This window comes from Bacillus sp. FSL W8-0519, from assembly GCF_038005585.1.
GTDB lineage: Bacteria > Bacillota > Bacilli > Bacillales > Bacillaceae_G > Bacillus_A > Bacillus_A paranthracis.
Genome location: NZ_JBBOTL010000001.1, coordinates 3501838 through 3617180, shown reverse-complemented (window position 1 = coordinate 3617180; position 115343 = coordinate 3501838). Strand labels below are relative to the sequence as shown.

The window sequence follows — 115343 nt, the reverse complement described above, 5'->3', positions numbered from 1 at the left end:
TTCCTTCTGTAATTCGTCTTCGTCAATATTTAGAAGAATTATACGGATCTTCTTTGGCAGTAGATGTAAGTAAAAAAGGAGAAGATCATATCATCTCTATTTATGTAGACATTGCAAATGAAGTATATTTACATGATGCACCACCGTTATTTGAAAAAGCGCTTTCTATGTTATCGGATATCGTTTTACATCCAGCGAAAGAGGGGAATGGTTTTCTGCCTTCTATTGTAGACAGTGAAAAGAGAGCGCTCTTACAACGAATTGAAGCGACGTATGATGATAAAATGCGTTATGCAAACGAGCGTTTAATTGAAGAAATGTGCAAAGTAGAACCGTATCGTTTAAGCGCAAATGGGAAAAAAGAGAGTGTTTCTTCTATTACAAATGAAAGTTTGTATCAATATTATCAAAAAGTGTTAGCGGAAGATGAAATGGACCTATACATTATTGGTGATATTTCAGAAAACGCAGTTGATCTTGTAAGTAAGTATTTTTCTATTTCAGCACGTCCTGTGAGGGAAAGAAATGTACTTCTTCATAAGAGAAATAATGAAGAAAAAGAAGTTGTGGAAAAACAAGAATTAAAACAAAGTAAATTACACATCGGATATCGTACATTTATTACGTATAAAGACGAAGATTATTTTGCGCTGCAATTGTTTAATGGATTGTTTGGAGGATTTTCTCATTCGAAGTTATTCGTTAATGTTCGTGAAAAAAATAGTTTAGCGTACTATGCAGCATCTCGCTTTGAAAGTCATAAAGGTTTATTATTTGTCATGTCAGGAATCGAAGCGAAAAATTATGAAAAAGCGGTTGAGATTATTAAAGAGCAAATGCTTGCAATGCAAAATGGTGATTTTTCTGAAGAAGAGATGCATCAAACGAAAAGTGTTATTCGAAATCAAATATTAGAAGCAATTGATACACCGCGTGGATTTGTGGAAATGCTGTATCATGGTATTATTTCAGATCGTACGCGTCCGGTTGAAGAATGGCTTACAGGTATTGAAAGTGTGACGAAAGAAGAGATTGTGAAAGTTGCTAAAAATATTGAATTAGATACAATTTACTTTTTACACGGAACGGAGGGAGAATAAATGGAGAAAATTGTTTATGAGCAATTAAAAGAGACACTCTATTATGAAAAACTTCCTAATGGATTAGATGTATATATTTTACCGAAGCAAGGATTTAATAAAACATTTGCAACGTTTACGACAAAATATGGTTCTGTGGATAATACATTCGTACCACTAGGTAAAGAAGAAATGATTCGTGTGCCGGATGGGATTGCTCATTTTCTTGAGCATAAACTATTTGAAAAAGAAGATCATGATGCGTTCCAATTGTTTAGTAAACAAGGGGCATCGGCAAATGCTTTCACATCTTTTACAAGAACAGCTTACCTTTTTTCGTGTACATCAAATGTAGAACAAAATTTAAATACATTGTTAAATTTCGTACAAGAGCCTTACTTCTCTGAAAAAACAGTTGAAAAAGAGAAGGGTATTATTGGGCAAGAAATTCAAATGTATCAAGATAATCCAGATTGGCGCTTATACTTTGGATTAATTGATAGCTTGTTTGTAAAGCACCCGATTAAAATTGATATTGCAGGTACAATCGAGTCTATTAGTAAAATTACGAAAGACCTACTATATGAATGTTATGAAACATTTTATCATCCAAGTAATATGTTGATGTTTGTTGTAGGTGCAATTGATCCAGAGAAAACGATGGATTTGATACGTGAAAATCAAGCAAAAAAAGATTACAAAAACCAACCAGAAATAGTACGTTCATTTGAAGAAGAACCAGATGCGGTAAATGAAAAGAAGAAAATTATTTCAATGCCTGTACAAACTCCGAAATGTTTAGTTGGTATTAAAGCGACAAACTTAAAAGAAAAAGGGGAAGCCCTTTTAAAACAAGAAATTGCGCTTACGTTACTTCTAGATTATTTATTTGGAAAAAGCTCCGTTCATTACGAATCTTTATATAACGAAGGACTCATTGATGATTCGTTCTCATATGATTATACGGAAGAGAATAACTTCGGTTTTGCAATGGTTGGCGGCGATACGAAGCAACCTGATGAGCTGGAAGAGCGTTTAAAAGGTATTTTATTAAATACAAATTATGATCAATTAGATGAGGCGGCATTAGAACGAGTAAAGAAAAAGAAAATAGGCGGCTTTTTACGTTCCTTGAATTCACCGGAATATATTGCAAATCAATTTACACGATATGCGTTTAATGAGTCGAGTCTGTTTGATGCATTGACTGTATTAGAAAGTTTAACTGTTCAAGATTTACAAGAAGTAGCCAAATTACTATTATCAGAAGAAAAAATGAGTGTTTGCCAGGTTTTACCGAAAAAATAAAAGATTTTATAATAATACCTTCATCTTATCATTGATAAATTGTAAGATGAGGGTATTATTTATTTGTAGAAAAAAGATTTTGTTGAGATAAGAGAGGAATTGTATGAAAAAGTATGCATTAGTAACTGGAGGGAGCGGAGGGATTGGCTCTGCTATTTCGAAACAATTAATTCAAGATGGATATACAGTATATGTTCATTATAATAACAGTGAAGAGAAAGTGAATGAGTTGCAGAAAGAATGGGGTGAAGTAATTCCTGTTCAAGCAAATTTAGCTTCTACTGATGGAGCAGAGCAATTGTGGAAACAAATTGAACATCCTCTTGATGTTATCGTATATGCAGCTGGGAAGAGTATTTTTGGACTCGTAACAGATGTAACGAACGATGAATTGAATGATATGGTAGAACTTCAAGTGAAGAGTATCTATAAATTATTATCGATGGCATTGCCATCTATGATTCAACGGAGAAGCGGTAATATTGTACTTGTTTCGTCTATATGGGGACAAATTGGCGCGTCATGTGAAGTTCTTTACTCGATGGTAAAAGGTGCGCAAAATTCATATGTGAAAGCTTTAGCAAAAGAGGTTTCATTAAGTGGAATAAGAGTGAACGCGGTGGCGCCAGGTGCAATTGAAACGGAAATGTTAAACGTATTTTCAGAAGAGGATAAGAATGAAATTGCGGAAGAGATTCCGTTAGGACGATTAGGATTACCGGAAGAAGTAGCAAAAACTGTGTCATTTCTCGTATCACCAGGTGCATCTTATATAACTGGACAAATTATTGGAGTAAATGGCGGGTGGCATTGCTAAAAATTTCTTACATAAAAAATGAAAAACTGTACAAATTAAGCATGATTCTATTACTAAGTAGTGAGGTGCTTACACATGTCAGTTTTAGATAATTTTGATCAATGGAAGAGCTTTTTAGGAGAACGTTTAGAACAAGCGCAAGGAAAAGGTCTTGATGGTGGTGCTGTATCAGATATGGCATTTCGTGTTGGTGATTATTTAGCAAATGAAGTAGAAGCACGCAACGATCAAGAGAAATTATTAGCTGAACTTTGGAAAGTTGCTGACGAACAAGAGCAACATACAATCGCAAACTTAATGGTAAAGTTTGTACAACATAAGTAAAAAATAGAGAGGGGATTCTCCTCTCTATTTTTTTTGTATAATAATTGAAAGGGATAGATTATACATTTAGCTTCCCTATTAAGGTGAAATCATATAATATAGTACGTAGGTGTAAAGTAAGCAAGGGGAGTGATCTTGGATGATTGAATGGTATTTTGAATATGAAATACATAAAAACCGACCTGGCTTGCTTGGTGACGTTTCTTCGTTAATCGGTATGCTCGGCATTAATATTGTCACAATTAATGGTGTAGATAATGCAAGGCGTGGATTACTCCTTATGTGTGATAATCAAGAGCAAATCTCTAGACTAGAATCAATTTTAAATACGATGGATAACATAACGGTAACGAAATATCGTCCGCCAAAGCTAAGAGATAAGCTAGCGGTTAGACATGGTAGGTACATACAACGAGATGCAGATGATAAGAAGACATTTCGGTTTGTGCGTGATGAATTAGGGTTACTTGTAGACTTTATGGCTGAAATAATGAAAAAAGAAGGCCATAAGCTAATTGGTATACGAGGAATGCCTCGTGTTGGAAAAACAGAATCCATTGTTGCCGCAAGTGTTTGTGCAAATAAAAGATGGTTATTTGTATCGTCTACTCTTATTAAGCAAACTGTTCGTAGTCAATTGATTGAAGATGAGTATAGCGACGACAATATTTTCATCTTAGATGGAATCGTGTCAACAAAGCGTGCTAACGAAAGGCATTGGCAGCTTGTTCGTGAAATTATGAGATTGCCTGCAACGAAAGTTGTGGAACATCCTGACGTATTTGTGAGTCAGTCAGAATACACATTGGATGATTTTGATTATATTATCGAGTTGCGTAACGATTATGATGAAGAAATTCAATATAATTTAGTAGATGAAATTGAGCAAGGTACGCAAAATAATTTCTCTATGTTTGACTTTTAAAGAAATATTGAGGTGTTAGTAGTGACAGAATTAGGACAAAAGCTGAAAGAAGCAAGAGGAACGAAAGGCTTGTCTATTGATCAGCTGCATGAGATTACAAAAATTCAAAAACGCCATTTAGTAGCAATTGAGGAAGGCAATTATGATGTATTGCCAGGAGCTTTTTATGCGCGTGCATTCATTAAACAATACGCAGATGCGGTTGGATTAAATGGAGAGGAACTGCTTGTAGAATATCAGAGTACGATACCACAATCTGAAAAACGCGACGTTCCACAAGTGTCAACCGGACAAAAAACACAAGAAACAATGCAGAAATCTTCATCATGGCCAATTGCAGATCATATGCCGAAAATCTTAGTTGCGCTGCTAGTAATCGCAGTTGGAGTGGTAATTTGGTTTATTTTCCAAGCGTTAACTGGAAAAGGTGATGAGAAGGTTCCGAATGCTCAAAGTGAGAAAATTGAAGTTAAAAAAGCGGAAAATTCTCCGTTAGATACGAAGAAAGATGAAGTGAAAGCGGAAGAGCCGAAAAAAGAGGAACCAAAAAAAGAAGAATCGAAAAAAGAAGAGCCAAAGAAAGAAGAACAACCAGCGCAACCAACAGGACAACAAGAAATCAAAGTAGTTGGGACAACTGGTAAGGAGTCCACTTTGGAAATTCATAACAATAAAACGTTAGAATTAGAAATTACAACAAAAGGTGCAAGTTATGTAGGTATTAAAAATGAGGCAGGAAATGATATCTTTAGTGGAACAATAGAGGAAGGTCAAACTCAAAAATATGATTTATCAACAGCGAAAGTGGTAAACCTTAATATAGGAAGTGCACCGAATGTTGAATTTAAATTAAATGGCCAAGTGGTTACATTCCCGTTGAATCCAGAAGAGAATTATCATCAAAAATTCTTGATTAAAAATCTAGGGATAGAGCAACCTGCACAATAACAGTCATCGCTTCGATGACTTTTTTCAATGAACAAATGTTTTTGATATGATGGAGGAATAGCTGTGAATTTACCAAATAAAATTACAATATCTAGAATCTGCTTAATTCCAATTTTTATGGTAATTATGTTAGCGCCCTTTGATTGGGGTTCATACACAATTGGTGATGTTGATTTACCAATTCAACATTTAATAGGAGCGCTTATCTTTATTGTTGCTTCGGCTACAGATTGGATTGATGGACATTACGCAAGAAAGTATAATCTTGTAACGAATTTAGGGAAGTTCCTTGACCCGTTAGCTGATAAATTACTTGTTTCAGCGGCACTTATCACGTTAGTTGAGATGCAATACGTACCTGCTTGGATCGTTATTGTCATTATAAGCCGTGAGTTTGCGGTCACTGGTTTACGTCTTGTACTTGCTGGAACAGGGGAAGTAGTTGCGGCAAATCAGCTAGGGAAAATTAAGACGTGGACACAAATCATCGCGATTGCGGCATATTTATTACACGATGTACCTTTAAATTTAATCCATATTCCAGTTGCTGATATCTTTATATGGATTGCATTAATTTTTACTGTTATTTCAGGATGGGATTATTTCTGGAAAAATAGAGCTGCTTTTGTAAACTCAAAATAGAAGTTTATGGGGGAATTGGGATGAATGCTGAAATTATTGCGGTTGGAACAGAATTATTACTTGGACAAATTGCAAATACGAACGCCCAGTTTTTATCTGAAAAGTTAGCTTCAATTGGCATTAATGTGTACTACCATACTGTAGTTGGAGATAATAACAAACGATTACAGCAGGCGATTGAAGTTGCAGAAGAACGTGCGGACATGCTTATTTTTACAGGTGGATTAGGACCGACAAAAGATGATTTGACGAAGGAAACAATTGCGTCTAGCTTAGCGGAAGAGCTTGTATATGATGAAAAGGCATTGGCATCAATAAGCGATTACTTTAAGCGAACAGGTCGAGAGTTCACGGAGAATAATAAAAAGCAGGCGCTCGTTTTGGATGGAGCGACTGTATTTGCAAATGATCACGGTATGGCACCTGGTATGGGATTAAATAAGAACGGAAAAGTTTATATTTTATTACCAGGACCACCGAAAGAAATGAAGCCGATGTATGTAAGTTATGTGGAGCCTTTTTTACGTAACTTTACAACAGGAGAAAACATTTATTCTCGCGTGCTTCGCTTTTTCGGAATTGGGGAATCTCAATTAGAGGTGAAAGTTCAAGATTTAATTGATGGACAAACGAATCCGACAATCGCCCCGCTTGCCAATGATGGAGAAGTGACATTACGTTTAACGGCTAAACATCAAAATGTTCATGAAGCGGAGAAACTCATTCAGCATGTGGAAGATTTGATTTTAGAAAGAGTTGGAGAATTTTTCTACGGGTATGACCAAGAGTTTCTACATTATAAGGCGATAGAGTTATTGAAGAAAAAAGGATTAACTTTAGCGTGTGCGGAAAGTTTAACAGGTGGTCTCTTTGGTAATCAAGTAACAGAAAACGCTGGTGTGTCTTCCGTATTTAAAGGCGGTGTCATTTGTTACCATAATGATGTGAAGCAACATGTATTACATGTACCTGAGGAAGTCTTGTCTACTGACGGTGCAGTTAGTAAAGAATGTGCTCGTTATCTTGCTGAAAATGTTAGAGAATTATTAAAAGCGGATATCGGAATTAGTTTCACTGGGGTAGCAGGACCAGATGCTTCAGAACATAAAGAGCCGGGAACTGTATTTGTTGGATTGGCGATGAAAGATGAACCAACTGTAGTCTTTCCTCTAAATTTAAGCGGAAGTCGTCAACAAATTAGGGAACGCTCAGCAAAATATGGATTTTATCATTTGTATAAAAAGCTAGAAGAGATATAAGTCTCTTTTAGCTTTTTTTAATGGTTAAATGTGGTTATATTTAATGAAAAATAAAAAAATCGAATAAATGTTCGATTTTTGTTGGCAAATTGAATTGAAAATAGGTATAATAAGATTAGCAATTCAGTTAAGGAGGAATTTTGAATGAGTGATCGTCAAGCGGCATTAGATATGGCGTTAAAACAAATAGAGAAGCAATTCGGTAAAGGTTCAATTATGAAATTAGGAGAACAAGCGGAGCGTAGAGTTTCTACAGTTTCTAGTGGTTCTTTAGCACTTGATGTGGCATTAGGGGTAGGCGGATACCCACGTGGCCGTATTATCGAGATTTATGGACCTGAGAGTTCAGGTAAAACAACAGTTTCATTACATGCAATTGCAGAGGTACAGCGTCAAGGTGGACAAGCAGCATTCATCGATGCGGAGCATGCAATGGATCCTGTATATGCACAAAAATTAGGTGTTAACATCGATGAATTACTATTATCACAACCTGATACAGGGGAGCAAGGTTTAGAAATCGCAGAAGCACTTGTACGAAGTGGTGCGGTTGATATTATCGTAATTGACTCTGTAGCAGCTCTTGTACCGAAAGCTGAGATTGAAGGAGACATGGGTGACTCACACGTAGGTTTACAAGCTCGTTTAATGTCTCAAGCACTTCGTAAACTTTCAGGTGCAATCAATAAATCAAAAACAATCGCAATCTTTATTAACCAAATTCGTGAAAAAGTTGGGGTTATGTTCGGAAATCAACTACAAGTTGCTTAATCGTAAAGATTAAGGAGTTTACCATGGGTTTCCCTTGCTAGTGATAGCATGTTAAAAACCTTGTGAACCTTATTGCCTAAGGGTGTAACTATCCATATAGTTGCTAACGGTGAAGCCCACCATTATTTAGGGTAATACCGTGCCAAGCTCCATAGTGATATGGGGAAGGTGTAGAGACTACCGAAAAGAACTTTTAGTTAACTGAGTAGGGTACGGCAGATGATAGGCTACTGCTGGAAGTGCAAGGCTCTCTGTAAAGAGATGAAGAGATAGTCCGGACTATAGAGATGGAAAATCTATAGATAGTGCCAGAAACAACTCCAGGTGGTCGTGCGTTGAAATTCTATTCAACTGTTCGTCTTGAAGTACGTCGTGCGGAGCAATTAAAACAAGGTAACGACATTGTTGGTAATAAAACAAAAGTAAAAGTAGTTAAAAATAAAGTGGCACCACCATTCCGTGTTGCGGAAGTTGATATTATGTACGGAGAAGGTATTTCAAGAGAAGGTGAAATCTTAGATATGGCTTCTGAACTTGATATCGTTCAAAAGAGCGGTGCTTGGTACTCTTATAATGAAGAACGCTTAGGACAAGGTCGTGAAAATTCGAAGCAGTTCTTAAAAGAAAATACGGATTTAAGAGAAGAAATTGCCTTCTTTATTCGTGAGCATCACGGAATTAGCGAAGATTCAGGTGCTGAAGATATGGAAGATCCAAGTCTTCTTGATTAAAGTGGGATAAAAGACACGGCTTCGTGTCTTTTATTTTTGTATCATTATGAAAGCGTTGTATATCGTTGGAGATAAAATATTTAATCCATCTAAAACAGTATGTGTACAGAGGGATATATGCGTGTTTTACATGAATAAACTGGAATTTACTAAGGTTTTCCAGGATAATATGCTCTCTGCTTTTTAAATTCCTATATAAATTAGAGCTGAAGGTAAAGAAAGTAAAAGTAGACAACGCTTGACAATGAAAATTGCGATAGATACAATGAGAATGTATATTTTTTCTTATATACGAAACACTCTTCTCAAGAAGAGAAGTAATATTCGGAGTAAGACTTAAATCTTGCCGAAATAATAATATGACATTTTAATTGTGAAATGAAGAAAGTCCCTTAAAAAAGCGGGACGACGGTCTTTGCTGTATGTTGTTATTCAATGTACATGCCGACAGTCTTTTTTCATTCATAGCAAGGGGAGGTGAAATCATGAGTAGTACTGCAGTTTGGATACTCATCTCCATTTTGCTTGCAACAGTCGGTGCAGTTGTTGGCTTTTTTGTTCGAAAGTCTATTGCTGAAGCGAAGATTAATGGTGCAGCTAATGAAGCGAAACGTATTATAGATGAAGCGAATCGTGAAGCTGAAGCACTTAAGAAAGAAGCGCTTTTAGAAGCAAAGGATGAAATTCATACACTTCGTACAGAAGCTGAATTAGAAATTCGTGACCGTAGAAGCGAATTACAAAAACAAGAAAATCGTTTAATGCAAAAAGAAGAGAACCTTGATCGTAAAGACGAAACGCTCGATAAACGCGAGCAACAGTTAGAAAAGAAAGAGGATTCTCTTGTAGCGAGACAACAACAGATTGAAGAGTTGGAAAGCAAAGTGGGAGAGTTAGTTCAAAAGCAACAAACAGAATTAGAGCGCATTTCCAATCTGACACGCGAACAAGCGAAAGCAATTATTCTTGGTAAAGTAGAAAGTGAAGTTTCTCATGAAATTGCCGTAATGGTAAAAGAAAGTGAAGTTCGTGCGAAAGAAGAAGCAGATAAGAAAGCAAAAGAGATTTTATCTCTTGCAATGCAGAGATGTGCAGCTGATCATGTTGCTGAAACAACCGTTTCGGTTGTAAATCTTCCAAATGACGAAATGAAGGGACGTATTATCGGACGTGAAGGTCGAAATATTCGTACGTTAGAAACGTTAACAGGTATTGACCTAATTATCGATGATACACCAGAAGCGGTTATCCTTTCTGGATTCGACCCAATTCGTCGTGAAACAGCTCGTATCGCTCTTGATAAACTAGTACAGGACGGACGTATTCACCCAGCGCGTATTGAAGAGATGGTCGAAAAATCAAGACGTGAAGTGGACGAGTATATTCGTGAAGTCGGAGAGCAAACAACGTTTGAAGTGGGTGTTCACGGTTTACATCCAGATTTAATTAAGATTTTAGGTCGTTTAAAATACCGTACAAGTTACGGGCAAAACGTCTTAAAACACTCTATGGAAGTTGCATATTTAACTGGACTTATGGCAGCAGAGCTTGGTGAGGATGAAAAACTAGCAAGACGTGCTGGTCTATTACATGATATCGGTAAAGCGATTGACCATGAAGTAGAAGGTAGCCACGTTGAAATTGGTGTTGAACTCGCAACGAAATATAAAGAGCATCCTGTAGTTATAAACAGTATTGCATCTCACCATGGAGACACAGAACCAACTTCTATCATTGCAGTTTTAGTTGCAGCAGCAGATGCATTATCAGCTGCAAGACCTGGAGCTCGTAGTGAAACACTTGAGAACTATATTCGTCGTCTTGAAAAGTTAGAAGAGATTTCAGAGTCTTATGAAGGCGTAGAAAAATCTTTCGCAATTCAAGCAGGACGAGAAGTTCGTATTCTGGTAAAACCAGATACAATTGATGATTTAGAAGCTCATCGTTTAGCTCGTGATATTCGAAAACGTATTGAAAATGAACTGGATTACCCAGGGCATATTAAAGTAACTGTTATTCGTGAAACACGCGCAGTGGAATACGCAAAATAAAGTGGTGAAACACCACTTTATTTTTTTGTGTTGGAATTGGTTAAAATAAAGGAAATTAGTTATACCTAGCATACAAGTGAAACAAACTTATAATAAATATATTGTAAGATAATTACTTGAAGCTATAGTAATAAAAAATGTAGTACATAGGAAGGGTAAGACATATGAGAATATTATTTGTTGGGGATGTAGTAGGATCTCCTGGTAGAGGTATGATTCAACAATACGTACCGGCATTAAAGAAGAAATATACACCTACAGTAACCATTATTAATGGGGAAAATGCAGCAGGTGGACGTGGAATTACGGAAAAAATATACCGAAACTTTTTAGAATGCGGAGCACAAGCGGTTACACTTGGAAATCACGCTTGGGATAACCGTGAAGTATTTGAATTTATTGATGATGCAAAATATCTTGCAAGACCAGCTAACTTCCCAGAAGGCACTCCAGGAAAAGGGCTTATTTTTGTGAACTGTAATGGAACAGAAGTTGCAGTTATTAACTTACAAGGACGTACGTTCCTTCCTCCAATTGATTGTCCATTCCGTAAAGTGGATGAATTAATTAACATTGCGAAAAAACGTACGAATATTATTTTTGTTGATTTCCATGCGGAAACTACAAGCGAAAAACAAGCGTTAGGTTGGTATGTAGATGGTCGTGCTACAGCGGTAGTAGGTACACATACGCATGTTCCTACAGCAGATAATCGCATTTTACCAAGCGGAACGGCATATATCACAGATGTTGGTATGACAGGGCCGTACGATGGAATTTTAGGTATGGACCGAGAAGCAGTATTGAAGAAGTTTTTAACAAACTTACCAGTACGATTTGAAGTGACAAATGGTAGAACACAATTAAGTGCAGTGCTAATTGATGTGGACCCTAATACGGGAAAAGCGAAGAAAATTGAGCGTATCTTAATTAATGATGATCAGCCATTTTTTGAGTAATTCCTATTAAAATTTAGATAAATTATTATTTTTTAATTTTTTAGAAAAATTACAGAAATTTAGCAGGAATACGTGTCATTCCTCGTGAATATAAGTTAAAGTGAAATAATTGCTAATACTTTTTATAGAAACGAGGAGGAAACGCGGAATGGAAATATTAAAAGTTAAAGCAACGTCGGTCCCTAATTCTGTAGCTGGTGCACTTGCAGGTGTTATTCGCGAACGCGGAACAGCAGAAATTCAAGCCATTGGTGCAGGTGCATTGAACCAAGCGGTAAAGGCAGTAGCAATTGCAAGAGGATTTGTAGCGCCTAGTGGTTTGGACCTGATTTGTATCCCAGCGTTTACGGATATCATGATTGATGGGGAAGAACGTACAGCAATAAAATTAATTGTAGAACCTCGTTAAGTTTAAACAACCTGTTTGCAGTATGCAAACAGGTTGTTTTTATAATGGAGGAATGAAAATGAAAATTTTTGATGCTCATTGTGATGTGCTTCTTCAGTTATGGAGTGCACAAGGGAGAAAGGATTTTAAACATGATTCGCAATTACATATTACATTTGAACAGTTAAAGAACAGAAAAGGAAGTATACAATGTTTTGCTATATATGTGCCAGAAACAGTGGCATATGAAAACCGATTTGAAGTAGCATTGCAAATGGTAGATATTTTTTATAATGAAATTTTATCCTTACCAGGTGTGAAGTTTATTCAGACAAAAGATGATATGAACATGTTAAAACAGGACGAGATTGGAGCGATATTAACATTAGAAGGATGCGAAGCAATTGGAAAAGATGCAATGAAATTACGGTTGTTGTATCGCCTAGGAGTACGTTCCTTTGGACTAACATGGAATTATGCCAATCTATTAGCTGATGGTGCGCTAGAGACACGTGGGGCAGGTTTAACGACTTCTGGTAAACATGTTGTACAAGAACTGAATGCGTTACATGTATGGACTGATGTGTCTCATTTGAATGAAAGAAGTTTTTGGGATGTGATTGAAATTGCAAAAAATCCTATTGCTTCCCACTCAAATTGTATGAAACTTTGTCAGCACCCACGTAATTTAAACGATGAACAACTTAAAGCTCTTATAAAGCGAAATGGCATGATCGGTGTCACTTTTGTACCGCAGTTTCTAACAAATGAAAAACAAGCGAATGTAGCAGATATAGTAAGACATATCGAATATATTTGTTCATTAGGTGGAGAGAACAATATAGGGTTTGGTTCTGATTTTGATGGGATAGTAGAAACAGTTGTAAATGTATCAGCGTATCGAGATTATGAAAATGTAATGAACGAGCTTTGTAAACACTATGCTGCATCTACTGTAGAGCGATTTTTATATGATAATTTTGTTGAACATATAAGCTTTTAAAATTTTTGTTTTAAAAATCCAGAAAAATTAGAATTAATTCATTTGATATTATTGCTTTTTTTAAGACCTAATACTAGAATGAAAAACAAAATAGCTTTATACTAAAGATTCAGGGAAATCAGAAGAGGCATAATTTGCGTCCATTGTAGTTTATTTGCATAAAAAATGCTAAACTATTACTGTAAAAAAATACACTACAATGAATGCAGCCAAAAGGGGTGTAGGAGATGATTAGTCAACTTTCATGGAAAGTTGGAGGCCAACAAGGTGAAGGAATTGAAAGTACAGGAGAAATCTTCTGTATTGCATTAAACCGATTAGGATATTACCTATACGGTTACCGCCACTTCTCATCACGTATAAAAGGCGGCCATACAAATAATAAAATTCGTGTAAGTACAACAGAAGTACGCGCGATCTCAGATGATTTAGATATTTTAATTGCTTTTGATCAAGAAACAATTGATTTTAACTTCCACGAACTACGTCCGGGCGGGATTGTAGTTGCAGATGCGAAATTTAATCCGACAATACCTGACAATACAGATGTAAATCTATATGTGATACCGTTTACAGATATTGCATCAGAATTAGGCACATCATTAATGAAAAACATGGTTGCTGTTGGAGCATCAAGTGCGGTATTAGGATTAGATGAAACAGCTTATTTAGATGTTGTTGAAGAGATCTTTGGTCGTAAAGGAGAGCAAGTCGTTCAAAAGAACATGGACGCAATTAAGCGCGGCTCTCAATATATGAAAGAGTTACTAGGTGAGAAAGTAAACATGATGCAGCTTGAAAAAGCTGATGGTCAGAAGCGCATGTTTATGATTGGGAACGATGCGATCGCATTTGGTGCAGTAGCTGGTGGTGCTCGCTTTATGTCTGCATATCCAATTACACCTGCATCTGAAATTATGGAATACTTAATTAAAAAATTGCCAAAAGTCGGCGGAACAGTAATCCAAACTGAGGATGAAATTGCAGCTTGTACAATGGCAATCGGTGCAAACTATGCTGGTGTTCGTACATTAACTGCATCTGCTGGTCCAGGTCTATCTTTAATGATGGAAGCGATTGGTTTAGCAGGTATTACAGAAACGCCATTAGTAATTGTTGATACACAACGTGGTGGTCCAAGTACAGGATTACCAACGAAACAAGAGCAGTCTGATTTAATGGCAATGATTTACGGTACGCACGGTGAAATTCCAAAAATCGTAATGGCGCCAAGTACAGTGGAAGAAGCTTTCTATGATATTGTAGAAGCGTTTAACTTATCTGAAGAATATCAAGTACCTGTTATTTTCTTAACAGATTTACAGCTTTCTTTAGGGAAACAGACAGTAGAACCACTTAAGTTAGATAAAGTGGAAATTCGTCGTGGTAAGCTTGATTTAGAAGCGGAATTACCAGAACGTGAAAATAAAGCATACTTCAAGCGTTATGAAGTAACAGAAGATGGCGTTTCACCACGTGTTTTACCTGGTATGAAAAATGGTGTTCACCATGTTACAGGTGTAGAACATGATGAAACTGGTAAACCATCTGAATCAGCATTAAACCGTAAAGATCAAATGGACAAACGTTTCCGTAAAATGGAGAACTTGAAGTTTAATACCCCTGTTTATAAAAATGTTAAGCATGAAGAAGCAGACGTATTGCTTGTTGGATTTAACTCAACTCGTGGTGCGATCGAAGAAGCAATGGAGCGCTTAGAACAAGAGGGTATGAAAGTAAACCATGCTCATGTGCGTTTAATTCACCCGTTCCCAACAGCTGAAATCGATCCACTTGTGAAAAATGCGAAGCGTGTTGTAGTGGTAGAAAACAATGCAACAGGTCAACTTGCTAACATTATGAAAATGAATCTTGGTAACGGTGAGAAAATTTCTAGTCTTTTAAAATATGATGGGAACCCATTCTTGCCGAAAGAGATTTACAACGAATGCAAAAAAGGGGTTGTATTAAATGGCAACATTTAAGGACTTTCGTAACAGTGTAAAACCAAACTGGTGCCCAGGTTGCGGAGACTTCTCGGTGCAAGCTGCAATTCAACGTGCGGCAGCTAACGTTGGCTTAAATCCAGATGAACTTGCTGTTATTTCTGGTATCGGCTGTTCAGGTCGTATTTCAGGTTATATTAATTCATATGGTGTGCATAGTATTCATGGTCGTGCCCTTCCAATTGCACAAGGTGTAAAAATGGCAAACCGTGATTTAACAGTTATCGCATCAGGTGGTGACGGTGATGGATTTGCGATTGGTATGGGACATACGATCCATTCTATTCGTCGTAACATTGACATTACGTACATCGTAATGGATAACCAAATTTATGGATTAACAAAAGGGCAAACTTCACCACGTAGTGAAGCTGGATTTAAAACGAAAAGTACACCACAAGGTTCAATTGAACCGTCACTAAATGTTATGGAAATGGCTTTAACAGCTGGTGCAACATTTGTGGCACAAAGCTTTTCAAGTGATTTAAAAGAATTAACACAAATTATTGAAGCTGGTATTAACCATAAAGGATTTTCATTAATTAACGTATTCAGCCCATGTGTTACTTACAATAAAGTAAATACTTACGATTGGTTTAAAGAGAATTTAACAAAACTAAGTACGGTAGAGGGATATGATCCGTCTAATCGCATGATGGCTATGCAAACATTAATGGAAAACAACGGATTAGTAACAGGGTTAATTTATCAAAATACAGCGCAACCTTCATACCAAGAACTAGTAAAAGGATATAGTGAGAAGCCTTTAGTGCAATCTGATTTAAATATGGATCAAAAAATGTTTGATGAACTTGTTGCTGAATTTATGTAATATAAGAAGAGGAGGTTGCCATTTGGCAACCTTTTTTTATGAGTGAAAATATAAGGTAGTCTTATTTACTTAGAAAATTCAGAATGGTAAAATAATATATAAATCGTTGTATGAAAATTGCATGTTCATTAACTAGGAAATGTAATAATAGGATAAGCCTTCTTCTTTGTAAAAATTGGCGAAACACTTCATACTATGGTAATGTGTATAGGGATAAAGCAATATGCTTTTGAGTAGGACAAAAGAAATACAAAAAGGGAATGTCTATTTGTGTGGGGAAGACTTCATTCTTATAGATGATTAGATTGATTACTCAAGTTTCAAAGGACAAGTATCTCTCAAGCTATCTAACCATTTTTGAGGTGGGTCTAAGCGCATTAAAATGGACTATAAAGTGTGTATAGTTAAGGGTGAAAGGAGATTACCGATGAACGAGCAACAACGATTAGCAAGTCAACAAGTGAATTCCTCTACGAAAAAAGAAGAGAAAGATTATAGCAAATACTTTGAAAGTGTATACCAACCACCTTCCTTAAAAGACGCGAAAAAGCGAGGGAAAGAAGAAGTTAAAATTGAACGGGATTTTGGCTTACCTGAAGAGTTTCGCAATTTCGGTACAGGAAGAAAGTTTTATATTCGTACATATGGTTGTCAAATGAATGAGCACGATACAGAAGTAATGGCGGGTATTTTCACTGCACTTGGATATGAACCAACCTTTTCAACTGAAGAAGCAGATGTAGTATTATTAAATACTTGTGCTATTCGTGAAAATGCTGAAAATAAAGTGTTCGGTGAACTAGGGCATTTAAAGGCACTAAAACGAAGAAATCCTGATCTTTTAATTGGTGTATGTGGTTGTATGTCCCAAGAGGAATCTGTTGTAAATAAAATTATGCAAAAAAATCAGCATGTAGATATGGTGTTTGGAACGCATAATATTCATAGATTACCGTACATTCTAAAAGATGCAATGTTCTCGAAGGAGACGGTAGTTGAAGTTTGGTCCAAAGAAGGAGACGTAATTGAAAATCTTCCGAAAGTACGTCGTGGTGATATTAAAGCTTGGGTAAATATTATGTATGGCTGTGATAAGTTCTGTACATATTGTATCGTACCGTATACACGCGGAAAAGAGCGAAGCAGACGTCCAGAAGACATTATCCAAGAGATTCGTCATTTAGCTGCGAATGGTTATAAAGAAATTACGTTACTTGGACAGAACGTAAATGCATATGGTAAAGACTTTGAAGATATAGAATACGGTCTTGGCAATTTAATGGACGAGCTCCGTAAAGTTGATATTGCCCGTATTCGTTTTACAACGAGCCATCCACGCGATTTCGATGATCACTTAATTGAAGTGCTTGGAAAAGGTGGCAACTTAGTAGAACATATTCACTTACCAGTTCAATCTGGAAGCACAGAAATGTTAAAAATTATGGCGCGTAAATATTCACGTGAGCATTATTTAGAGCTTGTAAGAAAAATTAAAGAAGCAATTCCAAACGCGGTATTAACAACTGATATTATTGTCGGTTTCCCGAATGAAACAGATGAGCAATTTGAAGAAACGATGTCGTTATATCGTGAAGTAGGGTTTGATACTGCCTTTACCTTTATTTATTCTCCGCGTGAAGGTACACCAGCTGCAAAAATGAAAGACAATGTACCGATGGAAGTAAAGAAAGAACGTCTTCAACGCTTAAATGCATTAGTAAATAAATTGGCAATTGAAAAGAATAATCGTTATAAAGGTCAAATTGTAGAAGTGTTAGTTGATGGAGAGAGTAAAAATAATCCAGAAGTACTTGCAGGTTATACTCGTACAAATAAACTTGTAAACTTTGTTGCTCCAAAGTCTTTAATTGGTCAGCTTGTGAAAGTAAAAGTAACGGATGCAAAAACTTGGTCTCTTAACGGAGAATTAGTTGAAGAGCCGATTGAGGTGGAATAATAGATGAAAGTATATTCGAAAGATGAAATTGTTGAGCAAGCGAAAGAATTAGCAAAAATGATTTCTGAAACAGAAGAAGTTGATTTCTTTAAGAAAGCAGAGGCACAAATTCATAAAAATGAAAATGTGAAGCGCGCAATTGATGAAATTAAAGCACTGCAAAAACAAGCAGTAAACTTGCAACATTACGGGAAATGGGAAGCTTTGAAAAAAGTAGAAGCTGAAATTGATGCCCTGCAAGATAAGTTAGATAGCATCCCAGTTGTACAAGAATTTAAATCTTCACAAACATATGTAAATGACTTACTACAGCTAGTTGCAAGTACGATTTCTAACAACGTAACAGATGAAATATTAATTTCAACTAATGGCGATGTATTGAAGGGTGAAACGGGCGCAGCGGTAGAAAGTAAAAAAGGAAATTGTGGTTGTTAAAGAGATGTCGAATTGACATCTCTTTTTTTAGTGGATTAAACGTAAGTTCTTCTCAAAAAAAGAATGACACATTCCGCTATTGTCACGCATATGATTAAGTGAATAGTGATTGAGGAGGGTTACGAATGTCCGAATTTAGAGAGATTATTACAAAAGCAGTGGTTGGAAAAGGACGTAAGTATACAAAGTCAACGCATACATGTGAATCGAATAATGAGCCAACAAGTATTTTAGGGTGCTGGGTAATTAACCACTCGTACGAAGCAAGAAAGAATGGAAAACATGTGGAAATTGAAGGTTTCTATGATGTGAACACTTGGTATTCATTCGATGGCAATACAAAGACAGAAGTTGTAACAGAACGTGTAAACTACACAGATGAAGTAAGCATTGGATATCGTGATAAAAACTTTTCTGGTGATGATTTAGAAATTATTGCTCGTGTCATTCAGCCACCAAATTGTTTAGAAGCTCTTGTATCACCAAATGGTAATAAAATTGTTGTAACGGTAGAACGTGAATTTGTAACAGAAGTAGTTGGCGAAACGAAAATTTGTGTAAGTGTAAACCCTGAAGGTTGTGTAGAATCAGATGATGCTTTCCAAATTGAAGATGATGAGTTTGAAGAGTTAGATCCGAACTTTATCGTTGATGCAGAAGAAGAGTAATAGAAAGCTAGGGAGAAGTTCTTCCTAGCTTTTTACTTTACATAAGTGGTGCTTAGATGAACATGATTGCTAATGAAATGTGCTATAATGAAGAAAGACTCCTGAAATAGGAGATAAGAGTGTCCGTGAAATGTGACATATATGAATATAGATTATTATGTAAGAATTATGGAGGATAAGTATGACGCAATATACGCCTATGATACAGCAATATTTAAAAGTTAAGGCAGACTATCAAGATGCCTTTTTATTTTTCCGCTTAGGTGATTTTTATGAAATGTTCTTTGAGGATGCGGTTAAAGCAGCCCACGAACTTGAAATTACATTAACGAGCCGAGACGGTGGTAGTAGTGAACGTATACCGATGTGCGGTGTACCGTATCATGCGGCTAAAAACTATATTGAACAACTTGTTGAAAAAGGATATAAAGTAGCGGTTTGTGAGCAAGTAGAAGACCCAAAAACAGCTAAAGGTGTAGTGCGCCGTGAAGTCGTACAATTAATTACGCCAGGAACGATGATGGAAGGGCGTACGATTGATGAGAAAGAAAATAACTTTTTAGCCGCATTAACACATTTTGAAGATGGATCATATGCGTTAGCTTGTAACGATTTAACGACTGGGCAAAATACAGTAACGTTATTGACTGGTTCAGTAGAGGATATTTTATTAGAAGTGTATGCAACTGGTTCGAAAGAAATTGTTGTAGATTCTTCCTTTTCTAAAGATGAACTAAACAAGTTAACGGAAACGTTAAAAATGACGATTTCATATGAAGATGCAACGGCAATCCCAGAAGGGTTAGAACATCTTGTGAAAAATGTTTCACAAGCAAAGTTAATTAAAGCAGTTGGACGCTTATTTAACTATGTAATAAGAACGCAAAAACGTTCATTAGATCATTTACAGCCTGTGGAAATTTATTATACGAATCAATTTATGAAAATTGATGTGCATTCAAAGCGAAATTTAGAGCTGACAGAAACACTTCGAACGAAAGAAAAAACAGGATCATTATTATGGCTATTAGATAAGACGAAAACGGCTATGGGTGGTCGTATGTTAAAACAGTGGATGGAACGTCCACTTATACAGAAAGAACGAATCGAAGAGCGTTTAGAAATGGTTGAAACGTTTGTAAATGATTACTTCTTGCGTGAAGATTTAAAAGAAAAGTTAAAAGAAGTATATGATTTAGAACGTTTAGCAGGGAAAGTTGCATTCGGTAATGTCAATGCAAGGGACTTATTACAGTTAAGACGATCTTTACTGCAAGTACCAGCTATTTTAGAAGCGATTAGTTTGTTAGATAACGCGTATGCAGCGAGATTAATTCAAGGTGCAGATCCATGTGAGAGCTTAACAGAATTACTAGGAAGAAGTATTCAAGAAAATCCACCGCTTTCTATTAAAGATGGAGATATTATTAAAGATGGTTATAATGACAAGCTTGATCAATATCGCTATGTGAGTAAAAACGGAAAAACGTGGATTGCTGAGCTTGAAAAACGAGAGCGTGATATTACAGGAATTAAATCGTTGAAAATTGGATACAACCGTATTTTCGGTTACTACATTGAAGTAACGAAAGCGAACCTTGGAGCATTACCAGAAGGCCGCTACGAGCGTAAACAAACGCTTGCTAATGCGGAACGTTTCATTACAGATGAACTAAAAGAAAAAGAAACATTAATCTTAGAAGCTGAAGAAAAAATTGTACAACTAGAATACGATTTATTTACAGCGCTTCGTGAAGAAGTAAAAGTATTTATTCCGAAATTACAGCATTTAGCGAAAGTAATTAGTGAATTAGACGTACTGCAAAGTTTTGCAACAGTTAGTGAAGAAGAACAGTTTGTAAAACCTGTACTAACAACGAAGCGCGAAATCTTTATTAAAGATGGTCGTCATCCTGTCGTTGAAAAAGTATTGAACGGGAAATTGTATGTACCGAATGATTGTATTATGCCAGAGAATATGGATGTATTTTTAATTACAGGACCGAACATGTCTGGTAAAAGTACGTATATGAGACAATTAGCACTTGTAACGGTTATGTCGCAAATTGGTTGTTTCGTACCAGCAACAGAAGCAGTATTACCTGTATTTGACCAAATCTTTACGAGAATTGGCGCGGCGGATGATTTAATTTCAGGTCAAAGTACATTTATGGTCGAAATGTTAGAAGCGAAAAATGCAATTGCAAACGCATCGGAAAGAAGTTTAATTTTATTTGATGAAATTGGACGCGGTACATCTACGTATGATGGTATGGCACTCGCACAAGCAATCATTGAACATATTCATGACCAAATTGGTGCAAAAACGTTATTCTCTACGCATTATCATGAATTGACGGTGTTAGAAGAAAGTTTAGATCAATTGAAAAATGTACACGTTTCAGCTATTGAAGAGAACGGAAAAGTAGTATTCCTTCACAAAATTCAAGACGGGGCAGCAGATAAAAGTTACGGAATTCACGTTGCGCAACTTGCGGAGCTTCCAGATAGCTTAATTGCTCGTGCGAAAGAAGTGTTAGCACAATTAGAAGGACAAGAAGAAATTATTATTCCAAAGCGTGTAGAAGTGAAAGCGCAAGAGCAAGAAGTAATTCCAGAACCTGTAGTTGTAAAAGAAGATCCAGTAGAAATAGAAGAAACGAAGGTAGAGAATGAAGAAGAATCACAACTATCATTCTTTGGTGGAGAACAGTCCTCGAAAAAACAAGACAAGCCAGTTCTAGATGCAAAAGAAACGGCAGTACTTGCGCAAATTAAAAAAATTGATTTACTTGATATGACACCTTTAGAAGCGATGAATGAACTGTATCGTTTACAGAAAAAGTTAAAGAAAGGATGAGTAAGTAGATGGGGAAAATTCGCAAACTCGATGACCAACTCTCTAACTTAATTGCGGCAGGGGAAGTAGTAGAGCGCCCTGCCTCAGTCGTAAAAGAACTTGTGGAAAATTCTATCGATGCGAATAGTACATCTATTGAAATCCACTTAGAAGAAGCTGGTTTATCGAAAATTCGCATTATTGATAATGGAGATGGCATTGCAGAAGAAGATTGTATCGTCGCTTTTGAACGACATGCGACGAGCAAAATTAAAGATGAAAACGATTTGTTTCGCATAAGAACACTCGGTTTCCGCGGCGAGGCATTGCCGAGTATTGCCTCAGTTAGTGAATTAGAATTAATCACTAGCACAGGTGATGCACCTGGTACGCACCTTATTATTAAAGGTGGAGACATTATAAAGCAGGAGAAAACAGCGAGCCGAAAAGGAACAGATATTACAGTACAAAACTTATTCTTTAATACACCAGCGCGTCTTAAATATATGAAAACCATTCATACAGAGCTTGGTAATATTACAGATATCGTGTATCGTATTGCAATGTCACATCCAGAAGTATCATTAAAGCTATTTCACAATGAAAAGAAATTGCTTCATACATCAGGAAATGGTGATGTAAGACAAGTACTTGCATCAATTTATAGCATTCAAGTTGCAAAGAAGCTTGTTCCAATTGAAGCTGAATCTTTAGATTTCACGATTAAAGGTTATGTAACATTACCAGAAGTAACGAGAGCATCTCGTAATTATATGTCAACGATTGTAAATGGCCGTTACGTACGAAATTTCGTATTAATGAAAGCCATTCAACAAGGATACCATACATTACTGCCAGTCGGACGATATCCAATCGGCTTCTTATCGATTGAAATGGATCCAATGCTTGTTGACGTTAACGTACATCCAGCGAAATTAGAAGTTCGTTTTAGTAAAGAACAAGAATTACTAAAGTTGATCGAAGAAACATTGCAAGCAGCATTCAAAAAAATACAGCTCATTCCAGATGCAGGTGTAACAACGAAGAAAAAAGAAAAAGATGAAAGTGTGCAAGAACAGTTTCAGTTTGAGCATGCGAAGCCGAAAGAACCATCCATGCCGGATATCATTTTACCGACGGGCATGGATGAAAAACAAGAAGAACCACTGGCTGTGAAACAACCAGCACAACTGTGGCAACCGCCAAAGCAAGAATGGCAACCACCACAATCGCTCGTAAGAGAAGAACAAAGTTGGCAGCCATCTACTAAACCGATAATGGAAGAACCGATTAGAGAAGAGAAATCGTGGGACAGTAACGAAGAGGATTTTGAACTAGAGGAATTAGAAGAAGAAGTTCAGGAAATAAAAGAGATTGAAATGAACGGTAATGATTTACCGCCGCTTTATCCAATTGGACAAATGCACGGAACATACATTTTCGCTCAAAATGATAAAGGTTTATATATGATTGACCAGCATGCCGCGCAGGAACGTATTAATTATGAATACTTCCGTGATAAAGTAGGGCGAGTAGCGCAAGAAGTACAAGAGCTACTCGTGCCATATCGTATTGACTTATCTCTTACTGAATTTTTACGTGTCGAAGAGCAGCTAGAAGAACTAAAGAAAGTTGGTCTATTCTTGGAGCAATTCGGCCATCAATCCTTTATCGTTCGCTCGCATCCAACGTGGTTCCCGAAAGGACAAGAAACAGAAATTATCGATGAAATGATGGAGCAAGTCGTTAAACTAAAAAAAGTTGATATTAAAAAATTACGTGAAGAAGCAGCCATCATGATGAGCTGTAAAGCTTCCATTAAAGCAAATCAATATTTAACAAACGATCAAATATTTGCTTTACTGGAAGAACTTCGTACAACAACAAACCCATACACATGCCCGCACGGAAGACCAATTCTTGTGCATCATTCTACTTATGAGTTGGAAAAGATGTTTAAGAGGGTTATGTAGGGATAATATGATTTAATAAAAAGAAGCGATGAAATAAATCGCTTCTTTTTTGTTTGGATTTAGTCTAAAAGTTTTTCTTTTTGTTTAATAAATTCTGCATCTGTAATGATTTTTTTATCTTTTAAAATCGCTAATTTTTCAATTTCATCTGCGACAAACATGTTGTTAGGAAGAGGGGAAATATTTGTCTGTTCCTGACTGTCATTCATATATTCTTGGATGATTGAATCTATTATCTGTGGTTGCATAATTTTGGATTCGATTTTTTGATAATATGCTGGAGTGTGTATTGCAAGCTTTATATTTTCTAGAGCCTGTGTAAGGTGTCGGGTGTCCTTTAATTGGGAAGAAAACATTTCTTCTAAAACCCCTTGACGGATAGGCGCCCAAATGAAAAATATAATTATTAGTATAAGAGAACTAATTCCTAAAAAATAGCCTATTGCTTGAGAACTAGTAATCAATGTTTTATTAGTAGGATTATTCATCCATTGGTTGAAGGCTGTCCAAGCAGGAATGATAAATAGTAAAGCTAATCCACCATAGGTTGAAAGGATGGATGCCCATCCTTTTTTCTCGAGTTGATCAATACGATTATGAAAAATGTCTATTAAAAAGTCTAATGTTTTTTCATCTGTTTCTGGTTTACCAGTTAATATGTTGTTTTGAGTTAAAAAAGATTTGATTATTAAACTAATGGATTCATTCCAATAAGGGCTTTTAACTTCTATCTTATATTTTTTATAAGCCTGATTTTGGGCAGGTATCATCACTGTTTTTTTGAAAAGTTGAAAAAATGTCAAGACAATTAAACAATATATAGTAAGGTGTACAAAAGGGTTATATAAAATAGTTTTATTATTATTTGTCGAAAATACAGCGTAAAGATATAATCCTATAAAAATTAAAGAAATAATGGCGAAAATAGATTTGAAAATTTTATATTTTAAAGAAATAGGTTTATATATTAAATTCCAGCTAGTTAGTTTATTTTTATAAAAGTCTAGTAATTGATTTTCAATCAAAGTTAATCATTCTCCTGTTCAAATTGTGTATTTTTAAAGGTAGTATATCATAATAATAAGAGTAATTGGCAATATTTAGAATATATTAGTAAAATAGTGTTAAAATGTTATTTGATTATTAATGGATCAGATAGGGTGAACTAATTCATTATAAGAACATTTGGTATTAGGGGATTCCCATTTTTTATAAATAGACTACTAGTTTAGACAAATTACCACAATGCTTATAAAAGAAAAAATTAAAATCAGTTACTCTTCAGACTAGCGTTGATACTTTGGATGATGTGATTTGTGAATATAAAAGGGAAATTGATTATATTTATGTTCCTATTCATAAGAATTTATAATGGGAGGAACCATATGGACAAGCATCTACCAAAAATAGACGATATTAAGCACCGAGTAAAGGAATTGATCATAATTTATATAGAGAAGTTATTCCTCAAAAGAGCACAATTCTAAAACAAGAATTGTGCTCTTTATTTCAGTTCATTATTAGTATCAATTTAATCAAAATTTATTCGATATTTACAAAAACTTATGTGTTTTCTCATCTTCTCTATATAACTAAATCGATAAATAGTTCGATTTTAAATTAGGTAACAACGATTTCATTTGGAGTAATCGCAATTTTAAGTCCAAACAAGGCGCCAGTAATAGCAAGTGTCGAAAAATCATGTGAATCCACAGTTTCACACATGTTATATTTAAAAATTGTATGAACTTTAAATGTTTTAGAAATAGAATACGAAAAACATATGGGGAAAAGATTAAAGTTCCGTGAGAGAAGAACTTTTTCTTTGACCATATGTTTTTTCATTTTCCTTATAGAATCCTTATAATTGTCGTTTATTCTAGAATTACAATATACGAGGAGGAAGTTTAGGATGAATGAGATTATGTTAGAAACAAAATATCTTTGTAAAACATTTAGAAAGCAAAGTGTGGTAAAAAACATTTCGCTTTCTGTACCGAAATATTCAATCTATGGATTGTTAGGTCCTAATGGAGCGGGGAAATCGACCACTTTAAAAATGATAACAGGCATGCTTACACCTACTTCTGGTGAGATTTACTTTGATGGTCATAAATGGACGCGGCACGATCTACATTCTATTGGTGCTTTAATTGAGTCTCCTCCGCTTTATGAAAATTTAACAGCAAGAGAAAACCTGCAGGTTCGTACGACTGTTTTAGGTTTGCCTAAATCAAGGATTGATGAAGTATTGCATGTTGTGGAGCTAGAGAATACAGAAAAGAAAAAAGCAAAGGATTTTTCTATGGGGATGAAACAACGATTGGGAATTGCGATTGCATTGCTGAACCATCCGAAGTTTTTAATATTAGACGAGCCGATGAATGGACTGGATCCTTTTGGAATTCAGGAATTAAGAAAACTCATTCTATCCTTTCCTGGAAAAGGAATTACGGTCATTTTATCGAGTCATATTTTAAGCGAAGTAAGTCAAATTGCAGATCATGTTGGGATTATATCAGGTGGTGTATTGGGGTATCAGGGGAAATTGAATAAGAATGATGACTTGGAAGATTTATTTGTACAAGTGGCTGGAAAGTATAGAAGGGAGGCATAAGAAATGAATCTATATATTGCATCTGAAAAAATTAAAATTAGACATACTTTTTTGAATAAACTTATATGGCTAGTTCCATTTGCTACAATACTAATTGCCTTTTTATTATCGGCGGATTATTTTCAATTATCTAGTTACAACTGGTGGTACATTACGATGCTTCCGGGAATGGTTTCTTTAAGTTGTGTACTTCTTGCGGAGAAAGATAAAAAAATGAATAATCGTTCCATCTTATCGTTACCAGTTTCATTAAAGCGAGTATGGATTTCTAAAGTATTACTAATTTTAGGGATTTTGAGTTTTTCATGCATACTGTTTTTCTGTGAAATCGAGTTATCTAGTTTACTAGTAAATAAAGAGAATTTCCGAATCATTCCTACGGTAAATGCACTATTAGGAAGCGTTCTTTTAATCGTTACTTTTATGTGGCAAATTCCAATCTGCTTGTTTTTAGGTAACAAAATAGGTCTATTTCCGACGCTTCTGTTGAATGTAGGGGCAAATGGAATTTTTGGAGTTGTATTGGCAACAAAAAATATTTGGATGATTAGTCCATACACATATCCAAGTAGACTGATGATCCCTATTTTAAAAATACTACCAAATGGTTTGTATGCAGAAACCGGAAGTGTAACGTTTAAACCAGAACTACTTTCCTACGATGCAATTTTGCCAGGCATAGTAATTTCTGTTGTGTTGTTCCTGTTATTCACTTATGTGACGGCAAAGTGGTTTGAAAAGCAGGAGGCAAAATAATATGGTGGTTTTGTCGAGGATATTAAGAGCTGATTTTATAAAAATGAAACACACGATTTTTTTCGGGATACATGTAGCGATGCCAATCATCGGTATTGCTCTTTTTTTAAGTTATTATTCCTTTTCAAAATTTGATTCTATAAATAAAGTTTCAGGCTATATACAAGTATTATCGATATCTTTTCCGTTGCTAATTAGCATAGTGAGTTCTTCTGTCGTGGAACAGGAAGCTTTGGCAGGAAATTTTAAAGAACTTTTATCAACGGAATACGGAAGACGTAAAGCGTTAATTAGTAAAGTATGTTTACTTTTAATATGTGGGTTTTGTTCCACTATGTTGGCAGTTTTTGGATTTGCTACAGGTTTTCATTTTCTGTTAGGACAAAATGAAATTCCATTTGCTTTGTATGTTGAAATTTCCTTCATTCTTTTTAGTTGTCAAATCTTTATGTATATATGGCATCTGTTCTTAAATTTTCGCTTTAGTAAAGGTGCTTCCATTGGGATTGGAATTATAGACAGCTTGCTGGTAGCTTTAATGCTTACAGGGATGGGGGATGTGATTTGGAAATACATTCCATGTGCATGGGGCGCGAGATTATGCAATTATTTTTTGGGATACAAATTAAGTCCTAGTTCTATTCGTGTCTTACCAGTAGAAGCAGCAACTGGAGCAGTGATTTGTGTTTGTTTCACGATCATTGCATTTGTTATTTCTCTTATGTGGTTTTCCTTTTATGAAGGACGCAAAGAAATGTAAGTATAATTGTATTATAATGGAAGAGTGGGGAGGGATTCTATATGGCAAGAATATTAGCAATTGATGATGAAGACGGCATCCTTTACATTATAAAAAGTGCTTTAGAGAAAGAAGGTCATGAGGTAACAGCCGTTAGTAATCCTCTTACTATACCAAAGGAAAAATTTTGTCATTTTGATTTAATTCTATTAGATGTCATGATGCCAGAAATAGATGGATTTACACTTTGTAAGGAAATACGGGATTTGGTCGATAGTCCAATTGTGTTTCTAACGGCCAAAACAATGGAGAAGGACCTGATCACAGGGCTTAGTCTCGGTGGAGATGACTATATTACAAAACCTTTTGGGATTGGAGAACTACGTGCGAGGGTGTCCGCACATGTAAGGCGTGAGCATAGAGAAAAGCAAAATGCATTTTTCCTGTCAGGTCTTACATTTCATCTGTCATGTAAAGAAATATGGCATGACGATACATCTATCGCATTTACGAAAAGTGAGTATGGAATTTGCGAATATTTAGCTTTGAATCATGGACAAGTATTTTCAAGAGAAAAGATTTATGAAAATGTTTTTGGTTATGAGGGAGAAAGTGATAACCAAGTAATTGTGGAACATATTAAAAATATCCGTCATAAATTATCTAAGTATGGCATGAATCCAATAGAAACAGTATGGGGAATTGGTTATAAATGGAGAAAGTGAAAAAGCAAGTCAACCTTAGTAAGATTTTAATACAGTATATTTTTGCATTTTCAATAGGGACGATTGCTTTAGTGACTTTTTTTATGATTCTATTCCAAGTTGGAGTTAACGCAGAAATAATCTTACCAGCAAATTATTATGAAAAACAGATTGAGTCGCAAAGAGATGCTATAGTTAAAGTAGAGCAGGACGATGATCAAATTCTAAAGCAATATAAATATGTTGTGTATGATTTTTCTGGAAACGTTATTCAAGGGAGTATTAATAAAGATTATGCGGGACAAATATGGAATAACATACATAAGGATGAAAAAGGTGACAGTACGTACTACTATGCAGTTATAGAACGTGATAAAGATATTTGTGTCATTCTATATACGCTACATGCTACTTTTAAAAATCCTTTTTTGCAGAAGTATTTACCGAGTCCGGAAGTTTGTGAAATTGTTCTTTTTATTCTATTATTTGTTGCCGAAGTGATATTTCTATCTCGCTCTTTTGGTAAATCATTGTCAAAGGAAATGCTGATTTTGAGAAAGGTAACAGATAAAATTCAAAAGGAAGATTTAGATTTTCAAGTGGAACAATCTAAAATAAAAGAAGTGAATGAAGTATTAACTTCTTTAGTAAAAATGAAAGATGAATTAAATCATTCATTACGTACACAGTGGAATATGGAAACAAATAGAAGAGAGCAGATTGTTGCTTTGGCACATGATATTAAAACGCCATTAACGATATTGAGAGGGAATGCAGAGCTATTAAATGAATCAATGCTAGATTCAAATCAGAAGAAATGTAATGAGCATATTTTGAAAAGTATTGATGAGATGGAAATATATATGAAATCTTTACTCGATATTACGAAATGTGAGGAAGGCGCTTCACTTCAATTCAAGCGAACAGATCTCCGCGACTTTATTGGTAATATTATAGAAGAAAGTGCAATTTGTGTTTTAGGCAAACAGTTAAATCTAATTGAAAATGTTCAGGACATACCAAATTATATTCCTATTGACGAGACCGCTTTGAAAAGAGCAATTATGAATATAATGATGAATGCAATTGAATATTCTCCAACAAAGGGTGACTTGATGTTCTCAGTGGAAATGATTAGTGAAAAACTGCAATTTATTGTAGAGGACTCGGGAAGAGGGTTTACAGAAGAGGAAATGCATTCAGCTACAGAGCAGTTTTATAGGGGAGATAAAAGTAGAAACTCCAAAGATCATCATGGAATGGGGTTATACATTGCTAAAAGCTTTGCAAAGCAACACGGTGGAAACCTTTACTTAAGTAATTCGGAAAAGCTGCACGGTGCAAAAGTTGTTTTGGAAATATCAGCGTAGTAGAGAAGGAGCTTACGTTAGAAGAAAAATATGCACGTTTAGAAGCGGAGCGAAACCTACTAAAAGCTGAAAATGAGTTATTAAAAAAGATCAAATATAAACTAGAGATAACCTCAACCTATTTGTAATTTATATGTACGTTCTTAATTTGTTTGTAAGGAAAGAGGTTTTTAATTTACAGACTTATCGGATTTATGTAAAGTGTAGATAAAACCATAAAATGGGGTGTTCTTTATGTGTACTAGTTTGACATTAGAGACAAAAAACGGTCAGCATCTTTTTGCAAGAACGATGGACTTCACATTAGATATGAATCAAGAAGTAATAATTATTCCTCGACATTACCAGTGGAATAATATAACTGGTGAAATCATTAATACGAAACATGCTATGGTCGGAATGGGAATTAATCATCAAGGAAGGATCATTATGGCGGACGGAGTAAATGAAGCAGGTATGACATGTGCAACACTCTATTTTCCAGGATTCGCTACTTATAGTCAAAGCATAGATGAAAATAAAACGAATTTAGCTCCATTTGATTTTGTAGCTTGGAGTCTTACACAATTCAATTCTGTCAAAGAGTTAAAGAAATCTGTAGATAGCCTTACCTTTTTGGATATACCATTACCGGATTTAGGACTTACGCCACCGCTACATTGGATCTTAGCCGATAAATGGGGAGATTGCATTGTACTGGAGCCGACAAATGAAGGATTAAAGATGTATGATAACCCACTAGGAGTGATGACGAATAGTCCGGAGTTTAATTGGCATTTGCAAAATTTAAGACAATATATTGGCCTTAAATCGCAGCCATTCGCGCCAACAGAATGGAGTAATTTACCATTAAGTGCTTTTGGCCAGGGCTCAGGCTCAATGGGACTTCCAGGGGATTTCACCCCGCCATCGAGGTTTGTGCGGGCAGCATATGGCAAACAAAACATTCAAGGTATAGATAGTGAAGAAGAGGGAGTATCCGCCCTTTTTCATATCTTATCAAATTGCGAGGTACCTAAAGGCGGAGTAATAACAGAAGAAGGGGCATTAGATAATACCATATATACAAGCGTAATGTGTATGGAGTCCGGAACATATTATTATCATACTTACGATTGTAGACAAATTATAGCTGTTCATTTATTTCATGAAAATTTAGATACAGATGAGATTAAAGCCTATCCGTTCCAACGAAAACAAAAAATATTTTATGAAAACTAAGTAGCTTTGAAACAATGTTTGGTGCATTTTTGAATATATATAATAGAGCAATAATGGTTTATATCATTCTTGGGTGCTTCTTTAACTTTGGGATTTATCATAAATCTACTCCTTTCTTCAATGACTCCAACGAGTAGAATTTTGCTGCTAGGAGCATTAGCTAAGGAGCAGTGAAGGTGGAATTTATTTATAAATAGTAAAGAACCAAAAAGGTGTGGAAAATATCCATACCTTTTTGGTTCTTCTATTATCTATGTATAAAAAAGCGCTGTATATCAGCACTTTTTAAAAGTACATGAGTTGTATAAGAAAAACTTATATATTACCTATAACTATACAAGGTCTAATATAGATTCTTATTTGATTAATTGTTATAAGAGCCTATACGCTTATTTATTTTTATTATTATTAATTTTTTCCGTATATAGCACCTGCTCTTTATAATGCTTCTTAATTGGGAAATTATGTGTACCAGAGCCGTTTTTGAAATTTTTATTGATAGGGTTTTTTAGCGGGATTGTTGTAGTTTCGGTAAATTCATATGGGTAGTTTATTTTAGATTTATCTTCAAACATGAAAATGCCTCCTTTTAGGATTTCCTGAATTCTTTACTATAACATGATATGCATATAGATTTTTTTTGGACTAGTTATTTATAGAGGTTAATGGAATTTAATTACGAAACTACTGAAATATTTTAAAGGAAAATAATTTGTGAAATATATGATATTGATTTTTGTTATTTGTTTTGGGAGGTGTTTTTGCATATATATTCGTTATAAATTGTTTTTATAATATGATTCATATAGGTTTTTCCTGATAATATAATGCGGAATATTATAGTGTTATTATGTTATTAGGAACATTTAATGCTGTTTCATAACTGAAAGGGAATTGAAAAAAAACTGAAACTTTTCTCATAAAAATTCAATCTAACTTGAAAAATGAAAGGAAAATGAAATTTTCCAAAAGATATTCTTTGTTAAGATAAAAAGCATACATAAATAAAGTGTTGACATATCTTAAAAATGTATTTTCAAGATATAGTGGGGGAAAAGATGAGAATAGAAAAACAATTAATAAAAAAGATGTATTATGAAACATTCCTAATGGAGAATGTAACAAAACCACCTCTTGACGTACTTGGAGAAGCTTATGTAAACGAAGAAAAAAATGAGATTTCTGATGGATCTTATATTCGTTTTGCGCAAGGTGAATTTTATTATCAGCATCAAGATTTTGAAGCAGCTATTTTTAAATGGGAGAAGGTTAGTAATGAATTAGCACCATGGGCACAAAAAAATATTGCGGATGCTTATTTCGAACTGAATCAATTAGCAGTTGCTGAAAATGTTTATACTTCCATTGCTACTGATAATATAATATTGATGACAGAAATTAGATTACAATTACTTTCTCTTTACATAGAGCAAAATAATTTTGAAGCAGCTTTCGCTGTTATTAAAGAAGCGGTTTCTTTAAATCCGGATTATCCGAATGTCACAAAAATTGCCCGTTCCTTTTATGAGGAACAACAAGATTTTGATAGTGCAGTAGAGCTTGCTGTGAATGAGTTAATTCGAATAGAATCTTATCCTTGGTTTGAGGTGTTAAAAGGATATATCGATAAAGGATTTACTAAACATATTTCACCAGATTATTTTTATGATGCATTAGTTACATTAAATAATGTAGATCAAGTACAATTTACGCAAATGGTTTCATCACTTTGGAACAGTTATAAAAATGAACAAAATTACTTATTGTGGCTTAACACAATAAATGAATTTTTCTTACATATTGAAATAGAGTCGTCCGATATATGGGACAAAATTTCTTCTCTTTACGAAGAAACATACTTTGCATTAATTCAAGGGCAATATATGCTTAAACAATTACACGATATCATTCCAAGTCTTTTAACAAATTGGTTAAAAGTAGTCAATCCGTCTTATGCTGTATTTCCATCAGCAGCTGTATTGGCATGGGATGAGATTTTTCCATCTAAAATAGATTCAGGCGATATACAACATGCGGAAAAGCTACTGTTATATTCTATGAATCATGTGAATGGTTTAGAGTACAGTCTACATCTTTTTGAATCTATTACACAGTGGGCACAAAAGAACAATATAGAAATAGGTCAACGATTTAGATGGTTAGTTGACGAACTTGCAGATTTAAGAACAAATCGTATTTTAGTAACAGGAACTTCAGGGAACGGAAAAACTACATTTATCAACTCTATATTAGGAGAAAATCTATTAGAAAAATCAATTTCAAATGTAGTAGTTTTAAAAAATGATGCTCATACAGAAATTAACGCCATAACAGATGCTGCAATTACAACAACGGAAGATATCTCTGATTATCATAATATGATGTCTCAACACCATCAAACGTATAGGGATAGAGCATGTGTTGAATTTAAATTACCATGCAAATTTTTAAGTGAAAATAAACTTACATTTGTAGTTACACCTGGCTTTAATAGGAATAACGACACTAGGGATGAGGTATTTGAATATCTAAATTCCGTGGATGAATTATTGTTTGTATTGAATGCGGATTCACCTTTTACTGATAAAGAGCGTGATATTCTATTAAGCATTCAAGAACATACACCAAATTTACAAGTGCATTTCTTATTAAATAAAATCGATAACATTTATAGTGAAGCAGAAGTGAAAAGAGTATTACATGATACGGCAGCGAGAATAAACACATATTTCCCGCATGCGAGGATTTTCCCTTATTCTTCGTTATATACGAGTAATCAACAATTGAATGAGTTAACTGATTTTATTCATTTTAACTTTAATTATAAAAATATTGATGCAGAACGTACTGAAAAGCTATTGTTCTTCATCCGAAAAACAATTACATATCTTTTAGCTAAACGCGTTGAGAAAGAAAACAATCTAGTGGATGCGATTAAGTGGAATGAAGATATGCTAGTGAAACTAAACGGTAGCATGAATAACCTTACTGCATTTGAGAGGGAAAAAATTCATTTCATTACAGAGTCATATCGTACAATGAAAAAGGAAATTACGAATGATCTTACTGAAAATATACCGAAGGTATTACAGAGTTGTTCTGATTTAATAAGTGAAGAAAGCGATTTCGGTCACATGGATACGCAACTAAATAAAGCAATGAATGAAAGAGTGCATAAATATTTAGAACAAACGGTATTACCTCATCTTGCTCTTTCTATGCAAAATTGGATTGCAACTTCTCATAATGAGCTCCTTCAAAGTCAATCGTACTTAGAAGAACTTAGTGAAGGACTTAATTCTTTATTTGGAGAAAATCGAATACAGTTAGAATGTGACTTTAAAGTGCTGGATGACTGGCGCAGAGATACTGACAGAATGACGACTAGAATACAAATGGATGAAGTAAATATTTTACGTCGATTTACGCCAGCACAATTTTTACTGAAAAGTGCGGGTAAATTATTTGGAGTTCTTCCTAAAAATAAAACTATGTTATATAACAAATACAAACAGTATGTAGAAAATGAAGATTATACTGAGGTAACGGATTCTATTATGAAGAAATTTTTCTTGCAATTTGAGCTATTCGAAAACACACAAGAGCGAGATATTCATATCTTCTTTAGGAATCCATTTAACTCCTTGAAACAAGCTGTAGAAAATATGCAATTAGAAATACAAGAAAAACAAGAGATGTTACATAAAATGAAATCAAATCCTGAAGTTTATCATGATTCTATCATGCTCTTTGAATTGAGATTACGTCAATGTGAAGTAATTTTACATATGGGTGATGATCATACTTATACAGATGTAATTTTAGAAACAAGTGCAGAATAAAAGTAAAATATTTAAGATTTTTTATGTGAAATTGCATCACATGTTATAAGAGAGTAAAAGGGAGCAACTGTAATGAGTTGCTCCCTTTGCATATTCACATTATTTTTCAGTTTCTTTAATTTTAGTTTGTACTTCGCCAGTTTTAATTTTATTACTTTCTGAGAAACGTAGTAAATCTCCTTCAATAATTTTGTCAGACATTCGTAATTCATTTTGTGCACGGTTAATGAGTGCTTGAGCTTCTTTTTTTGGTAAATCTACAATTTCACCTGTTATGCGGTCATAGAAAGTGTTGTTTTTGTATGCATATTTGTCTGTAATGAAGCTACCATCACGTAAAACAACAAAACCGGTATATTCATCTGAAAACATATCATGACCAAAACGAATATCGTTCGTAGTATCAATCCCTAATAAATTGAGAATAGTAGGTTTCATATCGATTTGTCCCGTAGGCTTTGAAATCGTTTGACCTTCTGTTTGTCCAGGGACATGAATATATAAAGGTGTACGTTGTAAATTTAAAGTATCAAATTCTGTTATTTGATCTTTTTCTAAAAACTGTGCCATTGCACGATTATGTTTTTCAGAAATGCCATAATGATCACCGTATAATACAATAATAGAATCATCATACATTCCCTCGGCTTTTAAACGCTCAATAAATTTTTTAATTGATTCGTCTAAGTAACGTGCTGTTACGATATAACGATCAAATACGCCATTACCAGAGTTATATGGTTCAATGAATTTTGTATCTTCATCATACGTAAATGGATAATGGTTCGTTAAAGTAAGGAAACGAGCATAAAATGGTTGATCAACAGTTTTTAATATATCTACTGATTGATCAAAGTATTCGATATCTTTTAATCCCCAATTTAAATTTGTTTCGGGCGTAATTTTGTAATCAAGTTCATTATAGTAACGGTCATAACCGAGAGCAGAGTACATGATATTACGATTCCAAAATGTTGCGTTATTCGCATGGAATACAGAAGTGAAATAACCTTGCTGACGTAAAATTTCTGGAGTCGCAGTATAATCATTGTTACCGTGTGTGAAGAATACAGCTCCTCGATTTAATGGATATAACGACGTATCAATTAGAAATTCAGAATCGGATGTTTTTCCTTGCCCAGTTTGGTGGAAAAAGTTATCAAAGTAATAGCTTTCATTTATGAATTCATTCAAAAATGGTGTAACTTCTTGTCCGTTAACTGTTGCGCCTATTAAAAAGGTTTGTAAGGATTCAAGAGTAACAACAATTACGTTTTTTCCTTTCGCTACACCAAACATGTTAGGATTCGGCTCACTTTCGTTTGCCTTCACGTAGTTTTCTGTTTCTTGTAATTTACTACTATCAGCAAGTGCCTTTTGTGATCCTGCTTTTACTTGTAGTGTTAAATCATATACTTGATGCGTGTATAGTCCTAAATTTTTAACAAGCATGACTCGGTCGAAAGATCTCGTTAGTAATTCAGGTCGCTCTTTTTCTGCAAGATGTAGATTTGCAAAAAATACACCAATCGTTAAGAGAAAATATAACAAGCGTGTCGAATGAGTTACGCGCCCCGTTTGGAAGACTAGTGCCTTCTTCTTTAATAAAATAAAGAAGAAAATAATGTCTGCGAATGCGAGTATAATTTTGTAGTTCAATATTTCTATAATACTACCGCCTAATTGGCCAAAGTTTGATGTTTGTCCAAGTACTGGTAACGTAACGAAATCACTATAAAAATCATAGAACATTACATTCCCAACAAGTACAATTGTTAATAAGAAATTAATACATAGCGCGATATAATTTCGCTTTTCACCGGTTGCAAATAATGCGAATCCGACAAAAGCTAATGAAGCAGCGAGAGGGCTAATAAACAAAATAAGCTCTTGTGTAGAAGATTCAATTTTTAAATCAAAACTGAATCTTGTAATAAGATATGTTTTTAACCATACTGCTAAAGCAATTATTAAAACAAAGCTTATATTTTGCATTTGTAAATTGATTTTATTTTTCATTTTTACTCCTTCTTTATATAATTTATTTAACTTGTGTTATATATTATATTTTTATAACTATTAGAGTGTAATGAATCAATTAGCTAATGGTTTCTAAAGGTAAAAAAATAAAGTATTCACATACGTACAATGGAGAATTTTCAAGCGTAAATCTATTTTTTAGAACAGAGCAGAAAAAGTCATAGTTGTAGTAAAAAATACTTATAGACATCCTAACATATTAAACACTATGGTGATGTTACAAAATATCGAACAAATGAAGGTGGAACTGAATAGAGGCTTGTAAAACTATTGACATTCAATTTGTTAGAATTGAATGTCAATAGTTATATATACACGTTTATATTACATATGTATCTCATGAAATCTCGATTCCTTGTGGGATAATCGTTAGCGGAGGGAGGATAGTGATTTATGCTATTACTACATAAATAAAGCGTTGTGAAACTTAAAATATTTGATTGGTATCTTAATTATGCAATTAGATGTCAGATAAATATTTTCCAACATACAATCCACTTGCAGCAGCTTGAGATAATGAATGAGTGACGCCTGAACAATCCCCAACTAAAAATAGTCCATGTATATTTGTTTCAAAATGATTATTGAGTTTTATCGTAGGAGCATAAAACTTTCCGTCAATTCCATATAATAAAGTATCTTTATCGATCGGTTCTTGGATAAATTGTTCTAAGCGTAATAAAAATTCTTTAAGTCCTTCAATATATAATGGAGGAATTTCTGTATGCAAATCTCCATAATCTCCTTGTAGTGTAGGTTGTATACGGTTATGTTTCATATCGTTCGCTATTGTAGGTTCTTTTTTTAATAAGTCCTCTAAGCGCTGTATAACAATCCGATCTTGTCCTTGGTTAATGCCTTTAATAATTGAGCTTGCATACAGATTTGCTTCTTTGAGAGTTGGAAAATAAAGCGGGATAAATAAAGTGAAGTTTAAGTTAGGTGTACCAGTTCCTTTCTCCCGAAAATTTTGACCGTCAGGCATAACTAGACCTTCTTCGTACTTTCTAATAATGCGTCCTTTTGGATTCATACAGTACGTAGTTGCTGTGAAACCTTTATGCTCATACGAAAGTTTTGTCTCAAATGTATCTTTTAATATAGAACGTAATTGGTGTTCTTTCATCTCTACCCTGATACCTAAATCTACACGAGTTTGTTCCTGAAAAATATGTAGAGAAGTGCACATCTCCTTTAACCAATCTGCTCCGGAACGCCCAGTTGCAAATACTAGTTGTCTAGATTGAAATGTTCCTTCATTTGTATCTATAGTAAAATGATCTTTCTGTTTCATAATATGTTGTACATCTATATGAAATTGTATATTTATTTTCGTAAGTAAAAATTCATAGAGTTGCTGAAAAATGTCACTTGAAAGGGTAGTACCAAGATGCCGTACTTCTGTTGTTAGCATTTGTAAACCACACGATTCAGCTCTCTTATTGAGATTTGGATTTTCTGTAGAATATTTTGAAACTGAATTTCCTCCGAACTGACATAGAATTTCATCTACTTCAGCCATAAGTTGTATAAAACCCTCTTTCCCAACTTTTTGCTCAAGTTCTCCACCAAATCCGTTTGTATAATTAAATTTCCCTTCAGATTTTCCTAAACCAGCAAATCCGAAATATTTATCACATGTAGTACAATTACAAGCTTTTCCTTCGTCTAAAGGACAATGGCGATTTTCTAGCGCTTTACCTTTATCAAGAATTAAAACCTTTTTGTTACTTTTAGCTAGTGAATAAGCCATAAAAATGCTACTTACTCCAGCGCCGATAATTGTAACATCATACATATTTTTTCACCTGCTAACGAATAGTTTGTTTTTTATTTTTCTAGTGTATAACAATTTTATGAAGTTAAGAAATAGCTTTTATTAATAAAGAGGGAGTTTTTGAACTTGATGCTTTTTCATTTCTTCGACTGGTGGAGTAAATACAAATGTTTTTATTTGAAAGAAGGGATAGTTTTAAAAGATCACTATGTCATATGATTAATAAAAACTTATATATAAAAAACAGACCTTTTAAGTGAAAAGGTCTGTTAATGCATTTAAATCTTATTTAGCGAAGACGTGGTTACCGATTACTGCTACTGTTTGACGTGTCGTAATCCATTTGTCTGTTGATGTTTTCGGATTATAGAAATAAAGCCAATCAGAATGTATTCCATTTGTGGAGATAGCCTCTTCTACAGCCATTTTTGCTTCTGCGCTTGCAGGTTGATTAATTCTTCCATCTGTAACAGGAGTAAATGCATATCCGTATTTAATAGGTTCATAAATAACGCCTGTTATTGTATTTGGAAAACCTTTTGCGTTTACACGGTTTAGTATAACTTTCGCTACTGCTACTTTTCCTTTATACGATTCGCCACCTGCTTCAGCAGTAACTAAGCGTGCCATTAAGTCTTTTTCTTTTTCTGAAATGCTTGAGTTTATTTTTATATGTTGTCCTGTATAAAGCTTGTTTCCGACTGTATTGTTAATTTGTTTTATAGATTGAACGGTAACATTGTAACGCTTTGCTATCGCTTCCAATGAATCTCCCGGTTGTACTTGATAAATAATTTGCTCAGAAATGTTCGCAGGTTTGGCGTTTTGGCGAACAGTGATTTCATTTGAGTTGACGGAACCTGGAATATGTAACTGTTCGCCAATGAAAGTTTGATCGTTTCCTTTATGATTAGCCTGTTTAATGGATTGTATTGAAACGCCGTATTGTTTACTAATGCCCCAAAGTGTATCATTCTTCTTTACTGTATGAATGGTAGAAGCTTCAGCTGTACTTTGACTACATACGAATGTAATTGCAGCCGCAGATATAGGGATTATATGTTTTATTTTTAGTAATTTCATTGTAAATCCTCCTAAGAAAAAATTAAGGTAAAAATTTTAAGTAATGTAGTTTGAGATGTGTATATGCGTAATATATTAATGTAAGTATATTAGCACATATAAAATAAATAATCATTATAAGTTTCTTATTCATGTAGTGTAGAGCCCGAATATGAAATATTGCATATGAAAATACATTGAAGTTCATATTTTTGATTACTATAATCTATTTAGTAGAAAGGGAATATGTTATAGAAATCAAATCATTATAGATTAATATAATGATTTAGTTATTATTAATAGGAGGGTTGAAGTAATGAAAATATTTCAAAAAATGTGTGCGTCAACTATAATCATTACAACACTTTTAGGAACAGGAGGCGCTATCAATAGTGTACATGCTGATTCTATAGAACAGCAGAGTAAATTAGGAATAGAACAAGAAACAGATAAGCAAATCATTGTAAAATTTAAAGCGGATTTGGATTTGCCATATGAAGATGGTATTGAAAAACAAATACCATCTCAAACGAATGATAAAGTAATAAAAAATCTTTTGGCAGAATACCCAGATGTAACATTTACTCGTTTATTCACATCTGTAAGCCCGGAACAAATACAAAACCTTGAAGTGAAAGCACCTAATCATGTATCTACAAGTTTATTAAACTACTATATTCTTCAAAATCAAAATAGTGGGTATGAAGAAGAAATAGTAGATAAGTTAAAGGCATCTTCTTTAATAGAAGATGTCTATATGAAGAAACAAGAGAAAATAATGCCACCTGAAGTGCAATCATCAAGTGTAGCTCTTAATCCTAATAATAATCCTAGATTTAAAAAACAAGGTTATCTTGAAGCAGCCCCATACGGTATTAATGCGCCTTTCGCTTGGGGAATTCAAGGTGGTAATGGAAATGGTATCACTTTTGTTGATATGGAATACGGATGGCTATTAAATCATGAGGATTTAGTAAATCAAAATATTGAATTAATGTCTGGAAGAAATATAGATCAGCATGTCGGTCATGGGACGTCTGTACTAGGAATTGTCTCCTCTGAGGACAATGAAGTTGGAAATATTGGGATTGCGCCAAAAGCGAAAGCAAAAGTTATCTCTCAAATAAGAGATAACGGACAGTATAATACGGCTGATGCAATATTAAGTGCTGTAAATCAGTTAGAAGCTGGGGATGTTTTATTGTTAGAGGCACAAGCATCTTTCGATGGATATGGTGATAAATATTTACCTGTTGAAGTACAACCAGATATCTTTGATGCGATCCGTGCTGGTACAGATAAAGGTGTTGTCATTATAGAAGCTGGAGCAAATGGTTGGAATGATTTAGATCAATTTAAAGATAGAAATGGTAAACAAATTTTAAATCGTAATAGTAAAGATTTTAAAGATTCAGGTGCAATTATGGTAGGAGCGGGCTCTTCATCTCTCCCTCATGAGCGTATGTGGTTTTCGAATTATGGAAGCCGTATTGATGTCTATGGTTGGGGAGAAAACGTAGATACAACTACAGCTGAGCAAAGTCGAAGTGCTATAAATCTTTATACACCTAGCTTTAGTGGAACGTCGAGTGCGTCACCTATTATTGCCGGAGCAGCGACTTTAGTACAAAGCATTGCTAAAGAAAATTTAGGACAACCATATAGACCGAGTGAACTAAGAGCAATATTAAGCAACAAGAACACAGGAACAAAATCTAAAGATCCACATGTAGATAAAATAGGTGTTTTACCAGATTTGAAGTCTATACTAGTTAACTTAGGTTATGAACAAAGAAAACCAAACGGTGGGAATGAGTTACAAGTAATAGAAAATGAACCAAATAATGAGCCTAGACAGGCAAATAAAGTTAACTTTCATACACCGGTGAAAGGAACGCTACATAATAGTGATAGAGTAGATGTATTTACTTTCCAAATTGACTCACCGGAAAATATTAACATATCCCTACTAAATGAACAAAATATCGGAATGACATGGGTACTTCATCATGAATCAGATTTAAATAACTATGTAGCATATGGTGAAAATGAAGGGAATGTAGTTAAAGGAACTTATAATGCAAAGCCAGGTAAATATTATTTATACGTCTATAAATATGAGAATAAAGATGGTTCATATGTATTGAACATAAAATAAGCAAAAGGAACTTCAGATGAAGTTCCTTTGAATTTTTCTAATTTAGTATATGTGAATGATTTTTTAATTTTACTTCTATGCAATATTTCATACTTATGAAATGATATTTATTTTTTACTCACCAGATTATATTATATTCAATAAGTTTGATATAAAACAAAAAAAGGAGGAATAATAATGAGCAGTAAGAAATTTATTTTGAAATTATTCATATGTAGTACGATATTTATCACATTTGTATTTGCTTTACATGAGAAGAGAGTCGTTGCGGCTAGCTCTGTTAATGAGCTTGAAAATTGGTCAAAATGGATGCAACCTATACCTGATGATATCCCGTTAGCACGAATTTCAATTCCAGGAACACATGATAGTGGAACGTTTAAGTTGCAAAATCCGATTAAGCAAGTATGGGGAATGACGCAAGAATATGATTTTCGTTACCAAATGGATCATGGAGCTAGAATTTTTGATATAAGAGGACGTTTAACAGATGATAATACGATAGTTCTTCATCATGGGCCATTATATCTTTATGTAACCCTGCACGAATTCATAAACGAAGCGAAACAATTTTTAAAAGATAACCCGAGTGAAACAATTATTATGTCTTTAAAAAAAGAGTATGAGGATATGAAAGGAGCAGAAGGTTCCTTTAGTAATGTGTTTGAAAAAAAATATTTTGTTGATCCTATCTTTTTAAAAACAGAAGGAAATATAAAATTGGGAGATGCTCGTGGGAAAATTGTACTACTAAAAAGATATGGCGGTAGTAATGAATCTGGAGGATATAATAATTTTTATTGGCCAGATAATGAGACGTTTACGACAACTGTAAATCAAAACGTAAATGTAACGGTACAAGATAAATATAAAGTGGGTTATGATGAGAAAGTAAAATCTATTAAAGATACGATCAATGAAACGATGAATAATAGTGAGGATTTACATCATCTATATATTAATTTTACAAGTTTGTCTTCTGGTGGTACAGCATGGAATAGTCCATATTACTACGCCTCTTACATAAATCCTGAAATTGCAAACCATATAAAACAAAAGAATCCTACAAGAGTAGGTTGGATCATTCAAGATTATATAAATGAAAAGTGGTCACCATTACTGTATCAAGAAGTTATAAGAGCGAATGAGTCACTTATAAAAGAATAAAGATGATGAGAGTAAGAAGCGATAAAATACGGCGCTTCTTATTAAAAATACAGTTTGTCTTGTAAACGGGACAATTTTCGAATTATCTCAATCGATGTTTCATTATGAAAAGGCCAAACTTTTAAATCGGATCAATTTTAAGTGAAAAATGAATATAATTAACTTTACGAAAAAGCAACTGATTATAAGTGATCAGTTGCTTTTTATTTTTAAAGTGGATGAGCAAAAAAACATGAAAGTGGTTGGTCCGTTTTTGGCAAACATCCATTATGATAAGAGAAGAAAGGTAGTATGTTATTAACATTTTAAAGAGGAAATTCTTTATTAAAATAGATTGTCTTTAGAGAGGTGGAAATACAATGATTTTTGCAATTTCACTAGTCGTTATTATTGTAGTTGGATCGCTGTTTGGGACCGTGCTAGTTGCGCGAAATGTGGAGGAGAATTACGGCAAGTCCACAAAGAGAAATGTGAAAAATTTATCTGTAATCTATATTCTCCTTCTTTTTGTTCTACTGCTAGGGGTAACATGGTATGCGGTAATAATTTGATAGTTTGTAACAGAACTGCAACGAGAGTATGAAGCTGGAATTTCAGAAGCTATCGAGTAATCAGAAACGGAGCTATTTTAATATATCCATTTTAGGATGAGAAAATGTGACTAATTAATACTATTTTTACGGTAAATACTGTTAGTAATAAATTGAGGGTAGTTAGCTTTGAAAGGAGGCAACTATATGGAATGGAAACCAAATCGTGCAGATAAGACGCCTGTATATAAACAAATAGCGGATTATATTGAAAGAGGTATTTCTTCAGGTGAGTTTCCTTCTGACAGTAAGTTACCTTCTGAGCGCATGTTAGCAAAAGAATTACAGGTGAATAGGAGTACGATAGTAGCTGCATATGAAGAATTAAAATCACTTGGAGTAGTAGAACGGCAAAAAGGAAGCGGAACACGGGTGAATACAGACATATGGGGTGTTTCACATAAACGAATACCGAACTGGGGTAGGTACGTTGAGGATGGATCGTTCTTACCTAACGTACCACTCGTTCAACAAATTAGAACGGAAACACAAAAAGAAGACTTAATTAATTTAGCGAGTGGTGAATTGTCACCAGAATTAATTCCGAGTGATAGATTCCGAACAATTTTGTCGGAGAAAACATTTATGGAAAACCTCGGTTATGACCATCCACTTGGAAATGAAATGTTGAGAAAAACAATTGCGGCACATGTTCAGCAATATAAACAAATTGAATCAGATTCGAATTCTATCCTTATTACATCAGGCGCACAACAGGCACTTAATCTTATCGTTCAATGCTTATTAAAACCTGGCGATGCGATTGCAATTGAGGACCCTTCGTATTGTTTTTCACTGCCGATGTTTAAATCTGCTGGCTTAAAAATATTCCATTTACCTGTTGATCAGCATGGAATGAATCCAGAAGACTTAATTGATTTGCATAAAAAGCATCGTATTCGTATGGTATTTTTAAATCCGGATTATCAAAATCCAACTGGAACTGTGCTTTCATTAGCAAGACGTAAAAAGATTTTAGAACTGTCTTCTGAATTTGGTATACCGATTGTAGAAGATGATCCGTATAGCTTAACTTCATTTAATGGAGAAGTGAATTCAACATTAAAATCAATGGATCAAAACGGCAATGTTCTTTATATAAGTTCATTATCAAAAATTGTTGCATCAGGATTACGTATTGGCTGGGTAATTGGCCCAATGCGTGTAATAGAACGTTTAGCGGATGCAAAGCAGCAAGTTGATTTTGGCCATAGCGTATTTACGCAGTGGGTGGCAAATCAATTTTTAGAATCAGAAGATTTTCATGCACATATTACAATGCTCCGTGGACAATTGAAGGAAAGAAGAGATGCGTTAATTAGAAAGCTTGAAGAAATATTAGGGGACCAGGTGGAATTCTTTGTTCCAGAGGGTGGAATACATTTATGGTGCAAAGTGCAAGGAACGTTTGATGAATATCATTTATTAGGTGAATCTATACGAAATGGTGTAGCGTTTGTCCCGGGGAGTGTTTTAGGTACTAAAAGTGAATATGTTCGTTTTACTTTTGGGAGAGTAAATGTCGAACAAATTCAGCTGGGAATGACGAGATTTGCGGAAACGTTAAATGAAATTTCATAATAGTAATGCGTAATATTGAAATGAGGGAAAGAAATGAAGTACGTGATGCTTTTACTTCAAGTAGGCGTGCTATATGTATTTAGCTTAGTTGGTACGTGGATTCAAGGGGTATTCCATCTATCAATGCCAGGAAGTTTAATAGGGATGTTAATGCTTTTTCTACTCCTTTCTATTCGTATTTTACCATTAAAGTGGTTTGAGGAAGGTGCGGAAAAGTTAATCGTATTTTTACCGTTATTTTTAATCCCTTCGACAACAGGACTGATGGAATACGGGTCTTTTCTTTTTAGTAAGGGAAGTAGTATATTCCTTTTAGTAGTTGCAAGTACGGTAGTAACTTTGATTGTTTCAGGGTATATAAGTCAATTAGTAGTAACATCCAAAAAATAAAATCGACAAGGTGCAAGATGCAAATGGTCTTAATTATTATTACAGTAGTAATTTATTTATTGGCGACAAAGTTATATAAAAAATTTACGTTTCCATTCACGTTACCGGTGTTAACAGTTACTACAATTATGATTTGTTTATTTTTGATTTTTGGTATTTCTCATCATGAGTATAGGGGAAATGGGGGAGACATTCTTTCAAGCTTATTGAGTCCTGCAATCGTAGCGTTAGCGATACCACTATTTAAAGAGCGAAAGATACTGATGAAAAACTTTTTATCGATACTAATCGGCGTAGTGACAGGTATACTGGCTTTAACGACTATGAATGTAGTGATTGGTGGAATGTTACATATAGATAAGGAACTTATACTAACCACCCTACCACAATTAGCAACGATGCCTATTGCTATTTCAATAGCGGAGCAAATTGGTGGCATTCCATCTATGACTGCTAGTTTTGTAGTTGTTGCGGGAATAACAGGTGCTATGATTGGACCAACAGTACTTAAGTTGTTCCGTATAACAAGTACGATTGGAAAAGGCGTGGGAATGGGCTGCGCATCACATATTATCGGGGTAAGTCGTCTCGTGAAGGAAGGCGAGAGAGAAGCGACAATCGGTTCGGTGACGATGATTGTTACGGGAATACTTATTAGTATATTCATACCGTTTGGAACGAAATTTATATTTTGACATGTAATGGAGATGATGAAAATGACAACATGGTTTATAGTTACATTATTTGTTTTTGGAGCTATTAAAGTATTAGTTTCTAGTATGCCGACTTCTGTTGTAGAATCAATTATTAGTAAATTTGAATTGCATCAAAAACTTGAGGAAGAGAATACCTCTATATCGATAGATGGAAAAAATATAGAGGGAGAAACGAAACTACAAGTTATTCATGAATTTAATGAGGCTTTATTTTTAGATAAGCATTATTTTCCGCCGCACGGGGAAGGAACACCAATCGTGATTAAAACGAAGAAAGGGAATAAAGAGATTAGCTTTTCTTTATATAGCCATGAAGAACATATTGATGTAATAAAGCAATATAAAAAGAAAATTGTTGCCTATCGTTTACGTTCAAAAAGTCTTCAAACTCTTGCACCATTAGTAATAACCGAAGAGTATGCTTAAGAAGAGATCTATAAGGATTTTTCAGACTGTAGACAAACTATTTTTTAAGAGTGCAGATGCTAAAAATAGTTTGTCTCTTACTTTATAGTGAATTTATCCAATGAGATATATACGTAGTGTTTTCTATGCTACAATTTACTATAAGTGAGGAAGGAAGGTGTCTTATGAAAATATCCGTTTATGTTGCAAGTGCATTTAGCAAGGATCATAAAGGCGGAAATAAAGCAGGAGTGGTATTTACTGAGAATAATACATTGACCACAACTCAAAAAATGGCAATAGCTAAACAACTGGGCTATGCGGAAACCGCATTTATATCAGAATCTGAAATTGCTGATTATAAATTTGAGTATTTTACACCAAAAGAAGAAGTTGATTTATGTGGTCACGCGACAATTGGCTCTTTCGTGATACTGATGCATTTAAATAAACTTTGCCAGAATCGCTATACGATTGAAACGAACAGCGGTGTTCTTACTATTACCATAAAAGATGACATCATATTTATGGAACAAAACAAACCGATATTCTATGATGTTGTATCTCCAAACGAGTTCATCGACTGTTTTGACATGAAAGCTATAGACGATAAATATCCAATTCAAATTGTCTCCACAGGCTTAAAAGATATTTTAATTCCTATAAAAAGCGAAACACGATTACATACACTGCAACCTAATTTTGAAAAAATTAAAGAAATTAGCAAGTATTATAATGTTGTCGGAATGCATCTATATACTTTTAATGACAATCGAATTATATGCAGAAATTTTGCTCCACTATACGACATCAATGAAGAAGCAGCGACTGGAACTTCAAACGGTGCATTAGCTTGCTACCTTTATGAACAGCACAACTTGCAAAAAGAAGTCTATGTATTTGAACAAGGTTATTCTTTACACTCGCCTTCTGAAATATTAGTTAAATTAGCAACCAATAGCAACAATAAAGTAGAAAAAGTTTATGTTGGCGGCAAAGGCTATTACTGTGAAACTAAGTATTTAAATGTAGAAAATATTGATTGAAAATAAAGAGATCTATAAGGATCTCTTTATTTTTGTATGAAATAATATACTTTCCAAATAAAAGAAAAGAAAATCATATAGCCAAATAAAGAATATGTATGATTCCAATCTAAGCTATGAATAAAGAAACTGAATCTTTCAGCAATCTGTTCAAAAATGCTAGCACAAATACCGATTGAAATAATAAAAAGAATTCTAGAAACTGTAGATAATCTTTTTGAAATTTGTATAAAAATCGTTGTTAAAATCGGTAGTACAAAGAGAGTAAAGCCGATGTTAACTGAAAATATGGAGGGAAAGGGTCTAACCGGAAAGGAATATAATTGTTTTGCAACAAAAAATGCATCTAAGTAAGTTCCGATAATAGAAGAGAGTAAGATTGTAATGACTAATGCGAAAAGGTTATTCGTCTTCTCGAAGGAGAACATTTTTCTTTGCAAGAATGGCAAGTTCAATTTTTTCGAGTGTTTTACAGTAGTCTTCTGTAATTTGTCCATTTATATTTTCCTCCTTATCAACTAAGTAATTTACGACTTGCCAGTCCGTAAACCAATCTTCACTGTCAACTTCTTCATGCTCTATATCTCGCCATGCGTAGATGAGTGCAGGACTGTATATACGATAAGCGCCATTACGCAACTGGCATTTCTTTATTCGGCGTTTATAAAACTCACGAGAAAAAGATTCATTCACACTTGAAAATAAATGAGGCCAGTAATCTTTCCTTGAGCCTGTATGAGGATGGTGTTGGGCCCAGCTTATTACTTGAGATAAAACATGTGTATCCCGAAATAATAATGAATACAACCTTTTTCCAATTAAGATCCGTTCGTGTAAGGAAGTGAAATGTTTCATTGTATCACCAAATAGTAATACGTTTTGTTTCTTATCATTTGCGTAGAATGGGAACAGGATATGATTAAACTGAAAGAAATCAAATAGTTTAAATCCAATACTATTTAGTACAGTCTTTTTAAAGTGTACATTTTGAATCACTCTTTTTTCTAAGTAGTTTTGTTCATTAATAATAGTTGCAATTGCTAATGTTTTTTTGTTACCTGTTTTCCAAAAATCGTTCCACATCGTTTCCATAAATGTAGAAACATTTAGGTGAGGGAGAAGGTGAAATAGCTTTTGTGCTCTTTTTACACTTTGTTCATAAAGCAGAAATTGAGGATAGACATCTTGAAAAATAAGCCAATTTCCTCTTTCTAAAAAAGAAAAAAATGTGATTTGCTCTTTCTCTGATAAAATTTTCGTATATAAATCTCCCCTTAAATCAGTCATATTCCAACCGCCGTTACGTGATACCATATGCCCAAGTAGTGCCCAATGTATTTCCGGATATTGAACGTAAAATTGGTAGTATGCACGTGTTCTTGTGACATTATTTTTATTTAGCTGTTCTGTCTGCATTTTTATGTTGTTGATGATGATTTGCTCTTCCTTCGTTAATTTATACATCGTGCCAGAATGAGTGAGTTTACTTTTTTGTTTCAATTCATTTTTCACATCAAATAGGGAGAGAGGCAGTGCCTTGGAAGGTCCGTTATATGTATGATTTGAATTGCTTCGGTACATTCCGTTACCTCCCTTTTTCATAAATTTAAAAATGACTATTGGCTATGAATCATTCTATTTATTTTATTACGAGTATAAGAAATAAATGAGCGCTGTTTATTACAAGGAATTTATCATACAAACAGTATAAAAAATCTTACTGTTGTGAGGTGAAATGAAAAACAGAAACTATTTTTAATAGTTTCTGTTTTTTTATTTTGTCAATTAAATGTAACAAACGACGATTATGATTTGAATCAATTGAAAATAATTCAATAAATGTTAATTGAAATGCTTGGTAGGAGGAAAAGGAATGCTAAATAAAATAATTTTAATCACTGGTGGCACAGGTTCGTGGGGACATGAGCTTATAAAGCAACTATTAGAAAAATCACCGAAAGAAATTAGGGTTTTTTCAAGAAATGAAACGGTTCAGTTTGAAATGCAGCAACAGTTTATAAATGATGATAGATTAAAATTTATTATTGGAGATATTCGTGACAAGGATCAATTAGTTTATGCATGCCAAGGTGTACATTATGTATTCCATCTTGCAGCTTTAAAACATGTTCCAGTATGTGAGTATTATCCTTATGAAGCTATAAAAACTAATATACATGGTACGCAAAATGTAATCGAAGCATCTTTACAGATGCAAGTTGAGAAAGTTATATATGTTTCAACGGATAAAGCAGCCGATCCATCAAATACGTATGGGATGACAAAAGCAATTGGTGAAAAGTTAATGGTTCATGCGAATGTACAAACGAAGAAAACAAAATTTATTTGTGTTCGTGGTGGAAATGTTTTAGGGACGAGTGGAAGTGTGGTACCGCTTTTTAAAAAACAAATTAAAAAATCTTCACAAGTAGGGATTACCGATGCGAATATGACTAGATTTTTCTTATCAATTGAAGATGCTGTTGGATTGTTATTTAAAGCCGTATATCAAGGCAGAGGCGGAGAGATCTTTGTTATGAAAATGCCGGCATGTAAAATAACAGATTTAGCAGAAGTGTTAATTGAAGATTCGAAAAAAGAAAATGTGAAGTTAAAAGAGGTAGGGATTAGGCCGGGTGAAAAATTAAGTGAAATGCTTTTATCTGAGGTAGAGAGTAAAACGAGTATAAGTTTTGATCAAAATTATTTTGTGGTACTACCTACTATTCCTATAGAAGGGCTTCAAGAATATTATGCTAGTTTTCCGCTTGTGGATGTGAAGAGTTTTAGTTCACAACAAGACTTACTTGCAAAACATGAAGTGAAACAAATGCTATTAAAAGGAGGATTTTTACGATGAAAAAAAATGCGAGCCTTTTAATAACTGGTGCAAATGGTTTTACAGGACGCCATGCTTGCCAATATTTTTTAGAACAGGGCTTTCATGTAATTCCTATGTTTCAAAATCGTACACATAGAGAAAAAAATGAAAATGGTATTACTTGTAATTTAACGAATAAGAGCGAAGTAATGAAGGTAATGAAACAAATAAAGCCAGATTATGTATTACATTTAGCCGGTAGGAATTCAGTCATAGAGTCTTGGACAGCTGCTCTTGAATATGTAGAAATTAATGCAATAGGGACGTTATATTTATTAGAAGCAATTAAGCAAGAAGCCTCGCATTGTAGAACATTAGTTATAGGATCTGCTTTGCAAGCAGATAGTATAAACGAAATAAAAATTTCAAATCCATATAGTTTAAGTAAAACGATGCAAGTCATTATTGCAGAGGCTTGGGGCGAATTAATGGGTTCAAATATTATCATTGCAAAGCCCTCAAACTTAATTGGTCCAGGAGTATCAAATGGTATTTGTTCGATTCTCGCAAAAAAAATGATAGATATAGAATCAGGTAGAAGTAAAGCCATTATTGAAGTAAACAGTTTGAAAGATAGTAGGGATTTTCTAGATGTACGTGATGCGGTTAAAGCGTATCATGTGTTATTACGAGATGGAATAAATGGAAAACAGTATAATATCGGATCAGGAGTGAAACGATCTTTATTAGAGGTACTAGAACAATATAAAGAATTAACTCAGCTGAATTTTTTCATAGAGGAAACAGAAAAAAGTGGCAGTGATTCAAATGATAGTTTAGTAATAGAGGAAATAAAAAGGTTAGGTTGGATCCCAGAAATTCAATTCCATCAATCATTAAAAGATGTACTTGAGTATGCGAAGTGTAGTGACATCTGCATGCAATGAAAAACAAAAAGGGTGTAAGAAATATATGAATGGCTATGAAACAATAAATAATCAAAATACACTATTTCTTTTAATTGTTGATACGCTGGACTGGAAGAATGAAGAAGAGCATGCTTTGCGTATCTATGAGGCGATAAATAAATGTCGAGCCTATGTGGAAGGGAAAAAGGGTGATCGGAAAAATCCAGTAATAGATGCAGGAACTAGGCCTGTAATCCGAGTTTTTGCTCAGTATGAATGTAGTGAGTATGGAAATGATTTTTATGACCTCATGAAAGATTTTTTGCAAGATATAGGATTTGAGTTAAAGGTTTATATAAATAATGCTAAGGTTACTTACATGTAATAGATTAGTATAAAATAAGATTTTTTAATCATAAAGGTGGATATAAATTATGAATAAAAAGATTCTCTTTACTGGGGGCGGTACAGCGGGACACGTAATGATTAATATAGTATTGATTCCTAAATTTATGGAAAAAGGATGGGGAGTTGAGTATATTGGATCTCAAAATGGAATTGAAAAACTATTAGTTCAAAATGTTAAATACAATATTGTTTCAACAGGGAAGCTTAGGAGATATTGGGATTTGGAGAACTTTAAAGATCCTTTTAAAATAATAAAAGGTTGCATTCAAAGCTATAAATTAATGAAACGAATAAAACCAGATGTTATTTTTTCGGCAGGAGGATTTGTTTCTGTTCCTGTAGTAATAGGAGCATGGATGAATAAAGTACCCGTAATAATACGTGAACCAGATAGTACGTTAGGATTAGCAAATAAAATAGCATTACCTTTTACTACAAAACTATGTACAACATTTCCTCAGACAGGAGAAAATGTAAGTAATGAGAAGAAGGTTTATGTAGGACCAGTTGTAAGGGAAGAAATTGAGAGAGGCAACGTATTGCGGGGAAGAAGCTATTGTAAATTTAAGCAAGATAAACCGGTATTGTTAATTATGGGTGGGAGTCAAGGCGCTCAATGGATAAATGATATGGTAAGAAAAAGTTTGGAAACATTGTTATTAAATTTTAATATTGTTCATATGTGCGGTAAAGGGAAGGTAGATTCATCTGTTGGCATGGAAGGTTATATGCAATTCGAATATATAGGGGAAGAATTGCCGCACATACTAAATATGGCGAGTGTTGTAGTTTCCAGAGCGGGTTCTACTGCTATTTCTGAATTGTTATTTTTGAAGAAACCGATGTTGCTTATCCCGTTAACTAACAGTTCCAGTAGGGGAGATCAAGTTTTAAATGCTGAATATTTTTCTCGGCAAGGATATGCGGAAGTTATACTCCAAGACAGAGTAAGTACGAATACATTTATACATGCAGTAAATAAGTTGTATACAAATAAGGAGAGATATATTCAAAACATGAATGGATATAAGAAAACTAATAATGAGGGGATTCATCAATTAATAGATATAATAAATGAAGTAGTGAAGTAATAGAAATGTAAATAAAAAACAAAAGGAAAGAAGATCTCTTCTTTCCTTTTTGCTATAGTTGTTCAAATTCATTATTACTTATAACAATTAGCCATGTACTATGGGTGAATCCCGATTTCTAATAGTTCAGTAAATGCATGCGTATGGATAGGTTTACTATAATAGTACCCTTGAATAAACTGACATTTATTTTTTTGAAGGAAACTCACATGTTCTTTCGTTTCTACACCTTCCGCGATAACTGACATTCCTAATGTATTTGCTAATGTGATGATTGTTTTAATAATTTCCATTCCATCGTCACATGTTTCAGACATTGTAATAAATTCTCGTGGGATTTTTAACGTATCGATTGGATATAAAGGTAAGTAAGCTAGCGAAGAATAGCCTGTACCAAAGTCATCGATTGAAATATGAATCCCTAAACTTTTTAGTGTACGTAGTTTTATTAATGTTTCTCGCTCATCCATCATTGCAATTCGCTCTGTTAATTCAAGATCGAGAGAACTTGCTGGTAAACCAGTATTTGTTAATGTAGCAGAAATAGACTTTACAAAATCTTCTTGTTCAAATTCTTTAGCAGATAAATTTACACCTATTTTCAAATGTGAATATCCGCTTGTGTGCCAACGTTTCATTTGTTCACAAGCTTGTTGTAGTGTCCATTTTCCTATTGGAATGATTTGTAGCGTTTCTTCTGCAATGGGAATAAACTCGTATGGAGAAATAACACCTAATTCAGGATGATTCCACCTAATTAAAGCTTCAGCACCGATAATTTTGTTAGATTTGCTATCAACTTGAGGTTGATATAAAAGGAACAATTCTTCATTTTGAATTGCATTTGGTAAATCTTTTTCTAATCGTAATCGTCTTTCAATTTTTTTTGCAATTACGTCATCATAAATAGAGACAGAATTAAGTTCTTTTGCTTTCGCATCATACATTGCAACATTAGCGTTTTTCAGAAGTGTAGCGGTATCGATTCCAGAATGTGGATAAATAGCGATGCCGATACTTATTGATAGAGTTAATGTATGTTCATATATGACAAACGATTTTTCCATGCATTTAAATAACTGGTTGCATAACTGGAATAAGGAATCTTCGTCAGTATAGTTTTCAATTAAGATTGTAAATTCATCGCCACCGATTCTTGATAGATGAGTATGTGATGGAAGACAGGATTGGAATCGCTTCGCTACTTCTTCTAATATGTAGTCTCCTGCCGAATGTCCAAGTGTATCGTTAACTGCTTTAAAGCGATCTAAGTCCAAATATAATAATGCAAACTCGCTTTCTGTCGTTTTAGCATTTTTTATAATTCTTTTTAATTTCTTATGAAAAAAGGCACGGTTCCCAATTTTCGTTACAGTATCATGGAATGCTAAATATTTTATTTCTTCTTGCTGTTTTTTTAGCGCAGTAATATCTTTCATCATAATATAGCTTCCTGAAATTTGCCCGTCTATCATAATAGGGACGATGGTAACGTATAAAGAATAAGTAAATCCATCTTTATATTGAGAACTAAGTTGTAAGGATGCTGATTCTTGTTGTTTCATTTTTTCTAATGCAGATGCTAGTTTATATTTGTCTTCATCTAAAATAATCGAAAAACAAGTTTCACCAAGTAACTCATCCGTTGGTGCACCGAGTAGTATACTTCCAGCTTTATTTACATTTAAGAATACGCCATTTAAATCAATTGTAAAAATAGGGTCAGGATGATATTCATATAATGATTTGAATTTTTGTTGCTTTTGAGATAGAGCCTCTGATTTATGAACTAAATCTGAAGTTCGTAATCTAACTTTTTCTTCCAATTGGGCATTGAATACTTGGAAACGTTTGGTTAGAGAATTGTTTTGCATACGTACAATAGAATGACGAATGAGTACGAAAATAAAAGCAATACAATTTCCCGTAATGAGAATGGAAGATGCTGTTTGTTCTTTTAACGTAAACCCGATTAGTATTGCAACAGCAAGATAAGGAAATATAACTAAAGCTTTCTTTCCTATTATAGGGTTAACAATGAAATAATTTTTATGGCTATTATGATCTTCTGAAATAGATCCAGCTATTGCAATAAGTAATATAGGTATTCTATATAAAAGACGTAATAATGTTATCGTTTCAGTTGATAAATGGTTATGTAAGTAAAAATAAATATAGTTAAAAGTTGCAGAACTTATTAATACAAAAATAAAGATATAAATTTTCCGTTTAGAATTAAAAATTGTTGGACGGAAAAAGAGACTAACACCTAGTAGAAGAAATAATAAATCTGCAATTGGATATAGAAATGAAAGGAAAACATCTCCTAGTGACAGAGAGAATATATTTAAATTTGGTTGATTAAATAAATACCACTCCAATGTGAATATGGAAGTAAGTACTATGCATATATCACAAATAAAGAACGCTTTTTCCCATTTATCGCATTCTTTTAGGATTTTATAGCAGAAAGCGATAAGACAGAAGAGTAGAAAAAGCATATAAAACACATCAGAAATAGTAAAGCGATGTATTGGAATTTTGAAGAAGCTCTCTTGATATGTATATACTATTTTTCCTAATAAAAAACTACCAATTGCTATCGTGATACATATCCAAAACGGATTTGAACTAACTTTTTTAGAATATATAGAATAAATGAGTGATACAAATGTAATGGCTTCAACAATAAGTGAAGCGAAGCGTACATCCGAATTTGAAAAATGAGTGGGGAACAGATAGAAAAACATAAAATAGATTGAATAACACATTAATGTTCCAATTAATATACATAGCTGTAAATTTTTATTTAATTTCAATAAAATCACCTTCTTTAATTATGCACTATATTCGTAATATCTATACATAATAATATTATTTAAGAATTGTATCAGATTTCCCTATAAAAATCATGTTTATAAGGAAGTTTTGAAAAGTGTAATTGCTCTAAAAAATGAAAAATATTGCATTTGATAGTATATACTGTATAAAGATTTTAAATAGAAATTGTATATTTAGTCATCTTTTGAATTGTAAAGGTTTTTTAGTGATTTGAAAGTAGAGATGCAAAATTGCATATAAAATGATAAAGGCTTTTTTGAATTTTAATTTTTGGCTAATAGAGGTTATTTTAAGTAAGACCTTTGTATGTATTTATTCTTATACTAATGAGTGATTTCAAAAATGTGTTACGTATGTACAATAATACGTAATCATGTATGAAATTTTTAGTATGGGAGGAAAATCATGAAAAATTTAGTGAAGTTTCGAATCGCACGTCCGACGGATAAGTTTGAAGAGGTTATAGCATTCTATGAAAAAGGATTAGGCTTAAAACGTATAGGTGAATTTTACGATCATGAAGGTTATGATGGGGGCATGTTTGGGCTCCCAGATGAAGAGTATCATTTAGAATTTACAAGACATATTGATGGGAGTCCTTGTCCAGCTCCGACAAAAGATAATTTACTTGTATTTTATATGAGTGAAGATAGTGAAATGAAGAAGGTGAGTAAAAGGCTGCATACATTGGGATACGATGAAGTGGAACCAGAAAATCCATATTGGAAAGATAAGGGGATAACGATAGAGGACCCAGATGGTTGGAGAATTGTGTTGATGAAAATAGAAGAATAAGGGGTAACAAAACTGATAAGAACAAGGTTTCAAATTGGATAGGGTAAAATAAATCAGCTTTCTTCTAGGAAATAAAAATAGAAGGAAGCTGATTTGTTTTTAGTCTGAAAATTTAAATTTGACAATCAATTGTAGGGGATGTAAATTGGGAACGTGTATTCTTATAAATTTGATAGTGTTGCCATTCAAAAGGAATGTATAAATAGGGAGGACTTTTTATGTTATTTCGAATTAAAGATGCAGAAATATACTATGAAATCGTTGGAGAAGGAAAACCAGTCATTATCATACACATAGGTTAATGATGAAATGTATGGAATCAGTATTTCAAAAATATGAAGGTTATAAGCGAATATATATTGATTTACCTGGAATGGGAAAGTCGAATGCTCCAGATTGGATAAATAGTTCAGATCATATATTAGAAGTATTAACTATATTTATTGAAGAAATCATTCCAAAGAAAGATTTTTTACTAGTAGGAGAGTCTTTCGGTGGATATTTAGCTAGAGGGATACTTTCAAAAATGTTTGAGAGAGTCAATGGATTATTATTAATATGTCCTGTGGTTGTTGCGATGCAAAAAGAAAGATGTTTACCGGATAAACAGATAATTGTACAAGATAAGGAGTTTTTAAATACGTTAACTTCTACCGAAAGAGAAGAATTTAGCGAGTTAGCAGTAGTAGCAAATGAATATACATATAAGCGATTTCAAGAGGAAATTAAGCCGGGGTTAGATGTTGCTAATTATGAGTTTATTGAAAGGTTGCAAAAAAATTACTCTCTTACTATAGATTTTCACCGTAAGAAATATGAGAAACCTGTTCTGTTATTAGCCGGAAGACAAGATATATCGGTAGGTTATCAAGATATTATAGAAATTATTGATGATTACCCAAGAGCGACATTAGCGGTGTTAGATATGGCAGGGCATAATTTGCAAATTGAACAGCCTGAATTATTTGAGAGTTTAGTAGGAGAATGGATTAGACGAACAAATCAGCAAAGTTTATAAAAAACGAATGAATATTTTCAAGGAGGAAGTATGAATACATATATTTATATGGTTAGGCATGGTGAATCACCAAAATTAGAAGGGAGTGAAAGAACACGGGGATTAACTGAAAAGGGAAGTTTAGACGCTCATAGAGTAACGGACATATTAAAAGCAGAGGCAATTGATACTTTTATTTCAAGTCCGTATAAAAGGGCTGTGTTAACGATAGAAAAAGCAGCCAATTTCTATGAAAAAGAAGTATTAATATATGAAAATCTCAAAGAGTGTATGTTTTTAAGTGAGGATCAGGTTATATCAGATAAAGAAGTGTATCCACTTGTAAAGAAGATGTTCTCTAATCCGGATTTTGCACGAACGGAAGGAGAGTCATATACGGATTGCCAGAGAAGAGTAGTGAAAGTATTAAGAGAAATCTTAATGGATTTTCAAGGACAAAAAATTGTAATTGGTACACATGGGCTTGTCATGACATTAATGATGAACTATTTTGATGAACAATATGATTTTGAATTTTTAATGAATACGTCAAAACCAGATATATATAAGATGGAATTTAATGAAGAACAATTAATGAATGTAGAGAGATTATGGAAAGCGGAATAAAGTTGGTTGTATGGATTTTGTTGTAAAAGTTACTTTTATAGCAAAATCTTTTTTATTTCAATAGAAAGCATTTTTATCAACTATTTTTAGAATGTTAAATCAATAAGTAATTATTCAGTTTCTGAATAATATAATTAAAAGTTGGTTTAAGTAAACAATTTTAAATGTGACAAAACTCCAAACGTTGGATTTATATTCAATAGGAGAAAAAGATGTAGAAGTTTGTCTTACTGTCCTCGTTTACTTTTTATTTCATTACATATAGGCTTTGTGGTGTAAGGGAGGACATCACCTTTACGCAAAATCTATAAGGAGGTCATTGTAATGAAACAAATTAAAAAGTTTGCGGGAGTTGCTTTAGCGGGGACGATTGGATTAAGTGGACTACTGTTTTTAGAACCAAGTATAAGCGCTGCGGAATCACAGCAAGTGAAAGAGGAGAATTTCAATGCAATTGATGTATCGATGAATCTAAATGAATTATATGTATTAAGTGGCAGAAGCATTGATATTCTTTCTGGAGATAAAGAAGCAATTCAGCTAAATAAATACACAATTCGTTTTAGTAAACCCGGGAAGTACGTTATTAGGGTAAATGGTTGTATTTATAACGATGTATATACTTTTATTGTGAATGGTTAGTATATCTTCTTAAATTATGGAATAAAAAAGAAACACCCTATTTGCGGTGAGAATCGTAAATAGGGTGAATTTATTTGTATTAAATTGTACTTTAAACATGTTCACTAATTTTCTTTTTGTTATGTAGAGTATGTAAAAGTGTTTGAAATACCTTAAATGATTGCTGAAAGATTGGACTTTGAATAAAGGTATACAGAAAAGTTACGATAAAAACAGGACCCCCTAGCATAAATCCAATAACTAGTACAATGCATTCTACAATGATTCGAGCACGGCTAATAGATAGACCTGTTTTGTCGGAAATAGTAAGCATGAATCCATCACGAGGTCCAGCACCAATTCCAGCCGCAACATACATACCTCCACCGATACCTGTAATGGCAATACCAGAAAATAAAATGAGTAAGTTTATCCATAAATAATCACTAGCGTTTGGAAGAATATTTGATTGTAAGAAAAAGTCCATAATGGGACCGATAAGTAGTGCATTTAAAAATGTTCCCACATTTATATATTTTCGATCTACTAGTAAAGAAATGAGAACGAGACATAACCCACATATGACACTCCACGTACCAATCGTCCATCCAAACCTTTGGTAGAGAGCCATATTTAAAACTTCCCAAGGATGTAAACCGAGAAATTTTACTTTGACTGCAAGAGCATTTCCAAGCCCAAAGAAGATTAACCCTAAGAAAAAAAGAAAATAGCGAAAGAGAGTTAGCCTCATTTTTAAAACCTCCCATATTGTATAATTATGTATATTACATGTAAGGGTTTTAATGTACGAATTTTACGACTTTTCAGCTGGTATTTAAAATAGCTAAAATACAAATGAAATATATGTATTCACAGTCAAAAAAGTTAAAATATTTCGTCTCAAGGATTATAATAGAGAAAGAAGTATAAAAGGGAGTGAATGAATTTGAAACAAGAACTTATTGAAAGATTTACGAGATATGTAAAGATTGATACGCAATCAAATGAAGACAGTCATACAGTGCCAACAACACCAGGACAAATTGAGTTTGGTAAGTTATTAGTTGAAGAGTTAAAAGAAATTGGGTTAACAGAAGTAACGATGGACGATAACGGATATGTAATGGCAACACTTCCGGCTAATACGGATAAGGATGTTCCTGTAATCGGCTTTTTAGCACATTTAGATACAGCAACAGACTTTACTGGAAAAAATGTAAAACCACAAATTCATGAAAACTTTGACGGGAACGCAATTACGTTAAATGAAGAGCTTAATGTTGTATTAACGCCAGAACAGTTCCCAGAATTACCGTCTTATAAAGGACATACGATTATTACAACGGACGGTACAACACTGTTAGGAGCAGATGATAAAGCTGGTCTTACAGAAATTATGGTTGCAATGAATTATTTAATACATAATCCGCAAATTAAACATGGGAAAATTAGAGTTGCGTTTACGCCGGATGAAGAAATTGGCCGCGGCCCAGCGCATTTTGATGTAGAAGCGTTTGGCGCTTCATTTGCTTATACGATGGATGGAGGTCCATTAGGTGGTTTAGAGTATGAAAGCTTTAATGCTGCAGGTGCTAAGTTAACGTTTAACGGAACGAATACACATCCTGGAACAGCGAAAAATAAAATGCGTAACGCAACTAAACTTGCTATGGAGTTTAATAGCTATTTACCAGTAGAAGAGGCACCAGAATATACAGAGGGGTATGAAGGATTCTATCATTTACTTTCTTTAAATGGTGATGTTGAGCAAAGTAAAGCGTATTATATTATTCGAGATTTTGATCGTGAAAATTTTGAAGCGCGTAAACATAACGTTGAAAATATTGTGAAGCAAATGCAAGAGAAGTATGGACAAGATGCAGTCGTTTTAGAAATGAATGATCAATACTATAACATGCTTGAAAAAATCGAACCAGTGAGAGAAATTGTTGATATTGCATATGAGGCAATGAAAAGTTTAAATATCGAACCAAATATTCATCCGATTCGTGGTGGAACAGATGGATCACAATTATCGTATATGGGATTACCGACCCCAAACATTTTCACAGGTGGTGAAAACTATCACGGTAAATTTGAGTATGTTTCGGTAGATGTTATGGAAAAAGCGGTTCAAGTTATTATAGAAATTGCAAGACGATTTGAAGAACAAGCTTAAAAAAAACCAAGTAGTGCAAACACGCTACTTGGTTTTTCAGTATAATACTCGCCACAAATAAAATATTGCGTAAGACTCCCAGTTGATCCAATTTGCCGCAAAATCTTTTATTTCCTTTTTAGTCGGTTTACTTTCGGAACCTGTTATATATTTAATTGCATTGTGCAAACCAACATCGTCAATTGGAAAAGCGGAAGGGAATCGTAAACAGCGCATTAAAACATAGTGGGCAGTCCACGGACCTACACCATGTATAGCAGTTAATTGTTTTTCAGCAATCTTTACATCTTGTGTTTGTAGTAAAGATTCTTTTGATAGTTTTCCTTCTGTAATAAGCTTTGCAATACCGATTAAATATTCACATTTTCTAGTCGTCATTTTTAAATTTTTGAGATCCTCTACGTGTAAATTGGCAATTGTTTCATGTGATGGGAATATCCAATGCTTTCTATCGTTCCATTCTACATAACTTCCAAATGTCTCGACTAATCTTCTTTTTAGTGTATAAGCATAAGTGAGGTTAATTTGCTGCCCGATAATTCCCCAGGAAAGTGCCTCAAATAAGTCTGGAATACCTAAAGTACGAAGGCCATAATATTGTTCAATTGGTCTTTGAAGGAGTACATCATGTTTAGCTAATGTATAAAAGGGAGCTAAATCAGTAGTTAAATCAAACCATTCAGTTACATAGTTAGCTACAGCATCGCGTATCGGTTTTGCAGAGATATAGGCTTCTCCTAAAAAACGTATTTGAATAGTATCATCCGCATTCATACTAATTTCAACTAAAGGATTTACATCGTGAACAGGGATAACTTTATAAATTTTGTTATCTTCAATGTGGAACATACATTCATTGTTAGAACGGGATAGATAGCGTAAATTTTCTTGAAAACTAAATTCTGTTGGAACTGTTAAAGTTAATGCGTTACTATATTCGGCTGTCATATGAATTCCACCTGTAATTTTTCTAATGCAAGCAATTCTTTCTTCATTTCTAATCCCCCTCTAAAACCAGTTAGTTTACCATTCTTTCCAATAACACGGTGGCAAGGAATCATAATGAGAATTGGGTTGGCAGCAATAGCAGACGCAACGGCACGTACCGCTGTAGGTTTTTGAATTCTATCTGCAATTTCTGTATAAGAATATGTTTTTCCATAAGGAATTTCACGTACCGTACTCCAAACAGATAATTGAAATGCAGTTCCGTAAGCAGCGATAGGGGATGTAAAGGTTGCTCTCTTGTTTTCTAAATACTCGATCATTTCTTTTGTATATACTTGTAAGTAATCTGGACTATGGATCAATATATGTTGAGGCAGTTTTTTTCTAGCCCATATATTTACTTCTTCAAAGGTTTCGTTTTGTGATCCAATGAAACATAGTCCAGTTTCAGTTGCAGCAATATGAAACTTCCAATTTGCATGTGTAAGTAGCGTCCAATATATATAATTATTTTTGTAAGAATTCATTATTGTATCCCTCTTTCATTTCATTCTTTTTTCGATATTCAGTAGGGGTAAATCCAGTTTTCTTTTTAAATAAAGTTGCGAAATATTCTGGGTTTTCTATCCCGACGGCAGTACTAATTTCTTTAATGGGTTGATTTGTGTGTAAAAGGTGTTCTGCTGCTTTAACAATTCTGAACTGCTGTATATATTCTATCGGACTTATTCCTGTCATTTTTTTGAAAGTGCGTTGTAAATGAAAGGGGCTACCATGGCACATTTCCGCAAGTATGTCTAGAGTTAATAATTCATCAAAGTGTTTTTCGATATACTCTTTAATTTGTTCTACCCACTCTTCATTAGGTAAAGTGAGCCCATTTGGTTTACAACGTTTGCACGGGCGAAAGTTTTCATTTAATGCTTGCTCTACATGATGAAAAATTCGTACATTGTTTTTATTCGGTATTCTTGATTTGCATGACGGTCGGCAAAAAACCCCGGTTGATTTCACGGCATAAAAGAATTTGCTATCATAGGAAGAATCATTATGAATAATTGCTTGCCAATGCTCATTTGTTAACGTAACTCTTTCATTGTGCAAAGAACATCACCTCTGAAATTAGTATAACCTGAATAAAGTGTGTATGTATGTATTCATAAATGTAAGAGCAAGATTACAAAGGTGAAAATATGATTGTTTTTCTATTTTGTGATAGCATGAAATTTGGAAAGAAACATCAAGAGGAGGACTATAAGTGAAGTTCATTTCGTGGAATGTAAATGGTTTACGTGCAGTTATCGCAAAAGGTGGATTTTTAGAATATCTAGAGGAATCAAATGCTGATATATTTTGTTTACAAGAGATTAAATTACAAGAGGGGCAAATTGATTTAAATGTAGAGGGATATTATACATACTGGAATTATGCTGTGAAAAAAGGATATTCAGGGACGGCTATTTTTTCGAAAAAAGAACCGCTTTCAGTTACTTATGGTTTAGGCATTGAAGAGCATGATCAAGAAGGACGAGTTATTACTTTAGAGTTCGAAGATTTTTACATCATTACGTTATATACACCAAATTCAAAACGAGGATTAGAACGATTAGATTACAGAATGAAATGGGAAGATGATTTCCGGGTGTATATTAAACGATTAGATGAGAAAAAACCAGTTATTTTTTGCGGAGACTTAAACGTTGCTCATAAAGAAATTGATTTGAAAAATCCGAAAAGTAATCGTAAAAACCCTGGATTCTCTGATGAGGAACGAGAGAAGTTTACATGTATTTTAGAAGAAGGATTTATTGATACGTATCGTTATCTATATCCTGATCAGGAAGGCGCATATTCGTGGTGGTCGTATCGAATGGGAGCGAGAGCAAAAAATATTGGATGGCGTTTAGATTATTTTGTTGTTTCCGAGAGAATGAAAGACCAAATAACAGCGGCGAAAATTAATAGTGAAGTAATGGGGTCAGACCATTGCCCAGTTGAATTACATATAAATTTCTAAAAAAAGAAGTATCTACCTAACATGAGGCGGATACTTCTTTTTTAATTCAGTTTGTTAAAATTTTTCAAATCTTTCTTGAAATAATTGCATATTAAATATATAATTAGTAACGATAATCATTATCAATGAAAAATATTATCAATGGGTGAGGTATAAAAGAATTATAGCTTAGGGGAAGTGAACGAGAATGAGTTCTGGATAGAATTATTAATCTAATAAAATATATATGTAGGACAAGTTTCATATAGTTAAATTTTATTGAGAATATAGTTTGGAAATTCGAGAGGAGATATTTAAAGATGAATAAGAAGTTATTTACATTAGGTATGGTAACAGTTTTAAGTGTAGGACTAGCAGCATGTAATAGTGCGGATAAAACTTCAGGAGAAAAAACTCAACAGACAAAGGCTAGTGAGACGAAAAACGACGAAAAACGAAAAATTACATATTTAGGTAAAGAATATACAGTGCCAGCAAAAGTAGATAAAATTGCAACAGCTAGTTTAGAGTCAATGGAAGATGCAGCAGTACTTGGAATTAAACCAGTTGGTGCGATTACGGTTGGTGGTAAATTACCAAAGTATCTGGAGAAAGATTTAGAAGGTGCGAAATCTGTTGGTGAGAAAATGCAACCAAATTTCGAAACATTACTTCAATTAAAACCAGACGTTATTACATCTAGTACGAAATTCCCAGCAGAAACAGCTGAAAAGTTTACGAAAGTAGCTCCTACATTCCCGGTATCACATGTTTCAACAAATTGGGAGGATAACTTAAAGTTAATGGGAGAATTAACTGGCAAAAAAGATAAAGCAGAAAAAATTATTAAAGATTACAATGCGGACGCTGAAAAAGCAAAAGCAAAACTAGGAGATAAGTTAAAAGACAAAAAAGTCCTTGTAATCAGACTAAGAGCAAACGAATTATTCCTATACCCAGAAGGAGTATACTTCAACCCTGTAATTTATAAAGATCTTGGATTAACTGTTCCAGAACAATTGAAAACTGTAAAAGCACAAGAGAAAATTTCATTTGAAAAACTTGCTGAACTAAACCCAGATTATATTTTCTTACAATATGAAACAACTGAAAATAAAAACCCGAAAGTGCTAGAAGAAATTGAAAGTAATCCAATTTGGCAAAGTATGAATGCTGCGAAAGAAAAGAAAGTATTTGTAAACGTTGTTGATCCAATGGCACAAGGTGGTACTGCTTGGAGTAAAACAGCGTTCTTAAAAGAAGCAGTGAAAAATTTATCTAAATAATACAATAAGTAAGGTGCGTTGAATGATATGCAGAAAACAAATGCAGTACCAGTAACTATATTATGTATAGCACCCATACTCATCTTATTTACAGTTATACTTTCTATTTTGTATGGGGCGAAAAGTATTGATGCTGAAACGGTGTGGAACGCGTTATTTCATTTTGATTCAAGTGATGTAAATCATAATATTATTATTACTTCACGTTTACCAAGGGTAGTTGCAGCTCTTTTAGTTGGAGCATTTCTAGCCATATCAGGAGCACTTATGCAGGGGATGACAAGAAACTATCTTGCATCCCCTTCTATTATGGGTGTGACGGATGGGGCAGCTTTTGTTATTACACTTTGTATGATTTTTCTTCCGGGAATGTCATCGATTGGTATGGTTGTATGTTCAATGATTGGTTCTGCATTAGGAGCCGGTATCGTATTTGGTTTTGGTTCGCTCCTTCAAAATGGTTTATCGCCAGTTCGGTTAGCGATTATTGGGACAGTTATTGGAACATTTTTAAGCAGTGTGTCTGCTGCAATGGCTTCATACTTCCAAATTTCTCAAAATGTTAGTTTTTGGTTTAATGCAAAATTAGACCAAGTAGACCCTAATATCATTAAAATTACGATACCGTTTGGGATAATTGGAATAGTTTTAGCGCTGTTAATATCAAAATCTATTACGATTCTTTCTTTAGGAGAAGAAGTTTCTATTAACCTAGGGCAGCGTACAAAACTAGTTAAAGCGATGGCTATTTTATCAGTTATCTTTTTAACAGGAACGGCAGTTGCTTTAGTGGGGAAAGTTGGTTTTGTAGGTTTAATTATTCCGCACATTACTCGCTTTATAATTGGGGTAGATTATAAGTGGATTTTGCCATGCGCAGGCGTTATTGGCGGCGTTTTTCTAGCGTTATGTGATATTTTAAGTAGGTTTGTAAACTATCCATTTGAAACACCGATTGGAGTCGTTACCTCCTTAATTGGAATTCCTTTCTTCCTTTATTTAATCCGTACAAGAGGAGGAGAGAGACATGCTTAAAAGTTCAAGTCAACGTTTTGGAATGACGATGGGGATTAGTATATTTTTAATACTATGTGCTATTTATATTAGTTTAACGAATGGTACGTTTGATATTACGATTACAGATGTATGTAAAACACTCCTTAGAATAGATCCAGTACCAGACCATGATTTAGTTATTTTTGAGTTTCGTCTCCCGCGCATCATAATTGCGGGATTAGTAGGGGTAGGTCTCGGTGTTGCAGGTGCTGTTATTCAAGGAATTACGAGAAATGGATTGGCAGACCCAGGTATTTTAGGAGTTAATGCAGGAGCAGGAACAGCAATCGTCATTTTTATGTTTTTCTTCCAAGGGCAATTAAAAAGCACAGACTGGGTTTCTATTATGATGATGCCAATGTTTGGTTTAGTAGGCGGATTAGGTGCAGCTATCATCATTTATCTGTTTTCTTGGAAAAATGGTAAGTTAGATTCGCAGCGTCTTTTATTAACAGGGATTGCGATTGGATCAGGATTTGGAGCCTTTTCTATGTATTTATCACTCAAAATGAAGTCAACCGATTTCGAGATGGCTGCAGTTTGGGTGTCAGGCAGTATATATAGTGCAAACTGGAAGTATATTATTGCAATGTTACCGTGGCTTATCATACTGATTCCACTTATACAAAAGAAAGCTTATTTATTAGATTTATTTCAATTGGAAGAAACGAGTATTACAAGTTTAGGTGTTTCAGTAGAAAGAGAGAAATCAATTTTACTACTAAGTAGTATCGGACTTGTAAGCGCATGTGTTGCAGTTTCAGGAAGTATTGGTTTCATCGGATTAATGGCACCGCATATAGCGAAAAGACTTGTCGGTATTCAGCATAAGTATATCATTCCTACGTGCGGAGTAATTGGAATGTTTCTTGTAATTGCTTCAGACTTTATCGCAAAAACAGTTTTCACACCTGTAGAGTTACCAGTTGGAATCGTTATTTCTATTGTCGGTGTACCTTATTTCTTATATTTACTTTATAAGGCGAAAGCGTAAGAGGAGGAATAAAAGTGAGTATTTTAAGTGCGAAAAATTTAGAAACAAGTTATGAAAAGCTTACAGTGTTTCGCGATTTAAATGTGGAAATACAAGAAGGAAAAGTAACGACAATTATAGGACCAAACGGGTGCGGTAAATCGACACTGTTAAAAACGATGGGAAGAATTTTAAAGCAAAAGAGTGGTAAAGTATATTTGCAAGGACAGGATTTACATACAATTCCAACGAAAGAAATTGCGAAGCAGTTAGCTCTACTTCCGCAAACTCCAATTGCACCAGGAGAGCTTAAAGTAGAAGAATTAATTTCTTATGGACGTTATCCACATCGAAATAATGTAAATAAGTTAACTTCAAAAGATAAAGAGATGATTGACTGGGCATTAGATATAACGAAAACTTCTGCATTTCGAACGAGACAAATTGCAAATCTATCAGGTGGTCAACGACAAAAGGTATGGCTAGCGATGGCTTTGGCACAAGAGACAGAAGTGTTGTTATTAGATGAGCCAACTACATATCTTGATATGTCTCATCAATTAGATGTATTACAAATTGTGGAGAAATTAAATAAAGACCATAATTGTACGGTCGTTATGGTATTACATGATATTAACCATGCAGCAAGGTTTTCAGATGAAATTATTGCAATGAAGGAAGGAGAAATCGTTACAACTGGTATCCCAGAAGAAATTATTACAAATGAAGTGTTAAAAGAAGTATTTCATATTGATGCACGTGTCATGATTGATCCATATAATGGGTCTCCTGTTTGTTTCGGTTATGATAGCGTTGTATCTCAAGAAGAAAAAGTAGAAATATATGTAACGAGTTAAGAAGGGGGGATATAAGATGAACACTACGATTGAAAAACAGCAGATTGTAACATCTAATACTGAACAGTGGAACATGTATTCAAAATTAGATGGTAAGGAATATCAAATTCATATTTCAAAGCCGAGGCAACCAGCACTGGATTCAGGATATCCTGTCATTTACGTATTAGATGGTAATGCCTTTTTTCAAACATTCCATGAAGCGGTTAAAATACAATCAGTTAGAGCGGAAAAAACAGGTGTTTCACCAGCCATTATAGTAGGTATTGGTTATCCAATCGAAGGGGCATTTTCAGGTGAAGAAAGATGTTATGATTTTACGCCTAGCGTAATTTCAAAAGATGCGGCTTTAAAACCAGATGGTAAACCTTGGCCTAAAACAGGAGGAGCACATCATTTCTTTACTTTTATTGAAGAAGAATTAAAGCCGCAAATTGAAAAGAATTTTGAAATTGATAAAGGAAAGCAAACACTATTTGGGCATTCTTTAGGTGGACTATTTGCTTTACATATATTATTTACAAACATAAATGCCTTTCAAAATTATTTTATTAGTAGTCCATCTATTTGGTGGAATAACCAATCTGTGCTTGAAAAAGAAGGGAATCTTATAAATGAATTAAACAAGGCAAAGGTTAAAACAGGAGTATTTCTTACAGTTGGTTCACTTGAACGAGAGCATATGGTTGTAGGGGCAAACGAATTATCAGAGCGCCTTTTCAAAGTAAAACACGATCAGTTTCGATTTACGTTTTATGAGGCGGAAGGGGAGAACCATGCATCTGTTGTACCGACTTCTTTAAGTAAAGGATTGAGGTTTGTTAGTCACATATAGAAGAGGGAAAAGGTGAGCGATTGCTTACCTTTTTTTCATTATTGTTTAAAAGCAACGTATCCATCAATTAAAAAGCTAGTGAGAAAGCGAGTAATTTAATATAAACGAGAAACATTCAAATGAACATTTGAATGTTTCTCGTTTATAAGGTATACTACATACATAATCAAATATATATTTGAATAAGAGGTGTTACATATGAGTGAAGAGTATTGTGAACTTTGTTATCATGATGAGCAAAAAGTAAAACATGCAAGTGATATGCTAGAGAAAGAGAATATAAGTAGTGTAGCGAAGATGTTTAAGGCACTTGCAGATGAAACACGTTTAAAAATTGCTTATGCGTTGTATACAGAAAAGGAACTTTGCGTACGTGATGTCGCAAGTATTATTCATAGTAGTATTGCAACAGCTTCACATCACTTAAGACTATTACAAACGATAGGAGTGGCGAAAAAGCGTAAAGAGGGGAAACTTGTTTTTTATTCATTAGATGACTCTCACGTAAATGGATTAATTGAATTAGCGTTTAGTCATAGTAGTGAAATAAACAAAAAAGAACTAAATATGTAACAATGCATTTTCATAAAGATACTTCTTTATGAAAATGCAACTTTCAAAGGAGAGGAGATAATAAGTATGGTTAAACTTGTATTAATAAGACATGGACAAAGTGAATGGAATGTTGAAAATCGGTTTACAGGTTGGACAGATGTTGATTTATCAATGAAAGGTATGAAAGAAGCAAGAGAAGCTGGAATAATGCTGAAAGCTAATGGTTTCTCGTTTGATATCGCATATACATCTGTTTTGAGAAGAGCGATGCGTACTTTATGGATTACTCTCGAAGAAATGGATTTGATGTGGATACCTGTTCATAAAACATGGAAATTAAATGAGCGACATTACGGTGCGCTTCAAGGATTAAATAAGGAAGAAACAGCGAGAAAATATGGCGATGAACAAGTAACATTATGGAGACGTTCAACAAATGTACGCCCACCAGCACTTACAAAAGATGACGAAAGATATGAAGCAGCACATCCGAAATATAGAGATGTAAAAGATTATGAGTTTCCTCTTACAGAAGATCTAGAAGATACAGAAAAACGAGTTGTTTCCTATTGGAATGAAGAGATAGCTCCTAACGTAAAAGCTGGTAAACAAGTAATTATAGCAGCACACGGCAATACAATACGTGCTTTAGTAAAACATTTAGATCAAATTTCAGATAAAGATATAGAAAATGTGAACATTCCAACAGGAACACCATTGGTTTATGAATTAGATAGCGATTTAAAACCGATATGCTATTATTATTTAACTAGAGAAATAGAAACTTTAGAAGGAAGTTTGGTATAAATATACCCTACCTACGTATTGTATATTTATATCGGAGGTGATTTATAGTGTTATATTATACGGTTGTAAATAAAAAGAATTGTGAGGCATGTGGACTATGTATTTCTATAGCACCTGATATATATCAGGTAGACGGAAGAGGAAAATCATTTGGTGTATTAGATAATAACCAAGGAATAATGGGTATTCCAAAAACTTTCTTGCAAGCAATGTTGGCGGCAAGTGACGGCTGTCCAACAAGTTCGATTCAAATAAGAAAAGAGCCATTTGTAAATAAAATAAAAATTTAATAGTGGAATTATGAAAGACAAACAAAATTAAAAGGAGGTATTTATATGGGACATCATCACGGTCACCAACATCATGGGCATGCTCACGGGCATTCCCATGGCCATCATCATTTTGAGGAAAGTAGGAAAGGTAACAGAAAAGGATTAATTACAGCCTTAGTGATTACAGCAACTATCATGTTCCTTGAATTTTTCGGGGGACTAGTTACAAATAGTTTGGCTTTATTATCTGATTCAGGACATATGTTAAGCGATACAAGTTCCTTATTATTAAGTTTAATTGCTATTGGATTAGCAGCTAGAACGGTTACTTCTAAAAAAACGTATGGATATTATCGTTTTGAGATTTTGGCGGCATTAATTAATGGAATTACGTTATTTGTTGTAGCAGGGCTTATCGTATGGGAAGCAATTGGTCGGTTTTTTGAACCACCAACTGTTTCAAGTGGTCCAATGATGTTAATCGCATCAATTGGTTTACTAGCAAATTTAATTAGTGCATGGGCACTGATGAGAAAAGGTGATGTGAAAAATAATGTAAATTTACGTAGCGCGTATTTACATGTTCTTGGAGATGCTTTAGGGTCAGTGGGAGCATTAGTAGCTGGGGTACTTATGTCGTTATTCTCATGGTATATAGCAGATCCAATTATTTCAGTAGTTGTTGCTTTATTAATTTTAAAGAGCGCGTGGGGAGTAACAAAACATTCCATTCATATACTTATGGAGGGTACACCCGTTGCAATTGAACTAGAGAAAGTGAAGCAAGCGATTAAAGGAGTAGAAGGTGTACGTGATTTACATGATCTTCATATTTGGACAATTACATCTGGACTAGACGCATTAAGCGTCCATGTAATGATTGATAAAAAACAGGATGATCAAGAAGTACTTCAAAATATTATTGATATGTTAAAACAAGAGTTTCATATTGAACATGCTACCATTCAAATTGAAACACTTACTATTAAACATAATGAAATGATCGTCTAATTAAATGTAAGCAAAAGGCTATGGGGAAATTCTCCATAGCCTTTTGTTTGCGTAAGTAGAATTGTCCTTTTTGAAAGTTTTGTTTCAATTTTTCGTCTAAAGAGACAAAAAGTTGTCACAATTCGTTCACAATTAGCATAAACATAAAATAGACGAAATGAACTTATTTCCGAAAAGGCTTGGTTCATTCCAATTATGATTCGTAGAGCTGAAAAAGCACGGATGAAAAGTTCACTATATTCTCAAGGAGGTAGATCGTATGAAAACTATTCTCGCTATCGCTGGACTTATTTGGGTTTTATCGCATGGTATCCCAATTTATGAAGGAGAACAAATTCGCAGTGCTCTAAATAAAAATTTTAATGAATATCATATCATTGATCGGCAAGATAATGTTGTGACAGTTCGTGTAAATGACTGTTTTCATACGGTAACCGTTGAAGGAACTTCAGTAGTGAATGATACAAAAGTATGTGATCAGCAATAATTATATATAGGAAGAAAAAGTCTCAATTTACATGTGTGAAGATTGAGGCTTTTATATTTGGGAATGAATAATAAGCGGGGATGGACAACCCTCGCTTATTATTGTTTTTTGAAAAAAGGAAAGGGTATAATGAAAATTAAGACTGAGAAGCTAACAATGTGTTAAGAATAATCATAAAGTGGAAATATACTCATATGGGGTATCATGCATAGATATTTAATGCTATAATTGGTATACTCGTAAAAGTAATTGTTTTATTGGATGAAGAGAAACTTTAAGAAGGTGATAATATGGGGCATAAAGAGCATGAAGCAGTAACACATAGATCAGAAAAAGAAAAAGAGCAAATTATAAATAGATTGAAGAGAATTGAAGGGCAAGTTCGGGGTATTCAAAATATGATTGAAAATGATCGGTATTGCGTGGATATTTTAGTGCAAATTTCAGCGATTAATGCAGCGATGAAAAAAGTAGGAATGGGTGTATTAAAAAACCATACGAGTCATTGTGTTTCAGGTGCAATTAAAAATGGTAATGGTGACGAAGCAATCGAAGAATTAATGACAGTATTTGAACGTTTTTCAAAAGCGTAAAAACAAGCTAGTGTGTAACTAGCTTGTTTTTTGTTTATCCTTGTATTGGTGTGAAAAAGTGTGTGTAAAATAAACTTTTAGAAAATAATTGAAAAATCATGATAAAAAACCATTGATTACCTTAGGGGGGTATGGTAAGATGTAACTGTGATTAACAAACAATGAATAAACAAGAGGAGGATTTTAAATGGAACAGTTAACATTACAAGTTGAAGGTATGTCTTGTGGACATTGTGTAAATGCTATCGAAAGCAGTGTGAAAGAGCTAAACGGTGTTGAACAAGTGAAAGTTCAATTAGCAGAAGGAACTGTTGAAGTTACTATCGACTCGTCAGTTGTAACATTAAAAGATATCGTTGCTGTAATTGAAGATCAAGGATACGATGTTCAATAATTATTTTTAGATATGGAAATAAATCGTACTTTATAGGAAGTACGATTTATTTTGCTAATAATTATACCTCATAAGGGTATATAGAGGTGAGAGACATGAATGAACAAAAAGAGGCCAATCTTCAAATATCAGGAATGACATGTGCCGCATGTGCAAATAGAATTGAAAAAGGCCTAAAAAAAGTAGAAGGTGTTCATGATGCAAATGTAAATTTTGCACTTGAAAAAACGAAAATAATATATGATCCCCAAAAAACAAATCCGCAACAGTTTAAAGAAAAAGTTGAATCGTTAGGATATGGAATTGTAAGTGATAAAGCTGAATTTACTGTTTCAGGAATGACATGCGCAGCATGTGCCAATAGAGTAGAAAAGCGTTTAAATAAGTTAGAAGGTGTGAACGAGGCGACAGTAAATTTCGCTTTGGAATCGGCTACAGTAGATTTTAATCCTGATGAAATTAATGTAAATGAAATGAAGAGTGCAATTACGAAATTAGGATATAAATTGGAAGTGAAATCAGATGAGCAAGATGGATCAACTGATCATCGCTTACAAGAAATTGAGCGACAAAAGAAGAAGTTTATTATTTCGTTTATTTTATCATTCCCGTTACTGTGGGCAATGGTAAGTCACTTCTCATTTACATCGTTTATTTATTTACCTGATATGCTTATGAACCCTTGGGTGCAGCTAGCTCTTGCAACGCCAGTTCAATTTATCATTGGTGGACAGTTTTATGTTGGGGCTTATAAAGCGTTACGTAATAAAAGTGCTAACATGGATGTTCTTGTGGCACTTGGAACGTCGGCCGCCTATTTCTATAGTGTATATTTAAGCATTCAATCTATCGGTTCTTCGGAACACATGACAGATTTATATTTTGAAACGAGCGCGGTACTTATTACACTAATTATTTTAGGTAAATTATTTGAAGCAAAAGCAAAGGGACGTTCATCAGAAGCAATTAAAAAGTTGATGGGTTTACAAGCAAAGACAGCTACAGTTGTGCGAGATGGAACAGAAATGAAAATTTTAATCGAAGAAGTAGTAGCTGGTGATATCGTTTATGTAAAGCCTGGTGAAAAAATTCCGGTAGATGGTGAGATTGTAGAAGGAAAGTCAGCAATAGATGAATCGATGTTAACAGGTGAAAGTATTCCAGTTGATAAAACAATTGGGGATGTAGTAATCGGTTCTACAATGAATAAAAATGGATTTTTAAAAGTGAAAGCAACTAAGGTAGGAAGAGATACTGCATTAGCTCAAATTATTAAAGTAGTAGAAGAGGCTCAAGGTTCAAAAGCTCCTATTCAAAGGGTAGCAGATCAAATTTCAGGTATTTTCGTACCGGTTGTAGTTGTGATTGCTATTATTACATTTGCAGTGTGGATGATATTTGTTACACCAGGTGATTTTGGCGGAGCACTTGAGAAAATGATAGCAGTACTTGTTATCGCTTGTCCATGTGCATTAGGTCTTGCGACACCTACATCTATTATGGCTGGATCAGGAAGATCAGCTGAGTATGGTATTTTATTTAAAGGCGGAGAGCATTTAGAAGCAACGCATCGATTGGATACAGTTATTCTAGATAAAACAGGTACTGTGACAAATGGAAAGCCAGTGTTAACGGATGTAATTGTCGCAGATGGATTCAATGAAGAAGAAATATTACGTTTAGTAGGTGCGGCAGAAAAAAATTCTGAACACCCACTTGCAGAAGCGATTGTAGAAGGAATTAAAGAAAAGAAAATTGATATTCCAAGTTCAGAAACGTTTGAAGCGATTCCTGGATTCGGTATTGAATCAGTCGTAGAAGGGAAACAATTATTAATTGGTACACGCCGATTAATGAAGAAATTCAATATTGATATTGAAGAAGTTTCTAAATCGATGGAAGAGTTAGAACGAGAAGGTAAAACAGCAATGCTTATTGCAATTAATAAAGAATATGCTGGTATAGTGGCTGTTGCAGATACTGTAAAAGATACTTCAAAAGCAGCTATTACAAGGCTTAAGAAAATGGGTCTAGACGTTGTGATGATTACAGGAGATAATACGCAAACTGCTCAGGCGATTGCGGGGCAAGTTGGTATTGAACATGTAATTGCAGAAGTATTACCAGAAGGAAAAGCAGAAGAAGTGAAAAAACTTCAAGCACAAGGTAAGAAAGTAGCAATGGTTGGAGACGGAATAAATGATGCTCCAGCACTTGCTACGGCGGATATCGGTATGGCAATTGGAACAGGAACGGATATAGCGATGGAAGCGGCAGATATTACGTTAATTCGTGGCGATTTAAATAGTATTGCTGATGCAATCTTTATGAGTAAGATGACGATAAGAAATATTAAGCAAAATTTATTCTGGGCACTAGCTTATAACGGTTTAGGAATCCCGATTGCAGCGTTCGGTTTCTTAGCACCTTGGGTTGCAGGAGCGGCTATGGCATTTAGTTCTGTATCAGTTGTATTAAATGCATTACGATTGCAAAGAGTGAAGTTAAAATAATAAAACTTTAAATCTATAGAGTAATTGCATATGCTTTTAAACAAAAAACAATACTTTGAAATAAGTATTGTTTTTTGTTTATATAGAAAGAAAAAAGATATAATAAAGCAGAAATATTGAATACTAGATGGTAGAAAAGTTAAATGATAGTGTAGTAAGGAGGTTCATATATGTTAAAAGATATGATCATTAGAACATTCCATAAAGAGGATTTAGAACAAGTATTACAGTTGTTCTATGAAACAGTTCATACAATTAATGCAAAAGATTATAACGTGTTACAGCTACAGGCATGGGCACCAGATCAACTAGATAGGGAAAGCTGGTTAAAGTCTTTAGAAAAGAATATTAGTTATGTAGCGGATTATAACGGTATGATAGTCGGATTTGGGGATTATAATGAGGATCATTACGTAGATCGTTTATTTACACATAAAGATTATCAAGGGAAAAGGATAGCTTCATACATACTACAAAAGTTAGAACAAGAAGCAGTGAACTTGGGGCATAGGGGGATTTATACAGAAGCAAGTATTACAGCAAAACCTTTCTTTGAAAGTAAAGGCTTTATTTGCATAAAGGAACAAAAGAAAGAGCATAATGGTCAGATTTTTATTAATTATGTAATGAAAAAAATAGCCCTCTCGTAAACGAGAAGGCTATTTTTCATTATTTTACAGCTTCTTTTAGTTCTTTACCAGCTTTGAAAGCAGGTACTTTAGAAGCTGCGATTTGCATTTCTTCACCAGTTTGTGGGTTACGGCCTGTACGAGCAGCTCTTTCGCGAACTTCGAATGTACCGAATCCGATAAGTTGTACTTTTTCACCAGCAGCTAAAGTGTTAGTGATTGATTCTACTACAGTTTGTACAACTACAGTAGCTTCTTTTTGAGAAATCTCAGCATTTTGTGCTACGTTTTTGATTAATTCTGTTTTGTTCATGTTTTTCACCTCATATGTAAATAATGCTATTTAAGTTGTTATTATAACGTATAAAACATTCGAGAACAAGTGTACGCACATATATTCATAAAAAAAATGGAATTTGTAATATTTTTCAGGATTGCTGTATAGTCGTTCCATTTAAGCGGATACAGATTTTTTCTTTAATTCCGTTTGTTCTTTAGTAGAAGGTAGTTTCTTATTATAAGATATGAAATAAGGTAACGCTACAAATAACATACCTCCTACTAAGTTTCCGAAGAAAACAAAAATGAAGTTTGGAAAATATTCAAACCAAGTTAAATGACCTGCAAAAATTATAGCTGGGATGACAAACATATTGGCTACAACGTGTTGAAATCCAATTGCAACAAAAGTCATAACTGGGAACCAAATGCCGATAATCTTTCCGATAAATTCTTTACTTCCCATACTAAGCCAAACAGCTAAACAAACGAGCCAATTACATCCGATTGCAGAAATGAAGGCTTGTAGTGGTGTATCTTGTAGTTTAGCTTGCGCAATAGAAACTGTTTTTGCTAAAAAAGCTCCCTCTGTTAATCCGACGATATGACCGAAAAAATAAGCAACGAATGCAGCACCTATGAAATTGCTCAATGTAACAATAATTAAATTTCGTATGAAATAAAATAAAGTAATTTTCTTTTGAAGCCAGGCCATGGAAACTGTCATCATGTTACCAGTTACTAGTTCACCGCCTGCAAGAATAACGAGAATAAGACCGATAGGGAATACAGCAGCGCCTAGAAAACTAGTAAATGATCCCCAAGCCTTTGGCATTGTTCCAATAACATGAATATCGAGTAAATACCCTAATGCTATGAAAGCACCGCCAAAAAAACCGAGAATTAGCATAGGGAGTAATGATAAATGAGCTTTTTTTCTTCCGGAATTAGCAGCAAGTTCCGTAATTTCTTCTGGTGTAAATACAGACATGAATAATCTCTCCTTAATAAAATGATAAAAGAATAAATGGAACATTTTTAAGAATCTATGTATTATAAAAATATGTTATGACTTCTGTATAAATTTGTCAAAGTGAGCAGGGCTGGAATTAAATATAACTAACATTGTTCGTGTTGTCACATTCATGTAACAATAAGGTTTTAAAGTACTTCTAGAGGTGAGAACATGAATACGTATCACGTAAAAGAAGAACAAAAAAAATCAATCGTCAAGGTATCTATAATCAGTTTTGTAAGTGTAGTAATGATTTCTATAAGTTTGTATTTCTATGCGACAGAAATAGAACGAAAACTAGTAACAGTTACGTGGAATGAAATAGAATCTTCTACAATTCCTAAAGAGTTTCATAATAAAAAAATATTGCAGTTCTCAGATGTACATTTAGGACCAGAATTCACACTGAAACAACTAGAAAATTTGGTGGAGAAGATGAATGCGTTACGTCCGGATGTAGTAGTTTTTACAGGGGATTTAATAGATAAATTTGGATCGTATCAAGCCGAAAAAGAAGAAGCAAAAGGCATATTACAGCAAATACATGCACCCTTAGGGAAATATGCAGTGTTTGGGAATCATGATAGGGGCGGCGGAGGTAGTTTATTTTATAAAAAATATATGGAGGAAGCTGGTTTCGCTGTGTTAGTCAATGAAGTGCAGAAAATTAAAGCGGAAAACGGCAAATATATTACAATATCAGGTTTGGATGATTTTTTATTAGGTAAGCCGCAAATAGACTCAACTTTAAAACATGTAAGGCAACAAGATTTCAATATGTTATTAGTACATGAGCCGGATGTTGTAAACAAAGTAGCACGTTACCCAGTTGATTTTCAAATGTCAGGCCATAGTCACGGAGGACAAGTTCAAATTCCTTTTATCGGTCCATTCATTACGACAAAACTAGCTGAGAGTCATGTTGAAGGTATGTATGAAGTAGAAGGGAAGAGTAAGCCGTTATATTTATATGTAAATCGTGGTATTGGGACAACCCGAATGCCTGTTAGATTTTGGAGTGTACCTGAACTTTCAGTATTTGTATTGAAGCAAAATAGTAACTAATGTATTCAATTCCACATCATCATTCTCAATTTGATTTTGATGAACGAGCGATGTTAATTGGTGGTAAATAAAAAACAACAATAGGTCATATAAAACCTATTGTTGTTTTCATTATTTTTGCAAGGGAATCGCATCGAAATATGTTCTATAGTTACTAGAGAATTCAAAGTTGTTTTTTGCATCCCAATTAATAGACCAAGACATTAGGCCGCGGAATGCAGGATAGCCACTCTCATTTGAAAGTTTATACTTTCCTCCGAAAGGAATTCCCTTAATGATATAATCTAAAGCTTTTTTCATTTCAGTTGGAGAAATATACCCACCACTTGGAGCGGCCGCTGGTGCTGCAGGAAGTCCAATCATTACTTGATCCGAACGAAGAGCTGGGAACATGTTATTTGCATTACCACCTACAGGAAAACCATGTAAGAGCATATCTGCCATAGCGACCTCGTAGTCTGCAGTACCTTGATTGTAGTTATTACCGTCCATTCCAACCCCGCTGCCAGCGTTGTAGTGTTGAACGTGAATGTATGTCAGTTTGTCTTTCACTCCGTAAATAATCGGTAAATATGCACCCCAGATGCTTCCGTATGCACTATAACCGCCTTGAACATAAGCTGTTTCAGGAGCCATGCTTAATAGAAAGTCGGGACCGTAATGATCTGAGATTGTTCGAATAGCCGAAATAAGATTTACGATTTGAGGAGTAGTTGGGTTTTTGAAATTAGTGTCATTTCCGTTTAAGTAAATACCTGATTCAAGGTCAATATCTATTCCATCAAAACCGTATTTATCAATGAGAGATTGTATGGAATTAATAAAGCGTTGCTTAGCGGCATTGTCAGGAAGTAAAACGACTCCATTTTGTCCACCAATTGAAAGAACTACTTTTTTTCCTTTACTCTTTAAATAAGAAATATCTGATTTGAATTCTGCATCTGTACCATACACAGGAGAAAATTCAACAGTAGAACGATCACCACCAGTTTCCCCGAAAGATACATTAATTACATCCCATTTTGGTGAAACGTCTCTTAATTTAATAATGCCAGTACCGTTATCAAAGTTATGCCAGTATCCAACGAGTAGTTTTGATCCTAAATTGTTTGCTGCTTGTGCTTGAAAGGGGGCTAGTGGTAGCAGTAAAAAAATGACTAACGTACAACAAATGAATTTGAACTTGTTTAACATATCAACACTCCTATACAAAAAGTTGTCTAGATGTATAATCTTGTTTATTTAATGATATCTGAAAATTCGTTCTTTCGTAAGGTAGCTATAATTTTCTCAACAATTGTATATGGAAAATTATTAAACCTAATGTAATAATTTTTATGGGAGCTTGCATTACAATTGTTAAATTCAGAATATTTTGATATATTTTAAAGTGTAGGCAAAGTTTTCACATAATACTCTTACATAAATTTCAAAATTACGTTTGGAAGGGGATGTATAAGAGTTGGATAAAAATCTTAAGAAAGACCTCAAAATACGCCACATTACAATGATCTCAATTGGCGGCGTAATAGGAGCTGGTTTGTTTGTTGGAAGTGGGGCAGTTGTGCATTCAGCAGGACCAGGTTCTATCGTTTCATATGCATTAGCAGGACTTCTAGTCGTTTTCGTTATGAGAATGCTTGGGGAAATGGCAGCTATTAACCCGACAAGTGGGTCATTTGCAACATATGCAAGAGAAGCAATTGGTCCATGGGCCGGTTATACAATTGGGTGGCTATATTGGTTTTTCTGGGTAATTGTTATTGCGATAGAAGCCACAGCAGGTGCTGGTATTATTCAATACTGGATTCCAGAAATCCCTCTTTGGTTATTAAGCCTAATATTAACGATTTTATTAACATTGACGAATGTTTTTTCGGTGAAATCATTTGGAGAGTTTGAATATTGGTTTTCTTTTATTAAAGTAATAAGTATCGTTTTGTTCCTTTGTCTTGGACTAGCTGTTATTTTAGGATTTGTACCAGGAACGGAAGCACCTGGCACTTCGAATTTAGTAGGACAAGGAGGATTTATGCCAAACGGTATAAGTTCGGTGCTACTTGGAATTACTGTCGTAATATTTTCATTTATGGGATCTGAGATTGTTGCAGTAGCTGCTGGAGAGTCTGCTGAACCTGTAAAAGCAGTAAAAACAGCAACAAATAGTGTAATTTGGCGTATTCTCGTATTTTTCATTGGATCGATTGCTGTAGTTGTTACACTTCTTCCATGGAATTCAGCGAACATATTAAAAAGTCCGTTTGTAGCGGTACTGGAACATATAGGGATACCAGCGGCAGCACAAATTATGAATTTTATCGTTTTAACAGCTGTACTTTCTTGTTTAAATTCTGGTTTATATACGAACTCAAGAATGCTTTTTTCAATGGCAGAAAGAGGAGATGCTCCAAAGGCATTTTTGAAATTGAATAGTAGTGGTGTTCCAGTTCGGGCCGTTTTATTCGGAACGTTCTTCGCTTATATTGGAGTTGTTTTTAGTTATATATCTCCAGATAAAGTCTTTTTATTTTTAGTCAATGCATCTGGCGGAATTGCGTTACTCGTTTATCTCGTTATAGCTGTTTCGCATTTAAAGATCCGTAAAAAAATGGGGAAAGTAGAACAACAAAATTTGAAAGTGAAAATGTGGTTTTTCCCGTATGTAACGTATGTTACAATTGCCGCTATTATAGCTGTTTTAGTTGCGATGCTTGCAATTGAATCTTTACGTTCACAAGCACTTTTGACGATGCTTGTTACTGTTCTTATAATACTTTCTTATTTTATTTTTAATAGAAATAAAAATAGTACGGTGTTGAATACTAAAAGTAAGAATGAGAAATCTGTTCGATTCTAATTTCTTGTTTTCTAAGAAATGCTACATCCAATCATTGGTAGAAAAGATTCATATATAAGTAAAGAAAAGAGTAATTACTATTGTCATAGTGAATATAAACTTTTTTCTTGACTTTTTATACGAAGGCGAGCAGAATGGTAAAAAAGGAAGGGGGGATGACGATGGAAGAGTATGTATTAGAGCTGTATAACCTGTTATATACGACAGAATGGCAAGATATTGTTTCTTTTCTAGGAATCGTATTTTGTATGAAAATTGTAATTGTATATATGGAAGAGCAAGGTATGTTCTATTCCTTCTCATCCCCGTTCGATATGCAACGCGAGCCGTTGCTGAACTATGCCAAGGTAAATTACGAACAATTTCCTTTTGTATTTTTCTTTATGATTCGATTTATTACAGCAATTGTAAAGAAAAAGGAAAGTGACGATGAAGAGTGCCACTCAACTTGTAATATAGCGAATGTTCTTTAAGCTAAATACAAGGAGGAGATTTATATGTGGTTTCGATTTCTTATGATTGGTTTCTTTTCATTAACAGCAATTTCTTTAATGGGATATCAAGTGTCTGAAATTTTTCAAGCATATAGCGATACATTTTTTAACAAAAACTAATCGCATTGCTATTTGAATAATAAAGCGATAAAATCCTTCTTAAGAAGTTTTATTAAGAAGGATTTTTTCTTTGTTTTGTCTTGCTGTGTCAAACTATTGTCACATTTACACTGTGAATAGTATGTTAAAATAGTGAGGTTACGTATACATATTTGAAGGAAGAGGGTGTGACCATTTTGGTGGATCAATCAACAAATCAGAAAAGCTATGCTCCTATTGTGATAACGCTTTCTGTAATTGTAAATGCGATTATTTTATTTTTGTTCTTTGGACCTGTTGGCTATGAAGGAGAAGTACATTTTGATGTAACGATTTTACCAATGTTAAACGCAATTTTTAATAGCTTTACGTTCGTATTTTTATTAGCAGCGTTATTCTCTATTATTAAGAAGAATGTGAAAATGCATCGTGGCTTCATCCTAGCAGCATTTACAACGACGTTGCTATTTTGTGTTTCTTATTTATCGTATCATTACTTGGCGCCAGCAACACATTTTGGTGGCGAAGGATTCATTAAATATGTGTATTTCATCATTTTAATTACACATATTATCCTTGCAGCAATTATCGTACCACTTGCATTGTTTGCACTTGTATTTGGTTTTACAAATCAATTAACACGTCATCGTAAAATTGTACGTTGGACGATGCCGATTTGGTTATATGTAAGTTTATCTGGTGTTATTGTTTACTTAATGATCTCACCTTATTATCAATAAAAAATCTCAGCCTATAGGCTGGGATTTTTTTGTTAGGCAAATGTTTTTGTAAAATGAAAAAAATATGGTATACAAAAGTATAGTTGCTTTTCATATAGAAGGGATGGTAAAGGGATATGCAAAATTTTGTATTTCGTAATCCAACGAAACTTATTTTCGGTAAAGGTCAATTAGAGCAATTGAAAACTGAAATTCCACAGTTCGGTAAAAAAGTTCTTCTCGTATACGGGGGAGGCAGCATTAAAAGAAACGGTATTTATGATAATGTAATTTCTATTTTAAAGGAAATAAATGCAGAAGTATTTGAATTGACAGGTGTTGAACCGAATCCACGTGTATCAACTGTAAAGAAAGGGATTCAAATTTGTAAAGATAATGGTGTTGAATTTATTTTAGCAGTTGGTGGAGGTAGTGTAATCGACTGTACGAAGGCAATTGCAGCTGGTAGTAAGTACGATGGAGATGTGTGGGATATTGTAACGAAAAAAACATTTGCCAGTGAGGCATTACCATTTGGTACTGTGCTTACTCTTGCGGCAACAGGATCTGAAATGAATGCTGGTTCTGTCATTACAAACTGGGAAACGAATGAAAAATATGGCTGGGGTAGCCCAGTTACCTTCCCTCAGTTTTCAATTTTAGATCCAGCTCATACTGCGTCTGTACCGAGGGATCAAACAATTTACGGTATGGTAGATATTATGTCACACGTATTAGAACAATATTTCCATCATGGAACAAATACAGAATTACAAGATCGTTATTGTGAATCTGTTTTAAAAACAGTCATTGAGACAGCTCCTAAGCTTTTAAATGATCTAGAAAATTATGAGCATAGAGAAACGATTTTATACTGCGGTACTATGGCGCTAAACGGTATTTTAGCGATGGGAGTAAAAGGAGACTGGGCAACACACAATATTGAGCACGCGGTTTCAGCGGTTCATGATATACCACACGGAGGTGGCCTTGCGATTTTATTCCCGAACTGGATGAAGCATGTTGTAGATGAAAATGTAAGTCGTTTTAAACAGTTCGCTATTCGTGTATTCGATGTAGAAACAGATGGAAAGACTGATCGAGAAATTGCGTTAGAAGGAATTGAGGCGTTACGTCAATTTTGGACTTCAATTGAAGCACCAGTAACGTTATCTGATTATGCTATTGGAGAAAATGAAATTGATGTAATGGCGGATAAAGCGATGGCTTATGGCGAATTTGGTAACTTTAAAAAATTAAATAAAGACGATGTTTTAAGCATATATAAAGCTTCCTTATAAGTGAAGCGAGTAAAGGAACCCATTTGATATAACAATCCAATGGGTTTCTTTTTTGTTGTTTATAACTGTTTGTGATTGTTTTTGGTTATTTGTGAATGTTTATGGTTGATTTTTGTGATCGTTTTCATTATACTGTAATCAAAGAAGAGGTGAATAAAATGTTAACTCCTGAACGTCATCAAATGATATTGCAACTTGTAAAAGAGCAGAAGGTTGTTAAATTACAACAATTAGTGGAAAGAACAGAAAGCTCTGAATCAACAATTCGTCGTGATTTAGCGCAATTGGAAAAACAACGGTTATTAAAAAGAGTTCACGGTGGTGCAGCTGTTTTAACAGGAAAAGGACAGGAGCCGACGATGGTTGAAAAATCATCCAAAAACATTCAAATAAAACAACAAATTGCGAAGTATGCGGCTAACGTTGTGGAACAAGGTGATTGCATTTATTTAGATGCAGGAAGTACAACATTTGAAATGATTCCATTTTTAATAAATAAGGATGTTACCGTTGTTACGAATGGACTTATGCATATTGAAGCTTTAGTTGAAAATAATATTCGTGCATATTTACTAGGCGGAATGATGAAGAGTAGGACGAAAGCTTTAATCGGTGCAATGGCGCAGGAAAGCATGCAAAAGTATCGTTTTGATAAATGTTTTTTAGGAGCGAATGGTGTACATGAACAGCTTGGTTTTACAACACCAGATCCAGAAGAGGCACTTTTAAAGCAAATGGCATTAACATTAGCAAATGAAGGATATTTCTTAATTGATGAAAGTAAGTTTTCGGAAGTTGCGTTTGCGAAAATTGCCAATGTGGAAGAGGCGAATATTATTACAAACCATTTAGAAATTGATTTAGAAAAATATAAAAGACAAACCAATGTAATTGAGGCTGATAAACAATGATCTATACAGTAACTTTAAACCCATCTATTGATTATATAGTACAAGTTAATTCCTTAGAGTTAGGCGCAGTAAATCGAGCGGAAAAAGATATGAAGTTTCCTGGAGGGAAAGGGATTAATGTTTCTCGCGTTCTTCATCGTTTAGGTGTGGAAAATGTAGCGCTAGGATTTACTGGTGGATTTACCGGTCGATTTATTAAAGATGTATTACAGACGGAAGGTGTAATAACAAACTTCATCCAAGTAAATGAAGATACTCGAATTAATGTGAAAATAAAAGGGCAAGAAGAAACAGAATTAAATGGGCAAGGACCTAGTGTGACTAAGGAACAATTTGAACAATTAATGAAACAAATTGAAAGTATGCAAAAGGGAGATTGTGTTGTACTAGCTGGAAGTGTACCAGCGTCTATCCCAACTACTTTTTATGAATCAATCGCAGCGTTCGGAGCTGAAAAAGGCATTCGTGTAGTAGTAGATGCAAGTGGTAGTGCGCTGCAGCATGTAGTTAAAAATAAACCATTTTTAATAAAGCCTAATCATCATGAACTTGGTGAGTTATTCGGAGTAGAGATTTCCACAGTAGAAGATGTTTTACCATATGGAAGAAAATTAGTTGAACAAGGTGTAGAGCACGTTATCGTATCAATGGCCGGAGATGGAGCTTTATTATTTACGGCAGAAGGTATATATGAAGCAACTATTCCAAAAGGCGTTGTAATTAATTCGGTTGGGGCTGGAGATTCTCTCGTTGCGGGATTTGTAGGAAGATATGAACAGACAAAAGATATTGAAAAGGCATTTCAATATGGCGTTGCAACAGGGAGTGCAACAGCATTTTCAGCCGATTTATGTGAAAAGGAAAAAGTAGAAGAATTATTGTCGCAAGTAATTGTAACTAAGCGATAGGGGGAAGCAACATATGAAAATTACAGAACTATTAAAAAGGGATACAGTTATTATGAATTTGACAGCTTCAAATAAAGAAGCTGTCATAGATGAGTTAGTTGAGAAATTAAACGGGGCAAATCGTTTAAATAGCAAAGCTGAATTTAAAGAAGCTATTTTAAAGAGGGAGTCACAAAGTACAACCGGCATTGGTGAAGGGATTGCTATACCTCATGCGAAAACAAAAGCTGTTAAGCAACCAGCGATTTGTTTTGGTAGAAGTGTAAGCGGTATCAACTATGAATCGCTTGACGGACAACCTGCGCATTTATTTTTTATGATTGCTGCAAGTGAAGGGGCGAATAATACGCATTTAGAAACGTTATCACGCCTATCTACACTATTAATGGATGAAGGGTTTCGTAAGCAATTGTTAGAAGCGAAGGATGAAGAAGAACTTCTTCGTTTATTTGATGAAAAAGAAAATGAAAAAGAAGAAGAAGAGGTTGAAGTTGCAAAACCAGAAGGGAATGAACCGTACGTATTAGCTGTTACAGCTTGCCCGACTGGAATCGCTCACACATATATGGCTGCAGATAGCTTGAAAGCAAAAGCAGCAGAGCTAGGAATTGCAATTAAAGTTGAAACGAATGGATCAACAGGTATAAAAAACGGTTTAACGAAAGAGGATATTGAACGCGCAACGGCTATAATTGTTGCGGCAGATAAACAAGTAGAAATGAACCGTTTTGCTGGTAAACATGTTATTCAAGTGCCAGTCGCTGACGGGATTAGAAAAACTGAAAAACTTCTTAATCGTGCTGTAAAACAGGATGCACCAATCTTTAAAGGTGTAAAAGAGGATGGAAAGGCAGAAAATACGGAGAAAGAAAATGGATTAGGAATTTATAAGCATTTAATGAACGGCGTAAGTAATATGCTTCCATTCGTTGTTGGTGGCGGGATTTTAATTGCGCTAGCGTTTTCGTTTGGTGGTATAAAAGCAGAAGGTCCTTTAGCTGAATTGTTCATGTCTATTGGAGGAGGGGGAACAGGGGCATTTTTATTCCTTGTACCAATTTTAGCAGGATTTATTGCTAGTTCTATTGCTGATCGTCCTGGTTTTATGCCTGGTGTTGTCGGAGGATTTTTAGCGGCACATGCGAATGCTGGATTTTTAGGTGGATTAATTGCTGGTTTCTTAGCCGGATATGTTGTTTTAGGATTGAAAAAATTATTTTCAGGGTTACCAGTACAGTTAGAAGGAATTAAGCCTGTTTTGTTATATCCAGTCTTTGGATTATTGATTACAGGAGTTGTTATGCAAAAAGTAGTAATTCCGCCTGTAGTAGCATTGAATGAAATGTTAACAGGATGGTTAAATGGTTTGAACGGTACAAATGCTATATTACTAGGTCTTATTTTAGGTGCGATGATGGCAATTGATATGGGTGGTCCAATTAATAAAGCAGCATTTACGTTTGGTATTGCTGCGATAGAAGCGAAGAACTTTGGGGTGCATTCAGCGGTTATGGCTGGTGGTATGGTGCCACCGCTTGCAATTGCGTTAGCAACTACCTTCTTTAAATCGAAGTTTACAGAAGCGGAACGTAAGTCTGGTTTAACAAATTATATTATGGGGGCATCGTTTATTACAGAAGGTGCGATTCCGTTTGCAGCAGCAGATCCGGTTCGGGTAATTGCCAGTTGTGTTGTCGGTTCAAGTATTGCAGGTGCATTATCAATGTTATTCCAAATTACATTACCAGCACCGCATGGTGGATTGTTTGTTATCGCTTTAGTAAATAAACCAGTGTTATATATTTTCTCGATATTGATAGGGGCAGTTGTTTCTGCTCTTATGATGGGAATTTGGAAAAAGAAAGTTAAATAATACGTGTAAAGGGAGTAGCTTTTATTAGCTGCTCCTTTTTATTACAAAAAAGGAGGTTGATAATTGGATAATGATGAATTTTGGTAAAAGATGTAATGAAATATGCTTTTTTTGTAACAAAAAAGTAATACTGTAATTTTTTTTGGAAAAAAATTCTGGTGCTTGTATGTGGAAAATATATGAAAACTATTGGGAATTCTATTGGAAATGTAATTCATTAATATGGAAATTTATGTTACAGCTCATTAATCGTATATTACGAATGGTTTGTAATTGTGTGTTTTCTAAAAATCTTAAAAATCCGTTGCTATAATAAAAATACGAAAACAAAGCAAATGGAGGCTATTCATGAAAAAATTATTAGGTATAGCAACGGCGGCAGTTTTTGGTCTTGGGATTTTTGCAGGTTCTGCGAAAGCGGAAACGATTGTAACAACAGACGTATTAAATGTTAGAGAAAACCCAACTGTAGAGTCTAAGCTTGTAGGTAAAATGTTAAGTGGACATAAATTAGATGTTGTAAATACAGAAAACGGATGGACAAAAATTAAATTAAATGGTCAAGAAGCGTTTGTAAGTGCTGAATTTACAAAAAGTACATATTATGTGACGGCGGGTGTGTTAAATGTTCGCGCTGGAGCGAATACTGACTCGGAAATTCTTGGAAAACTGAATAAAAATGATGTAATTGAAACGACAAATCAAGTTCAAAATGAATGGTTGCAATTTGACTATAATGGAAAAACAGGATATGTTCATGTGCCATTTTTAACAGGAACGGCACCAGTGATTGAAAAGAAAGAAGTTGCAACGAAAGAAGAAGCGCCGGAAAGAGTAAATACGCCGGTTAAAAGTAATAAAGTAGTTAAGAGTAAAGAATCTGTTAAGAATGTAGAATCAAGTAAACCTGTGGCAAAACAGCAGTCAACTACGAAACAAGTTGCGAAATCTAATGAAACAAGTGCACCGACTAGTGGACGTGAAATAACGGTAGAAGCGACAGCATATACAGCAGATCCGAGTGAGAATGGTTCGTATGGTGGTCGTGTATTAACTGCAATGGGGCATGACTTAACAGCGAATCCAAATATGAAAGTAATTGCTGTTGATCCTAAAGTAATTCCACTTGGATCAAAAGTATGGGTAGAAGGATATGGAGAAGCGATTGCTGGAGATACTGGTGGTGCGATTAAAGGAAATCGTATTGATGTTTTAGTTGGCTCAGATGGTAGTGCGAATAGCTGGGGGCGCAAATCTGTAAAAGTGAAAGTTATAGAGTAGTATATATGTATTAATATAAAAGGCGGTTGCTTGAAAGTATGTAAGCAATCGCCTTTTATGGATTATTGAAAAGGATAAATAGTTTTACCTGTAATAATTTTATATGCGCTGCAAAATTGGTTTTGTATATACTCTGTATCTTTATTTTCTAGATGTAATGTTGTTTCTTGGAGAGCAGAATGAAAAGAACGTAGTAAACAATTTAAGGCGAAGTATAATTCTTCTTGTGAACAATTGTGTTCTTTTGTAGCAGTAGCTAAAATGAGGTCTTTTGTCAAAGATGAAAAATTGATAGTGGATTGTTTCATAGTTAACTCATCCTCTCGAAGGTATTTTTAATCATGTATATGCGGAATTGGACAAACTATGTTCTTTTTTATTTATAATTTCATGTACCGTAATGAAAGAACTTGCAATCATGCCGTTAAAATTGGTAAGATTGGATATAATCAATAGATGGAGTACATTACATAAAGAGAGTTGAATGATATGGGAGAAGTGCAACGTGAAAAAGTTGCTGTCATCATTGGACCAACTGCTGTTGGGAAGACGAAGTTAAGTATTGATCTTGCCAAAGCGTTAAATGGTGAAATTATAAGTGGAGATTCCATGCAGATTTATCGTACGATGGATATTGGAACCGCAAAGGTGACGAAAGAAGAGATGGACGGAATTCCACATTATATGGTTGATATAAAAAATCCAGAAGAATCATTTTCGGTTGCCGAATTTCAAGAACGTGTTCGTAAGCATATTCGCGAGATTACAGAGCGTGGTAAATTGCCGATTATCGTTGGTGGAACTGGTCTGTATATACAATCTGTTTTATTCGATTATCAGTTTACGGATGATGCTGGTGATGCTATATACCGAGAACAAATGGAAAAGTTAGCATTAGAACGTGGTGTGGAATATGTACATAAGAAATTACAGGAAGTAGACCCAGAAAGCGCTGAGCGTATTCATGCAAATAATGTACGCCGTGTCATTAGGGCGTTAGAAATTTTCCACACGACGGGTGAAAAGATGAGTGATCAACTTGAAAAACAAGAAAACGAGTTATTATACGATGTTTCCTTAATTGGCTTGACAATGGATCGTGAAATGCTATACGATCGCATTAACTTACGAGTTGATATAATGATGGACCAAGGTTTATTAGAAGAAGTAGAAGGGTTGTATAATCGAGGGATACGAGATTGTCAATCTATTCAAGCGATTGGGTATAAAGAGATATATGATTATTTTGAGGATCGTGTCTCTTTAGAAGAAGCGGTATCACAATTAAAGACGAATTCACGTCGTTATGCAAAACGTCAATTAACGTGGTTCCGTAATAAGATGGATGTCACATGGTTTGATGTTACAGACGGTGAAAAAACGTCAGAAATTTTACGATACATAGAAGGAAAGCTACAACTAAAGTCGAATAATAGTAAGTAGAGAAAAAGAGGAGGATTCGACATGAAGCAATCAATCAATATTCAAGATCAGTTTTTAAATCAACTCCGTAAAGAGAATACGTTTGTTACGCTGTACTTATTAAATGGTTTCCAGCTTCGTGGATTAATTAAAGGATTTGATAATTTTACAGTCCTACTGGAAACAGAAGGTAAGCAACAGCTTATTTATAAACACGCAATTTCTACATTTGTACCACAAAAAAATGTTTCAATTGAATTAGAATAGTAATGAATTATTGTACATAACAAAAAAAGAGCGAGTTTCTCGCTCTTTTTTTATTTGCCATAAACGATAAATAGTGAAATTTAAGCGATTCTAAATACAGTTAGACGAATGTTAGTATTTCCTGTTGCAGGGATCGTAATCTCGTTAAGAGTAGATTGGACAGAAATGTTTGCTCCGGCAGCTAATGTTTCGATTGTAGTAAATGAAAGTGAGTCGCCTATTAAATTTGAAGAGAAGTTGTCAGTTGCGACTGCTCCATTTATTGAAATTCCTACTCCGAGTGGCGCACATCCTGGTGCAGTTGTGGAGATGGATACACTAATTACATAAATACCACCGTTGATAACTGTAACTGTGTCTGTGCCATTAAAGATAATATTATTTACGTTAATTGCAGTACTGAAGATAAAGTTATTAAATTGTAGTACTGTTTGTTGAATGTTGTTTGTTACAACAATTGTTGCTATAGGGAAGCTAGGTCCAGTAGGCCCAGTAGGTCCGGTAACTCCTATACCAGTAGCGCCCGTTGGCCCTTGAACGCCTTGAGGCCCAGTGGCACCAGTAGCACCCGCCGGTCCTTGAGCACCTTGAGGTCCAGTGGCACCAGTAGCACCTGCCGGTCCTTGAACGCCTTGAGGCCCAGTGGCACCAGTAGCACCCGCCGGTCCTTGAATACCTTGAGGTCCCTGAGGTCCAGTAGGTCCAGGAGGCCCACCAGAAGGTCCAGTAGGTCCGGTAACTCCTATACCAGTAGCACCCGTTGGCCCTTGAACACCTTGAGGTCCAGTGGCACCAGTAGCACCTGTGTTACCTTGAACGCCTTGAGGTCCAGTAGCGCCGGTAGCACCCGCCGGTCCTTGAGCACCTTGAGGTCCAGTGGCACCAGTAGCACCTGTGTTACCTTGAGGTCCTTGAGGTCCAGTAGCGCCCGTGTTACCTTGAGGCCCTTGAGGTCCGGTAGCACCAGTAGCACCTGTATTACCTTGAACGCCTTGAGGTCCAGTAGCGCCGGTAGCACCCGCCGGTCCTTGAATACCTTGAGGTCCAGTAGCGCCGGTAGCACCCGCCGGCCCTTGAATACCTTGAGGTCCAGTAGCGCCGGTAGCCCCCGTGTTACCTTGAGGTCCAGTCGGTCCAGGAGGCCCACCAGAAGGTCCGGTCGGTCCTGTAACTCCTATACCAGTAGCACCGGTAGCGCCAGTAGCCCCTGTATTACCTTGAGGTCCCTGAGGTCCGGTAGCGCCAGTAGCCCCCGTATTACCTTGAGGTCCTTGAGGTCCAGTGGCACCAGTAGCCCCAGCAGGTCCTTGAGATCCGGTAGCGCCAGTAGCGCCCGTGTTACCTTGAGGCCCTTGAGGTCCAGTGGCACCAGTAGCCCCAGCAGGTCCTGTGTTACCTTGAGGTCCTTGAGGTCCTTGAGGTCCAGTAGCACCAGTAGCGCCCGTGTTACCTTGAGGTCCAGTAGCGCCAGTAGCGCCCGGTCCAGTGGCACCAGTAGCCCCCAGCAGGTCCCGTGAGAGGTCCGGTAGCACCAGTAGCGCCTGTGTTACCTTGAGGCCCTTGAGGTCCAGTGGCACCAGTAGCCCCAGAGGTCCGGTAGCACCAGTGTGTTACCTTGAGGTCCAGTAGCGCCAGTAGCGCCCGTGTTACCTCGAGGTCCGGTAGCACCAGTAGCGCCACCTTAGTCCAGTGGCGCCAGTAGCGCCCGTGTTACCTCGAGGTCCAGTAGCACCAGTAGCCCCCGTATTACCTTGAGGTCCAGTAGCACCAGTAGCCCCCGTATTACCCCGAGGTCCGGTAGCACCAGTAGCACCGGTAGCCCCTGCTGGCCCAGTAGGTCCAGTAGGTCCTTGAATGAATGAAGCAGAATTAACTAGAGCGGTTTGTAATGCTGCGATTAATTTAAGAAGCTCTTGAAGTGTGCAAGGGTCAATTCGGAATAGTTTTGTAATGGATAGTAAATAATTAATTAGATTTTGAAGCTCGATAAATACAGCGCTTGCTACGAAAGTTGGATTTTTTAATATAGTTATTAAGTTTTTAATAATAGCTAACCCTTGTGCTTTCAGGGAGGAAGTAGCATCTAGTGAACAAATAAATTTACTTAGTAGGTTCAATGTATCAATTAGATCTTCAATATTTTGGGGAGATGGATTTGCGAAAAGTTTTGGGATTATTTTTGTTAAATCGATAATGATTGCGCGGAATGTTCTAAGTTGTGCCTTAGTAACTGGGATTGATGGAGTATTTGGAATTCGTCCAGCGCTACTTGGAAAGCATGGTTTGGAGAATTTGTTCTGACTGTCGTTATAATGAGACATTAAATCTCTCCTTTCTAATGAGGATATGAACGAAACTCATCATAGTAGATGCAAAAATTAGTTAAATGGTCATAGTAAAATCGTTTGTTTGAAGAAAAAATAGAAAAAACGCCTTATAATAAGGCGTTTTTTCTATTTTCTGCGTATTGATAATATCGTTTTAGTGAAATCTTTGATTTGAAGCCAGCTAGCTTTATAATTTCTGACTCCGGAGTTTCTTTTTTTATTAAGTTTAAAATATAGGTGTTACGAAAGTGTTGTCCTGAGATTCCTTTGCGTAAATTAGCTCTGGATACTTCAAGGCGAATCATTTTTTGGATAGCGATTTCTGTTAATCCCTTCGGTGCATCATTTTCGTATACCCATCTATATGTTCCGCGATTAAAATCGAATGCGACAAATAATGGGTCATTACTATGATATTTTGGACGAACGGGTTCGGGGATGCTTTTGTAATAAGTATATAGTTGTTTTTTGTCTTCGCTAGTTAAAGTAATTGTTCTTTCTACTCCTGCGGTTGCAGGTATAGATAATGTGTTAGTTTCAAAGTGGACGTGATGCATAGTTAATGCTGTAAGTTCCTGTAAGGATAATCCATAGTCAATTAATAAATTTAAAATAGCGATATTACGATCCATCAATAAAGGGCGTACAGGACGTTGTTTTTCTGAAAGTCCTTCTAATGAAGTGACTATATGTTTTAATCTTTTTTCTTCATCAGATGAAATGAAATCTTCATTGCGGAGTGTGCGGTCTGGTTGAATAGAAATTTCCATGTTCTTTAATGGGTTGGGAATATTTAGAAAGTGATGCATTCGATTTAATACAATGAATACACGGTGCATCGTTTTCTCTGAGTAATGTCGATTCTTTTTTAAGTCGGAAAAGTAATCTTCGTAGTCTTTTGTACAAAGTGTAGCCCATATATTACTGGAAGGGAGCTTTTTGTTTTTTTCTAACCAATGTCCGAAATCTTCAATGTCATAAACATAACGTTTAATGGTTGAAGGTTTTCGGCCTTTATTCAATAAAAAAATAGAAAAGGCTTGTATTGTATCATGGAATTCCGTTGTCTCCATAGTCCCACCACCTTCATTATTTCTTTTATTATAGCAAACTTTTCTGAAAATAGTCATTTGCAAAGGAGACAAGAATAATAATATTTGGTGAGTGGATAAAATGAGGTGATTGTATGGAACAATCGATGCGAAAGAAAAATAATAATCAAATTAACATTGTGTTAAATCATCGAAAGAAAATTTCTTTACCGGCTGCAGAAAATAAAACAGTAATTTCAAATGAAACTACTACGAAACATGAGATGCTGCAAAGAATTGAAGAAGAGATGGGAAAACTCGTTGGGATGGATGATATAAAAAAGATAATAAAAGAAATATATGCTTGGATTTATGTGAATAAAAAAAGACAAGAAATAGGATTGAAGTCTGAGAAGCAAGTACTCCATATGTTGTTTAAAGGCAATCCGGGTACAGGGAAGACAACTGTTGCTAGAATGATAGGAAAATTGTTATTTGAGATGAATATTCTATCAAAAGGGCACTTAGTTGAAGCTGAACGTGCAGATCTTGTAGGAGAGTACATCGGTCATACGGCTCAAAAAACAAGAGATTTAATAAAAAAAGCAATGGGGGGAATTTTGTTTATTGATGAGGCTTATTCATTAGCACGAGGGGGAGAAAAAGATTTTGGAAAAGAAGCAATTGATACGCTCGTAAAACATATGGAAGATAAACAACACGGTTTTGTATTGATTTTAGCTGGATATTCCAGAGAGATGAATCACTTTCTTTCATTGAATCCAGGACTGCAATCTCGTTTTCCGTTTATAATTGAGTTTGCGGATTACTCAGTAAATCAACTGTTAGAAATAGGGAAGAGGATGTATGAAGAACGTGAATATCAGTTATCGAAAGAGGCTGAATGGAAATTTAGAGATCATTTACATGCTGTAAAGTACTCATCGCAAATTACATCCTTTAGTAATGGACGATATGTCCGGAATATTGTTGAAAAATCAATTCGTACACAAGCTATGCGGTTGTTACAAGAGGATGCGTATGATAAATATGATTTGATTGGAATATCAAGTAGTGATTTGATGCTTGAAGAGGAGACGCACAGTACGTAAACTGTGCGTCTGTTTTTTTATATAAGTGCTCTACTATTTTTTTGCTTTTTCTTGATAAGATTTATGGAAACGTTCCATTTTAGCGCTTTTTTCGTGTGCAGAATTAGGATCATGTCCAATTTGACCTACTGAGCTTTTTTGAGCCCCTTTATTCACATGGTTTGTCATTTGTGTTCACCTCGCTTTGAGAATTAGTATAAACATTATGTAAGGAAAAACTCGTTAGAAAAGAAAAACCTCTTTACGATCTGTAAAGAGGTTGGATTGCTATTTATGCATTGAACGTTCGTTTGTGTCGATGCGTCTATGCGGTAAATGCCATTTGTAATGAATAGAAACCATGCGGAAGCAAACAATTAAAATGAATAAGGTGTATAGAGCCCAATCGCTAACAATAATTTGAGCGCCGATTAAGAAACCTGCCAGAATCGTCCAAAAAGCATATACATCAGCTCGAAGAACGAGAGGTTTTCTACGGGCTAAAAGATCGCGGATAATACCGCCTCCAATGCCAGTTAAAACGGCTGCTACGATTGTAGCGCTAATTGGTAAATTTAATTTTTGAGCGTATAATGCCCCTTGTACGGCAAATGCTGATAAGCCGATAGCATCAGTGATGTTTTCCCACTTTTTCCAGTGTCTAATTAATTTATTTGGAAAAAGAAAAATAATCGTCATTGATAAAAGTGCGATTTGGAATAACATGTCTTGTTGCCAAAACGCGACAATCGGATAACCGATTAATAAATTACGAAGGGCACCTCCCCCAAATGCGGTTGCCATTCCTAAAATATACACCCCGAAAATATCATAATCCTCTTCCATTGCAACAATAGCCCCGCTTAATGCGAAAGCAATTGTGCCTATGATGCTAAAAATCTCCCATGCCATGAATTTTCTCCCCCGCTAACTAGATGAAATGTGCTTCCTCTGCTATTATATTAGAAGGTTTAAATTTCGAAAAGGATGAGTGAACATATTTGATGGAAGAAAAAGAGAAAGTCATATTAGTGGGCTGTCAATTGCCGCAAGATGATGATGAAAAATTTATGCATTCCATGAAAGAACTTGCATCATTAGCGAAAACTGCACGAGCAGAATTGTTAGTGTCTACAACGCAAAAACGACCGAAGTTTCATCCGGCGACTTATATAGGTAAAGGTAAATTAGAAGAGCTTACAATGTTAACTGAAGAACTAGAACCGGATGTTATCGTATTTAATAACGAATTAACACCGAGTCAAATTCGGAATTTATCCGCAGTATTAGATGCGAGGGTAATTGATCGAACGCAACTCATATTAGATATTTTTGCGCAACGTGCGAAGTCGAGAGAAGGGAAGCTTCAAGTAGAATTAGCTCAGTTGCAATATACAATGCCGCGTCTTATGGGGCAAGGATTGTCTTTATCACGTCTTGGTGGTGGTATTGGAACGAGAGGGCCAGGTGAAACGAAACTTGAGACTGATCGTCGTCATATTCGAGCGCGCGTTGATGAAATAAAGAAGCAACTTGCAGTTGTTGTGGAACATCGAAAAAGATATCGTGAGAGAAGAAAAGATAATAAAGTATTTCAAGTTTCGTTAATAGGATATACGAATGCGGGAAAATCTACACTGTTTAATAGATTAACGGAAGCTGATACGTTTGAAGAAAACTTGTTGTTTGCAACACTAGACCCGACAACAAGGAAGATGCCGCTACCTTCTGGTTATACAGTATTACTAACTGATACAGTTGGTTTTATACAAGATTTACCTACGTCATTAATTGCTGCATTCCGTTCGACGTTAGAAGAAGCTGGTGAAGCGGATGTTATTTTACATGTTGTGGATTCTGCAGATCCTAATTATGTAGGGCATGAGAAAACAGTAAAACAATTATTGTCAGAACTCGAAATAAATCATATTCCTATTATTACGTTATATAATAAAAAAGATGAATTACATCAAAACTTTATTCCGTTTCCGAAAAATGACTTCTTAATGACTAGTGCTTTTGAAGAAAAGGATCTATTACATATAAAAGAAGCGATAGAAACGAAAATGAAGGAAGAAATGAATCGTTATCAAGTGGAGATTCCTCCGAGTGAAGGTAAGTTATTAACTCTATTAAAGACGGAGACGCTATTAACAAAAATGGAGTTTTTGGAAGATAAATTTGTATATGATTGCGCGGGGTATATTTTTGCTCATTCATCGCTTAATGTACAATTAAAGAGATTTTTAGTGGAAGAAGGAGAAAATAAAAATGTTTGATCGTTTGAAAAATGGAGAAAAAATTGCTCCAATCGTAAAAGAAGTAGAGAGCCAAATTACAGAAGTACATAAACGTGCGGATGAAGTAATTGAAAGTAATCAGTTTCGTGTGTTAGAAAGTTTTCGTAAACATAAAATTAGCGATTCACATTTTATTCCAACGACAGGTTACGGTTATGACGATATTGGTCGTGATACGTTAGAGAAAGTGTATGCGGATGTATTTGGAGCGGAAGCTGGTCTTGTTCGTCCGCAAATTATTTCAGGTACTCACGCTATTTCTACAGCGCTATTCGGTATTTTACGTCCAGGAGATGAGTTATTGTACATCACTGGTAAGCCGTATGATACGTTAGAAGAAATCGTTGGTGTACGCGGAAAAGGTGTAGGATCATTCAAAGAATATAATATTGGTTATAATGCAGTTCCGCTTACTGAAGAGGGGCTTGTTGATTTAGGAGCTGTTGCGGCTGCCATTCATAGTAATACGAAAATGATCGGTATTCAGCGCTCAAAAGGTTATGCTACTCGTCCGTCTTTTACTATTTCTCAAATTAAAGAAATGATAGCGTTTGTTAAAGAAATTAAACCGGATGTTGTCGTGTTTGTAGATAACTGTTATGGCGAGTTTATTGAAGAACAAGAGCCATGTCATGTTGGTGCAGATTTAATGGCAGGTTCGCTTATTAAAAACCCGGGCGGGGGAATTGTTAAAACTGGTGGTTACATTGTTGGTAAAGAACAGTATGTTGAAGCGTGCGCCTATCGTTTAACATCTCCAGGAATCGGTGCGGAAGCAGGGGCATCTTTATACAGTCTGCAAGAAATGTATCAAGGTTTCTTCTTAGCGCCGCATGTAGCAGGACAAGCGCTAAAAGGTGCGATTTTTACAGCTGCATTTTTAGAAAAGTTAGGAATGAATACATCACCAGCGTGGAATGCACCAAGAACAGATTTAATTCAATCTGTTCAATTTGATGATAAAGATCGCATGATTGCATTCTGCCAAGCAATTCAATATGCATCTCCGATTAACTCTCACTTCACTCCATATGCCAACTATATGCCGGGGTATGAAGATGATGTAATTATGGCTGCGGGAACGTTTATTCAAGGTGCAAGTATTGAATTGTCGGCTGATGGTCCAATTCGTCCGCCTTATGTTGCTTACGTACAAGGTGGGCTAACTTATTCGCATGTGAAGATTGCGATTTGTTCTGCAATTGATGCATTAATTGAAAAAGAATTATTAACAATTTCTTAAAGGGAAGCTGTCGATTTCGACAGCTTTTTTCGCGTGAAAGTAATGATTTATTTCATTAGAAAAAAGAATGAAAAAACTTTTTAAAAAAATCATGTAAGAAAAGCTAACATCTATTGACATCAAACATAACATGGTATAAAATGAGAAGCAGTTAAGGCGAAGGAGGAACTGAAACGATGAAAGAAGATAGACGTTCTGCCCCGCTGTTTCCTATTGGTATTGTTATGGATTTAACACAATTATCTGCACGTCAAATTCGCTACTATGAAGAGCATAATCTTGTTTCTCCAACCCGTACAAAGGGGAATCGTAGATTATTTTCATTTAACGATGTAGATAAGTTGTTAGAGATTAAAGATTTATTAGATCAAGGCTTGAATATGGCTGGTATTAAACAAGTGTTACTAATGAAAGAAAATCAAACAGAAGCAGTGAAAGTAAAAGAAGAAACGAAAGAAATTTCAAAAACTGAGCTTCGCAAAATACTTCGAGACGAACTACAACATACAGGTAGATTTAATCGAACTTCATTGCGACAAGGTGATATTTCAAGGTTTTTTCACTAAAGAGAACTGATTCTGAAGGTGTTTAGAGGGACTAAGGAGGAATTTATAATGGCTAGGTACACAAAAGAAGATATTTTCCGTTTGGCGAAAGAAGAGAATGTAAAGTATATACGTTTACAATTTACGGACCTTTTAGGGGTAATTAAAAACGTAGAAATTCCAGTGAGCCAATTAACAAAAGCTCTTGATAACAAAATGATGTTTGATGGATCTTCTATTGAAGGTTTCGTACGTATTGAAGAATCTGATATGTACTTATATCCAGACTTAGATACTTGGGTGATTTTCCCTTGGACAGCTGAAAAAGGTAAAGTAGCTCGATTGATCTGTGATATTTACAATGCAGATGGCACTCCATTTGAAGGGGATCCACGTAACAATTTAAAACGTGTATTAAAAGAAATGGAAGCTTTAGGATTCTCAGATTTCAATCTTGGACCAGAGCCAGAATTCTTCCTATTCAAAGTAGATGAAAAAGGAAATCCAACATTAGAATTAAACGATAACGGTGGATACTTCGACCTTGCGCCGATGGATCTAGGGGAAAACTGTCGTCGTGATATCGTTCTTGAACTTGAAGAAATGGGCTTTGAAATTGAAGCGTCTCACCATGAGGTTGCTCCAGGGCAGCATGAAATTGACTTCAAATATGCAAATGCAATTCGTTCATGTGATGACATTCAAACATTCAAACTTGTTGTAAAAACAATTGCTCGTAAACACGGTTTACACGCAACATTTATGCCAAAACCATTATACGGTGTGAACGGTTCAGGTATGCACTGTAACTTATCACTATTCAAAAATGGTGAGAACGTATTCTATGATCAAAACGGTGACTTACAATTAAGTGATGATGCTCGTCACTTCATCGCAGGTATTTTAAAACACGCACCAGCATTTACAGCGGTGGCAAACCCAACTGTAAATTCTTACAAGCGTTTAGTACCTGGATACGAAGCTCCTTGTTACGTAGCATGGTCTGCACAAAACCGTAGTCCATTAGTACGTATCCCTGCATCTCGTGGTATTAGTACACGCGTAGAAGTACGTAGTGTTGACCCAGCTGCAAACCCATATTTAGTAATGGCTACATTATTAGCAGCAGGTCTTGATGGAATTAAAAACAAATTAACTCCACCAGCTGCAGTAGATCGTAACATCTACGTAATGACAAAAGAAGAGCGCGAAGAAGCAGGTATCGTTGACTTACCAGCAACATTAGCGCAAGCTTTAGTTACATTACAATCTAACGAAGTAATTAGTAACGCATTAGGAGATCACTTACTTGAGCACTTCATCGAAGCGAAAGAAATTGAGTGGGATATCTTCCGTACACAAGTTCACCAATGGGAACGCGATCAATATATGTCTCTTTACTAAGAGGTGAGGAGCCCTGATACTACGGTATCAGGGCTTTTTTATTTGTTGGCAATATAGGTGTTAGTTGAAATGAATTGAATAGATGTCTGAAAAAATTATGACGGTATTTAAATTTCTATTCCATAACTTTAATGTAACGTGGTGAAATTCGAATTGTTTTGTGTTCCAAAAGGGTGGATAAGTAAAAGTAACATGCGTAATATCTATGGATATAAAAAATTGAATGATATGTTGTGTTCGGTATTGGATATGTTTCATACTAAAGTTCGAGTGTTTAAAAATATAGTACCTTGCAATAAACAATACTAAGTGGTATATTATGGATAAGGAAGGTACTGTGTATTGAACAGTACTGAAATGAGAAAGGGGGATTGTCCTTGAACGTTCAGTTTAAAAAAGGTGTGTTAGAACTATGTGTACTGGCACTTGTGAAACGTAAGGATTGTTACGGCTATGAACTTGTTCAGCAAATCTCAAATAAATTTTTAATATCGGAAGGGTCAGTATATCCTTTATTACGCCGTTTAACGAAGGAAGGATATTTTCAAACGTATTTAAAAGAATCTACGGAAGGACCACCTCGCAAATATTATCAACTAACTGAGCAAGGGGAAACGCAACTGAATTTGTTAGTAACAGAGTGGCGTGATTTTGCGAAAGGTGTACAAGAAATTATTGAAGGGGTGGAATGGGATGAGTAAAGAACAGTTTCTTAAGGAATTATCAAGTCATCTTAGAAAGTTACCGGACGAAGAGAGGAAAGATATTTTATTTGATTATGAAGAGCATTTTCAGTTTGGGATAGAAGAGGGAAAAACTGAATCGGAAATAATAAAGGGTCTTGGCTCTCCGAAAGTAATTGCAAAAGAATTACTTGCGATGTATCGATTTGATGAAATGAAAAAAGATCCGTCAACTTCAAATGTGACAAGAGCTGTCATGGCAGCGATTGGACTTAGTTTGTTTAATTTCATTATTGTATTAGGCCCGTTAGTTGCAATTATCGCTTTTATATTCTCTTTTTGGGTCGGTGGGATTGTTAGTGTAGTGACACCATTTTTCGTTATTGGAAAAGTATTTATGGGCACATTTATATGGTTAGATGTATTCGTAAGTATAACATTTGTTGGGATAGGTTTGTTGTTATGTATTATCGCTTATTATAGTACGAAGTGGTTTAAAAGGTTATGTGTACGTTATGTCATATGGAACTTCAAAATGATAAAAGGGGAGTAGATGATGAAAAAAATATTGTTAGTAGCGATCGCTTGTATCATTATTGGAGTAATAGGAATTTCACAAACATATGAAAAAGCAGTGCAAACTGCAGAAAAAGGAAACAAAGAAGATATAATTAAAAACGAAACACTAAAAAATATAGAAGTTAAGTTAGATGTCGGGGATATTGTTGTCCAAAAATCTCCTGACGCTTCTTTTTATGTAAAGCAATTAGGAGATGCGCGTAAACAAGAGATTCATATTACTGAAGATGGTGACACATTAAAAATCATTGGGGAAAGAGAAAAAGGTGCTTCATTTGATTTTTCTTTTTACGATTTTAGGTTTCAAACGTCTACATTGACTCTCCTTGTGCCTGAACGCTCTTACCAAGATGTAAAAGTAAATTCATCTGCGGGACAAATTGAAATAAGTGATGTGAAAAGTGACCGTGTAAGTGCTAGAACACTTACTGGAGAAGTGGATTTGAAACATGTAACGGCTAAGAATGTGGAGGGATCTACAAAAGCTGGTGAAGTAAACTTTAAAAAAGTAATAGGGAAAGTGACTGCAAAAACGACCAGTGGGGAAATAAATATTCTAGATCATGATTCTAAGTACAACCTAGAAGTAAGTTCAACTGCGGGAGATATAAATATTACTTTATCGGAAAAACCAAAAGATGCGGTAATTACTGGGCAAAGTGCTGCCGGGGATGTAACAATTTTTAATGAAGAAAATAAAGACGTAACGATTGGTAATGGGAGTAAAAAGATTAGCGGTAAAACAGCTGCGGGCGATGTGACGATTGAAACGCGTTCGTAAGAAATAGAATGTGTGAAAATCTATCAAAATACAAAAAAGAAGATAATTACCTTATATAAATAAGGTAATTATCTTCTTTTATATTCTTAATGTAAATCACGATATACGCCAATTACTTTACCGATAACTGACACTTGCTTTAAAATGATAGGTTCTAATGAAGAGTTTTCCGGTTGTAGACGGAAATGGTCTTTTTCTTTATAGAAACGTTTAACAGTTGCTTCATTATCTTCTGTTAAAGCGACTACAATTTCACCATTATATGCAGACTGTTGTTGGCGAACAACAACTAAATCTCCATCGAAAATACCAGCTTCAATCATACTATCTCCAGAAATACGTAACATAAACACTTGATCTGCTCCTGCGACAATGCTAGCTGGAAGAGGGAAGTGTTCCTCAACGCTTTCGACTGCTGTAATTGGTAATCCAGCAGTAACTTTCCCGACAATTGGAACTTGAATAACAGATTGTGTTTCTGTATCTATTCGGTCTTCACCTAAAATTTCAATTGCGCGTGGTTTTGTTGGATCGCGTCGAATGTATCCTTTTTCTTCTAATCTTGATAAATGTCCGTGCACTGTAGAACTAGAAGCGAGGCCGACTGCTTGGCCAATTTCACGTACGGAAGGTGGATATCCTTTTTCTTGTACTTTTAGCTTAATAAAGTCGAGAATGTCTTGCTGGCGTTTCGTTAACTTTTCCATGTTTTCTAACACCTCGTTTTCTTTCATTTTTCTTATTAATAAGTATAACATGTGAAAAAACATTCTACAAACATAAGTTCGAACAAAAGGCGAATTTATGTTACACTAAAGGGAAATTATAGTGAGAAAGAGGGGTTCATAATGAATGCAATTATTTATGCGCGTGTGAGTACAACAAAAGAAGCGCAAGAAACATCATTATTACGTCAAAAAGATGAATTATTGCATTTAGCGGAGCGCTATCAAATGAATGTTACTAAGGTGATTGAAGAGCAGGCTAGTGGCTATACAATTGAACGTGATGGCATATTAGAAGTGCTAGATACAATTCGAGACGAACAAATTGATGTGCTACTTATACAAGATGAAACGCGCCTTGGTAGGGGGAATGCAAAGATTGCGTTAATGCACTGTTTACATAAAGAAGGAATAAAAGTATATACGCATACACATAATGGTGAATTGCAATTGTCGGATTCTGATTCAATGGTATTAGATATTATTGGTATTGTTGAAGAGTATCAAAGAAAGATTCATAATTTAAAAATTAAACGTGGTATGCAACGAGCAGTAGAAAAAGGCTATCGTCCAGAAAATAATTTAAAGAATCGTCATTTAAGTGTAGGACGAGAGAAGAAAGAAGTGCCAATTGAGGAAATTGTACGTTTGCGTAAGAGTGAACTTACTTTCGAAGAAATTGCAGCAACACTACGTGGCTTTGGTCATAATGTTTCAAAAGCGACGGTACATCGTAGATATGTAGAGTATACAAAGCAATTGCTTGATAAAGAAGAGTAACTATTGTATGATAATAATCAGTTTTGAGTAGAAGGGGGATTCGAGATGCTTAGTCACGAACTCGTTGAACGCATTAACTTCTTAGCGAAAAAAGCAAAAGCTGAAGGTTTAACTGAAGAAGAACAACGTGAGCGTCAATCGCTACGTGAACAATATTTAAAAGGATTTCGTCAAAATATGTTAAACGAACTAAAAGGAATTAAAGTCGTTAACGAACAAGGTACTGATGTTACACCGGCGAAATTAAAAGCTTTAAAAAAGCAAGATAATGCAAAATTAAACTAAAAGATGGGCGAAGCTCATCTTTTTTTATTTATTTAATAACTTTCCAGTTGTTATTAACTGTTGCTTCTATCTTTTTATGCTTCAATATATAGTTAGCGATAAGTTCAGACATATCTGTTGGTATATCTTTTATTACGGGCTTATTTTGAAACATAAAGAAGTTCCCTCCGCCGCTCGCGCGATAATTATTCATAACGACATCATATTCTTCACTCATATTAAGAGGAGTGCCTTTATGCTGTAAAGATTCTACTCTGTCGCCAATTGGTTTGGAAATGTTTAATACGTACGAAATTCCTTCCCACATATCGTAATTATAGTGTTGCGGTTTTGGTTCTATGTAGCTAGGGTTTACGATGATGGTTCCATCTTCTTTTAATGTGAAATAAGAAGCAGAGAGTTCGAGAGCATCTTTTATATCAGCTCCAGTTATTCTAATTACTTTTAATGTATTTGGATAAATACAATTAGAAACGATGTCACGCATTGTTACATATGTCGGGAAACCTGGAGATGTATTATGGAATAAGCTTGTACAAGAAATAGAAACATTAGCCATATCCATCTGTATTTTATTTATGAATTCAATAAAAGGATGGTCTTGCAAACGAGTTTGCATAGCATCTGAAATTTGCATGTCACCGTGGATGGTTCCAATAGGTTGATCAAGCCATTTTTGTGTTTTCTCTTCATAATCAGTTACCAAGTAAAGAACATCTGGATCTGCCTCGATTTCTTGCACAGTCAATAGTTCGGAATAACTCTCTTTTTTTACCCACTCTTGTTTCATTTTTTCAAATGTTACAGTTACTTTTCCAACTGAATGTCCGTTACATCCAGTCTGTAAAATTGTTACATCATTACCCACTGTTTGAGCCATTTCTCGGTGCTGATGGCCTGTTAATAAAATATCTATGCCCTCAATTTCATGACACATAGCATACCCTTGGTTTTCGCCTGTTAAAACTTCAGTCGGTTCTCCAGTTTGTAAATCGCGTTCAAATCCCCCATGATACGCTACGACTAGTAAATCTGGTTTCTCATGTTCGTGAATGTAAGAAACCCAATTTTTTGTTGTTTCTAACGCATCTTCAAATTGCAAGTCTTTAATGTGATGGGGTTGTTCCCAATTTGGAATATAATGCGTTGTCACCCCTAAAATAGCAATTTTTATATTTGCTTCAATATGTTTTATTATATATGGTTTCCCGAAATAAGGTTTTTTACTGCTTTTGTCTAAAATATTTGCTGATAAATATGGGGAGTTTGCAGTAGAAATAGCATTGTTTAATACATCCATTCCATAATTAAATTCATGATTCCCAATCACTGCAGCGTCATAACGTAAATAGTTTGCTATTAATGACATTGGGTTTTTCTTATCTTTTTCATATGTAGCGTAATGGTAAGTAAATGGTGTTCCTTGTATGAAGTCACCGTTATCAATTAAAAGAACGTTTTTATTTTGGGACCGTTCTTTTTTTATAAGAGTAGAAATCTTAGCTAAACCAATTTCTGCTGGAGAGTTATCTTGGTAGTGAATTGGATAAACAGTACCATGTATATCACTTGTTAATAGGATGTTTAAAGTTACAATTTGATTTTGATTCAATATCATTCACCTTTTCTATTATTATCTACTGATTAAGCATATCAAATATATGGAGAGAATTTTAATGTGAGTGTATAGAATGTGTAAAGATTCTGTAAATAATCAATTATTTGTAAAAATGTGTGATATATTTCTTCATGTTTATGTAAGGTTATTTTATAACAATGAAAAATGGAGGCATTAACATGTTGAAAAAAGTTTTTGCAATGAGCACAACAGTTGTATTAGCAGCGGGTTTGTTAAGTGGCTGTGGAACGAAGGAATCAAGCGCAAGTAAAAATGAAGATACGAAAAAAGGGTATGTACCGAAGACTTTAAATGTTCAATTTGTTCCTTCTCAAAATGCAGATACGTTAGAGGCGAAGGCAAAACCACTTGAGAAGCTATTAAGTGATAAGTTAAATATTCCAGTAAAAGTTAGTATTTCAACGAATTATAATACAATTGTAGAAGCGATGGCATCTAAGCAAGTAGATGTGGGATTTTTACCCCCAACAGCGTATGTGTTAGCACATGAGAAAAAGGCAGCAAACGTAATTTTACAAGCGCAACGTTTTGGTGTAGATGATGAAACGGGAGCTCCTACAAAGGACTTAGTAGACTTTTATAAATCTGAGTTTGTTGTTAAGAAAGATTCAAATATTAATAGTGTAAAAGATTTAAAAGGTAAAAAAATTGGCTATCAAGATGTAACGTCATCAGCGGGATATGTGTGGCCTGCGGCTGTACTATTAAAAGAGGGCGTTGATCCGTTAAAAGATGTGAAACCTGTTACATTAAAAGGTCACGATCAGTCGCTTATTGCTCTTTTAAATGGTGACGTAGATGCAGCTGTTGTATTCCAAGATGCTCGTAATATTGTAAAAAAAGATTATCCGAATATATTCGATCAAACGAAAATAGTGAAATTTACGGAGAAAATTCCAAACGATACGATTTCGGTACGTTCTGATTTAGATGAAGAGTGGAGCAAGAAATTACAGGATGCTTTCATTGAAATTGGAAAGAATGAGGAAGGTCACAAAATCATTAAAGAAGTATATTCACATGAAGGATATGTTAAATCTGATGATAGTAAATTTGATATCGTTCGTGAATATGGAAAGAAAGTAAAAACGCAATAATACATATGGAAATGGCAACTAGCTGGAAAGGTATGTTTTCAGTTAGTTTGCCGTTTTGAATACATAGAAGGTAGGTAAGATGTGTGATAGAGTTTCGAAATGTTTCCAAAGTGTATCCAAATGGTACAAAAGGATTGAATAATATAAACTTGAAAATTCAAAAAGGTGAGTTTGTTGTAATGGTAGGGCTTTCCGGAGCTGGAAAGTCTACACTTCTAAGATCGGTAAATCGTCTTCATGAGATTACAGAAGGAGAAATCATGATTGAAGGTGAGTCTATTACGGCTGCGAAAGGAAAAGGATTACGCCGCATGCGCCGGGATATTGGTATGATTTTTCAAAGTTTTAACCTTGTAAAGCGATCAACAGTATTAAAGAACGTATTAGCTGGCCGTGTTGGGTATCATTCGACGTTGCGTACAACGTTAGGTCTATTTCCGAAAGAAGATTTGGAGCTTGCTTTTCAATCGTTAAAAAGAGTAAATATTTTAGAAAAAGCATATGCGCGTGCTGATGAATTATCAGGAGGACAACAGCAACGTGTATCGATTGCTAGAGCGTTGGCGCAAGAAGCAAAAATCATATTGGCAGATGAACCTGTTGCATCGTTAGATCCGCTAACAACAAAGCAAGTATTAGATGATTTGAAGAAAATTAATGAAGATTTTGGAATTACAACAATTGTAAACTTACATTCTATTGATTTAGCTAGGCAATATGCGACGCGCATTATTGGATTACATGCAGGAGAAATTGTTTTTGATGGTTTAGTAGAAGAGGCAACGGATGAAAAGTTTGCTGAAATTTATGGTGACGTAGTACAGAAAAGTGAATTGTTAGAGGTGGCAGTTAAATGAATGACGTGACGATATATTCGAAATCGATACCGAAGCCACCGAGTAAGTTGAAACATATGTTAACGGCTGTTCTAGTCATTTTACTGTTGTGGGGAAGTAGTGTACAGGTCGATGCATCATTGTCAAAACTAGTAGTTGGTTTTCCTAATATGATGGATTTGTTAAAAGAGATGGTGCCGCCAGATTGGAGTTATTTTCAAGTTATTACAACAGCAATGTTAGATACAATACGTATGGCGATTATCGGGACGACTTTAGGAGCGATTTTAGCTATTCCACTGGCACTGTTTGCGGCAAGCAATGTGTTTACTAGTGCATTTTTGTACAGTCCAGCTCGATTGATTTTAAATTTTATCCGAACGATACCAGATTTATTATTAGCGGCAATTTTCGTAGCGATTTTTGGAATCGGGCCACTTCCAGGTATTCTGGCTCTTACTTTTTTCTCGATTGGGCTCGTGGCGAAATTGTTGTATGAGTCAATTGAATCAATTGATCCAGGTCCTTTAGAGGCGATGACAGCAGTAGGAGCAAATAAAGTGCAATGGATTGTTTATGGAGTAATTCCGCAAGTGAAAGCGCATTTTGTCTCTTATGTTCTGTATACATTTGAGGTGAACGTACGTGCAGCAGCTGTTTTAGGTTTAGTAGGAGCAGGTGGTATTGGATTATACTATGATCGTACACTTGGATTTTTACAATATCAGCAAACTGCATCTATTATTATCTATACCCTTGTTGTTGTATTGTTAATTGATTATGTAAGTACATTGTTGCGGGAGAAATTATAATGAGTAAAACGACGATAATCGTACCAAAACCGAAGAAACCGAGTGTGTATCGCTTGTTTATTTTTATAGCACTTATATTTGTTTACGTATGGGCTTTTTCAGGAGTACCGCTAGAAGGAATTAAGGATACGGCAGGAGAAATTACAAAAGCAATTATGACAGGTGTATTGAATCCAGATTGGGCGTATGTATCTTTGCCAGATGGTGAAGATTTATTACATGGTTTAATTGATACGTTGGCAATAGCAATATTAGGTACATTTATTTCTGCCTTTTTATCTGTTCCATTTGCTTTTTGGGCGGCGACGAATATGAGCAGTGGAAAACTAACTTCAGGAACTGGGAAATTTGTACTTAGTTTTGTTCGTACATTTCCTGAATTAGTTATGGCCCTTTTATTTATAAAGGCTGTTGGACCAGGCTCTTTTGCCGGCGTCCTAGCTTTAGGATTACACTCTATTGGAATGTTAGGGAAATTATATTCAGAAGGAATTGAAAATATAGATAAGGGGCCGACAGAGGCGTTAATAGCTACAGGCGCAAACCGGTTCCAAATACTTTGGTATGCAGTATTGCCACAAGTATTACCAGATTTTCTATCGTATACATTATACAGGTTCGAAATTAATGTACGATCCGCTGCCATTTTAGGTGTTATTGGAGCAGGTGGTATTGGTACGCCCCTAATTTTTGCACTGAGTTCACGTAATTGGTCTCGTGTGGGAATTATTTTATTGGGCATCATTTTAATGGTCATTATCATTGATTTTATTTCAAGTTCGATTCGGAAACGGATTGTTTAACTGATTTGAAAAGCATCGAATTTAGATGCTTTTTTGTATTTTTAACGCATTATCCGAAAGAAATCTCCTTCCTGGGGCGTGTGAAAGACGAATTTCGGTTTGGCGTAGCCAAACATTTGGTTTTCCTATTTATTTGACCCCTGATATAATCAGTCTTATAAGAGGTAAAGTTTGGTATAACAATGAAAGTAGATAATAATCATGTTAAGTGGGGGTAGTTCACAAGTGGGTTAAAAAAAGTTAGTATTGAAGAATTTTGTATATCTGTATAAATATACAGATAATTCCCTTTCTTTTCAAAATAAAAATAATGAAAAAGTATGTCATATTGAATACCCATACATTCCCGAAAACATTGATTTTTTTATAAAAAATCAAAAAAACATCAACATATTTGTCGATACATGTTGTATAATCTTGCGTGGGAAGCTATCATATAAATGTATAAAACGTTTACTAATATAAGCGAAGGGAAGAATAGCATGTCACATTCAATCGAACAACTTTCTATCAACACGATTCGCACATTATCCATCGATGCGATTGAAAAAGCAAACTCTGGTCACCCAGGAATGCCAATGGGTGCAGCACCAATGGCTTATACATTATGGACTCAATTTATGAAACACAATCCAAATAACCCAACGTGGTTTAACCGTGATCGTTTCGTATTATCTGCAGGTCATGGTTCAATGTTATTATACAGCCTACTTCACCTATCTGGTTATGATGTAACAATGGATGACTTAAAGAACTTCCGTCAATGGGGAAGCAAAACTCCAGGACATCCTGAGTACGGTCATACAGCTGGTGTAGATGCAACGACTGGTCCACTTGGACAAGGTATTGCAACTGCTGTAGGTATGGCAATGGCAGAAAGACATTTAGCTGCTAAATATAACCGTGATGCGTATAATGTAGTAGATCATTATACATACGCTATTTGTGGTGATGGAGATTTAATGGAAGGCGTTTCTGCTGAAGCATCTTCATTAGCTGCTCATTTACAATTAGGTCGTCTTGTTGTGCTTTACGATTCAAACGATATTTCATTAGATGGCGATTTAAATCGTTCATTCTCTGAAAGTGTAGAAGATCGTTACAAAGCATACGGATGGCAAGTAATCCGTGTTGAGGATGGAAACGATATTGAAGCTATCGCGAAAGCAATCGAAGAAGCGAAAGCTGACGAAAAACGCCCAACGCTAATTGAAGTAAGAACGACAATTGGTTTCGGTTCTCCAAACAAATCAGGAAAATCAGCTTCACATGGTTCTCCACTTGGTGTAGAAGAAACAAAGTTAACGAAAGAAGCATACGCTTGGACTGCTGAGCAAGACTTCCATGTAGCAGAAGAAGTATATGACAACTTCCGTAAAACAGTACAAGATGTTGGTGAAACTGCGCAAGCTGAGTGGAACACGATGCTAGGTGAATATGCACAAGCATACCCAGAATTAGCAAACGAACTGCAAGCAGCAATGAACGGTCAACTTCCAGAAGGTTGGGAGCAAAACTTACCAACTTATGAATTAGGATCAAAAGCAGCAACTCGTAATTCTTCAGGTGCTGTAATTAATGCAATTGCAGAGTCTGTGCCATCATTCTTCGGTGGGTCTGCTGACCTTGCTGGTTCTAACAAAACATACATGAATAACGAAAAAGACTTTACAAGAGATGATTACAGCGGTAAGAACATTTGGTACGGTGTACGTGAGTTCGCAATGGGTGCAGCAATGAACGGTATTGCACTACATGGTGGTTTAAAAACTTACGGTGGTACATTCTTCGTATTCTCTGACTACTTACGTCCAGCAATCCGTCTTGCAGCATTAATGCAATTGCCGGTAACATATGTATTCACACACGACAGTATCGCTGTTGGTGAAGATGGTCCAACACATGAACCAATCGAGCAATTAGCAGCGCTACGTGCGATGCCAAATGTATCTGTTATCCGTCCAGCTGATGGTAACGAATCTGTTGCAGCTTGGAGACTAGCTCTTGAATCTACAAACAAACCAACTGCTTTAGTATTAACTCGTCAAGATCTTCCAACATTAGAAGGTGCAAAAGACGATACGTATGAAAAAGTAGCAAAAGGTGCATATGTAGTTTCTGCAAGCAAGAAAGAAACAGCTGATGTAATCTTACTTGCAACTGGATCAGAAGTAAGTCTAGCTGTTGAAGCTCAAAAAGCATTAGCAGTAGACGGTGTTGACGCATCTGTTGTCAGCATGCCATCTATGGATCGCTTTGAAGCTCAAACTGCTGAGTACAAAGAATCTGTATTACCAAAAGCAGTAACAAAACGTTTCGCAATCGAAATGGGTGCTACATTCGGATGGCACCGTTACGTAGGTCTTGAAGGAGATGTGTTAGGTATCGATACATTCGGTGCTTCTGCTCCTGGTGAGAAGATTATGGAAGAGTATGGATTTACTGTAGAGAACGTTGTTCGTAAAGTAAAAGAAATGCTTTAATGATTTTAGAAAAATCTCTCCGGCATGGAGAGGTTTTTCTATGTAAATGAGTTTTTTCGACAGAAAAAGTTTTTTCTCTCTCCGCAGTCAGACAATCATTGCAAAATTTCTTCTATATAATGAAGAGAAAAGGTTGTCCAGATTGGGAGGCGAAAGATGAAAACGTATGAATTGTATTTAATTCAAGAGGATATTGCGAAAGCTTACTTTGGTCGTGAATATTTGTTTTTTGATTTATTTGCTCGATTTTCAGAATCTGGGTCCCTTTCGGAGAAAAAAGTGTTATATAAACAAATGATGTATATAACGATGCCATTACAAGTAATGAAAATTCATCATAAATTAGAACAAGCTTTGCGCGTTCTTGGTAAATATGATCGAACACATCATACACATACACTTTATACAGGGGCGGAATATGGCGAAATAATGGTGAAACCACACTATATTCGCATGAATACCTCTGGAAATGTTTCTATGGAAACGACTTTCTTTGAGGTGCTTCGGAAGTGTGAATTAACATTTTTAGCTATGGATTATGAAAATACAAAGTACGGATGGCTGAATCCTCTAAAACAAGTACGAACATATGTGTAAAAATGTCGAATTGTATCTTGTCTTATTGAAAAGGTTTTAGTACACTGTAAGGTAGACAACATGAAGGAGGAAAATATATGCCAATTTGGTTAGGTATTCTAGTGGGCGTAGTAGCACTAGTAGCAGGCGTGGCGTTAGGATTTTTCATTGCCCGCAAATACATGATGAATTACTTACAAAAAAATCCACCAATTAACGAACAAATGTTAAAAATGATGATGATGCAAATGGGACAAAAACCTTCCCAAAAGAAAATCAATCAAATGATGAGCGCGATGAATAAGCAACAAATGAAATAAGCGCTAAAAGACACTCGCTAAGAGTGTCTTTTCTTTTTGATATGGACAGAGTTTAAAACTTTTAAAAATTCTGTATTTTTGGTAAACTGAAAACATCGCTCATTTTAAGAGAGGGGGAAAAATATGAAAGTGTTTATGAATTTAGCGTGGTTTTTTAAACAAGAAAAACGAGCGTACATAACCGGAATTATTTTATTATTTGGCGTTGCACTTTTAGAACTTGTAGCACCAAAAGTGATTGGGATTGTTGTAGATGAAATTAATGAGGGAACATTAACGACTGATAAGTTACTAAAATGGGTTGTACTCTTAGTACTCGTAGGTATTACGATGTACATATTACGTTACGTGTGGCGTATTATGATTTTCGGATCTTCATTAAAATTAGCTCGCCAATTACGGAAAAATTTGTATGAACATTTTACAAAGATGAGTCCATCTTTCTATCAGTCAAATCGCACAGGTGATTTAATGGCGCACGCGACCAACGATATTCAAGCAATTCAGCAAACTGCTGGGGCGGGTGTTTTAACACTTGTTGATTCATTGGCTGTTGGAGGATGTGTACTCGTAGCAATGGGTTTTACAATTAGTTGGAAGTTAACATTGTTAAGCTTAATTCCAATGCCGATTGTAGCAATATCGACAAATTATTACGGCACTTTATTACATAAAAGGTTTCATAAAGCACAGCAATCGTTTTCGGAAATCAATGATAAAGTGCAAGAGAGTATGAGTGGGATGAAGGTAATTCGATCGCTTGGACAAGAAAAAGAAGATTTGCAAGCGTTCCGAAAAAAATCAGAAGATGTCGTACATAAAAATATGTTAGTTGCACGTATTGATTCGTTATTTGATCCAACAATCGCTCTTATCGTAGGATTTTCATTTTTAATCGCAGTATGTTACGGGTCAGTATTAGTTGTGAGAGATGAATTAACAGTAGGTGATCTCGTTACATTTACGACGTATTTAGGTACCCTCGTTTGGCCGATGTTAGCGTTTGGATGGCTGTTTAATATTATGGAGCGTGGGCGTGCTTCGTATGACCGTGTAGAAAAAATTCTCTCACAAAAATCAGATGTAGTAAATAGAGAAAATGCTGTGCATACAATAGCGAGCGGTGATGTTTCATTTGCGGTTGATTCGTTTTCGTATAAGAAAAATGAACTGTTACATTTAACAGATATTCATTTTGATTTGAAGAAAGGGGAAACGTTAGGGATTGTAGGACGTACAGGTGCAGGGAAAACGACTTTATTAAAATGTTTAATCCGTGAGTATGATCATTTTAATGGTGAATTAAAAGTTGGAGAGCGGGATATTCGCGATGTAACACTTTACGGTGTCCGTTCTGCTATTTCATATGTGCCGCAAGATCATTTTTTATTTTCAGCGAGTATTGGGGAGAATATTGCCTTTGGAAAGGCGGATGCTACATATAATGAAATTACCCGTGCTGCAGAGATTGCTTGTATTCACAATGACATCCTTCAATTTTCAGAAGGATATGAAACAGTAGTTGGGGAAAGAGGCGTTTCTTTATCTGGAGGTCAAAAACAGAGAATTTCTATTGCGCGTGCTTTATTAACGGATGCTGAAATATTAATTTTAGATGATTGTTTATCAGCGGTAGATGCAAAAACAGAAGAAACGATTTTAAATGCTTTAAAGAGGGAGAGAGCAGGGAAAACGACAATTATTACTGCCCATCGTTTAAGTGCAATTCAGCATGCCAATCTTATTCTTGTTGTGGATGAAGGTAAAATTGTACAACGAGGTACACATGAACAACTAATGAAAGAACATGGTTGGTATAAAGAAATGTATGAGAGCCAGCAGTTAGAAGCATTAGTCGAGAAAGGAGGCGTATGATGGCTGAGAAAAAACAGAGCGATTTAAGAAGATTACTGTCT

General features: G+C 34.9%; 108 protein-coding genes and 5 pseudogenes (2 of these 113 only partly in view). 91 read left to right on the top strand and 22 right to left on the bottom strand.

The window, feature by feature from the left end; all coding sequences use genetic code 11:
* The 21 genes and pseudogenes from yfmF to mutL form a co-directional block, all read left to right on the top strand.
* On the top strand, window positions 1–1100 hold the 3' portion of the coding sequence (gene yfmF / locus NST14_RS18860) for an EF-P 5-aminopentanol modification-associated protein YfmF (RefSeq protein ID WP_229142887.1). 175 nt of this gene lie to the left of the window's left edge; only the last 1100 of its 1275 coding nucleotides appear in the window; the start codon falls outside the window, past its left edge; it ends in the stop codon at window positions 1098–1100.
* Complete coding sequence (yfmH, locus tag NST14_RS18855) at window positions 1101–2387, top strand: EF-P 5-aminopentanol modification-associated protein YfmH (protein ID WP_000411945.1); 1287 nt, start codon at window positions 1101–1103, stop codon at window positions 2385–2387.
* A 103-nt stretch (window positions 2388–2490) separates the two neighbouring features.
* Window positions 2491–3204: an elongation factor P 5-aminopentanone reductase gene (ymfI, locus tag NST14_RS18850; protein ID WP_000759622.1), complete on the top strand. Its 714-nt coding sequence runs from the start codon at window positions 2491–2493 to the stop codon at window positions 3202–3204.
* Between the two features lie 75 nt (window positions 3205–3279).
* The gene (locus NST14_RS18845; protein ID WP_000114454.1) at window positions 3280–3528 is read left to right on the top strand and encodes a DUF3243 domain-containing protein; all 249 of its coding nucleotides are present in this window, start codon (window positions 3280–3282) and stop codon (window positions 3526–3528) included.
* Window positions 3529–3667: 139 nt separating this feature from the next.
* Window positions 3668–4453 (top strand): DUF3388 domain-containing protein, encoded by a 786-nt coding sequence (locus tag NST14_RS18840; RefSeq protein ID WP_000574107.1) that lies wholly within the window; start codon window positions 3668–3670, stop codon window positions 4451–4453.
* 21 nt (window positions 4454–4474) lie between these two features.
* The gene (locus NST14_RS18835) at window positions 4475–5401 is read left to right on the top strand and encodes a helix-turn-helix domain-containing protein (RefSeq protein ID WP_000137486.1); all 927 of its coding nucleotides are present in this window, start codon (window positions 4475–4477) and stop codon (window positions 5399–5401) included.
* 63 nt (window positions 5402–5464) lie between these two features.
* Entirely contained in the window at window positions 5465–6043 is a 579-nt protein-coding gene (pgsA, locus tag NST14_RS18830) for a CDP-diacylglycerol--glycerol-3-phosphate 3-phosphatidyltransferase (protein ID WP_001052963.1), read from the top strand.
* A gap of 20 nt (window positions 6044–6063) precedes the next feature.
* Window positions 6064–7302 carry a competence/damage-inducible protein CinA gene (cinA, locus tag NST14_RS18825; protein WP_098671492.1) on the top strand — a complete coding sequence of 413 codons (1239 nt, stop codon included), beginning with the start codon at window positions 6064–6066 and terminating at the stop codon, window positions 7300–7302.
* Window positions 7303–7446: 144 nt separating this feature from the next.
* A pseudogene (gene recA / locus NST14_RS18820) lies at window positions 7447–8055 on the top strand (recombinase RecA); the annotation flags it as partial.
* 326 nt (window positions 8056–8381) lie between these two features.
* Window positions 8382–8804 (top strand): annotated as a pseudogene (locus NST14_RS18815) (recombinase RecA); the annotation flags it as partial.
* A 485-nt stretch (window positions 8805–9289) separates the two neighbouring features.
* A complete protein-coding gene (rny, locus tag NST14_RS18810; protein WP_000099355.1) occupies window positions 9290–10855 on the top strand; it encodes a ribonuclease Y in 1566 nt (521 codons plus the stop codon).
* 164 nt (window positions 10856–11019) lie between these two features.
* Window positions 11020–11814: a TIGR00282 family metallophosphoesterase gene (locus NST14_RS18805; protein WP_001221095.1), complete on the top strand. Its 795-nt coding sequence runs from the start codon at window positions 11020–11022 to the stop codon at window positions 11812–11814.
* A gap of 148 nt (window positions 11815–11962) precedes the next feature.
* Window positions 11963–12223 carry a stage V sporulation protein SpoVS gene (gene spoVS / locus NST14_RS18800; RefSeq protein ID WP_000404341.1) on the top strand — a complete coding sequence of 87 codons (261 nt, stop codon included), beginning with the start codon at window positions 11963–11965 and terminating at the stop codon, window positions 12221–12223.
* 58 nt (window positions 12224–12281) lie between these two features.
* Window positions 12282–13205: a dipeptidase gene (locus tag NST14_RS18795; RefSeq protein ID WP_000688055.1), complete on the top strand. Its 924-nt coding sequence runs from the start codon at window positions 12282–12284 to the stop codon at window positions 13203–13205.
* A gap of 227 nt (window positions 13206–13432) precedes the next feature.
* A complete protein-coding gene (locus NST14_RS18790) occupies window positions 13433–15190 on the top strand; it encodes a 2-oxoacid:acceptor oxidoreductase subunit alpha (protein WP_000625425.1) in 1758 nt (585 codons plus the stop codon).
* Window positions 15177–16043, top strand: a complete 867-nt coding sequence (locus NST14_RS18785; RefSeq protein ID WP_000190154.1) for a 2-oxoacid:ferredoxin oxidoreductase subunit beta — start codon at window positions 15177–15179, stop codon at window positions 16041–16043. Before NST14_RS18790 ends, NST14_RS18785 begins: the two co-directional genes overlap by 14 nt.
* Window positions 16044–16470: 427 nt before the next feature.
* The gene (gene miaB / locus NST14_RS18780) at window positions 16471–18000 is read left to right on the top strand and encodes a tRNA (N6-isopentenyl adenosine(37)-C2)-methylthiotransferase MiaB (RefSeq protein WP_229142886.1); all 1530 of its coding nucleotides are present in this window, start codon (window positions 16471–16473) and stop codon (window positions 17998–18000) included.
* A 3-nt stretch (window positions 18001–18003) separates the two neighbouring features.
* Window positions 18004–18435 carry a RicAFT regulatory complex protein RicA family protein gene (locus NST14_RS18775; protein ID WP_000870462.1) on the top strand — a complete coding sequence of 144 codons (432 nt, stop codon included), beginning with the start codon at window positions 18004–18006 and terminating at the stop codon, window positions 18433–18435.
* Between the two features lie 125 nt (window positions 18436–18560).
* Window positions 18561–19103 (top strand): outer spore coat protein CotE, encoded by a 543-nt coding sequence (gene cotE / locus NST14_RS18770; protein ID WP_001288798.1) that lies wholly within the window; start codon window positions 18561–18563, stop codon window positions 19101–19103.
* A gap of 181 nt (window positions 19104–19284) precedes the next feature.
* Entirely contained in the window at window positions 19285–21963 is a 2679-nt protein-coding gene (mutS, locus tag NST14_RS18765) for a DNA mismatch repair protein MutS (protein WP_000196015.1), read from the top strand.
* Between the two features lie 8 nt (window positions 21964–21971).
* The gene (gene mutL, locus NST14_RS18760) at window positions 21972–23915 is read left to right on the top strand and encodes a DNA mismatch repair endonuclease MutL (RefSeq protein WP_000516458.1); all 1944 of its coding nucleotides are present in this window, start codon (window positions 21972–21974) and stop codon (window positions 23913–23915) included.
* A 59-nt stretch (window positions 23916–23974) separates the two neighbouring features.
* On the opposite strand, the gene NST14_RS18755 is transcribed toward mutL, so the two are convergent.
* Window positions 23975–24940 carry an SHOCT domain-containing protein gene (locus tag NST14_RS18755; RefSeq protein ID WP_000572124.1) on the bottom strand — a complete coding sequence of 322 codons (966 nt, stop codon included), beginning with the start codon at window positions 24938–24940 and terminating at the stop codon, window positions 23975–23977.
* A gap of 887 nt (window positions 24941–25827) precedes the next feature.
* Here NST14_RS18755 and NST14_RS18750 point away from each other — a divergent pair.
* The 6 genes from NST14_RS18750 to NST14_RS18725 all read left to right on the top strand — a co-directional run bounded on the left by NST14_RS18750 (window position 25828) and on the right by NST14_RS18725 (window position 31322).
* On the top strand, window positions 25828–26532 hold the full coding sequence (locus NST14_RS18750) for a lantibiotic protection ABC transporter ATP-binding protein (protein ID WP_001002806.1): 705 nt from the start codon (window positions 25828–25830) through the stop codon (window positions 26530–26532).
* Between the two features lie 3 nt (window positions 26533–26535).
* Window positions 26536–27288: a lantibiotic immunity ABC transporter MutE/EpiE family permease subunit gene (locus tag NST14_RS18745; protein ID WP_088297421.1), complete on the top strand. Its 753-nt coding sequence runs from the start codon at window positions 26536–26538 to the stop codon at window positions 27286–27288.
* A gap of 1 nt (window position 27289) precedes the next feature.
* Window positions 27290–28048 (top strand): lantibiotic immunity ABC transporter MutG family permease subunit, encoded by a 759-nt coding sequence (locus NST14_RS18740; RefSeq protein ID WP_000261156.1) that lies wholly within the window; start codon window positions 27290–27292, stop codon window positions 28046–28048.
* 41 nt (window positions 28049–28089) lie between these two features.
* On the top strand, window positions 28090–28752 hold the full coding sequence (locus NST14_RS18735) for a response regulator transcription factor (RefSeq protein WP_000101079.1): 663 nt from the start codon (window positions 28090–28092) through the stop codon (window positions 28750–28752).
* The gene (locus NST14_RS18730; RefSeq protein ID WP_000416687.1) at window positions 28740–30101 is read left to right on the top strand and encodes a sensor histidine kinase; all 1362 of its coding nucleotides are present in this window, start codon (window positions 28740–28742) and stop codon (window positions 30099–30101) included. The genes NST14_RS18735 and NST14_RS18730 overlap by 13 nt, the downstream gene beginning before the upstream one ends.
* A 234-nt stretch (window positions 30102–30335) precedes the next feature.
* Complete coding sequence (locus NST14_RS18725) at window positions 30336–31322, top strand: choloylglycine hydrolase family protein (RefSeq protein ID WP_229142885.1); 987 nt, start codon at window positions 30336–30338, stop codon at window positions 31320–31322.
* 389 nt (window positions 31323–31711) lie between these two features.
* Here the strand turns inward: NST14_RS18725 and NST14_RS18720 are convergent, their stop codons facing one another.
* The gene (locus NST14_RS18720) at window positions 31712–31897 is read right to left on the bottom strand and encodes a hypothetical protein (protein WP_000461127.1); all 186 of its coding nucleotides are present in this window, start codon (window positions 31895–31897) and stop codon (window positions 31712–31714) included.
* 453 nt (window positions 31898–32350) lie between these two features.
* On the opposite strand from NST14_RS18720, the gene NST14_RS18715 reads away from it, so the two are divergent.
* Entirely contained in the window at window positions 32351–35164 is a 2814-nt protein-coding gene (locus NST14_RS18715; protein WP_229142884.1) for a dynamin family protein, read from the top strand.
* A 99-nt stretch (window positions 35165–35263) separates the two neighbouring features.
* On the opposite strand, the gene NST14_RS18710 is transcribed toward NST14_RS18715, so the two are convergent.
* From NST14_RS18710 to NST14_RS18700, 3 genes are all read right to left on the bottom strand, one after another.
* Complete coding sequence (locus tag NST14_RS18710) at window positions 35264–37183, bottom strand: LTA synthase family protein (RefSeq protein WP_000791046.1); 1920 nt, start codon at window positions 37181–37183, stop codon at window positions 35264–35266.
* Between the two features lie 481 nt (window positions 37184–37664).
* A complete protein-coding gene (locus NST14_RS18705) occupies window positions 37665–39002 on the bottom strand; it encodes an NAD(P)/FAD-dependent oxidoreductase (RefSeq protein WP_000272417.1) in 1338 nt (445 codons plus the stop codon).
* 264 nt (window positions 39003–39266) lie between these two features.
* Window positions 39267–40064: a cell wall hydrolase gene (locus NST14_RS18700; RefSeq protein ID WP_000770997.1), complete on the bottom strand. Its 798-nt coding sequence runs from the start codon at window positions 40062–40064 to the stop codon at window positions 39267–39269.
* A gap of 295 nt (window positions 40065–40359) precedes the next feature.
* Here NST14_RS18700 and NST14_RS18695 point away from each other — a divergent pair, with 295 nt between their 5' ends.
* The 9 genes and pseudogenes from NST14_RS18695 to NST14_RS18655 all read left to right on the top strand — a co-directional run bounded on the left by NST14_RS18695 (window position 40360) and on the right by NST14_RS18655 (window position 48096).
* Window positions 40360–42201 (top strand): S8 family peptidase, encoded by a 1842-nt coding sequence (locus NST14_RS18695; RefSeq protein ID WP_000689178.1) that lies wholly within the window; start codon window positions 40360–40362, stop codon window positions 42199–42201.
* A gap of 177 nt (window positions 42202–42378) precedes the next feature.
* Window positions 42379–43368 carry a phosphatidylinositol diacylglycerol-lyase gene (gene plcA, locus NST14_RS18690; protein WP_000095617.1) on the top strand — a complete coding sequence of 330 codons (990 nt, stop codon included), beginning with the start codon at window positions 42379–42381 and terminating at the stop codon, window positions 43366–43368.
* A 31-nt stretch (window positions 43369–43399) separates the two neighbouring features.
* Window positions 43400–43513, top strand: a pseudogene (locus NST14_RS18685) (GntR family transcriptional regulator); the annotation flags it as partial.
* Window positions 43514–43727: 214 nt separating this feature from the next.
* Window positions 43728–43919 carry a hypothetical protein gene (locus tag NST14_RS18680; protein WP_000575328.1) on the top strand — a complete coding sequence of 64 codons (192 nt, stop codon included), beginning with the start codon at window positions 43728–43730 and terminating at the stop codon, window positions 43917–43919.
* 186 nt (window positions 43920–44105) lie between these two features.
* The gene (gene pdxR / locus NST14_RS18675) at window positions 44106–45539 is read left to right on the top strand and encodes a MocR-like pyridoxine biosynthesis transcription factor PdxR (protein ID WP_229142883.1); all 1434 of its coding nucleotides are present in this window, start codon (window positions 44106–44108) and stop codon (window positions 45537–45539) included.
* A 33-nt stretch (window positions 45540–45572) separates the two neighbouring features.
* Window positions 45573–45929, top strand: coding sequence for a CidA/LrgA family holin-like protein (locus NST14_RS18670; protein WP_000878383.1), 357 nt, complete (start codon window positions 45573–45575; stop codon window positions 45927–45929).
* Between the two features lie 23 nt (window positions 45930–45952).
* Window positions 45953–46624, top strand: a complete 672-nt coding sequence (locus NST14_RS18665) for an LrgB family protein (protein WP_000242954.1) — start codon at window positions 45953–45955, stop codon at window positions 46622–46624.
* A gap of 21 nt (window positions 46625–46645) precedes the next feature.
* The gene (locus NST14_RS18660) at window positions 46646–47071 is read left to right on the top strand and encodes a YfmQ family protein (RefSeq protein ID WP_000214638.1); all 426 of its coding nucleotides are present in this window, start codon (window positions 46646–46648) and stop codon (window positions 47069–47071) included.
* A gap of 164 nt (window positions 47072–47235) precedes the next feature.
* Window positions 47236–48096 (top strand): PhzF family phenazine biosynthesis protein, encoded by an 861-nt coding sequence (locus NST14_RS18655; protein WP_000704342.1) that lies wholly within the window; start codon window positions 47236–47238, stop codon window positions 48094–48096.
* Window positions 48097–48122: 26 nt separating this feature from the next.
* Here NST14_RS18655 and NST14_RS18650 read toward each other — a convergent pair whose 3' ends face one another.
* Together NST14_RS18650 and NST14_RS18645 are read right to left on the bottom strand one after the other, a co-directional pair.
* Entirely contained in the window at window positions 48123–48593 is a 471-nt protein-coding gene (locus NST14_RS18650) for a CBO0543 family protein (protein WP_048519762.1), read from the bottom strand.
* Window positions 48499–49677: a DUF2515 domain-containing protein gene (locus NST14_RS18645; protein ID WP_000286278.1), complete on the bottom strand. Its 1179-nt coding sequence runs from the start codon at window positions 49675–49677 to the stop codon at window positions 48499–48501. Before NST14_RS18645 ends, NST14_RS18650 begins: the two co-directional genes overlap by 95 nt.
* Window positions 49678–49969: 292 nt before the next feature.
* Between NST14_RS18645 and NST14_RS18640 the strand changes: the two genes are divergently transcribed.
* The 4 genes from NST14_RS18640 to NST14_RS18625 are packed head-to-tail and all read left to right on the top strand — an operon-like array spanning window position 49970 to window position 53324.
* The gene (locus tag NST14_RS18640; RefSeq protein ID WP_000932605.1) at window positions 49970–50956 is read left to right on the top strand and encodes a UDP-N-acetylglucosamine 4,6-dehydratase family protein; all 987 of its coding nucleotides are present in this window, start codon (window positions 49970–49972) and stop codon (window positions 50954–50956) included.
* Window positions 50953–51864, top strand: a complete 912-nt coding sequence (locus NST14_RS18635) for an NAD-dependent epimerase/dehydratase family protein (protein WP_000739104.1) — start codon at window positions 50953–50955, stop codon at window positions 51862–51864. The genes NST14_RS18640 and NST14_RS18635 overlap by 4 nt, the downstream gene beginning before the upstream one ends.
* 25 nt (window positions 51865–51889) lie before the next feature.
* Window positions 51890–52210: a DUF6572 domain-containing protein gene (locus NST14_RS18630; RefSeq protein ID WP_001014789.1), complete on the top strand. Its 321-nt coding sequence runs from the start codon at window positions 51890–51892 to the stop codon at window positions 52208–52210.
* Between the two features lie 49 nt (window positions 52211–52259).
* Entirely contained in the window at window positions 52260–53324 is a 1065-nt protein-coding gene (locus tag NST14_RS18625) for an undecaprenyldiphospho-muramoylpentapeptide beta-N-acetylglucosaminyltransferase (RefSeq protein WP_001035068.1), read from the top strand.
* 98 nt (window positions 53325–53422) lie between these two features.
* Here NST14_RS18625 and NST14_RS18620 read toward each other — a convergent pair whose 3' ends face one another.
* Complete coding sequence (locus NST14_RS18620; RefSeq protein ID WP_229142882.1) at window positions 53423–56143, bottom strand: putative bifunctional diguanylate cyclase/phosphodiesterase; 2721 nt, start codon at window positions 56141–56143, stop codon at window positions 53423–53425.
* Between the two features lie 427 nt (window positions 56144–56570).
* Here NST14_RS18620 and NST14_RS18615 point away from each other — a divergent pair, with 427 nt between their 5' ends.
* From NST14_RS18615 to NST14_RS18600, 4 genes and pseudogenes are all read left to right on the top strand, one after another.
* A complete protein-coding gene (locus tag NST14_RS18615) occupies window positions 56571–56960 on the top strand; it encodes a VOC family protein (RefSeq protein WP_229142881.1) in 390 nt (129 codons plus the stop codon).
* 218 nt (window positions 56961–57178) lie between these two features.
* Window positions 57179–57978 (top strand): annotated as a pseudogene (locus NST14_RS18610) (alpha/beta fold hydrolase).
* 30 nt (window positions 57979–58008) lie between these two features.
* Complete coding sequence (locus NST14_RS18605) at window positions 58009–58584, top strand: histidine phosphatase family protein (RefSeq protein ID WP_001099569.1); 576 nt, start codon at window positions 58009–58011, stop codon at window positions 58582–58584.
* Window positions 58585–58908: 324 nt separating this feature from the next.
* Complete coding sequence (locus NST14_RS18600; protein WP_000809488.1) at window positions 58909–59226, top strand: hypothetical protein; 318 nt, start codon at window positions 58909–58911, stop codon at window positions 59224–59226.
* A 91-nt stretch (window positions 59227–59317) separates the two neighbouring features.
* On the opposite strand, the gene NST14_RS18595 is transcribed toward NST14_RS18600, so the two are convergent.
* Entirely contained in the window at window positions 59318–59956 is a 639-nt protein-coding gene (locus NST14_RS18595) for a YczE/YyaS/YitT family protein (RefSeq protein WP_001241263.1), read from the bottom strand.
* Window positions 59957–60151: 195 nt separating this feature from the next.
* Here NST14_RS18595 and pepT point away from each other — a divergent pair, with 195 nt between their 5' ends.
* Window positions 60152–61384, top strand: coding sequence for a peptidase T (pepT, locus tag NST14_RS18590; protein WP_000806990.1), 1233 nt, complete (start codon window positions 60152–60154; stop codon window positions 61382–61384).
* A 36-nt stretch (window positions 61385–61420) separates the two neighbouring features.
* Here the strand turns inward: pepT and alkA are convergent, their stop codons facing one another.
* From alkA to adaA, 3 genes are read right to left on the bottom strand one after another with little or no spacing between them, the layout of a single operon-like run.
* Window positions 61421–62332: a DNA-3-methyladenine glycosidase II gene (gene alkA, locus NST14_RS18585; protein ID WP_171484537.1), complete on the bottom strand. Its 912-nt coding sequence runs from the start codon at window positions 62330–62332 to the stop codon at window positions 61421–61423.
* Window positions 62329–62859: a methylated-DNA--[protein]-cysteine S-methyltransferase gene (locus tag NST14_RS18580; RefSeq protein ID WP_101218917.1), complete on the bottom strand. Its 531-nt coding sequence runs from the start codon at window positions 62857–62859 to the stop codon at window positions 62329–62331. The genes alkA and NST14_RS18580 overlap by 4 nt, the downstream gene beginning before the upstream one ends.
* On the bottom strand, window positions 62840–63436 hold the full coding sequence (adaA, locus tag NST14_RS18575; protein WP_095842709.1) for a bifunctional transcriptional activator/DNA repair enzyme AdaA: 597 nt from the start codon (window positions 63434–63436) through the stop codon (window positions 62840–62842). The genes NST14_RS18580 and adaA overlap by 20 nt, the downstream gene beginning before the upstream one ends.
* Before the next feature lie 154 nt (window positions 63437–63590).
* Between adaA and NST14_RS18570 the strand changes: the two genes are divergently transcribed.
* From NST14_RS18570 to NST14_RS18500, 15 genes are all read left to right on the top strand, one after another.
* On the top strand, window positions 63591–64349 hold the full coding sequence (locus tag NST14_RS18570; protein ID WP_000668830.1) for an exodeoxyribonuclease III: 759 nt from the start codon (window positions 63591–63593) through the stop codon (window positions 64347–64349).
* A 299-nt stretch (window positions 64350–64648) separates the two neighbouring features.
* Window positions 64649–65614 carry an iron-hydroxamate ABC transporter substrate-binding protein gene (locus tag NST14_RS18565; protein WP_163257926.1) on the top strand — a complete coding sequence of 322 codons (966 nt, stop codon included), beginning with the start codon at window positions 64649–64651 and terminating at the stop codon, window positions 65612–65614.
* Between the two features lie 27 nt (window positions 65615–65641).
* On the top strand, window positions 65642–66649 hold the full coding sequence (locus tag NST14_RS18560; protein ID WP_001173060.1) for a FecCD family ABC transporter permease: 1008 nt from the start codon (window positions 65642–65644) through the stop codon (window positions 66647–66649).
* Window positions 66642–67664 (top strand): FecCD family ABC transporter permease, encoded by a 1023-nt coding sequence (locus NST14_RS18555; protein ID WP_000920467.1) that lies wholly within the window; start codon window positions 66642–66644, stop codon window positions 67662–67664. Before NST14_RS18560 ends, NST14_RS18555 begins: the two co-directional genes overlap by 8 nt.
* 14 nt (window positions 67665–67678) lie before the next feature.
* Entirely contained in the window at window positions 67679–68500 is an 822-nt protein-coding gene (locus tag NST14_RS18550) for an ABC transporter ATP-binding protein (protein ID WP_000025756.1), read from the top strand.
* Between the two features lie 16 nt (window positions 68501–68516).
* Entirely contained in the window at window positions 68517–69335 is an 819-nt protein-coding gene (locus tag NST14_RS18545; protein ID WP_001098336.1) for an alpha/beta hydrolase, read from the top strand.
* 198 nt (window positions 69336–69533) lie between these two features.
* The gene (locus tag NST14_RS18540) at window positions 69534–69908 is read left to right on the top strand and encodes an ArsR/SmtB family transcription factor (RefSeq protein WP_001288311.1); all 375 of its coding nucleotides are present in this window, start codon (window positions 69534–69536) and stop codon (window positions 69906–69908) included.
* Between the two features lie 66 nt (window positions 69909–69974).
* On the top strand, window positions 69975–70697 hold the full coding sequence (gpmA, locus tag NST14_RS18535; RefSeq protein ID WP_000240140.1) for a 2,3-diphosphoglycerate-dependent phosphoglycerate mutase: 723 nt from the start codon (window positions 69975–69977) through the stop codon (window positions 70695–70697).
* 47 nt (window positions 70698–70744) lie between these two features.
* Complete coding sequence (locus NST14_RS18530) at window positions 70745–70987, top strand: ferredoxin (protein WP_000967685.1); 243 nt, start codon at window positions 70745–70747, stop codon at window positions 70985–70987.
* A gap of 45 nt (window positions 70988–71032) precedes the next feature.
* Window positions 71033–71980 (top strand): cation diffusion facilitator family transporter, encoded by a 948-nt coding sequence (locus NST14_RS18525; RefSeq protein WP_000509820.1) that lies wholly within the window; start codon window positions 71033–71035, stop codon window positions 71978–71980.
* A 259-nt stretch (window positions 71981–72239) separates the two neighbouring features.
* Complete coding sequence (locus tag NST14_RS18520; RefSeq protein ID WP_000849103.1) at window positions 72240–72467, top strand: hypothetical protein; 228 nt, start codon at window positions 72240–72242, stop codon at window positions 72465–72467.
* A 290-nt stretch (window positions 72468–72757) separates the two neighbouring features.
* On the top strand, window positions 72758–73060 hold the full coding sequence (locus tag NST14_RS18515) for a metal-sensing transcriptional repressor (RefSeq protein WP_000509877.1): 303 nt from the start codon (window positions 72758–72760) through the stop codon (window positions 73058–73060).
* A 187-nt stretch (window positions 73061–73247) separates the two neighbouring features.
* The gene (gene copZ / locus NST14_RS18510) at window positions 73248–73454 is read left to right on the top strand and encodes a copper chaperone CopZ (RefSeq protein WP_000436976.1); all 207 of its coding nucleotides are present in this window, start codon (window positions 73248–73250) and stop codon (window positions 73452–73454) included.
* 95 nt (window positions 73455–73549) lie between these two features.
* A complete protein-coding gene (locus tag NST14_RS18505) occupies window positions 73550–75967 on the top strand; it encodes a heavy metal translocating P-type ATPase (RefSeq protein WP_001005288.1) in 2418 nt (805 codons plus the stop codon).
* 170 nt (window positions 75968–76137) lie between these two features.
* Entirely contained in the window at window positions 76138–76617 is a 480-nt protein-coding gene (locus NST14_RS18500) for a GNAT family N-acetyltransferase (RefSeq protein WP_000910298.1), read from the top strand.
* 19 nt (window positions 76618–76636) lie between these two features.
* Here the strand turns inward: NST14_RS18500 and NST14_RS18495 are convergent, their stop codons facing one another.
* Together NST14_RS18495 and NST14_RS18490 are read right to left on the bottom strand one after the other, a co-directional pair.
* On the bottom strand, window positions 76637–76909 hold the full coding sequence (locus NST14_RS18495) for an HU family DNA-binding protein (RefSeq protein WP_001043904.1): 273 nt from the start codon (window positions 76907–76909) through the stop codon (window positions 76637–76639).
* Window positions 76910–77050: 141 nt separating this feature from the next.
* Complete coding sequence (locus tag NST14_RS18490) at window positions 77051–77866, bottom strand: formate/nitrite transporter family protein (RefSeq protein WP_074533186.1); 816 nt, start codon at window positions 77864–77866, stop codon at window positions 77051–77053.
* Window positions 77867–78061: 195 nt separating this feature from the next.
* Here NST14_RS18490 and NST14_RS18485 point away from each other — a divergent pair, with 195 nt between their 5' ends.
* Entirely contained in the window at window positions 78062–78955 is an 894-nt protein-coding gene (locus tag NST14_RS18485) for a metallophosphoesterase (RefSeq protein WP_001099530.1), read from the top strand.
* Window positions 78956–79066: 111 nt separating this feature from the next.
* Here NST14_RS18485 and NST14_RS18480 read toward each other — a convergent pair whose 3' ends face one another.
* Window positions 79067–80149, bottom strand: a complete 1083-nt coding sequence (locus NST14_RS18480) for a chitinase (RefSeq protein WP_000932461.1) — start codon at window positions 80147–80149, stop codon at window positions 79067–79069.
* 268 nt (window positions 80150–80417) lie between these two features.
* On the opposite strand from NST14_RS18480, the gene gabP reads away from it, so the two are divergent.
* The 8 genes from gabP (at window position 80418) to entD (ending at window position 89398) form a co-directional block, all read left to right on the top strand.
* Window positions 80418–81812 carry a GABA permease gene (gene gabP / locus NST14_RS18475; protein WP_000360125.1) on the top strand — a complete coding sequence of 465 codons (1395 nt, stop codon included), beginning with the start codon at window positions 80418–80420 and terminating at the stop codon, window positions 81810–81812.
* A 134-nt stretch (window positions 81813–81946) separates the two neighbouring features.
* Window positions 81947–82285: a hypothetical protein gene (locus NST14_RS18470; protein WP_001998080.1), complete on the top strand. Its 339-nt coding sequence runs from the start codon at window positions 81947–81949 to the stop codon at window positions 82283–82285.
* 317 nt (window positions 82286–82602) lie between these two features.
* Window positions 82603–83145: a DUF420 domain-containing protein gene (locus NST14_RS18465; protein WP_000228315.1), complete on the top strand. Its 543-nt coding sequence runs from the start codon at window positions 82603–82605 to the stop codon at window positions 83143–83145.
* A 116-nt stretch (window positions 83146–83261) separates the two neighbouring features.
* Window positions 83262–84425, top strand: coding sequence for an iron-containing alcohol dehydrogenase (locus NST14_RS18460; protein ID WP_001179105.1), 1164 nt, complete (start codon window positions 83262–83264; stop codon window positions 84423–84425).
* A 158-nt stretch (window positions 84426–84583) separates the two neighbouring features.
* Window positions 84584–85336, top strand: coding sequence for a DeoR/GlpR family DNA-binding transcription regulator (locus NST14_RS18455; protein ID WP_000957276.1), 753 nt, complete (start codon window positions 84584–84586; stop codon window positions 85334–85336).
* A complete protein-coding gene (pfkB, locus tag NST14_RS18450) occupies window positions 85333–86244 on the top strand; it encodes a 1-phosphofructokinase (protein ID WP_048557671.1) in 912 nt (303 codons plus the stop codon). Before NST14_RS18455 ends, pfkB begins: the two co-directional genes overlap by 4 nt.
* A 13-nt stretch (window positions 86245–86257) precedes the next feature.
* A complete protein-coding gene (locus NST14_RS18445; RefSeq protein ID WP_074533188.1) occupies window positions 86258–88117 on the top strand; it encodes a PTS fructose transporter subunit IIABC in 1860 nt (619 codons plus the stop codon).
* 348 nt (window positions 88118–88465) lie between these two features.
* The gene (gene entD / locus NST14_RS18440) at window positions 88466–89398 is read left to right on the top strand and encodes a cell wall-binding protein EntD (RefSeq protein WP_229142880.1); all 933 of its coding nucleotides are present in this window, start codon (window positions 88466–88468) and stop codon (window positions 89396–89398) included.
* 62 nt (window positions 89399–89460) lie between these two features.
* On the opposite strand, the gene NST14_RS18435 is transcribed toward entD, so the two are convergent.
* Window positions 89461–89706 (bottom strand): hypothetical protein, encoded by a 246-nt coding sequence (locus tag NST14_RS18435; protein WP_000814415.1) that lies wholly within the window; start codon window positions 89704–89706, stop codon window positions 89461–89463.
* Window positions 89707–89887: 181 nt separating this feature from the next.
* Here NST14_RS18435 and miaA point away from each other — a divergent pair, with 181 nt between their 5' ends.
* Together miaA and hfq are read left to right on the top strand one after the other, a co-directional pair.
* Window positions 89888–90841, top strand: a complete 954-nt coding sequence (miaA, locus tag NST14_RS18430; protein ID WP_000504941.1) for a tRNA (adenosine(37)-N6)-dimethylallyltransferase MiaA — start codon at window positions 89888–89890, stop codon at window positions 90839–90841.
* Between the two features lie 21 nt (window positions 90842–90862).
* On the top strand, window positions 90863–91087 hold the full coding sequence (gene hfq, locus NST14_RS18425) for an RNA chaperone Hfq (protein ID WP_000813896.1): 225 nt from the start codon (window positions 90863–90865) through the stop codon (window positions 91085–91087).
* A gap of 80 nt (window positions 91088–91167) precedes the next feature.
* On the opposite strand, the pseudogene NST14_RS18420 reads toward hfq, so the two are convergent.
* Both NST14_RS18420 and NST14_RS18415 read right to left on the bottom strand, forming a co-directional pair.
* Window positions 91168–93408 (bottom strand): annotated as a pseudogene (locus NST14_RS18420) (Gly-Xaa-Xaa repeat protein).
* A gap of 113 nt (window positions 93409–93521) precedes the next feature.
* Complete coding sequence (locus NST14_RS18415) at window positions 93522–94487, bottom strand: tyrosine-type recombinase/integrase (protein ID WP_000450313.1); 966 nt, start codon at window positions 94485–94487, stop codon at window positions 93522–93524.
* Window positions 94488–94600: 113 nt separating this feature from the next.
* On the opposite strand from NST14_RS18415, the gene spoVK reads away from it, so the two are divergent.
* A complete protein-coding gene (gene spoVK, locus NST14_RS18410; RefSeq protein ID WP_000438181.1) occupies window positions 94601–95557 on the top strand; it encodes a stage V sporulation protein K in 957 nt (318 codons plus the stop codon).
* A gap of 33 nt (window positions 95558–95590) precedes the next feature.
* Here the strand turns inward: spoVK and NST14_RS18405 are convergent, their stop codons facing one another.
* Window positions 95591–95725, bottom strand: coding sequence for a hypothetical protein (locus tag NST14_RS18405; RefSeq protein ID WP_000181496.1), 135 nt, complete (start codon window positions 95723–95725; stop codon window positions 95591–95593).
* 99 nt (window positions 95726–95824) lie between these two features.
* Window positions 95825–96448, bottom strand: coding sequence for a trimeric intracellular cation channel family protein (locus NST14_RS18400; RefSeq protein ID WP_000312265.1), 624 nt, complete (start codon window positions 96446–96448; stop codon window positions 95825–95827).
* 92 nt (window positions 96449–96540) lie between these two features.
* Here NST14_RS18400 and hflX point away from each other — a divergent pair, with 92 nt between their 5' ends.
* The 7 genes from hflX to NST14_RS18365 all read left to right on the top strand — a co-directional run bounded on the left by hflX (window position 96541) and on the right by NST14_RS18365 (window position 103071).
* Window positions 96541–97815 (top strand): GTPase HflX, encoded by a 1275-nt coding sequence (gene hflX / locus NST14_RS18395; protein WP_000391389.1) that lies wholly within the window; start codon window positions 96541–96543, stop codon window positions 97813–97815.
* Window positions 97808–99079 carry a methionine gamma-lyase family protein gene (locus tag NST14_RS18390; RefSeq protein WP_000460300.1) on the top strand — a complete coding sequence of 424 codons (1272 nt, stop codon included), beginning with the start codon at window positions 97808–97810 and terminating at the stop codon, window positions 99077–99079. The genes hflX and NST14_RS18390 overlap by 8 nt, the downstream gene beginning before the upstream one ends.
* 176 nt (window positions 99080–99255) lie before the next feature.
* Window positions 99256–99645 carry a transcriptional repressor GlnR gene (gene glnR, locus NST14_RS18385; RefSeq protein WP_000656783.1) on the top strand — a complete coding sequence of 130 codons (390 nt, stop codon included), beginning with the start codon at window positions 99256–99258 and terminating at the stop codon, window positions 99643–99645.
* A 48-nt stretch (window positions 99646–99693) separates the two neighbouring features.
* Window positions 99694–101028, top strand: a complete 1335-nt coding sequence (gene glnA, locus NST14_RS18380) for a type I glutamate--ammonia ligase (RefSeq protein ID WP_000135330.1) — start codon at window positions 99694–99696, stop codon at window positions 101026–101028.
* A gap of 377 nt (window positions 101029–101405) precedes the next feature.
* Window positions 101406–101729 carry a PadR family transcriptional regulator gene (locus NST14_RS18375; RefSeq protein ID WP_001102620.1) on the top strand — a complete coding sequence of 108 codons (324 nt, stop codon included), beginning with the start codon at window positions 101406–101408 and terminating at the stop codon, window positions 101727–101729.
* Window positions 101722–102264 carry a DUF1700 domain-containing protein gene (locus NST14_RS18370; protein ID WP_000032399.1) on the top strand — a complete coding sequence of 181 codons (543 nt, stop codon included), beginning with the start codon at window positions 101722–101724 and terminating at the stop codon, window positions 102262–102264. Before NST14_RS18375 ends, NST14_RS18370 begins: the two co-directional genes overlap by 8 nt.
* The gene (locus tag NST14_RS18365; RefSeq protein ID WP_076855433.1) at window positions 102265–103071 is read left to right on the top strand and encodes a DUF4097 family beta strand repeat-containing protein; all 807 of its coding nucleotides are present in this window, start codon (window positions 102265–102267) and stop codon (window positions 103069–103071) included.
* 86 nt (window positions 103072–103157) lie between these two features.
* On the opposite strand, the gene lexA is transcribed toward NST14_RS18365, so the two are convergent.
* Entirely contained in the window at window positions 103158–103778 is a 621-nt protein-coding gene (lexA, locus tag NST14_RS18360) for a transcriptional repressor LexA (RefSeq protein ID WP_076855432.1), read from the bottom strand.
* A gap of 141 nt (window positions 103779–103919) precedes the next feature.
* Between lexA and NST14_RS18355 the strand changes: the two genes are divergently transcribed.
* Together NST14_RS18355 and NST14_RS18350 are read left to right on the top strand one after the other, a co-directional pair.
* The gene (locus NST14_RS18355; RefSeq protein WP_000991471.1) at window positions 103920–104576 is read left to right on the top strand and encodes a YneB family resolvase-like protein; all 657 of its coding nucleotides are present in this window, start codon (window positions 103920–103922) and stop codon (window positions 104574–104576) included.
* Window positions 104577–104621: 45 nt separating this feature from the next.
* Entirely contained in the window at window positions 104622–104861 is a 240-nt protein-coding gene (locus NST14_RS18350) for a DUF896 domain-containing protein (protein WP_000948565.1), read from the top strand.
* 28 nt (window positions 104862–104889) lie between these two features.
* On the opposite strand, the gene NST14_RS18345 is transcribed toward NST14_RS18350, so the two are convergent.
* Entirely contained in the window at window positions 104890–106473 is a 1584-nt protein-coding gene (locus tag NST14_RS18345; RefSeq protein ID WP_229142877.1) for a bifunctional metallophosphatase/5'-nucleotidase, read from the bottom strand.
* 185 nt (window positions 106474–106658) lie between these two features.
* Here NST14_RS18345 and NST14_RS18340 point away from each other — a divergent pair, with 185 nt between their 5' ends.
* The 9 genes from NST14_RS18340 to NST14_RS18300 all read left to right on the top strand — a co-directional run.
* A complete protein-coding gene (locus NST14_RS18340) occupies window positions 106659–107597 on the top strand; it encodes a phosphate/phosphite/phosphonate ABC transporter substrate-binding protein (RefSeq protein ID WP_000915052.1) in 939 nt (312 codons plus the stop codon).
* 83 nt (window positions 107598–107680) lie between these two features.
* On the top strand, window positions 107681–108454 hold the full coding sequence (phnC, locus tag NST14_RS18335) for a phosphonate ABC transporter ATP-binding protein (protein ID WP_000569254.1): 774 nt from the start codon (window positions 107681–107683) through the stop codon (window positions 108452–108454).
* A complete protein-coding gene (gene phnE / locus NST14_RS18330) occupies window positions 108451–109245 on the top strand; it encodes a phosphonate ABC transporter, permease protein PhnE (protein ID WP_073536352.1) in 795 nt (264 codons plus the stop codon). The genes phnC and phnE (NST14_RS18330) overlap by 4 nt, the downstream gene beginning before the upstream one ends.
* Window positions 109245–110048 (top strand): phosphonate ABC transporter, permease protein PhnE, encoded by an 804-nt coding sequence (phnE, locus tag NST14_RS18325; protein ID WP_000047888.1) that lies wholly within the window; start codon window positions 109245–109247, stop codon window positions 110046–110048. Before phnE (NST14_RS18330) ends, phnE (NST14_RS18325) begins: the two co-directional genes overlap by 1 nt.
* A gap of 482 nt (window positions 110049–110530) precedes the next feature.
* Window positions 110531–112531: a transketolase gene (gene tkt, locus NST14_RS18320; RefSeq protein WP_000019772.1), complete on the top strand. Its 2001-nt coding sequence runs from the start codon at window positions 110531–110533 to the stop codon at window positions 112529–112531.
* Between the two features lie 156 nt (window positions 112532–112687).
* A complete protein-coding gene (sirA, locus tag NST14_RS18315) occupies window positions 112688–113128 on the top strand; it encodes a sporulation inhibitor of replication protein SirA (RefSeq protein WP_000860645.1) in 441 nt (146 codons plus the stop codon).
* 77 nt (window positions 113129–113205) lie between these two features.
* Window positions 113206–113427 (top strand): YneF family protein, encoded by a 222-nt coding sequence (locus tag NST14_RS18310; RefSeq protein ID WP_001123317.1) that lies wholly within the window; start codon window positions 113206–113208, stop codon window positions 113425–113427.
* Window positions 113428–113550: 123 nt separating this feature from the next.
* Window positions 113551–115302, top strand: a complete 1752-nt coding sequence (locus NST14_RS18305; protein ID WP_000862468.1) for an ABC transporter transmembrane domain-containing protein — start codon at window positions 113551–113553, stop codon at window positions 115300–115302.
* On the top strand, window positions 115302–115343 hold the beginning of the coding sequence (locus tag NST14_RS18300; RefSeq protein ID WP_000818391.1) for an ABC transporter ATP-binding protein. It continues 1722 nt past the right edge of the window; only the first 42 of its 1764 coding nucleotides appear in the window; the start codon lies at window positions 115302–115304; its stop codon lies beyond the right edge, outside the window. Before NST14_RS18305 ends, NST14_RS18300 begins: the two co-directional genes overlap by 1 nt.

What these genes read in the sequence shown, in the direction of transcription:
- miaB (WP_229142886.1), top strand. Translation starts at nt 16,471, where the DNA reads ATGAACGAGCAACAACGATTAGCAAGTCAACAAGTGAATTCCTCTACG.
- NST14_RS18625 (WP_001035068.1), top strand. Translation starts at nt 52,260, where the DNA reads ATGAATAAAAAGATTCTCTTTACTGGGGGCGGTACAGCGGGACACGTA.
- mutS (WP_000196015.1), top strand. Translation starts at nt 19,285, where the DNA reads ATGACGCAATATACGCCTATGATACAGCAATATTTAAAAGTTAAGGCA.
- NST14_RS18580 (WP_101218917.1), bottom strand. Translation starts at nt 62,859, where the DNA reads ATGAATTCTTACAAAAATAATTATATATATTGGACGCTACTTACACAT.
- NST14_RS18775 (WP_000870462.1), top strand. Translation starts at nt 18,004, where the DNA reads ATGAAAGTATATTCGAAAGATGAAATTGTTGAGCAAGCGAAAGAATTA.
- NST14_RS18660 (WP_000214638.1), top strand. Translation starts at nt 46,646, where the DNA reads ATGACAACATGGTTTATAGTTACATTATTTGTTTTTGGAGCTATTAAA.
- NST14_RS18455 (WP_000957276.1), top strand. Translation starts at nt 84,584, where the DNA reads ATGTTAACTCCTGAACGTCATCAAATGATATTGCAACTTGTAAAAGAG.
- NST14_RS18540 (WP_001288311.1), top strand. Translation starts at nt 69,534, where the DNA reads ATGAGTGAAGAGTATTGTGAACTTTGTTATCATGATGAGCAAAAAGTA.
- NST14_RS18705 (WP_000272417.1), bottom strand. Translation starts at nt 39,002, where the DNA reads ATGTATGATGTTACAATTATCGGCGCTGGAGTAAGTAGCATTTTTATG.
- NST14_RS18445 (WP_074533188.1), top strand. Translation starts at nt 86,258, where the DNA reads ATGAAAATTACAGAACTATTAAAAAGGGATACAGTTATTATGAATTTG.
- spoVS (WP_000404341.1), top strand. Translation starts at nt 11,963, where the DNA reads ATGGAAATATTAAAAGTTAAAGCAACGTCGGTCCCTAATTCTGTAGCT.
- NST14_RS18305 (WP_000862468.1), top strand. Translation starts at nt 113,551, where the DNA reads ATGAAAGTGTTTATGAATTTAGCGTGGTTTTTTAAACAAGAAAAACGA.
- NST14_RS18480 (WP_000932461.1), bottom strand. Translation starts at nt 80,149, where the DNA reads ATGTTAAACAAGTTCAAATTCATTTGTTGTACGTTAGTCATTTTTTTA.
- NST14_RS18405 (WP_000181496.1), bottom strand. Translation starts at nt 95,725, where the DNA reads ATGACAAACCATGTGAATAAAGGGGCTCAAAAAAGCTCAGTAGGTCAA.
- NST14_RS18640 (WP_000932605.1), top strand. Translation starts at nt 49,970, where the DNA reads ATGCTAAATAAAATAATTTTAATCACTGGTGGCACAGGTTCGTGGGGA.
- NST14_RS18695 (WP_000689178.1), top strand. Translation starts at nt 40,360, where the DNA reads ATGAAAATATTTCAAAAAATGTGTGCGTCAACTATAATCATTACAACA.
- alkA (WP_171484537.1), bottom strand. Translation starts at nt 62,332, where the DNA reads ATGACAGCCGAATATAGTAACGCATTAACTTTAACAGTTCCAACAGAA.
- NST14_RS18545 (WP_001098336.1), top strand. Translation starts at nt 68,517, where the DNA reads ATGAACACTACGATTGAAAAACAGCAGATTGTAACATCTAATACTGAA.
- lexA (WP_076855432.1), bottom strand. Translation starts at nt 103,778, where the DNA reads ATGGAAAAGTTAACGAAACGCCAGCAAGACATTCTCGACTTTATTAAG.
- NST14_RS18735 (WP_000101079.1), top strand. Translation starts at nt 28,090, where the DNA reads ATGGCAAGAATATTAGCAATTGATGATGAAGACGGCATCCTTTACATT.
- mutL (WP_000516458.1), top strand. Translation starts at nt 21,972, where the DNA reads ATGGGGAAAATTCGCAAACTCGATGACCAACTCTCTAACTTAATTGCG.
- pfkB (WP_048557671.1), top strand. Translation starts at nt 85,333, where the DNA reads ATGATCTATACAGTAACTTTAAACCCATCTATTGATTATATAGTACAA.
- NST14_RS18715 (WP_229142884.1), top strand. Translation starts at nt 32,351, where the DNA reads ATGTATTTTCAAGATATAGTGGGGGAAAAGATGAGAATAGAAAAACAA.
- yfmH (WP_000411945.1), top strand. Translation starts at nt 1,101, where the DNA reads ATGGAGAAAATTGTTTATGAGCAATTAAAAGAGACACTCTATTATGAA.
- NST14_RS18415 (WP_000450313.1), bottom strand. Translation starts at nt 94,487, where the DNA reads ATGGAGACAACGGAATTCCATGATACAATACAAGCCTTTTCTATTTTT.
- NST14_RS18595 (WP_001241263.1), bottom strand. Translation starts at nt 59,956, where the DNA reads ATGAGGCTAACTCTCTTTCGCTATTTTCTTTTTTTCTTAGGGTTAATC.
- NST14_RS18790 (WP_000625425.1), top strand. Translation starts at nt 13,433, where the DNA reads ATGATTAGTCAACTTTCATGGAAAGTTGGAGGCCAACAAGGTGAAGGA.
- cotE (WP_001288798.1), top strand. Translation starts at nt 18,561, where the DNA reads ATGTCCGAATTTAGAGAGATTATTACAAAAGCAGTGGTTGGAAAAGGA.
- NST14_RS18785 (WP_000190154.1), top strand. Translation starts at nt 15,177, where the DNA reads ATGGCAACATTTAAGGACTTTCGTAACAGTGTAAAACCAAACTGGTGC.
- NST14_RS18680 (WP_000575328.1), top strand. Translation starts at nt 43,728, where the DNA reads ATGATTTTTGCAATTTCACTAGTCGTTATTATTGTAGTTGGATCGCTG.
- NST14_RS18470 (WP_001998080.1), top strand. Translation starts at nt 81,947, where the DNA reads ATGGTAAAAAAGGAAGGGGGGATGACGATGGAAGAGTATGTATTAGAG.
- entD (WP_229142880.1), top strand. Translation starts at nt 88,466, where the DNA reads ATGAAAAAATTATTAGGTATAGCAACGGCGGCAGTTTTTGGTCTTGGG.
- NST14_RS18845 (WP_000114454.1), top strand. Translation starts at nt 3,280, where the DNA reads ATGTCAGTTTTAGATAATTTTGATCAATGGAAGAGCTTTTTAGGAGAA.
- NST14_RS18310 (WP_001123317.1), top strand. Translation starts at nt 113,206, where the DNA reads ATGCCAATTTGGTTAGGTATTCTAGTGGGCGTAGTAGCACTAGTAGCA.
- NST14_RS18670 (WP_000878383.1), top strand. Translation starts at nt 45,573, where the DNA reads ATGAAGTACGTGATGCTTTTACTTCAAGTAGGCGTGCTATATGTATTT.
- NST14_RS18795 (WP_000688055.1), top strand. Translation starts at nt 12,282, where the DNA reads ATGAAAATTTTTGATGCTCATTGTGATGTGCTTCTTCAGTTATGGAGT.
- glnR (WP_000656783.1), top strand. Translation starts at nt 99,256, where the DNA reads ATGAAAGAAGATAGACGTTCTGCCCCGCTGTTTCCTATTGGTATTGTT.
- copZ (WP_000436976.1), top strand. Translation starts at nt 73,248, where the DNA reads ATGGAACAGTTAACATTACAAGTTGAAGGTATGTCTTGTGGACATTGT.
- NST14_RS18350 (WP_000948565.1), top strand. Translation starts at nt 104,622, where the DNA reads ATGCTTAGTCACGAACTCGTTGAACGCATTAACTTCTTAGCGAAAAAA.
- sirA (WP_000860645.1), top strand. Translation starts at nt 112,688, where the DNA reads ATGAAAACGTATGAATTGTATTTAATTCAAGAGGATATTGCGAAAGCT.
- NST14_RS18710 (WP_000791046.1), bottom strand. Translation starts at nt 37,183, where the DNA reads ATGAAAAATAAAATCAATTTACAAATGCAAAATATAAGCTTTGTTTTA.
- hflX (WP_000391389.1), top strand. Translation starts at nt 96,541, where the DNA reads ATGGAAGAAAAAGAGAAAGTCATATTAGTGGGCTGTCAATTGCCGCAA.
- NST14_RS18725 (WP_229142885.1), top strand. Translation starts at nt 30,336, where the DNA reads ATGTGTACTAGTTTGACATTAGAGACAAAAAACGGTCAGCATCTTTTT.
- NST14_RS18630 (WP_001014789.1), top strand. Translation starts at nt 51,890, where the DNA reads ATGAATGGCTATGAAACAATAAATAATCAAAATACACTATTTCTTTTA.
- glnA (WP_000135330.1), top strand. Translation starts at nt 99,694, where the DNA reads ATGGCTAGGTACACAAAAGAAGATATTTTCCGTTTGGCGAAAGAAGAG.
- spoVK (WP_000438181.1), top strand. Translation starts at nt 94,601, where the DNA reads ATGGAACAATCGATGCGAAAGAAAAATAATAATCAAATTAACATTGTG.
- NST14_RS18460 (WP_001179105.1), top strand. Translation starts at nt 83,262, where the DNA reads ATGCAAAATTTTGTATTTCGTAATCCAACGAAACTTATTTTCGGTAAA.
- NST14_RS18520 (WP_000849103.1), top strand. Translation starts at nt 72,240, where the DNA reads ATGAAAACTATTCTCGCTATCGCTGGACTTATTTGGGTTTTATCGCAT.
- rny (WP_000099355.1), top strand. Translation starts at nt 9,290, where the DNA reads ATGAGTAGTACTGCAGTTTGGATACTCATCTCCATTTTGCTTGCAACA.
- NST14_RS18555 (WP_000920467.1), top strand. Translation starts at nt 66,642, where the DNA reads ATGCTTAAAAGTTCAAGTCAACGTTTTGGAATGACGATGGGGATTAGT.
- NST14_RS18490 (WP_074533186.1), bottom strand. Translation starts at nt 77,866, where the DNA reads ATGTCTGTATTTACACCAGAAGAAATTACGGAACTTGCTGCTAATTCC.
- gpmA (WP_000240140.1), top strand. Translation starts at nt 69,975, where the DNA reads ATGGTTAAACTTGTATTAATAAGACATGGACAAAGTGAATGGAATGTT.
- NST14_RS18505 (WP_001005288.1), top strand. Translation starts at nt 73,550, where the DNA reads ATGAATGAACAAAAAGAGGCCAATCTTCAAATATCAGGAATGACATGT.
- NST14_RS18750 (WP_001002806.1), top strand. Translation starts at nt 25,828, where the DNA reads ATGAATGAGATTATGTTAGAAACAAAATATCTTTGTAAAACATTTAGA.
- NST14_RS18525 (WP_000509820.1), top strand. Translation starts at nt 71,033, where the DNA reads ATGGGACATCATCACGGTCACCAACATCATGGGCATGCTCACGGGCAT.
- tkt (WP_000019772.1), top strand. Translation starts at nt 110,531, where the DNA reads ATGTCACATTCAATCGAACAACTTTCTATCAACACGATTCGCACATTA.
- NST14_RS18650 (WP_048519762.1), bottom strand. Translation starts at nt 48,593, where the DNA reads ATGGACAAATTACAGAAGACTACTGTAAAACACTCGAAAAAATTGAAC.
- NST14_RS18615 (WP_229142881.1), top strand. Translation starts at nt 56,571, where the DNA reads ATGAAAAATTTAGTGAAGTTTCGAATCGCACGTCCGACGGATAAGTTT.
- plcA (WP_000095617.1), top strand. Translation starts at nt 42,379, where the DNA reads ATGAGCAGTAAGAAATTTATTTTGAAATTATTCATATGTAGTACGATA.
- ymfI (WP_000759622.1), top strand. Translation starts at nt 2,491, where the DNA reads ATGAAAAAGTATGCATTAGTAACTGGAGGGAGCGGAGGGATTGGCTCT.
- NST14_RS18390 (WP_000460300.1), top strand. Translation starts at nt 97,808, where the DNA reads ATGTTTGATCGTTTGAAAAATGGAGAAAAAATTGCTCCAATCGTAAAA.
- NST14_RS18485 (WP_001099530.1), top strand. Translation starts at nt 78,062, where the DNA reads ATGAATACGTATCACGTAAAAGAAGAACAAAAAAAATCAATCGTCAAG.
- NST14_RS18435 (WP_000814415.1), bottom strand. Translation starts at nt 89,706, where the DNA reads ATGAAACAATCCACTATCAATTTTTCATCTTTGACAAAAGACCTCATT.
- NST14_RS18740 (WP_000261156.1), top strand. Translation starts at nt 27,290, where the DNA reads ATGGTGGTTTTGTCGAGGATATTAAGAGCTGATTTTATAAAAATGAAA.
- NST14_RS18370 (WP_000032399.1), top strand. Translation starts at nt 101,722, where the DNA reads ATGAGTAAAGAACAGTTTCTTAAGGAATTATCAAGTCATCTTAGAAAG.
- NST14_RS18340 (WP_000915052.1), top strand. Translation starts at nt 106,659, where the DNA reads ATGTTGAAAAAAGTTTTTGCAATGAGCACAACAGTTGTATTAGCAGCG.
- NST14_RS18515 (WP_000509877.1), top strand. Translation starts at nt 72,758, where the DNA reads ATGGGGCATAAAGAGCATGAAGCAGTAACACATAGATCAGAAAAAGAA.
- NST14_RS18605 (WP_001099569.1), top strand. Translation starts at nt 58,009, where the DNA reads ATGAATACATATATTTATATGGTTAGGCATGGTGAATCACCAAAATTA.
- phnE (WP_000047888.1), top strand. Translation starts at nt 109,245, where the DNA reads ATGAGTAAAACGACGATAATCGTACCAAAACCGAAGAAACCGAGTGTG.
- NST14_RS18565 (WP_163257926.1), top strand. Translation starts at nt 64,649, where the DNA reads ATGAATAAGAAGTTATTTACATTAGGTATGGTAACAGTTTTAAGTGTA.
- NST14_RS18635 (WP_000739104.1), top strand. Translation starts at nt 50,953, where the DNA reads ATGAAAAAAAATGCGAGCCTTTTAATAACTGGTGCAAATGGTTTTACA.
- NST14_RS18495 (WP_001043904.1), bottom strand. Translation starts at nt 76,909, where the DNA reads ATGAACAAAACAGAATTAATCAAAAACGTAGCACAAAATGCTGAGATT.
- NST14_RS18560 (WP_001173060.1), top strand. Translation starts at nt 65,642, where the DNA reads ATGCAGAAAACAAATGCAGTACCAGTAACTATATTATGTATAGCACCC.
- NST14_RS18840 (WP_000574107.1), top strand. Translation starts at nt 3,668, where the DNA reads ATGATTGAATGGTATTTTGAATATGAAATACATAAAAACCGACCTGGC.
- NST14_RS18400 (WP_000312265.1), bottom strand. Translation starts at nt 96,448, where the DNA reads ATGGCATGGGAGATTTTTAGCATCATAGGCACAATTGCTTTCGCATTA.
- pdxR (WP_229142883.1), top strand. Translation starts at nt 44,106, where the DNA reads ATGGAATGGAAACCAAATCGTGCAGATAAGACGCCTGTATATAAACAA.
- phnE (WP_073536352.1), top strand. Translation starts at nt 108,451, where the DNA reads ATGAATGACGTGACGATATATTCGAAATCGATACCGAAGCCACCGAGT.
- cinA (WP_098671492.1), top strand. Translation starts at nt 6,064, where the DNA reads ATGAATGCTGAAATTATTGCGGTTGGAACAGAATTATTACTTGGACAA.
- NST14_RS18665 (WP_000242954.1), top strand. Translation starts at nt 45,953, where the DNA reads ATGGTCTTAATTATTATTACAGTAGTAATTTATTTATTGGCGACAAAG.
- NST14_RS18645 (WP_000286278.1), bottom strand. Translation starts at nt 49,677, where the DNA reads ATGTACCGAAGCAATTCAAATCATACATATAACGGACCTTCCAAGGCA.
- miaA (WP_000504941.1), top strand. Translation starts at nt 89,888, where the DNA reads ATGGGAGAAGTGCAACGTGAAAAAGTTGCTGTCATCATTGGACCAACT.
- NST14_RS18600 (WP_000809488.1), top strand. Translation starts at nt 58,909, where the DNA reads ATGAAACAAATTAAAAAGTTTGCGGGAGTTGCTTTAGCGGGGACGATT.
- NST14_RS18355 (WP_000991471.1), top strand. Translation starts at nt 103,920, where the DNA reads ATGAATGCAATTATTTATGCGCGTGTGAGTACAACAAAAGAAGCGCAA.
- NST14_RS18655 (WP_000704342.1), top strand. Translation starts at nt 47,236, where the DNA reads ATGAAAATATCCGTTTATGTTGCAAGTGCATTTAGCAAGGATCATAAA.
- NST14_RS18745 (WP_088297421.1), top strand. Translation starts at nt 26,536, where the DNA reads ATGAATCTATATATTGCATCTGAAAAAATTAAAATTAGACATACTTTT.
- hfq (WP_000813896.1), top strand. Translation starts at nt 90,863, where the DNA reads ATGAAGCAATCAATCAATATTCAAGATCAGTTTTTAAATCAACTCCGT.
- NST14_RS18365 (WP_076855433.1), top strand. Translation starts at nt 102,265, where the DNA reads ATGATGAAAAAAATATTGTTAGTAGCGATCGCTTGTATCATTATTGGA.
- NST14_RS18720 (WP_000461127.1), bottom strand. Translation starts at nt 31,897, where the DNA reads ATGTTTGAAGATAAATCTAAAATAAACTACCCATATGAATTTACCGAA.
- NST14_RS18730 (WP_000416687.1), top strand. Translation starts at nt 28,740, where the DNA reads ATGGAGAAAGTGAAAAAGCAAGTCAACCTTAGTAAGATTTTAATACAG.
- NST14_RS18700 (WP_000770997.1), bottom strand. Translation starts at nt 40,064, where the DNA reads ATGAAATTACTAAAAATAAAACATATAATCCCTATATCTGCGGCTGCA.
- NST14_RS18500 (WP_000910298.1), top strand. Translation starts at nt 76,138, where the DNA reads ATGTTAAAAGATATGATCATTAGAACATTCCATAAAGAGGATTTAGAA.
- NST14_RS18805 (WP_001221095.1), top strand. Translation starts at nt 11,020, where the DNA reads ATGAGAATATTATTTGTTGGGGATGTAGTAGGATCTCCTGGTAGAGGT.